The sequence below is a fragment of the Sphingomonas sp. LHG3443-2 genome, from assembly GCF_049896405.1.
Lineage (GTDB): Bacteria > Pseudomonadota > Alphaproteobacteria > Sphingomonadales > Sphingomonadaceae > Sphingomicrobium.
The window spans coordinates 666,766-777,222 of sequence record NZ_JAFCUG010000001.1 but is presented as its reverse complement, the minus strand read 5'-3'; the positions used below and the strand labels follow the sequence as shown (position 1 = coordinate 777,222).

General features: G+C 67.1%; 112 protein-coding genes and 2 tRNA genes (2 of these 114 cut by a window edge). 48 read left to right on the top strand and 66 right to left on the bottom strand.

The features are described 5' to 3' along the window. On the top strand, positions 1-650 hold the end of the coding sequence (locus ACP69Z_RS03830; protein WP_426266225.1) for a prolyl oligopeptidase family serine peptidase. Its footprint begins 1,444 nt before the window's first position; only the last 650 of its 2,094 coding nucleotides appear in the window; the start codon falls outside the window, past its left edge; the stop codon is at positions 648-650. Positions 651-719: 69 nt separating this feature from the next. Here ACP69Z_RS03830 and ACP69Z_RS03825 read toward each other — a convergent pair whose 3' ends face one another. The 3 genes from ACP69Z_RS03825 to ACP69Z_RS03815 form a co-directional block, all read right to left on the bottom strand. Continuing rightward, positions 720-2,288, bottom strand: a complete 1,569-nt coding sequence (locus ACP69Z_RS03825) for a DEAD/DEAH box helicase (protein ID WP_426266224.1) — start codon at positions 2,286-2,288, stop codon at positions 720-722. Positions 2,289-2,487: 199 nt separating this feature from the next. Further along, a complete protein-coding gene (gene recF / locus ACP69Z_RS03820; RefSeq protein ID WP_426268037.1) occupies positions 2,488-3,525 on the bottom strand; it encodes a DNA replication/repair protein RecF in 1,038 nt (345 codons plus the stop codon). Beyond that, positions 3,525-4,499, bottom strand: a complete 975-nt coding sequence (locus ACP69Z_RS03815) for a septation protein IspZ (RefSeq protein ID WP_426266223.1) — start codon at positions 4,497-4,499, stop codon at positions 3,525-3,527. The genes recF and ACP69Z_RS03815 overlap by 1 nt, the downstream gene beginning before the upstream one ends. 82 nt (positions 4,500-4,581) lie before the next feature. Between ACP69Z_RS03815 and ACP69Z_RS03810 the strand changes: the two genes are divergently transcribed. Further along, entirely contained in the window at positions 4,582-5,931 is a 1,350-nt protein-coding gene (locus ACP69Z_RS03810; RefSeq protein ID WP_426266222.1) for an O-antigen ligase family protein, read from the top strand. Here ACP69Z_RS03810 and ACP69Z_RS03805 read toward each other — a convergent pair. The 7 genes from ACP69Z_RS03805 to ACP69Z_RS03775 form a co-directional block, all read right to left on the bottom strand. After that, positions 5,900-6,613 (bottom strand): hypothetical protein, encoded by a 714-nt coding sequence (locus ACP69Z_RS03805; RefSeq protein WP_426266221.1) that lies wholly within the window; start codon positions 6,611-6,613, stop codon positions 5,900-5,902. The genes ACP69Z_RS03810 and ACP69Z_RS03805 overlap by 32 nt on opposite strands. A 13-nt stretch (positions 6,614-6,626) precedes the next feature. Further along, positions 6,627-7,730: a DNA polymerase III subunit beta gene (gene dnaN, locus ACP69Z_RS03800; protein ID WP_426266220.1), complete on the bottom strand. Its 1,104-nt coding sequence runs from the start codon at positions 7,728-7,730 to the stop codon at positions 6,627-6,629. Between the two features lie 152 nt (positions 7,731-7,882). After that, entirely contained in the window at positions 7,883-11,122 is a 3,240-nt protein-coding gene (locus ACP69Z_RS03795; protein ID WP_426266219.1) for an MASE1 domain-containing protein, read from the bottom strand. A 198-nt stretch (positions 11,123-11,320) separates the two neighbouring features. Next, complete coding sequence (locus ACP69Z_RS03790; RefSeq protein ID WP_426266218.1) at positions 11,321-11,890, bottom strand: fasciclin domain-containing protein; 570 nt, start codon at positions 11,888-11,890, stop codon at positions 11,321-11,323. Continuing rightward, on the bottom strand, positions 11,890-13,032 hold the full coding sequence (locus ACP69Z_RS03785) for a hypothetical protein (RefSeq protein ID WP_426266217.1): 1,143 nt from the start codon (positions 13,030-13,032) through the stop codon (positions 11,890-11,892). The genes ACP69Z_RS03790 and ACP69Z_RS03785 overlap by 1 nt, the downstream gene beginning before the upstream one ends. Positions 13,033-13,146: 114 nt before the next feature. Next, entirely contained in the window at positions 13,147-14,409 is a 1,263-nt protein-coding gene (locus ACP69Z_RS03780) for a spinster family MFS transporter (RefSeq protein WP_426266216.1), read from the bottom strand. A gap of 57 nt (positions 14,410-14,466) precedes the next feature. Then, positions 14,467-17,070, bottom strand: a complete 2,604-nt coding sequence (locus tag ACP69Z_RS03775) for a TonB-dependent receptor (protein WP_426266215.1) — start codon at positions 17,068-17,070, stop codon at positions 14,467-14,469. A 276-nt stretch (positions 17,071-17,346) separates the two neighbouring features. Here ACP69Z_RS03775 and ACP69Z_RS03770 point away from each other — a divergent pair, with 276 nt between their 5' ends. Continuing rightward, positions 17,347-17,982, top strand: a complete 636-nt coding sequence (locus ACP69Z_RS03770) for a TetR/AcrR family transcriptional regulator (protein ID WP_426268036.1) — start codon at positions 17,347-17,349, stop codon at positions 17,980-17,982. Between the two features lie 110 nt (positions 17,983-18,092). Continuing rightward, positions 18,093-18,584, top strand: a complete 492-nt coding sequence (locus ACP69Z_RS03765; RefSeq protein ID WP_426266214.1) for a hypothetical protein — start codon at positions 18,093-18,095, stop codon at positions 18,582-18,584. Between the two features lie 21 nt (positions 18,585-18,605). On the opposite strand, the gene ACP69Z_RS03760 is transcribed toward ACP69Z_RS03765, so the two are convergent. Genes ACP69Z_RS03760 through ACP69Z_RS03750 form a run of 3 tightly spaced genes read right to left on the bottom strand, consistent with a single transcriptional unit; the run spans position 18,606 to position 21,006 of the window. Then, positions 18,606-19,754: a class V aminotransferase gene (locus tag ACP69Z_RS03760; protein WP_426266213.1), complete on the bottom strand. Its 1,149-nt coding sequence runs from the start codon at positions 19,752-19,754 to the stop codon at positions 18,606-18,608. Further along, complete coding sequence (locus tag ACP69Z_RS03755) at positions 19,751-20,485, bottom strand: tryptophan 2,3-dioxygenase (protein WP_426266212.1); 735 nt, start codon at positions 20,483-20,485, stop codon at positions 19,751-19,753. Before ACP69Z_RS03755 ends, ACP69Z_RS03760 begins: the two co-directional genes overlap by 4 nt. A 53-nt stretch (positions 20,486-20,538) precedes the next feature. Continuing rightward, positions 20,539-21,006 carry an outer membrane protein assembly factor BamE gene (locus ACP69Z_RS03750; protein WP_426266211.1) on the bottom strand — a complete coding sequence of 156 codons (468 nt, stop codon included), beginning with the start codon at positions 21,004-21,006 and terminating at the stop codon, positions 20,539-20,541. Between the two features lie 110 nt (positions 21,007-21,116). Between ACP69Z_RS03750 and ACP69Z_RS03745 the strand changes: the two genes are divergently transcribed. Further along, positions 21,117-21,629: a ubiquinol-cytochrome C chaperone family protein gene (locus tag ACP69Z_RS03745; RefSeq protein WP_426266210.1), complete on the top strand. Its 513-nt coding sequence runs from the start codon at positions 21,117-21,119 to the stop codon at positions 21,627-21,629. Next, positions 21,626-22,126, top strand: coding sequence for a YceD family protein (locus ACP69Z_RS03740; RefSeq protein ID WP_426266209.1), 501 nt, complete (start codon positions 21,626-21,628; stop codon positions 22,124-22,126). Before ACP69Z_RS03745 ends, ACP69Z_RS03740 begins: the two co-directional genes overlap by 4 nt. Positions 22,127-22,138: 12 nt before the next feature. Here ACP69Z_RS03740 and ssb read toward each other — a convergent pair whose 3' ends face one another. The 5 genes from ssb to ACP69Z_RS03715 are packed head-to-tail and all read right to left on the bottom strand — an operon-like array spanning position 22,139 to position 26,432. Next, complete coding sequence (gene ssb, locus ACP69Z_RS03735; RefSeq protein WP_426266208.1) at positions 22,139-22,684, bottom strand: single-stranded DNA-binding protein; 546 nt, start codon at positions 22,682-22,684, stop codon at positions 22,139-22,141. 30 nt (positions 22,685-22,714) lie between these two features. After that, positions 22,715-24,550, bottom strand: a complete 1,836-nt coding sequence (gene feoB, locus ACP69Z_RS03730; RefSeq protein WP_426266207.1) for a ferrous iron transporter B — start codon at positions 24,548-24,550, stop codon at positions 22,715-22,717. Positions 24,551-24,569: 19 nt separating this feature from the next. Beyond that, complete coding sequence (locus ACP69Z_RS03725) at positions 24,570-24,842, bottom strand: FeoA family protein (RefSeq protein WP_426266206.1); 273 nt, start codon at positions 24,840-24,842, stop codon at positions 24,570-24,572. Positions 24,843-24,894: 52 nt separating this feature from the next. Beyond that, positions 24,895-25,548, bottom strand: a complete 654-nt coding sequence (locus ACP69Z_RS03720) for a COQ9 family protein (protein WP_426266205.1) — start codon at positions 25,546-25,548, stop codon at positions 24,895-24,897. Then, a complete protein-coding gene (locus tag ACP69Z_RS03715) occupies positions 25,545-26,432 on the bottom strand; it encodes a DMT family transporter (RefSeq protein WP_426266204.1) in 888 nt (295 codons plus the stop codon). Before ACP69Z_RS03715 ends, ACP69Z_RS03720 begins: the two co-directional genes overlap by 4 nt. Positions 26,433-26,541: 109 nt before the next feature. Here ACP69Z_RS03715 and ACP69Z_RS03710 point away from each other — a divergent pair, with 109 nt between their 5' ends. Further along, complete coding sequence (locus tag ACP69Z_RS03710; protein WP_426266203.1) at positions 26,542-27,630, top strand: alkene reductase; 1,089 nt, start codon at positions 26,542-26,544, stop codon at positions 27,628-27,630. 42 nt (positions 27,631-27,672) lie between these two features. Next, the gene (locus ACP69Z_RS03705; RefSeq protein ID WP_426266202.1) at positions 27,673-28,290 is read left to right on the top strand and encodes an SOUL family heme-binding protein; all 618 of its coding nucleotides are present in this window, start codon (positions 27,673-27,675) and stop codon (positions 28,288-28,290) included. Between the two features lie 22 nt (positions 28,291-28,312). Here the strand turns inward: ACP69Z_RS03705 and ACP69Z_RS03700 are convergent, their stop codons facing one another. Further along, complete coding sequence (locus ACP69Z_RS03700; protein WP_426266201.1) at positions 28,313-30,658, bottom strand: DNA translocase FtsK 4TM domain-containing protein; 2,346 nt, start codon at positions 30,656-30,658, stop codon at positions 28,313-28,315. Between the two features lie 111 nt (positions 30,659-30,769). Here ACP69Z_RS03700 and ACP69Z_RS03695 point away from each other — a divergent pair, with 111 nt between their 5' ends. Then, positions 30,770-32,005, top strand: coding sequence for an FAD-dependent monooxygenase (locus ACP69Z_RS03695; protein ID WP_426266200.1), 1,236 nt, complete (start codon positions 30,770-30,772; stop codon positions 32,003-32,005). Here ACP69Z_RS03695 and ACP69Z_RS03690 read toward each other — a convergent pair whose 3' ends face one another. Both ACP69Z_RS03690 and ACP69Z_RS03685 read right to left on the bottom strand, forming a co-directional pair. After that, positions 32,006-32,647 (bottom strand): LON peptidase substrate-binding domain-containing protein, encoded by a 642-nt coding sequence (locus tag ACP69Z_RS03690; RefSeq protein ID WP_426266199.1) that lies wholly within the window; start codon positions 32,645-32,647, stop codon positions 32,006-32,008. Further along, positions 32,644-33,549 (bottom strand): tetratricopeptide repeat protein, encoded by a 906-nt coding sequence (locus ACP69Z_RS03685; protein ID WP_426266198.1) that lies wholly within the window; start codon positions 33,547-33,549, stop codon positions 32,644-32,646. Before ACP69Z_RS03685 ends, ACP69Z_RS03690 begins: the two co-directional genes overlap by 4 nt. Before the next feature lie 163 nt (positions 33,550-33,712). Here ACP69Z_RS03685 and ACP69Z_RS03680 point away from each other — a divergent pair. Then, a tRNA-Gly gene (locus tag ACP69Z_RS03680) sits at positions 33,713-33,787 on the top strand. Between the two features lie 39 nt (positions 33,788-33,826). Here the strand turns inward: ACP69Z_RS03680 and ACP69Z_RS03675 are convergent. The 3 genes from ACP69Z_RS03675 to hemC are packed head-to-tail and all read right to left on the bottom strand — an operon-like array spanning position 33,827 to position 36,194. Next, on the bottom strand, positions 33,827-34,630 hold the full coding sequence (locus tag ACP69Z_RS03675; protein WP_426266197.1) for a hypothetical protein: 804 nt from the start codon (positions 34,628-34,630) through the stop codon (positions 33,827-33,829). Positions 34,631-34,635: 5 nt separating this feature from the next. Beyond that, positions 34,636-35,274: a uroporphyrinogen-III synthase gene (locus ACP69Z_RS03670; protein WP_426266196.1), complete on the bottom strand. Its 639-nt coding sequence runs from the start codon at positions 35,272-35,274 to the stop codon at positions 34,636-34,638. Continuing rightward, positions 35,271-36,194, bottom strand: a complete 924-nt coding sequence (hemC, locus tag ACP69Z_RS03665; RefSeq protein WP_426266195.1) for a hydroxymethylbilane synthase — start codon at positions 36,192-36,194, stop codon at positions 35,271-35,273. Before hemC ends, ACP69Z_RS03670 begins: the two co-directional genes overlap by 4 nt. A gap of 49 nt (positions 36,195-36,243) precedes the next feature. Here hemC and tsaD point away from each other — a divergent pair, with 49 nt between their 5' ends. Together tsaD and ACP69Z_RS03655 are read left to right on the top strand one after the other, a co-directional pair. Beyond that, complete coding sequence (gene tsaD, locus ACP69Z_RS03660) at positions 36,244-37,275, top strand: tRNA (adenosine(37)-N6)-threonylcarbamoyltransferase complex transferase subunit TsaD (RefSeq protein WP_426266194.1); 1,032 nt, start codon at positions 36,244-36,246, stop codon at positions 37,273-37,275. Then, a complete protein-coding gene (locus tag ACP69Z_RS03655; RefSeq protein ID WP_426266193.1) occupies positions 37,272-38,249 on the top strand; it encodes an NAD(P)H-dependent glycerol-3-phosphate dehydrogenase in 978 nt (325 codons plus the stop codon). The genes tsaD and ACP69Z_RS03655 overlap by 4 nt, the downstream gene beginning before the upstream one ends. On the opposite strand, the gene ACP69Z_RS03650 is transcribed toward ACP69Z_RS03655, so the two are convergent. After that, the gene (locus ACP69Z_RS03650; protein ID WP_426266192.1) at positions 38,246-38,413 is read right to left on the bottom strand and encodes a DUF1674 domain-containing protein; all 168 of its coding nucleotides are present in this window, start codon (positions 38,411-38,413) and stop codon (positions 38,246-38,248) included. The two genes, ACP69Z_RS03655 and ACP69Z_RS03650, sit on opposite strands and share 4 nt — an antisense overlap. Positions 38,414-38,430: 17 nt before the next feature. Between ACP69Z_RS03650 and ACP69Z_RS03645 the strand changes: the two genes are divergently transcribed. From ACP69Z_RS03645 to purH, 4 genes are read left to right on the top strand one after another with little or no spacing between them, the layout of a single operon-like run. Further along, the gene (locus tag ACP69Z_RS03645) at positions 38,431-39,657 is read left to right on the top strand and encodes an RsmB/NOP family class I SAM-dependent RNA methyltransferase (RefSeq protein WP_426266191.1); all 1,227 of its coding nucleotides are present in this window, start codon (positions 38,431-38,433) and stop codon (positions 39,655-39,657) included. Positions 39,658-39,675: 18 nt separating this feature from the next. Beyond that, positions 39,676-40,338 (top strand): ribulose-phosphate 3-epimerase, encoded by a 663-nt coding sequence (gene rpe, locus ACP69Z_RS03640; RefSeq protein ID WP_426266190.1) that lies wholly within the window; start codon positions 39,676-39,678, stop codon positions 40,336-40,338. After that, the gene (locus ACP69Z_RS03635) at positions 40,335-41,975 is read left to right on the top strand and encodes a heparinase II/III family protein (RefSeq protein ID WP_426266189.1); all 1,641 of its coding nucleotides are present in this window, start codon (positions 40,335-40,337) and stop codon (positions 41,973-41,975) included. Before rpe ends, ACP69Z_RS03635 begins: the two co-directional genes overlap by 4 nt. 7 nt (positions 41,976-41,982) lie before the next feature. Further along, positions 41,983-43,575, top strand: a complete 1,593-nt coding sequence (gene purH / locus ACP69Z_RS03630; protein WP_426266188.1) for a bifunctional phosphoribosylaminoimidazolecarboxamide formyltransferase/IMP cyclohydrolase — start codon at positions 41,983-41,985, stop codon at positions 43,573-43,575. Here the strand turns inward: purH and ACP69Z_RS03625 are convergent. Then, entirely contained in the window at positions 43,547-45,112 is a 1,566-nt protein-coding gene (locus tag ACP69Z_RS03625) for a lipopolysaccharide biosynthesis protein (RefSeq protein ID WP_426266187.1), read from the bottom strand. The genes purH and ACP69Z_RS03625 overlap by 29 nt on opposite strands. Continuing rightward, positions 45,109-47,892, bottom strand: coding sequence for a DNA polymerase I (gene polA / locus ACP69Z_RS03620; RefSeq protein WP_426266186.1), 2,784 nt, complete (start codon positions 47,890-47,892; stop codon positions 45,109-45,111). Before polA ends, ACP69Z_RS03625 begins: the two co-directional genes overlap by 4 nt. An 88-nt stretch (positions 47,893-47,980) precedes the next feature. Here polA and ACP69Z_RS03615 point away from each other — a divergent pair, with 88 nt between their 5' ends. Together ACP69Z_RS03615 and ACP69Z_RS03610 are read left to right on the top strand one after the other, a co-directional pair. Next, on the top strand, positions 47,981-48,160 hold the full coding sequence (locus ACP69Z_RS03615) for a hypothetical protein (RefSeq protein ID WP_426266185.1): 180 nt from the start codon (positions 47,981-47,983) through the stop codon (positions 48,158-48,160). Between the two features lie 136 nt (positions 48,161-48,296). Beyond that, complete coding sequence (locus ACP69Z_RS03610) at positions 48,297-50,414, top strand: TonB-dependent receptor plug domain-containing protein (RefSeq protein WP_426266184.1); 2,118 nt, start codon at positions 48,297-48,299, stop codon at positions 50,412-50,414. A gap of 1 nt (position 50,415) precedes the next feature. Here the strand turns inward: ACP69Z_RS03610 and nadB are convergent, their stop codons facing one another. Both nadB and ACP69Z_RS03600 read right to left on the bottom strand, forming a co-directional pair. Continuing rightward, positions 50,416-51,993 carry an L-aspartate oxidase gene (nadB, locus tag ACP69Z_RS03605; RefSeq protein ID WP_426266183.1) on the bottom strand — a complete coding sequence of 526 codons (1,578 nt, stop codon included), beginning with the start codon at positions 51,991-51,993 and terminating at the stop codon, positions 50,416-50,418. Positions 51,994-51,995: 2 nt separating this feature from the next. Continuing rightward, positions 51,996-52,916, bottom strand: a complete 921-nt coding sequence (locus tag ACP69Z_RS03600) for an ABC transporter ATP-binding protein (RefSeq protein WP_426266182.1) — start codon at positions 52,914-52,916, stop codon at positions 51,996-51,998. A gap of 112 nt (positions 52,917-53,028) precedes the next feature. Between ACP69Z_RS03600 and ACP69Z_RS03595 the strand changes: the two genes are divergently transcribed. The 3 genes from ACP69Z_RS03595 (at position 53,029) to ACP69Z_RS03585 (ending at position 54,485) form a co-directional block, all read left to right on the top strand. After that, a complete protein-coding gene (locus ACP69Z_RS03595) occupies positions 53,029-53,550 on the top strand; it encodes a DUF4402 domain-containing protein (protein WP_426266181.1) in 522 nt (173 codons plus the stop codon). Positions 53,551-53,667: 117 nt separating this feature from the next. Further along, positions 53,668-54,237, top strand: coding sequence for a DUF4402 domain-containing protein (locus ACP69Z_RS03590; protein WP_426266180.1), 570 nt, complete (start codon positions 53,668-53,670; stop codon positions 54,235-54,237). A gap of 53 nt (positions 54,238-54,290) precedes the next feature. Then, on the top strand, positions 54,291-54,485 hold the full coding sequence (locus tag ACP69Z_RS03585; RefSeq protein WP_426266179.1) for a zinc-finger domain-containing protein: 195 nt from the start codon (positions 54,291-54,293) through the stop codon (positions 54,483-54,485). A 2-nt stretch (positions 54,486-54,487) separates the two neighbouring features. Here ACP69Z_RS03585 and ACP69Z_RS03580 read toward each other — a convergent pair whose 3' ends face one another. Continuing rightward, on the bottom strand, positions 54,488-54,949 hold the full coding sequence (locus ACP69Z_RS03580; RefSeq protein ID WP_426266178.1) for an NUDIX domain-containing protein: 462 nt from the start codon (positions 54,947-54,949) through the stop codon (positions 54,488-54,490). Between the two features lie 76 nt (positions 54,950-55,025). On the opposite strand from ACP69Z_RS03580, the gene tldD reads away from it, so the two are divergent. Together tldD and ACP69Z_RS03570 are read left to right on the top strand one after the other, a co-directional pair. After that, on the top strand, positions 55,026-56,447 hold the full coding sequence (gene tldD, locus ACP69Z_RS03575) for a metalloprotease TldD (RefSeq protein ID WP_426266177.1): 1,422 nt from the start codon (positions 55,026-55,028) through the stop codon (positions 56,445-56,447). A gap of 53 nt (positions 56,448-56,500) precedes the next feature. Further along, positions 56,501-56,665: a putative signal transducing protein gene (locus ACP69Z_RS03570; RefSeq protein WP_426266176.1), complete on the top strand. Its 165-nt coding sequence runs from the start codon at positions 56,501-56,503 to the stop codon at positions 56,663-56,665. On the opposite strand, the gene ACP69Z_RS03565 is transcribed toward ACP69Z_RS03570, so the two are convergent. Both ACP69Z_RS03565 and recQ read right to left on the bottom strand, forming a co-directional pair. After that, positions 56,634-57,047, bottom strand: coding sequence for a TIGR01244 family sulfur transferase (locus ACP69Z_RS03565; RefSeq protein WP_426266175.1), 414 nt, complete (start codon positions 57,045-57,047; stop codon positions 56,634-56,636). The genes ACP69Z_RS03570 and ACP69Z_RS03565 overlap by 32 nt on opposite strands. Before the next feature lie 39 nt (positions 57,048-57,086). Continuing rightward, a complete protein-coding gene (gene recQ, locus ACP69Z_RS03560) occupies positions 57,087-58,844 on the bottom strand; it encodes a DNA helicase RecQ (protein WP_426266174.1) in 1,758 nt (585 codons plus the stop codon). Between the two features lie 89 nt (positions 58,845-58,933). On the opposite strand from recQ, the gene ACP69Z_RS03555 reads away from it, so the two are divergent. From ACP69Z_RS03555 to ACP69Z_RS03540, 4 genes are all read left to right on the top strand, one after another. Further along, positions 58,934-59,506, top strand: a complete 573-nt coding sequence (locus tag ACP69Z_RS03555; protein WP_426266173.1) for a DUF7010 family protein — start codon at positions 58,934-58,936, stop codon at positions 59,504-59,506. Next, positions 59,503-60,948 (top strand): ATP-binding protein, encoded by a 1,446-nt coding sequence (locus ACP69Z_RS03550; protein WP_426266172.1) that lies wholly within the window; start codon positions 59,503-59,505, stop codon positions 60,946-60,948. Before ACP69Z_RS03555 ends, ACP69Z_RS03550 begins: the two co-directional genes overlap by 4 nt. 80 nt (positions 60,949-61,028) lie before the next feature. Further along, complete coding sequence (locus tag ACP69Z_RS03545) at positions 61,029-61,574, top strand: tetratricopeptide repeat protein (RefSeq protein WP_426266171.1); 546 nt, start codon at positions 61,029-61,031, stop codon at positions 61,572-61,574. Between the two features lie 80 nt (positions 61,575-61,654). Beyond that, positions 61,655-62,713, top strand: a complete 1,059-nt coding sequence (locus ACP69Z_RS03540) for a serine hydrolase domain-containing protein (protein WP_426266170.1) — start codon at positions 61,655-61,657, stop codon at positions 62,711-62,713. Between the two features lies 1 nt (position 62,714). Here ACP69Z_RS03540 and ACP69Z_RS03535 read toward each other — a convergent pair whose 3' ends face one another. Continuing rightward, complete coding sequence (locus ACP69Z_RS03535; RefSeq protein ID WP_426266169.1) at positions 62,715-64,532, bottom strand: ABCB family ABC transporter ATP-binding protein/permease; 1,818 nt, start codon at positions 64,530-64,532, stop codon at positions 62,715-62,717. 113 nt (positions 64,533-64,645) lie between these two features. On the opposite strand from ACP69Z_RS03535, the gene ACP69Z_RS03530 reads away from it, so the two are divergent. Further along, complete coding sequence (locus tag ACP69Z_RS03530; protein WP_426266168.1) at positions 64,646-64,894, top strand: hypothetical protein; 249 nt, start codon at positions 64,646-64,648, stop codon at positions 64,892-64,894. A gap of 170 nt (positions 64,895-65,064) precedes the next feature. Beyond that, the gene (locus ACP69Z_RS03525) at positions 65,065-65,922 is read left to right on the top strand and encodes an SDR family oxidoreductase (protein ID WP_426266167.1); all 858 of its coding nucleotides are present in this window, start codon (positions 65,065-65,067) and stop codon (positions 65,920-65,922) included. A gap of 3 nt (positions 65,923-65,925) precedes the next feature. On the opposite strand, the gene ACP69Z_RS03520 is transcribed toward ACP69Z_RS03525, so the two are convergent. After that, a complete protein-coding gene (locus ACP69Z_RS03520; protein WP_426266166.1) occupies positions 65,926-66,438 on the bottom strand; it encodes a DUF4402 domain-containing protein in 513 nt (170 codons plus the stop codon). Further along, positions 66,435-66,956 carry a DUF4402 domain-containing protein gene (locus ACP69Z_RS03515; protein WP_426266165.1) on the bottom strand — a complete coding sequence of 174 codons (522 nt, stop codon included), beginning with the start codon at positions 66,954-66,956 and terminating at the stop codon, positions 66,435-66,437. Before ACP69Z_RS03515 ends, ACP69Z_RS03520 begins: the two co-directional genes overlap by 4 nt. 102 nt (positions 66,957-67,058) lie before the next feature. Here ACP69Z_RS03515 and msrB point away from each other — a divergent pair, with 102 nt between their 5' ends. Next, positions 67,059-67,475 carry a peptide-methionine (R)-S-oxide reductase MsrB gene (gene msrB, locus ACP69Z_RS03510; protein WP_426266164.1) on the top strand — a complete coding sequence of 139 codons (417 nt, stop codon included), beginning with the start codon at positions 67,059-67,061 and terminating at the stop codon, positions 67,473-67,475. A gap of 74 nt (positions 67,476-67,549) precedes the next feature. Beyond that, entirely contained in the window at positions 67,550-69,712 is a 2,163-nt protein-coding gene (locus ACP69Z_RS03505) for a transglycosylase domain-containing protein (RefSeq protein WP_426266163.1), read from the top strand. On the opposite strand, the gene ACP69Z_RS03500 is transcribed toward ACP69Z_RS03505, so the two are convergent. Continuing rightward, positions 69,662-70,354, bottom strand: a complete 693-nt coding sequence (locus ACP69Z_RS03500) for a M48 family metallopeptidase (RefSeq protein ID WP_426266162.1) — start codon at positions 70,352-70,354, stop codon at positions 69,662-69,664. The genes ACP69Z_RS03505 and ACP69Z_RS03500 overlap by 51 nt on opposite strands. Beyond that, complete coding sequence (locus ACP69Z_RS03495; RefSeq protein WP_426266161.1) at positions 70,344-70,793, bottom strand: YcgN family cysteine cluster protein; 450 nt, start codon at positions 70,791-70,793, stop codon at positions 70,344-70,346. The genes ACP69Z_RS03500 and ACP69Z_RS03495 overlap by 11 nt, the downstream gene beginning before the upstream one ends. Positions 70,794-70,865: 72 nt before the next feature. Between ACP69Z_RS03495 and ACP69Z_RS03490 the strand changes: the two genes are divergently transcribed. After that, positions 70,866-71,468 (top strand): ankyrin repeat domain-containing protein, encoded by a 603-nt coding sequence (locus tag ACP69Z_RS03490; RefSeq protein ID WP_426266160.1) that lies wholly within the window; start codon positions 70,866-70,868, stop codon positions 71,466-71,468. On the opposite strand, the gene ACP69Z_RS03485 is transcribed toward ACP69Z_RS03490, so the two are convergent. The 10 genes from ACP69Z_RS03485 to ACP69Z_RS03440 all read right to left on the bottom strand — a co-directional run bounded on the left by ACP69Z_RS03485 (position 71,465) and on the right by ACP69Z_RS03440 (position 77,569). Further along, complete coding sequence (locus ACP69Z_RS03485; protein WP_426266159.1) at positions 71,465-71,962, bottom strand: MmcB family DNA repair protein; 498 nt, start codon at positions 71,960-71,962, stop codon at positions 71,465-71,467. The two genes, ACP69Z_RS03490 and ACP69Z_RS03485, sit on opposite strands and share 4 nt — an antisense overlap. A gap of 69 nt (positions 71,963-72,031) precedes the next feature. Then, positions 72,032-72,694 carry a cell wall hydrolase gene (locus tag ACP69Z_RS03480; protein WP_426266158.1) on the bottom strand — a complete coding sequence of 221 codons (663 nt, stop codon included), beginning with the start codon at positions 72,692-72,694 and terminating at the stop codon, positions 72,032-72,034. Between the two features lie 185 nt (positions 72,695-72,879). After that, on the bottom strand, positions 72,880-73,206 hold the full coding sequence (locus tag ACP69Z_RS03475; protein WP_426266157.1) for a DUF1491 family protein: 327 nt from the start codon (positions 73,204-73,206) through the stop codon (positions 72,880-72,882). Beyond that, positions 73,203-73,685, bottom strand: a complete 483-nt coding sequence (locus ACP69Z_RS03470; RefSeq protein WP_426266156.1) for a PaaI family thioesterase — start codon at positions 73,683-73,685, stop codon at positions 73,203-73,205. The genes ACP69Z_RS03475 and ACP69Z_RS03470 overlap by 4 nt, the downstream gene beginning before the upstream one ends. Then, positions 73,666-74,130, bottom strand: a complete 465-nt coding sequence (locus ACP69Z_RS03465; RefSeq protein WP_426268035.1) for a PTS sugar transporter subunit IIA — start codon at positions 74,128-74,130, stop codon at positions 73,666-73,668. The genes ACP69Z_RS03470 and ACP69Z_RS03465 overlap by 20 nt, the downstream gene beginning before the upstream one ends. A gap of 69 nt (positions 74,131-74,199) precedes the next feature. Beyond that, entirely contained in the window at positions 74,200-74,778 is a 579-nt protein-coding gene (gene hpf, locus ACP69Z_RS03460; RefSeq protein WP_426266155.1) for a ribosome hibernation-promoting factor, HPF/YfiA family, read from the bottom strand. A gap of 28 nt (positions 74,779-74,806) precedes the next feature. After that, positions 74,807-75,514 (bottom strand): DNA polymerase III subunit epsilon, encoded by a 708-nt coding sequence (gene dnaQ, locus ACP69Z_RS03455; protein WP_426266154.1) that lies wholly within the window; start codon positions 75,512-75,514, stop codon positions 74,807-74,809. Between the two features lie 8 nt (positions 75,515-75,522). Continuing rightward, complete coding sequence (gene coaE / locus ACP69Z_RS03450) at positions 75,523-76,116, bottom strand: dephospho-CoA kinase (RefSeq protein WP_426266153.1); 594 nt, start codon at positions 76,114-76,116, stop codon at positions 75,523-75,525. Beyond that, complete coding sequence (locus tag ACP69Z_RS03445) at positions 76,113-76,988, bottom strand: shikimate dehydrogenase family protein (RefSeq protein ID WP_426266152.1); 876 nt, start codon at positions 76,986-76,988, stop codon at positions 76,113-76,115. The genes coaE and ACP69Z_RS03445 overlap by 4 nt, the downstream gene beginning before the upstream one ends. Beyond that, on the bottom strand, positions 76,985-77,569 hold the full coding sequence (locus ACP69Z_RS03440) for a Maf family protein (RefSeq protein ID WP_426266151.1): 585 nt from the start codon (positions 77,567-77,569) through the stop codon (positions 76,985-76,987). The genes ACP69Z_RS03445 and ACP69Z_RS03440 overlap by 4 nt, the downstream gene beginning before the upstream one ends. Before the next feature lie 308 nt (positions 77,570-77,877). On the opposite strand from ACP69Z_RS03440, the gene hemE reads away from it, so the two are divergent. The 9 genes from hemE (at position 77,878) to ACP69Z_RS03395 (ending at position 86,967) form a co-directional block, all read left to right on the top strand. After that, positions 77,878-78,927 (top strand): uroporphyrinogen decarboxylase, encoded by a 1,050-nt coding sequence (gene hemE, locus ACP69Z_RS03435; protein WP_426266150.1) that lies wholly within the window; start codon positions 77,878-77,880, stop codon positions 78,925-78,927. Next, positions 78,927-79,382, top strand: a complete 456-nt coding sequence (locus ACP69Z_RS03430; protein WP_426266149.1) for a CopD family protein — start codon at positions 78,927-78,929, stop codon at positions 79,380-79,382. Before hemE ends, ACP69Z_RS03430 begins: the two co-directional genes overlap by 1 nt. A 177-nt stretch (positions 79,383-79,559) precedes the next feature. Beyond that, complete coding sequence (gene rho, locus ACP69Z_RS03425; RefSeq protein WP_426266148.1) at positions 79,560-80,816, top strand: transcription termination factor Rho; 1,257 nt, start codon at positions 79,560-79,562, stop codon at positions 80,814-80,816. 124 nt (positions 80,817-80,940) lie between these two features. Beyond that, a complete protein-coding gene (locus ACP69Z_RS03420) occupies positions 80,941-81,666 on the top strand; it encodes a YjbE family putative metal transport protein (RefSeq protein WP_426266147.1) in 726 nt (241 codons plus the stop codon). 44 nt (positions 81,667-81,710) lie between these two features. Then, entirely contained in the window at positions 81,711-82,988 is a 1,278-nt protein-coding gene (gene mnmE / locus ACP69Z_RS03415) for a tRNA uridine-5-carboxymethylaminomethyl(34) synthesis GTPase MnmE (protein WP_426266146.1), read from the top strand. 55 nt (positions 82,989-83,043) lie between these two features. Then, positions 83,044-84,726 (top strand): tRNA uridine-5-carboxymethylaminomethyl(34) synthesis enzyme MnmG, encoded by a 1,683-nt coding sequence (gene mnmG / locus ACP69Z_RS03410; protein ID WP_426266145.1) that lies wholly within the window; start codon positions 83,044-83,046, stop codon positions 84,724-84,726. After that, positions 84,723-85,310, top strand: a complete 588-nt coding sequence (rsmG, locus tag ACP69Z_RS03405; protein WP_426266144.1) for a 16S rRNA (guanine(527)-N(7))-methyltransferase RsmG — start codon at positions 84,723-84,725, stop codon at positions 85,308-85,310. The genes mnmG and rsmG overlap by 4 nt, the downstream gene beginning before the upstream one ends. Next, positions 85,307-86,086 carry a ParA family protein gene (locus ACP69Z_RS03400; protein WP_426266143.1) on the top strand — a complete coding sequence of 260 codons (780 nt, stop codon included), beginning with the start codon at positions 85,307-85,309 and terminating at the stop codon, positions 86,084-86,086. The genes rsmG and ACP69Z_RS03400 overlap by 4 nt, the downstream gene beginning before the upstream one ends. Beyond that, positions 86,083-86,967, top strand: a complete 885-nt coding sequence (locus ACP69Z_RS03395) for a ParB/RepB/Spo0J family partition protein (protein WP_426266142.1) — start codon at positions 86,083-86,085, stop codon at positions 86,965-86,967. The genes ACP69Z_RS03400 and ACP69Z_RS03395 overlap by 4 nt, the downstream gene beginning before the upstream one ends. A gap of 9 nt (positions 86,968-86,976) precedes the next feature. Here ACP69Z_RS03395 and ACP69Z_RS03390 read toward each other — a convergent pair whose 3' ends face one another. Genes ACP69Z_RS03390 through ACP69Z_RS03375 form a run of 4 tightly spaced genes read right to left on the bottom strand, consistent with a single transcriptional unit; the run spans position 86,977 to position 91,434 of the window. Then, positions 86,977-87,990 (bottom strand): DNA polymerase III subunit delta, encoded by a 1,014-nt coding sequence (locus tag ACP69Z_RS03390; RefSeq protein WP_426266141.1) that lies wholly within the window; start codon positions 87,988-87,990, stop codon positions 86,977-86,979. Then, positions 87,987-88,487, bottom strand: coding sequence for an LPS assembly lipoprotein LptE (lptE, locus tag ACP69Z_RS03385; protein ID WP_426266140.1), 501 nt, complete (start codon positions 88,485-88,487; stop codon positions 87,987-87,989). Before lptE ends, ACP69Z_RS03390 begins: the two co-directional genes overlap by 4 nt. Then, the gene (leuS, locus tag ACP69Z_RS03380) at positions 88,484-90,973 is read right to left on the bottom strand and encodes a leucine--tRNA ligase (protein WP_426266139.1); all 2,490 of its coding nucleotides are present in this window, start codon (positions 90,971-90,973) and stop codon (positions 88,484-88,486) included. Before leuS ends, lptE begins: the two co-directional genes overlap by 4 nt. 29 nt (positions 90,974-91,002) lie before the next feature. After that, positions 91,003-91,434: a DUF3576 domain-containing protein gene (locus ACP69Z_RS03375; RefSeq protein WP_426266138.1), complete on the bottom strand. Its 432-nt coding sequence runs from the start codon at positions 91,432-91,434 to the stop codon at positions 91,003-91,005. A 190-nt stretch (positions 91,435-91,624) separates the two neighbouring features. On the opposite strand from ACP69Z_RS03375, the gene ACP69Z_RS03370 reads away from it, so the two are divergent. Then, a complete protein-coding gene (locus tag ACP69Z_RS03370; RefSeq protein ID WP_426266137.1) occupies positions 91,625-92,347 on the top strand; it encodes a porin in 723 nt (240 codons plus the stop codon). Here ACP69Z_RS03370 and ACP69Z_RS03365 read toward each other — a convergent pair. Continuing rightward, positions 92,344-92,832, bottom strand: coding sequence for a thiamine phosphate synthase (locus tag ACP69Z_RS03365; protein WP_426266136.1), 489 nt, complete (start codon positions 92,830-92,832; stop codon positions 92,344-92,346). The two genes, ACP69Z_RS03370 and ACP69Z_RS03365, sit on opposite strands and share 4 nt — an antisense overlap. A 57-nt stretch (positions 92,833-92,889) precedes the next feature. Between ACP69Z_RS03365 and ACP69Z_RS03360 the strand changes: the two genes are divergently transcribed. Further along, entirely contained in the window at positions 92,890-93,534 is a 645-nt protein-coding gene (locus ACP69Z_RS03360) for a YggS family pyridoxal phosphate-dependent enzyme (RefSeq protein WP_426266135.1), read from the top strand. A 9-nt stretch (positions 93,535-93,543) separates the two neighbouring features. Here ACP69Z_RS03360 and ribA read toward each other — a convergent pair whose 3' ends face one another. The 11 genes from ribA to ACP69Z_RS03305 form a co-directional block, all read right to left on the bottom strand. Then, positions 93,544-94,581, bottom strand: a complete 1,038-nt coding sequence (gene ribA / locus ACP69Z_RS03355; protein ID WP_426266134.1) for a GTP cyclohydrolase II — start codon at positions 94,579-94,581, stop codon at positions 93,544-93,546. Beyond that, a complete protein-coding gene (locus ACP69Z_RS03350; protein WP_426266133.1) occupies positions 94,578-95,369 on the bottom strand; it encodes an exodeoxyribonuclease III in 792 nt (263 codons plus the stop codon). Before ACP69Z_RS03350 ends, ribA begins: the two co-directional genes overlap by 4 nt. Before the next feature lie 214 nt (positions 95,370-95,583). Continuing rightward, complete coding sequence (locus ACP69Z_RS03345) at positions 95,584-96,204, bottom strand: LolA family protein (protein WP_426266132.1); 621 nt, start codon at positions 96,202-96,204, stop codon at positions 95,584-95,586. 79 nt (positions 96,205-96,283) lie between these two features. After that, complete coding sequence (gene ribH / locus ACP69Z_RS03340) at positions 96,284-96,706, bottom strand: 6,7-dimethyl-8-ribityllumazine synthase (protein ID WP_426266131.1); 423 nt, start codon at positions 96,704-96,706, stop codon at positions 96,284-96,286. A 1-nt stretch (position 96,707) separates the two neighbouring features. Further along, complete coding sequence (gene ribB / locus ACP69Z_RS03335) at positions 96,708-97,991, bottom strand: 3,4-dihydroxy-2-butanone-4-phosphate synthase (RefSeq protein ID WP_426266130.1); 1,284 nt, start codon at positions 97,989-97,991, stop codon at positions 96,708-96,710. A gap of 52 nt (positions 97,992-98,043) precedes the next feature. Further along, complete coding sequence (locus ACP69Z_RS03330; RefSeq protein ID WP_426266129.1) at positions 98,044-98,652, bottom strand: riboflavin synthase; 609 nt, start codon at positions 98,650-98,652, stop codon at positions 98,044-98,046. Positions 98,653-98,655: 3 nt separating this feature from the next. Next, positions 98,656-99,618 (bottom strand): bifunctional diaminohydroxyphosphoribosylaminopyrimidine deaminase/5-amino-6-(5-phosphoribosylamino)uracil reductase RibD, encoded by a 963-nt coding sequence (gene ribD, locus ACP69Z_RS03325; protein ID WP_426266128.1) that lies wholly within the window; start codon positions 99,616-99,618, stop codon positions 98,656-98,658. A gap of 10 nt (positions 99,619-99,628) precedes the next feature. Then, entirely contained in the window at positions 99,629-99,952 is a 324-nt protein-coding gene (locus ACP69Z_RS03320; protein WP_426266127.1) for a hypothetical protein, read from the bottom strand. A 58-nt stretch (positions 99,953-100,010) separates the two neighbouring features. After that, on the bottom strand, positions 100,011-100,694 hold the full coding sequence (locus ACP69Z_RS03315) for an energy transducer TonB (RefSeq protein WP_426266126.1): 684 nt from the start codon (positions 100,692-100,694) through the stop codon (positions 100,011-100,013). Between the two features lie 94 nt (positions 100,695-100,788). Beyond that, complete coding sequence (locus ACP69Z_RS03310) at positions 100,789-102,111, bottom strand: glutamate--tRNA ligase (RefSeq protein WP_426266125.1); 1,323 nt, start codon at positions 102,109-102,111, stop codon at positions 100,789-100,791. Further along, positions 102,108-103,769 (bottom strand): NAD+ synthase, encoded by a 1,662-nt coding sequence (locus tag ACP69Z_RS03305; protein WP_426266124.1) that lies wholly within the window; start codon positions 103,767-103,769, stop codon positions 102,108-102,110. The genes ACP69Z_RS03310 and ACP69Z_RS03305 overlap by 4 nt, the downstream gene beginning before the upstream one ends. A gap of 83 nt (positions 103,770-103,852) precedes the next feature. On the opposite strand from ACP69Z_RS03305, the gene ACP69Z_RS03300 reads away from it, so the two are divergent. Beyond that, positions 103,853-104,788, top strand: a complete 936-nt coding sequence (locus ACP69Z_RS03300; protein ID WP_426266123.1) for a ribose-phosphate pyrophosphokinase — start codon at positions 103,853-103,855, stop codon at positions 104,786-104,788. A gap of 50 nt (positions 104,789-104,838) precedes the next feature. On the opposite strand, the gene ACP69Z_RS03295 is transcribed toward ACP69Z_RS03300, so the two are convergent. Beyond that, entirely contained in the window at positions 104,839-105,024 is a 186-nt protein-coding gene (locus tag ACP69Z_RS03295; RefSeq protein ID WP_338502088.1) for a PspC domain-containing protein, read from the bottom strand. A 440-nt stretch (positions 105,025-105,464) separates the two neighbouring features. On the opposite strand from ACP69Z_RS03295, the gene ACP69Z_RS03290 reads away from it, so the two are divergent. The 3 genes from ACP69Z_RS03290 (at position 105,465) to ACP69Z_RS03280 (ending at position 109,761) form a co-directional block, all read left to right on the top strand. Then, a complete protein-coding gene (locus tag ACP69Z_RS03290) occupies positions 105,465-106,010 on the top strand; it encodes a DUF4402 domain-containing protein (RefSeq protein ID WP_426266122.1) in 546 nt (181 codons plus the stop codon). Positions 106,011-106,185: 175 nt separating this feature from the next. Next, a complete protein-coding gene (locus tag ACP69Z_RS03285) occupies positions 106,186-107,010 on the top strand; it encodes a fimbrial biogenesis chaperone (RefSeq protein WP_426266121.1) in 825 nt (274 codons plus the stop codon). A gap of 27 nt (positions 107,011-107,037) precedes the next feature. Beyond that, on the top strand, positions 107,038-109,761 hold the full coding sequence (locus ACP69Z_RS03280) for an MSCRAMM family protein (RefSeq protein WP_426266120.1): 2,724 nt from the start codon (positions 107,038-107,040) through the stop codon (positions 109,759-109,761). Between the two features lie 45 nt (positions 109,762-109,806). Here ACP69Z_RS03280 and ACP69Z_RS03275 read toward each other — a convergent pair. After that, positions 109,807-109,893 (bottom strand) — tRNA-Leu (locus tag ACP69Z_RS03275). 154 nt (positions 109,894-110,047) lie between these two features. Between ACP69Z_RS03275 and ACP69Z_RS03270 the strand changes: the two genes are divergently transcribed. Next, entirely contained in the window at positions 110,048-110,260 is a 213-nt protein-coding gene (locus tag ACP69Z_RS03270) for a hypothetical protein (RefSeq protein ID WP_426266119.1), read from the top strand. Position 110,261: 1 nt separating this feature from the next. On the opposite strand, the gene ACP69Z_RS03265 is transcribed toward ACP69Z_RS03270, so the two are convergent. After that, positions 110,262-110,457, bottom strand: partial view of an MJ0042-type zinc finger domain-containing protein gene (locus ACP69Z_RS03265; protein WP_426266118.1) — the 3' portion only. The gene runs 806 nt beyond the window's last position; 196 of the gene's 1,002 nt are visible here — the last part of the coding sequence; its start codon lies off the right edge, out of view; it ends in the stop codon at positions 110,262-110,264.

Here is a 110,457-nt window from a genome sequence, read left to right as displayed (position 1 = left end):
TGCTGCCGTTCCTCGACCGCGGCGGCGTCTATGTCGCGGCGAACGTGCGCGGCGGGGGCGAGTTCGGGCGGGCTTGGCACGAGGCCGGCAAGGCCGACACCAAGGCGACGACCTGGCGCGATGCCATTGCAGTGGGTGAGAAGCTGGTCGCGGACGGCGTGACCACCAGCCCCAAGATGACGTTGCTCGGCACCTCGGCTGGCGGGGTGATGGTCGGCGGCGCGATCAACGAGCGGCCGGACCTGTTCGGCGGCGCAATCGCCAACGTCGGCTTCATGAACCCGATCCGCTATGTGTCGGAGCAGAACTTCGCCGACATCGAGGAATGGGGCGGGCCGATCACGAACGCGGCGACCTTCCGCACGATGTACAATCTCGACCCCTACGCCCACATCAAAAAGGGCGCGGCTTATCCGGCGACGCTGGTGGTGAGCGGGATCAACGATCCCCGTGCCGCGACCTTTCACAGCGCCAAATATGCGGCGAAGCTGGCAGCGAGCAGCAGCAGCGGCAAGCCGGTGCTGCTCAGGATCGATTTCGACGCCGGGCACGGCATCGGGTCGAGCCGGAGCCAACTCGACGCGCAATGGGCCGACATGCTGAGCTTCGTGCTGTGGCAGGCGGGGGCCGAGGGGTTCAGGCCCCAATAAAGACAAGGGCCGGGACCTCGTTGATGAGGTCCCGGCCCTTACCGGTTTGAAATCTAAGGAAGCGCGGGCTTAGCCGGCGCGGCGCTGACCGCCGTTGCCGCCACCGCCGCCGCCGCCACGACGACGCTGGCCGCCGCCGGGACGGCCGCCGCCGCCACCATTACCACCCTGACCGGCCGGACGCTGACCACCGCCGTGACGCTGGCCCTGCTGGCCGTGGCTGCTGCCGGCCGCTGCGGGCTGACGAGCGGGATTGCCGACCGGGCCGCGCCCACTTGCTCCTTGGCCGCCACCGGGCACGCCGCGCATCGAACGGCCGCCTTCACGCGGGCCGTTGCGATCCTCGGGCATGTCGCGGCGCGGGTCCTGACGCGGCAGGCCGAAACGCTGCGGATCACGGCTGTGGCCGCGCGCACCGCTTTCGTTGCGCTTGTTGCGCTGCTGCTGCTGCGGCTCGCGCTTGGGTTCGGGCTTGAGGCGCTTCAGTGCCTCGACCGCCTGCATGAAGCCCTGCGGGAGCGCTTCTTCGGTCAGGCGCTGACGGGTCAGCTTCTCGATGTCCTTGAGGAAGGCGCGCTCCTCGCGGTCGCAATAAGCGATGGCGATACCGTCCGCGCCGGCGCGCGCGGTGCGGCCGATGCGGTGGACGTACTGTTCCGGCACGTTCGGCAGGTCGTAGTTCACGACGTGGCTGACGCCCGGAATGTCGATCCCGCGCGCGGCGATGTCGGTCGCCACGAGGATCGGCACACTGCCGTCGCGGAAGGCTTCAAGGGCCTTTTCGCGCTGCGGCTGGCTCTTGTTGCCGTGAATCGCATTGGCCGCGACCCCGGCGGCGCCGAGCATCCGGACGATCTTGTCGGCGCCATGCTTGGTGCGGCTGAAGACGAGGGTCCGCTCGATGTCCTTGCCGTTCTGGAAGAACAGGGTGAGGAGCGCGGTCTTTTCCGCCTGGTTGACGAAGGTGACGCGCTGCTCGACCCGCTCGGCCGTCGTGGCGACCGGGGTCACCGCGACTTCGGCCGGGTTCTTGAGATATTCGTCGGCGAGTTGCTTGATCGACTTCGGCATGGTGGCCGAGAAGAACAGGGTCTGGCGCTTGGCCGGGATGATCTTCACGATCCGCTTCAGCGCATGGATGAAGCCGAGGTCGAGCATCTGGTCGGCTTCGTCGAGGACCAGGATCTCGAGCATCGAGAGGTTCACCGCGCGCTGGTCGACGAGGTCGAGCAGGCGGCCGGGGGTGGCGACCAGCACGTCGAGGCCGCGCGACACGGTGCGGACCGATTTCGCATTGGCGACACCGCCGAAGATCACGCCGACGGTGGTCTTGAGGCCGCTGCCATAGGCTTCGGCGCTGGCCGCGATCTGCGATGCGAGCTCACGCGTCGGGGCGAGCACCAGCATCCGGATCTGGCCGGGCTTGAGGAACGCCGGGCGATTGGCAGCGAGGCGCTGCAGCGACGGGGTCATGAACGCCGCGGTCTTGCCGGTACCGGTCTGGGCGATGCCAAGGAGGTCGCGGCCTTCCAGCACGTGGGGGATGGCCTGCGCCTGGATCGGCGAGGGCGTGGTGTAATTCTTGGCCGCAAGCGCGGCGAGCAGGGGCTTCGAGAGCCCGAGTTGTTCAAACGTCATTCTAGTCAATTCCAACATGATCGCGCCGGCGAGCGGACGGACCGCTGCCGGAGGGGTTTTTCTGAAGAACCCCGCGTGATGTGGAGAACTTGTGTGGGTGAACCGAGACGCGGGCCGGTGCCTAAAGGCTGCCGATCACGCCGCTTTGTGGCGTCTCGCTGAGGGCCATGTAGGCGAGGTGGGCCGATTTGTCCAGTTTCTAGGCGACGTGCACCATCGTTGCCTCGCCAACGCCGTCGAACAGGGCGGCTTCGGTGGCGGTCATCCACACCTGCCCGCGTCCTTCCAAGCGTCCGAACAAGGCGGCGCGGCGGCCTGGGTCGAGATGGGCGGCGACCTCGTCGAGAAGCAGGATCGGCGCGGCGCCGCGGCGGTGGGTGACCAGGGCCGCGTGGGCGAGAACGAGGCCGAGCAGCAGCGCCTTTTGCTCGCCCGTCGAGCAGCGCGCGGCGGGCTGTGCCTTGGCGGCGTGGGTGACGGCCAGATCCTGACGGTGGGGGCCCTCGGTAGCCCGGCCAGCCCCCGCATCGCGCCCACGATTGGCGCGGAGGCGAGCGGCGAGATCGGCGTGGGTCGGCTGGTCCAGCACGATGGCGGGCCGGGCGAACAGGTCCTCGGGCGTGGCCGCGAGTTGCTGGCCTAAGGCCTCGACGGTGCGAGCGCGGGCGGCGCCGAGCGCTTCGCCATGCTCGGCCATGCCGGCTTCAAGCGCGCTCAGCCATTCGGGATCAGCGCCCTCGGGCTCGGCCAGCAGCTTGTTGCGGGCGCGCATGGCGGCTTCGTAGCGCGAGGCATGGTGGGCATGGCCGGGCTCGAGCGCGAGCACCAGCCGGTCGAGGAAGCGGCGGCGGTCACCGGCTGGGCCGCTGAACAGGCGATCCATGGCCGGGGTCAGCCACAGCACCGCCAGCCATTCGGCAAGGCTGTTGACCGCGGCGGACGCGCTGTTGATGCGGACTATCCGGCGTTCGGGTGCGGTGGCGAGCGTGCCGGTGCCGAGCACCGTGCCATCGCCGAGCGCCGCGCTCACGCTCCACCCGCCCGGGCCGTTGCTGCGCGCCATCTCGCTCAAGGCGCTTCCGCGCAGGCCGCGGCCGGGGGCGAGCATCGAGACGGCTTCGAGGATATTGGTCTTGCCCGCGCCATTCGCGCCATGGAGGCAGACGAAGCCGGGACCGGGCGCGAGGTCGAGCGCGGGGTGATTGCGAAAGTCGGTCAAGGTTAGCCGGGCGAGCATCAGGCCGGCGACAGCGCCTTCGCCGGCGAGCCTTTTCGCGCCCAGCTGATCGCCCAAAAGATGAGTGCGATGCTGACCGGAATGTCGAGAAAGGTGGTGTAAAGCAGCCAGAAGTCGGTCGAGAAAGCCCAGGCGACGAGGCTGTTGCCGCCCGCCATGACGAGCCCGGTCAGGCCCATGCCGATGCTGAGCCGCTTGGGATCGATGTCGTCATAGGCCATGTAGCGATCGAGCCCGCACCCGAGCTTGCGGCCTTTCAGCACCAGCCCGTCGAACAGGAAGCAGGTCGCGCCGACCAGCCCGACGATGGTCGAGCGATGCTTGATCACCTCCTCATCCTCGAACAGGATCGCGAAGCCCGCGCTGACCAGCAGCATGAAGACGCCGAACAGCATCATGCCCCCGATGAGGTCGACCTTCACGAAGCGTTGCACGATGACCAGCCCGATACCGACCGCGGAACCGACCAGGGCGGCGGTTCTGAGGTCGGTCAGCTTGGCCACCAGGAAGAACAGCAGTCCGGTGGCGATGTCGACCAGGATCGGCACCTTGTTGCGCTTGAGCTTGCCGGGGGCGTAGCCGGCCGGGACGGCACCCGGTTGCTGAGTGGCGACCGTTCTAGCGAAGCGTTCGGGATAAGCGATGCGGCGGCCCGGGTGGCTTTCGTGGACCAATGTGCCATCGACCCGCACCGCGATGCCGACCGACCACCAGCTGATGTAACCGGCCACGACCTCCAGCCGGCGGCCGTCGGGCAGCGTTGCGGCGAGATGGTGGTTGCGGACGGCGTCGGGTCCGGCGATCGGCGTGAAGTCGGAGGCGACTTCCTCGTCTTCGACGATGAGCGTGCTGGTCACGCCGGTCATGCGCGCGTCGAACAGCAGCCAGCATTCATGCTCAACCCCGAGCGCAAAAGGCCGCTTGTAGAGCCACAGGCGGCGGCCGGGAGCGGCGGGGGCAACGGCGTCGGTCATCGTCACCGGCTTAAGCAGAGGCGCGCGCCCGTGGCCAGCCGCGCGGGTTGCAGCGGCGCGGCGGCCGCCGCACGGTGCCACCATGGGTGAAGCGACAGGGTCTGGGCAGGTGGACGGGCGGACTGGCGCGCAATGGCTGCTGTGCACCTTCGCCTTCTCACTCGCCTTCATGCAGCCGCCGCTGTTTGTCGGCGGCTACGCGCTGGTTGCTAGTGACCTGCTGTTTTCGCTGCTGGCCGGTGTGATCGCGCTGCTGGTGATCGCCGGACGGGTTCGGTTGGTCGGTGATCGCGCCTTCGTTTCCATCGCGCTCTACTTCGCGGCAATGCTCTTGTCGGTGGTGCTGGGCGACGGATCGGCGAGCCTGTCCAAACTGGCGACGCAGTTCGTCCTGTTCGCGATGCCGGTCGCCGCCTGCTGCCTGATCCGTGACGAGGCCGCGCTGCGCCGGGTAGTGCTGGCGTGGCTGGTGGGAACGGGCGCCGTGGTGCTGGTCGGGGTGGCGAGCCTGCTGCTGTTCGCGCTTGATCCCGCGCACCCGCTCCTAGAGTGGACGCGGTTCCAGTTCGGGACCTTGCCGCCGGGTCCGTATCCGCGGCTCCGGCTGACGTTCCTCAACGCCAATATGGCGTGCAATTACCTGACCGTTTCCTTCGCGCTGCTGCTGGCGGCGGGGCGGGTCGGCTGGCTTGGCCGGAGAGCGGCGTGGCTGCTGGGCGGCGGAATCGTGGTGGTAGCGACAACGACGATCTCGCCCGGGTTTGCCGGGTTCGCGCTGCTGAGCGGTTTGTGGCTGTGGATGCGTCAGCGCCAAACGCAGCCGGTGCTGGCGCGGCTAGTGCTCGTCGCAGGGCTGGGCGTTGCTGCGCTGTTCGTAGCGGCGATGGCGGTGACGCCGATCCTTCATCCCACCGCGCCTTATCTGATCCGGGTGCCGGGGACGGACCTCATCCTCTCGCCTTCGCCGCGGCTGATGATCTGGACAGAGGCAGCGGCAAACTTTCTCCAGCACCCTTTGATAGGGCGCGGCTATGGCGCGACGGCGGTGTCGGTCAGCTATCTCGATCCGTCAGGCCGGCTGCAGCAGCTGACCGACGCGCACAACATGTTCCTCAACCTCGCGGTGCAATGCGGCGTGGTCGGGCTCCTCGCCCTGCTCGCGCTGGTGGCCCACATGGTGCGACGGACGATGCCGCTGCGACTGACCAGCGACCCGGCCGGCATCGTCCGTGTGGCCGCCGGGCTCGGGCTGCTGAACGGGCTGGTCTACCAAGGGCTCGGCGGCTCGTTCGAGGACGCGCGGCACCTGTGGTTCCTGTTCGGGCTGCTGCTGGCGAGCAGCCGGATCGAGCAGCGTGCCCGCGCTGTCGTGGAAGGACGAGGAAGCGGCGGCCTTCGCCTCACTCCTCGGGGCCGAGGACCTCTTCCATGACCTTGCGGGTCGCGCTTTCGACCGCCGAATCTAGTTCGGGATCGGGCTCATTGGCATGGTCGACCTGCGCCTTGAGCAGTTTGGGCCGCACCTTGACCAGGGCCTGCCAGGCCGGCGTTTTCATGAAGCGCAACAAGGCCGCCTCCTGCATGTTCGTCAGCTGCACCTTCTTGGCTGCCTCCGCCTGCAGGCCGACGAGATGGCTGGTCTTCACTTTCTCGCTTTTCACCGCGTCCGCGAATTGATCGCTCTGGAGGCCGGTGGCGGCCGTTACCGACTGTTCGATGATCGAAAGACCCGCCGACGACTGAAAGAAGTCGGTGAGCTCCGTCAGGTGAGCAGGCGTCAGATCCGCGTGGAGGATCGCTGCCAGACGCCCGCGCAAGCGGTCTTCGCTGACGGGCGCGTGGGCAACCAAAGCGCCGCGGGTGGCCTTGAACAGTTTGTCGTTGAGGCCCGGATGCTCAGCTTCGAGTTCCTTGCTTCCTTCCGCCGCCGCGAACGCCGCCGGGGCATTGGCGTCGAATATTGCGATTTCGGCGTCGATCGCCTGCTGACGCGGCCGCATGGCATCGAGAAGGGCTATCGCTTCCCGCGACGGAGCCGCCTGCGCGGATACGACGACCGTGACACTCAGGCTTGCCGAAGCAGGCGATTGAACGCCCGCCACCGACAGCAGCAATGCCGCGAGCACGTCAGACGCGCATCGGCATGAGGACGTAAAGCGCGCTCGACTTGTCATTCTCGCGCAGCAGGGTCGGTGCCGCGGCGTCAGCGAGGTGGACTTCGACCGTGTCGCCGTCGATCTCGCCCAAGATGTCGAGGAGATAGCGGGCGTTGAACCCGATCTCGAGCCCGTCGGCGCTGTAGTCCGCCGCCAGTTCCTCGGTTGCAAGGCCGTTTTCGGGCGAGGTGACCGAGAGGGTCACGCGGTCGCGGTCGAGGCTGATCTTGACCGCGCGGGTCTTCTCGCTGGCGATGGTCGCGACGCGGTCGACGCCGGCCTTGAAGCTCGACGGATCGAGCTTCAGCAGCTTGTCGTTGGCAGTCGGAATGACCCGGTTGTAGTCGGGGAAGCTGCCGTCGATCAGCTTGCTGGTCAGCACCGCATGGCCGAGCACGAAGCGGATCTTGGTCGCCGACAGGGTGACTTCGACCGTGCCTTCGACCTCGTCGAGCAGCTTGCGCAGTTCGAGCACGCACTTCTTGGGTACGATGACGTCAGGCATGCCGTCGGCGCCGTCGGGCTTGGCGACGGTCACGCGGGCCAGGCGATGGCCGTCGGTGGCGGCGGCCTTCAGCATGTCGTCGGCGACGTGGAGGAAGATGCCCATCAGATAATAGCGGGTCTCTTCCGAGCTGATCGCGAACTTGGTCTTGTCGATGATCTGGCGCAGCGTCGCGGCGGGCAGCTCGAAGCGGGTCGGAAGCTCGCCCTCTGCAATCACCGGGAAGTCGTCGCGCGGCAGCGTCGAGAGATTGAAGCGCGCGCGGCCGGCAACGACCTGCATCTTGCCGTCGGCGGCGGTCAGCTCGACCTGGCTGCCCTCCGGCAACTTGCGGACGATATCGAAGAAGGTGTGGGCCGACACGGTGGTCGCGCCGGCAGAGCCGACGCTGGCGGCGATGGTTTCATCGACCTGGAGATCGAGGTCGGTCGCCATCAGGCGCAGCGAGCCGTCTTCGCGCGCGTCGAGCAGGACGTTCGACAGGATCGGGATGGTGTTGCGGCGCTCCACCACCGACTGGACGTGGCTCAGGCTCTTGAGGAGGGTGGCCCGTTCGATCGTCGCCTTCATCGCTGCTGCTCAGTCCTTTTGCCCCGGAGCCGCCGGCCCCGCGCTCCGCAAAGGGAGACGCAGGACGCCCGGCGGCATCGTCTTTGTGGCATCGTTATAGCGGGGAGGCGAGGCGGTGGAAGGGGGATGCGGCCCCCTTGCAGACGAAATCGTCAGGCGTGCACGAGCTGCGTGAGAGTCTGGTGACGGAGCACGGTCAGTGCCTGCTGCGCGGCGGCGACTTCGGCGCCGAGATGGCGGAGCGCGCCAGCGAGCCGGCGGGGGTCGGCGCTCGGCGTGGACGCCAGGCACGCTTCGATCTCTCGCGCTGCATCGCTGACGAGCAACGCGCCGAGATTGGCGGCGGCGCCCTTGAGGCTGTGCGCTTCGGCAGCGGCGGCGGCAAGGTCGCGGTCGGCAATGGCCGCGCGGATGGCGGACGGGCGCTGGTCGAGTTCGGCGCCGAGCAGGACCAGCAGCTGATCGAGGCGAACGGGCCCGAGCATGCCGCGCAGCTCCGCCAGCGTGGCGCTGTCGAGCGGGCTGGTCGCCGGTTGCGGCGCGGGCGCCTGCGCGGGACAGTGTGGCGTGTGCCGGCGAAGCGCAATGTCCTCCAGCGTCGCGGCAAAGGCGGTGCCGTCGATCGGCTTGGTCAGCAGCCCGTCGAGGCCCGCTTCGTCGTACAGGGTCCAGTTGGCAGCGGCATCGGCGGTGAGCGCGATGATCGGTGCTCCGGCGGATGGCCCCGCCCCGGCGCGGATGCGGCGCGAGGCGGTGAGGCCGTCACAGCGCGGCATCTGCATATCCATGAGGATGAGGTCGAAGGCCTGCGCCGAGGCCGCCTGGACGGCAAGTTCGCCGTCGGCCGCGCAGATGACGCGGTGGCCGAGCCGCTTGCACAAGGCGGTGAAGAGGAGCTGGTTCACCGGATTGTCCTCGGCGAGGAGGATGGTGAGCGGCCGGGCGGTGGCGAGGTCGGCGGGATGCGCCGGTGCCGGCGCCGGTGCCGCGCCGGGCAGGGTCAGCGCGACAGTGAACGTCGTGCCGTGGTGCAGCCGCGACTGGACAAGGATGTTGCCGCCCATCGCGGTGACCAGGCGGCGGCTGATGGCGAGGCCAAGCCCGGTCCCGCCGCCGCGGGTGGCGTGAGCGCCCTGGACGAACGGTTCGAACAACCGCCGCCGCAGGTCCGGGGTGATCCCGACGCCTTGGTCGACGACCGACAGGCGCACCCGCTGGCAACCGCGCGGGGCGGGCTGCACCGCGCAGCGAAGCGTGACCTCGCCGCGGTCGCTGAACTTGATTGCGTTGCTGAGGAGGTTGCTCAGCACCTGACGAAGGCGCACTGCGTCGCCGCGCAGCCAGACCGTGCCGGGCGGCGGGCCATCCAGCTGGAGATCAAGGCCGCGTGCCGCCGCCGTCCGCTTGTACAGTCGAAGCGTGGTGAGCAGAGTGGCGCCAAGATCGAATGGCTCGCTGGCGATGGTGATGCAGCCGGCATCGACCTTGCTGAAGTCGAGGATGTCGTTCAGCACCGCCATCAGCACCTCGCCCGATTGGCGCAGCGTCTGGAGATACAGCGCCCGATCGGGAGCAGCGGGGTCGGCCTCGAGCAGCTCGATCATTCCGATGACGCCGGTCATGGGCGTGCGGATCTCATGGCTCATGGTAGCAAGGAACTGACTGCGGAAGCTGGCCGCCGCGCGGGCTTCCTCAAGGGCGGTGACGAGGCGCTGCTCGCCTTCCAGCTTGGCGGTGATGTCGCTGACTACCCCGAACAGGCTGGCCGAGCGACCGTCGCCGTGACGCTGCAAGCGAAGCTGAAGTGTGCGCTGGTCGCCGGCGCTTTCGAGGCGCACGGTGCATTCGGCCGGTGCCTGCGCGCGGCGGGTCTCGCCCACCGCCCTTACCAAGCGCCGACGGTCGAGCGGGTGGAAGAGGGCAAGCGCCTCGTCGACGCCAATCGTCAGGGCGGAAAGGCCGAGCATGGTTGCGGCTTCCGCCGAGAGAATGAGCTCGCGCCGGGCGGGATCGACTACCCAGTGACCGAGTGAGGCGAGCTCTTCGGCCATCACCAGCAGCCGGATGCTTTCGCGCAGCCGCGCGGCTTGTTCGGCGGCGAGCATTTCCGCGGTGCGGCGGGCGTGGATGTCCCGCAGCGTGGCGATCACCGGTAGCCCTTCAGACGCTTGGCCTTCCGAGGCGGGCACGAGGGGCCCGGCAAGCCGCATGTGGGCTTCGATCCAGCGGTCGTGGCCATGCGCGTGCCGCATCCGGAAGCACGTCACCGCGTCGCCGCTGTGGCGCGCGCGAAGAACGGCGGAAGCAAAGCGCCCACGGTCGGCTGGGTGGATGTGCCCCGTAAGTGCGCTTCCGTGCAGGGCGGTCGCAGGCAGGCCGAGCAAGCGTTCGGCCGCGCTCGACACGTAGTCGGCCTCACCGCTCGGTGTGAGCCGGAGGACGAGGTCGCCGCCATGATCGGCAAGCAGGCGATAATGTTCTTCGCTGGAGCGGAGCGCGGCGGCGGTGAGTGCCCGCTCGTGCCGCAAGGCGGACACCGGCAGGGTCAAGGCCACCGCCGTGGCGAGAAAGGCCTGGATCAGGAAGATCCGCATGTCCCCAGTGATCGACGGCTGATTGAGCGGCCCCATGCCCTGGAGGGTCAGTCCGACCGCAATGGCGCTTACCACCAGCACCAGCGTCGCGCAGCGCTGCAGCGGCAGGCGCAGGCCGGCGAGCATCAGGATCGGCGCGATCAGAAAGATGTAGGGCTCGTGGCCGGAGAAGACCCGCGCCGTGATCATGCCTGCCGTGACCAGCAGCAGGCTATATTCGACGAGGCTTCCTCGCACCCGCTCGGCCCGCGGCTGGGCGAGGGTCACCAGTAGGGGGGTTAGGATCAGAATGCCGAGGCAGTCGGCGACCAGCCAATGCGCCAGCGGTCCGGAGCTGGCCGCATCCGCCAATAATGCAACGGACACCCCGGCAAGAAAGGTGGAAACGACCGAGCCCAGGACGGCCAGCACCGCCAGCACACTGAGCCGCGCCGGCGTGTCGAGCGTGGCGGGCACCGGGTAGCGGCGGGCGAACAGCCCGGCGACCAGCGCGATTTCGGCAAGGTTGCAGGCCGCGAGCGCGACGGCGAGCGCCGGCATGTCGCCGGCAACCATCCCGGCCGCCGCGTTACCGAGCAAGGTCGCGGCCAGTATCGCCGACCAGCGGCCACGCTCCGTCCGCAGAAGCAAGGCGATAATCGCGGCATTGGCCAGCCAGACCGACGCCAGCCGCCCACCTTCGCGAGTGAGCTCGATACCTGCGAGCGCAAGAACGAACATGATCAAGGCGGCAAGCACGGGAAGCCCGGCCCGGTTCACGTCACGCGGCAACGCGCGCATGGCAATGGTCTCCAGCAATCCGGCGTTCGAAGGCTGCTTGGCGGGGGCCGCGACAGCCAGCGTGAACCGGTCCGATCTGGAGTGGGGCCGCTCGCCGCAGAGAGAAGCGAGGTCCGTTATCGAGCGATTAGGAGGGCTCTGTGACGGAAAAGCCAAACGGCGGCAGCGACTTGGATCAAGCTGCTGCCGGCATCTGGCTCCTCACACGATCAAGCTTCAGCCCGACGGGACGAGCACCGTGTCGATCTCGTGCACCACGCCGTTGCGGGCGGGCTGCTCGCTTCCGGTGATCCGCGCGCTCTGCCCGGCGGCATTGCTGACCCGGAACGCGGCACCCTCGCGCGTGATGGTCAACGGCTGCCCGGCCATGGTTGCGATGGTGGCCTTGCCCTTGCCGCTCTCCACCGCGCGGGTGAGATCGGCGGCGAGGATGGTGCCCGGCAGGATGTGGGCGCGAAGCAACGCCGTCAGCTTGGCTTTCTGGGCCGGCTGGTCGAGGTTATCGAGGCTGCCGGCGGGAAGCTTGTTCAGCGCCGCGTCGGTTGGCGCAAGAATGGTGTAGGGCGCTTTCCCCGACAGCACCTTCTCCATGCCCGCCGCCTTGATCAGCTGCGCCAGGCGGGGCGTTGCCCCGATCACCCCGGCGAGATCCTGCGACGGGGCGCCGGCCTGGGTCGAGAGATTGGTTTCCGCCTCTCCCGCCCCAGCGGCATTGTTGCCGCCATCCCCCTGCCCGCACGCGGCGAGCAGGAGGGCGGCAAGACTGGTCGCGACGACCCGGCGCATCAGACCAGGGTCTCCACGATCGCCTGGACGATCTGCGTGGTCGGGTCGACCTGGTAGATATTGCCGTCGTTGTAACGGTACCAATTGTCAGGGCTGTCGACATAGCGGTCCCGATATTCGTAGGGCACGTTGTAGACGTCGTAGCCTTGGGGCATCGGCTGGCCGACGCCGAACCCGCCTGCCAGCAGCGACACGATGCCTTCGATCAGGCCATTGCCGCTGTCGACCTGGTAGATAGCGCCGTCGCCGTAGCGATAATAATCGTCGCCATTGTCGGCATACCACGGCTGATACTGGACCGGCACGTTATAGTAGCCGAGGTAATCCTGCGGATAGGTGGCGCCGACGTAATATGCGCCGTTCCAGTCATCCGCGATCGGCCAATAAGCGTCGACATAGTTCCGGTCGCGCTCGACCCGGTACACGTAGCCATCGGCCGTTCGGTAGTAATAATCGTCATTGTCCGGATACCAGCTGCGATAGTCGATCGGTAGCAGGGCCGAACCGAGCGCCACTGGCAGCGCCGCGCCGACCAGCTTCTTGGCTTGGCCCGGCGGCAGACATCCGTTGCCCTTGGCCGCGAGCCCCGGGGGGCAGCCGTCGACGAGACCCGTGCTGCGGAACGTCGGGCTGGCGAAATAGGCCAGCTGGCGATCATTGTTGTAGACGTTGGTGGTGATCCGCTGCTCGCGCTGGAAGACGCGGCTGTCGACCTGATTGCGGCCGCCACGTTCCTGCACGATGCGCTGGTTCTTGCCGCCGCCGTTACCGCGGCCGACGTCGCCGCGCTCCACGCGGTTCGGTCCACGCTCCGCCCGCGCTTCGCGAACGGGACCGCGCTGCTTCATCTGCTGCTTTTCCGGACGCTGCGCCTGGCGTTCGACCCGGCGTTCGGGGCCGCGCATCTGCTGACCGCCGCTGCCGCGTGCTTCGCGCTGCTGGCCGCCGCCGCGCGCCTGCTTCTGGCCGCCGCCGTTGCCGCGCATCTGCGGACCGCCGCCGCCGCCTTTGGGCGCCTGCGCTGCGGGAGCGCCGCCGCCCCCCTTGCCGTTGCCGCCGCCGCCGCCCTTGCCGGGCTGCGCCAGGACAGGCGCGGTAAAGGCCAGCGCCGCGGCACCAGCCAAGATAAGGGTGTTTTTCATGAGCCTGAGCTCCTTTCGGAGGTCACTAACGGCTTGTTTGCCGTTCGCGTTCCCGCCTTGATGGCGGAGGGAACACGTCTAACCGCTCAACACTGAACCTTGGATTTCCGCCATTTAAGGCTGCGGTTCATCCACCCAGTCGCGGGTCAAGAAGCGGCTGGCGATCAGCGCCATTGCCCCTGCGAGCCCGTAGAACAGAACGACCCCGATCGCCGCATAGCGCAGGCTGTCGGGCCCGTAGGTCGCTTTGAGCGAATCCGAGATGGCGCCGATCAGCAGCGGTCCGACACCAAGCCCGACGAGGTTGTTGATCAGCAGGAACATCGAGGAGGCGGTGGCGCGCTTGGCCGGCTCCACGAGGTTCTGGACCGCGGTGACGATCGGGCCGAGCCACAGGATGTTCATCGCATTGGCGATCAGCAGCGGCGGCCAGGCCAGCCACAGATTGTCGGTGGTGAGGCCGAACAGGAAGCAGGGCAGCGCGATCAGCCAGGCGAAAGCGGGGAGCTTGGCATACCAGCTCTTGTCGGCATGCCCGAGCCGGTCGGCGAAGTGGCCACCGGCAAGCACGCCGATGACCCCGCCGATCAGCAGCAGCGAGCCCATGAACTGCCCGGCCTGGAGCAGGGTGAGGTCGTAGCTCAGGATCAGAACGCTCGGCACCCAGACGGCGAGACCGTAGCCGCATAGCGAGGACAAGGAGGCGGCGATGGCCAGGAGCCAGAAGCTCGGCTTGCGCGAGACGATCGCCCACACTTCGCCGAGGCGGACCTGGCTGGTGAGGCCGGCAGGGCGCGGAACGTCCTTCACCACCCACAGGAAGAAGGGCACCAGCAGGAGGCCGATCCCGCCCATGATCAGGAAGGCGGCGCGCCAGTTGATGTAGGTCGCGATGTAAGCGCCGACGAGCAGCCCGCTGCCAAGGCCGACCGGCACGCCGAGCGAATAGATGCCCAGCGCGCGGCCGCGTTTTTCGGGCGGGAAATAGTCGGCGATCAGGGCGTAGGACGGCGCCACGCCGCCCGCCTCGCCGACCCCGACGCCGAGACGGTAAAGGAACATCGACCAATAGCCGCCGGCCACGCCGCACAAAGCGGTGAAGCCGCTCCAGATCGCCAGCGACCCCGCGATCACCCTGGACCGGCTGGTGCGGTCGGCGAGGTAGGACAGGGGAACGCCGGCGAAGCTGTAGAGGAGAGCGAAGGCGAGGCCGGCGATGGCGCCGAACTCGGTATCGCTGAGGCTCAGGTCCTTCTTGATCGGCTGCGCCAGGATCGAGAGGATCTGCCGGTCGAGGAAATTGAGGATGTAGGCGAGCAGCAGGAAGACGAGAACGATCGTCGGCGAGCGCGGGGTGGTGCGTGCTGCTGTGGTCATGGGAGGGGAGTGGCACGGGACGCCTGGAGAACCAAGCGTCCCGTGCCAGCTCAGCTCTTAGAACTTGACGTCAAGCGACACGAAGACCTGCCGCGGCGCGCCGTAGAAGCCGGTCACCACGCCTTCGAGGCCAAGGCTGGGCGCGATGCCGGGCTTGGCGAAGTTGGCGTTGCCGGGGGTGGCCGACAGAATCGGCTGGCCGGTCACCGGGTTCACGTTGAGGAACTGATAGCCCGACGTGATGTAGCGCTTGTCGAACAGGTTCTTGCCATGGAGCCCGACGCGGAAGCGGCCGATGTCATAGGTCAGGTTGGCGTCGAACAGCGAATAGCCCTTCTGGTCGAGATAGGGGCTCGGCAGTTCGAACTGCGTGCTCTTGCTGCGATAGGAGGCGGTGGCATTGGCCCCCAGCATGCCCGGGCCGGCCGGCACCGAGAAATCGATGCTCGCCGAATTGGTCCACTTGGGCGTATTCTGGATTTCGCGGAAGCGTGCAACGTCGATCGGCTGCCCGGGCGAGGTCGGCGCCGGATTACCGTTGGCATCGAAGCCCGCGATCTGGGTGACAAACTGCTTGTATTCGGCGTCGAGGTAGCCGACCGAACCCGACACGTTGAAGCGCGAGCCCATGCCGGCGAAGTCGCGGGCGATGGTTGCGCTGCCTTCGAATTCGATGCCCTTGAACTGCGCCTTGCCGGCATTGGTGGTGACGCCGACAAAGGTCGGGACGCCGTTGATGACGGCGCCAGCCGAGCCCGGCACCTGCGCATCCTTGTAGTCAGCGATGAAGCCCGCGATCGCGACGCGCAGGCGGCGGTCGAACAAAGCGGCCTTGTAGCCGACTTCGTAGCTGGTGACCTTTTCCGGCTCGAACAGGAAGTAGTCGAAGATTTCGGACGCTTCGCGGGTGCCGTTGCCGTTCAGGTCCGGCGCGGCGGTGCTGAGGCCGCGCGGATCGAAGCCGCCGCCCTTGAAGCCCTTGGACCAGCTTGCATACAGGTTGGTGTCGCTGTTCGGCTGCCAGCTGACCGAGGCGCGCGGGGTGAACTGCTTGAAGGTCTTGTCGCCGAAGAAGTCCGAGGTCAGCGCCCCGAGCTGGCGCCCGGTGGGGTTGGTGACGGGATTGTAGAGGCCGTTCACCGGCAGGCCGCCAAGTTCCGGCGAAGCGCCGCGGAAGAGGTTGCGACGAACAACGCGGGCCTTGCGGCGGTCGCTCGTGTAACGTCCGCCTGCGGAGACCGAGATCTGATCGGTAACGTCGAATGTCAGATCGCCAAAGATTGCCCACGTCTTTGTGTCGACATCACCGAACGTCGAGGAGTTGAAGCCAGGAAAGCCTGGGAAGACGGTTGGGAGAACCGTTCCCGGGCCATAGACGAGTCCGGTTCCTGTTGGGCAGGTGGGCGGAAATGGAATGCCCTGCCCCGGAAGACACAGCGCCGGAGTAGCGCGACCCGTTAGGTCGAGCACCACGTCGAAGATGTTGTTGGCGTTGGCGTTGAGATAATAGGCGCCGACGAGGCCGTTCAGCCGGCCCTGCTCGACCAGCAACTGCACTTCCTGGCTGAACTGGCGGTTCTTGTAGATCGCCGGCACGTCGACGTCGGCGGCGGCCAGCGCGTCGAAGTCGATCGGGGTGACGCTCTTGTCCTTGCGCCATGCGGTGATCGAGCGGAAGGTGATGCCGTCGGACAGCTCGAAATCGCCACGGATGGAGAGGCCGCCACCCTTCACGTCCTGCTTGGGATTGACCAGCCCGCCGCGGGTGTCGAACACGTCGCCGAGCACCGGCTGCTTCGACAGGACCGAAGGGATCAGGCGATGGCCGCCGCGCGGGCTGCTGGTGTCCCAGGTGTAGTCGCCGGCAATCTTGATCTTGATCGCATCGGTCGGCAGCAGCTCGGTGGTGCCGCGGACTGCGAACAGGTCCTTGTCGTAGTTTTCGGCGCCGGTGGTGAGGTTGGTGCCGAAGCCGTTGCGATGGAGCCGGGCGACCGCGCCGCCGACCCGCATGAAGTCGGCAAGTGGGGCCGAGCCGCTGACCACCAGGTCGCGCTGGCCATAGCTGCCGACCACCGCGCGGACCTTGCCTTCCGGGTTCGCGGAGAGCGAGCGGGTGACGTACTTGATCGCGCCGCCGATGGTATTGCGGCCATAGAGCGTGCCCTGCGGCCCGCGCAGCACTTCGATCCGCTCCACGTCATAGACGTCGAGCAGCGCACCTTGCGGGCGGTTGAGGTAGACGTCGTCGAGATAGATGCCGACGCCGCCTTCGTAGCCGGCGACCGGGTCCTGCTGGCCGACGCCGCGGATAAAGGCGGTCAGCGTGCTGTTGGTCCCGCGCGAGGTTTCCAGCGTGACGTTGGGCGTGGTGTCGCCAATGTCGGTGATGTCGATCGCACCCTGACGGTCGAGCTGCTCGCCCGAATAAGCGGTAACCGCGATCGGCACGTCGATCAGGGTTTCGGTGCGGCGGCGGGCGGTGACCACGATGTCGCCGTCGGGCGCGGTCGCCGCTTCGCCACGGGTCTGGGCATCATTCACGGCGGCAGTGGTCGCCGTATCGGTCGTGGGCGGCGCCTCCTGTGCAAAGGCCGGCGTAGCGGCAAGCAGAGTGGCGGCTGAAGCGAACAGGGCCGAACGAACGGTGGTGGCGCTCATGACGATGATTTCTCCCCCTCGATCTGACAGGCCGCCGGCAAGTCCTCTCTCGCCGACCGCAAATCTGAGGCGAATAGAGTACTGAAACTTGAATCACCTTTCAAGTCTTGATCGAGCTTGTGCGTGCGTGCATCTTGCTTCCTTCGATTGAACGCCGGGCGGGGATTGCCCGGCGCTGACGGCGGGCTTCGGTTCGCCTGGGGGAACCGGTGAATGGCTGAACGCAGCGAGGCAGGAACCGGCAGGACGCGGGCAGCACCGGCCGCAGCGCAGCTCATGGTCGACCGGCCTGACGAGGCGGTTCCGCTGACCAATTCGGCCAAGGCCCCGCGCACGGCGCGGGGCGAGCGGACCCGGCGCAAGATCCTCGACGCCGCCCGCGCCGAATTCGGCACCCGCGGCTTTGCCGAGACCGGGATCACCGAGATCACCCGCACCGCCAGGGTCGCACTGGGGACCTTCTACACCTACTTCGACAGCAAGGAGGAAGTGTTCCGGGCGCTGGTGCAGGACATGAGCGAGCAGGTCCGACTGGCAGTTGCGCCAGTTCTGGCGGAAGGTCGCGGCACGCTGGAAGCGGAGGAACGCGCGCTGGCCGCCTTTCTCGCTTTCGTCGGCACCCACCAGCAGGTCTACCGGATCATCGACGAAGCCGAATTCGTCGATCCCGCCGGCTTTCGCGCCCACTACGAGAACACGGCCGCCCGCATCGCGGAGCGTCTTGCCGAAGGCGCTGCAGCTGGCGTCATGCAGTCACCCCGCGATCCCCTCGACGCCGAAGTGCGGGCGTGGGCGATCATGGGCATGAACGTGTTCCTCGGCCTGCGCTTCGGGGTGTGGGGTGAAGAGGATCCGACCAAGGTGGCGGCTGCGGGCAACCGCCTGATCCGCGAGGGGCTGGCCAACGGCTGAGTGGTCGGAAAAGCAAGCCGACGCATGTCGAGGGCATCTGCCTTTGGCCCATTGCCGATGTCGAATGACCCTGCCAGCTTACCGCTGCATTCACCACAGGAGCGGGCAGCTTGATCTCGGTGCTGATGATGTTGGCCACGCCAGTTTATGCCGTGCCTCCCGGATTGGCCGGGGTGGCCGGATTGCAAGGCTGCTGGCGCGTCACCGGAAGAACGCTTGGCGAAGACACACCCGCGATCGCACGGGGTCAGTGGCATCTGGGCAAACGCTATTTCAACCTGCAACTGCGGACGATCGGGTCCGACCCGTATGAAGCATCGATCACCTACGGTGCCGGCAAGGAGCCCCGAGCCATCGGCTCTGTGTTCCTCGATACGACAGGCGGCCTGTACGAGCCGTCCTTGGGTCTCGGTGAGCTCGCAGAAGGCGGTTTCGTGCAACGCTATCGCTTCACCGGCGCGACGTACCTCAATCGGTTCAGCAGGACCGGTGACGGGTGGCGCTGGACGATCACCGAGCAGGCCGACGACAAACCTTCGTCAGTCTTCGCAGACTATCGGCTTCGCCCGGCCCCCTGCCGTGGGATGCAATTCGATTATTGAGACGGCGCGGCTTGCCGGCGCCTAGGGCAGCGTTCGGACGCACCCGACGAAGCGTTCCAGATCCTCGTCATCGTGATATAGCCCAAGCCCGATCCGCAGCACGTCGCCGCGGACGTCGGTGACGCAATCCTGCGCCAGAAGCGCTTGCTGCCATTCGGCCGCCTTGGGATGGCGTAACGCCAGAAAGCGCGCCGGGCCGGTAGGCGGGTCGAGCAGTTCGGCTGCGGCGAGCGGGGTGCTCGCGAGACTGTCGGCAAGGCGCTGTTTCAGCCCCCTCACCCGCTCGCTGATTCGCGCGGTGGTCAGTCCTTCGCCCGCCAGCATGCGGCGGATGTGGAGGAAGCGGTAGAGCGCCGAGGGGTCAAAGGTCGCGCCCATGAAGCGCATCGCGTCGGGGGCATAGCCGACCTGGCCGGGCGGCAGGGTCAGATCCTCGAATTCGGCATACCAGCCGGTGATCGGCGGGCGCGGTCCGAACCCCGGCGGACAGTGCATCAGCCCGATTCCTTCGCCCGACATCGCATATTTGTAGCCGCCGGCGAGGAAGAAGCAGCGCTTCCCCAAGGCGCCAAGCGGTTCGGGCACGGCCATAAAGCTGTGATAGCCGTCGATGACGACCCATGGTCCGTTCGGCAAGGCTACTGCGGCGAGCGCGTCGAGGTTGGGGACCAGCCGGCCGGTCCCGAACATCAGCTGGCTGACCATGATGAGATCAGCCTCGCCTGCCCGCTCGGCGAGACGCTGGGCCAGCGTATCGTGGGGTTCCGGCGGCAGCACCTCGAGCCGGATGTCGCCGCCTTCGGCCCAGCGGGCGAACTGGCGGCGGGCGCTGTGGAATTCGCCGCTTGTGGTCAGCACGCGCAAGGGGCCGGGCGTGCGACGCGGGGCGGCGGCCCACAAGCGAACAATGAAGTCGTGGGTGTTGCCGGCAAAGACGATCGCGTCAGGCTGACCGGTGCCAAGCTCGGCCGCGACTTCGGCCTGCGCTTGGGGCCACAGCTCGCCCATCACCCGGTCCCACTTGCGGTCGGCAAGGCGGGCGGCGTCTTCCCAGCATTCGACCTGGCCGGCGAAGCTGGCGTCCGGCCACAGGTGATGGCTGTGCGCCGCCATGTGCAGGCGGCCGGGCGCGGCCGACAGGCTGCGGGTGAAAAGATGCTTGAAGCTCATAATTGGGTGCGGATCGCCCACAGCTCGGGGAAGGCCCGCTTCTCCAGCGTCGAGGCGAGATAGCGCGCGCCGCTCGAGCCGCCGGTGCCTGGCTTCATGCCGATGATCCGCTCCACCGTCAGCAGGTGCTTGTGCCGCCACCCGGACAGGGCATCGTCGATGTCGACCATCTTCTCGGCGAGCTGGTAGAGCGCGAACCATCGGTCGGAATGACAATACACGTCGAGCCAGCTTGCCGCACCTTGGCGGACGCGGGCGGCGTCGGCGGTTTCCCACAGGCTTGGCGCGTCGAGCGCGGCTTGCAAGCGGGCGCGGCCTTCGGTGCCGCCTTCCTGATAGTCGAGGAATTTCGGGTCCTTGATCCCGAACTTGTATTCCAGCTCGCGGAACTGGGCCGACTGGAACCCCGACGAGGTGCCGAGGACGTGGCGGAAGGCGGAATAATCGACCGGGGTCATGGTCGCGAGCACGTCCCACGACAGGGTCATCACCGACTGGATCCGGCTGACCCGGGCCAGCGCCTTGTAGGCCCCGGCAAAGTCGTCTGAGGCGACAAGATGGATCGCAAGGTCCACCTCGTGCAGCATCTGCTTCAGCCACAATTCCTTGGTCTGGTGAATGACGATGAACAGCATCTCGTCATGCAGGTCAGACTTGGGCTGCTGCGCCGACAGCAAAGTCGGCAGCTGAAGATATTCGGCATAGGTCATGCCGGCCGGGTGCGCGGTCATGAAGCGGGTCTAGGCCCTTAGCAACCCCGCGTCACCCCGTCCGAACCCGGAACTCAGCGCGGAGTGGTTCCCGCGCCCGGAACGCCCGCACCGCCGACCGTGCCGATGTTGCCGAAGAATTCCTCGAAAAAGCTCTTCTTGCGGCCAAGCGTCGGGGTGGTGCGGCCATAAGGGTCGATCGAGGCGATCTTGTCCTTGCCGGTGCGCTCCACCGCAGCGACGTTGCCAGCGGCATCGAAGCGGATGCGCAGCACCGTCTGGTCGGTCACCTTGGGCGCGCGGAACGCAAGGGTCGACGTCCTGCGGCTGACATAATACCATTCGTTGTCGTTGAACTGGCCGGTGAAGGTCGGCCGGCCGAGCGTGCGTTCCACGCTGGTCTTGTTGTCGGTGCCGACCTGCACCGCCGATGCGAGCTGCTCGTCCAGGATGAAGCCGCGGCTCTCGCGGTAACCGGCGCAGCCGCTGAGGCCGAGGCCCGCGACGAGGGTGGCGAGAAAGACAAGACGATTGCTGGTCACGAGATAGGATGCTCCGGATGCCGACACCCTTGCGTCGGCGGTTGGCCCGCTCAATATCGGCTGGGGGCCGCTCCGCCAAGTGCAGCGGCTCTCCTGAACGGAGGATGATCATGAAGTCGCTGATGCGGCTGTTCCGGAGCGAGCCGAATATTGCCGAGCCGCTCTACCGCCGAGTCGTCGCCAAGGCGCGTGCGCCTCATTGGTATGTCGACGGCCGTGTGCCCGACACGATGGAGGGCCGCTTCTCGGTGCTGGCGACCCTCCTTGCGCTGACCGACATCCGGCTGGAACAAGGCGGCGAGGAAGCGACTCGGGCCAGCGTGGCCTTGGCCGAATGCTTCGTCCACGACATGGATTCGCAGCTTCGCCAGGACGGAGTCGGCGATCCGGTGATGGGCAAGCGGGTCGGCAGCCTGGTCGGCGCGCTTGGCGGACGGGTCGGCGCATGGCGCCGCGCGATCGGCGGCGAGGAAAGCTGGGACGCGGTGGCGAGCCGTTCGCTATATCGCGAGCAGGTGCCGTCGGACGCCGCGTTGGCGCATTCGCTGGAGGAGCTGAAACGCTATTGGCAGGCGCTGCAGGGCCGCGGCGACGAAGCGCTGATCGGCGGGGTGCTGCCGTGAGCGGGCTGAAGCTGGCGCTGGCCAAGCTGCGCGACGGGCAGCGAATCGATTATGCCGCCGATGAGGCGGAGCGGGCGGCGGTGGCCGAGCGGCTCAATCTGCTCGGTCTCGAACGGCTGGAAGCGGCGCTGACCCTTCGCTGCGAGGGCGAAAAGGTGCGGGCCGAAGGGCGGTTGCGGGCTAGCGTTACCCAGGCGTGTGTCGCCAGCGGCGAGCCGGTGTCGGCGATCGTGGACGAAAAGATCGCGCTGTTGTTCATGCCCGAGCCGGCCGGAACTCCGGACGAGGAGCTGGAGCTCAGCGCCGAAGACCTCGACGTCATCTTTCACGACGGGCGCGAGATCGACCTCGGGACGGCGGTCGCCGACGAGCTCAGCCTTGCGCTCGATCCTTATCCGCGCAGCGCGGGAGCGGAGGATGCGCTCAAGGAAGCGGGCGTGCTGAGCGAAGAGCAGGCTGGGCCGTTCGCGGCGCTGGCGGCGCTAAAGGGCAAGTAAGCCCCCCGCCGCTTAGAACGGAACGTCGTCGTCGAGGTCGTCAAAGGCCGCCGGGGCCGGGCGGTTGGCCTGGCTGGCGCTGCTCGACCGGCCGCCGCCATAGCCGCCGCCGCTGCTTCCACCGCCGAAGCCGCCATCGTCATAGCCACCACCGCCGCCGCCACTGCTGCGACCGCCGCCGAAGCCGCCGCCACCGCCGCCGCCTTCACCGCGGCCGTCGAGCAGCACCATCGAGCTGTTGAAGTTACGCAGCACGACTTCGGTCGAATAGCGGTCCTGGCCGTTCTGGTCCTGCCACTTGCGGGTCTCGAGCTGGCCCTCGAGATACACCTTGCTGCCCTTCTTGAGGTAGCTCTTGGCGACCTTGGCGAGGCCTTCGGCGAAGATCGCGACCGAATGCCACTGGGTGCGCTCCTGGCGGTTGCCCTCGCGGTCCTTCCAGTTTTCCGACGTGGCGATGCGCAGGTTCACGACCTCGCCCCCGTTCTGGAACGAGCGGCTTTCCGGGTCCTGGCCCAGGTTGCCGACCAGAATGACCTTGTTGACGCTTCCCGCCATGAATCGAACTCCTCTTGTCTTGAGGAGCAGCTATAGGCCGAGCGCCACCGCCGTCCAGTAGGTCGCGCCTGCCGCAATATAGGCCAGGGCGAACAGATAGGTGACCATGAACAGCGGCCATCGCCAGCTGTTGGTTTCCCGCCTCGTCACCGCAATGGTGGACACGCATTGCGGCGCAAACACGAACCAGGCGAGGAAGGCGAGCGCGGTCGGCAGCGGCCAGGCACCGGACAGCCGCTCGGCAAGGCTTTGCTCGAGCTGCGATTCGTCCGCTTGGTCGAGGGCGTAGACGGTGGCGATCGCCGACACCGCTACTTCGCGGGCGGCCATGGCGGGGAGCAGCGCCAGCGCGATGTCGTGATTAAAGCCGATCGGCTTGACCACGACTTCGATCCCGCTCGCGATCTTGCCGGCGATGGACACTTCGCTCTGGTTTTCGCCCGGGCCTGCCTTGGGGAAGCTCGCCAGCGCCCAGAGGAGCACGGTGGTGATGAGGATGATGCCGCCGGCGCGCTTGAGGAAGATGACGGTGCGCTGCCAGAGGCCCAGCGCGACATCCTTGAGCGCGGGCATCTGATACTTGGGCAGCTCCATCATGAACGATGAGGCAGCACCGCGCGCGACCGTCTTGCGCAGCGCCAGCGCGGCGAGCAGCGCGCCGACGATCCCGGCGAGGTAAAGGCCGAACATCACCACGCCCTGCAGATTGACGAAGGGCGCGATCTCGCGGTGCGGGATGAAGGCGGCGATGATTAGGGTGTAGACCGGCAGCCGCGCCGAACAGGTCATCAAGGGCGCGACGAGGATGGTGGTCAGCCGGTCCTTTTCATTGTCGATGGTGCGGGTCGCCATGATGCCGGGGACGGCGCAGGCGAAGCTCGACAGCAGGGGGATGAAGGCACGGCCCGACAGGCCGGCGGTGCCCATCAGCCGGTCCATCAGGAAGGCGGCGCGGACCATGTAGCCGGTGCCTTCCAGGAGCAGGATGAAGAGGAACAGGATCAGGATCTGCGGCAGGAACACGATCACCGCTCCGACCCCGCCGATCACGCCATCCACCAGCAAGGAGCGCAGCGCGCCCTCGGGGAGCGAATCGGTGACCAGATTACCGACTGCCGACACGCCGCTCTCGATCCAGCCGATCGGCGTCTCGGACCAGGCGAACACCGCCTGGAACATGGCGAACATGACAAGCGCGAGGATCGCGACGCCGGCGACCGGGTGGAGCAGGACGCGGTCGAGGCGGTGGGTCCAGCGGCGCACCGGCGTTTCGTCGACGATGGCGGTGGCGGCGATCCGGCGCGCTTCGCGGGCGAGGTCGGCCGGGACCGGGACGGGCGCGGTGGAGCGTCCGATCGCGCCTTCTAACGCTTCGCGCACCGCTTCGAGACCGCGGCGGCGGACGGCGACGGTTTCGACCACCGGCAAACCCAATGCCTCCGCCAGCTTCTCGGCCGACAGCGTCAGCCCATCGCGTGCGGCCATGTCGACCATGTTGAGCGCGACCACCATTGGCAGCCCGAGGCTGCGCAATTCGAGCGCAAAGCGGAGGTGATTGTCGAGGTTGGAGGCATCGACCACCACCAGCAGGGCGTCGGGCTTGCGCTCACCCGCCTGGCTTCCGCCCAGCACGTTGCGGGTGACCGCTTCGTCGGGGCTGGAAGGCTCGAGCGCGTAGGTGCCGGGAAGATCGACCAGTTCGACGGGGCGCCCGTCGGGAAGCACGGCACGGCCGCTTTTGCGCTCCACCGTGACGCCGGGATAATTGCCGACCTTCTGCCGTGCGCCGGTCAGGGCGTTGAAGAGCGCGCTCTTGCCGGCATTCGGATTGCCGACGACGGCGATGAGAGGGGCAGGAAGGGTCACTGGTGGCCTGGGGCCAGGTTCAGTCCGCCGGAACGACCCGGATCGCGCGGGCGTGGACGCGGCGGATGGCGACGGTCATGCGTCCGACCTTGACCGCCAGGGGGTCGCGGCCGAACGGCCCGGCGTGGAGCGGCTCGACCATCACGTCGGGATCAAAGCCGAAATGACGGAGACGCGCGGCTTCGTGCGTGCCGAGCAGCGCCCAGTCGATCGCCGAGACTCGGCCGCGGCGGCCGAGCTGAAGCTGGTCGAGAGCGAGCGCGAAATCCGATGGCGAGGGCTGCACGGTCATTGCTGCAACTGATTATCAATAACAGCAGCCCGGGTCCAGCCCGTTGTTTGGCTTAGCGCGGCGGGTAGCGCAGGCGGCCGAGGAAGCGAGTCAGGCTTGGCCGCTCGGACTTACCGAGGCCGGCCTTCCACTTCTCGAACTGCATGACGTTGTCGATTCGGCGGTCGAGAAAGGCGGCGGTGTCGGTATTGCCGTCGCTCTCGTCCTGCAGCCAGGCCAGCAGGGTCGATCCGTAGACCGCCGAGAGGATCGCGCGCTTGGTGTAGTGATTGTAATCGGTCGCGGTGTCGCCGGCCATGCGCCACATGACGTCGGCGCTGCGCCACGACAGGCGCGCCGCGGCCGCGGCGTTCTGGGGCATGGCGAGGATGGCGAGCGCCCGGCGAATCGCTTCCTTGGCCGGTTCCTGGATCTGAAGGCGGGTCCAGACGAGGCTGCGGATGCGCTCTCGGATCTTCATGGCGGCGAGGGTTTCAGCCGGGAGAGCTTCGGCCAGCGCCTTGTCGACGCCCTGCCCGTAGAGGTCGATCAGGCCGACCGCGCCCTCGGGGATTGCCATCGCGGCGAGCGCGGGATCGACGCCTTCGCTCAGCGCCGCGGCTTCGACCGCAGCCGGGGTCCAGCCGTCGAACGCCGCATTCTCGCCAATGGCGAGCGCGAGATCGAGCGCGGTCGCTTGCGCGGGGGAAAGGGTGTCGACGCTCATGCCGGTTCCGACTTGGGGCCGGAGCCGCCGCCTTGCAAGCGGACCAGCACCAGCGCCGCGCCGATCGCGAAGGCGCCGAGGAAATCGAGTGACGTCATGACCTCGTTATAGAACAGCCACCCGATGATTGCCGATACGGCCGGTTGGGTCAGCAGCGCGAGACCGACGACCAGCGGCGGTACCTGGCCCAGCGCATAGACGAGGCAGCCTTGCCCGACGACCTGGCTGCCAAGCGCGAGCAGCAGGAGCGCGGCCCAGTCGGTCGGCCAGATCGTCTCTCCCATCGCGGCGGCGAACGGCAGCAGCATGGCGGCGCCGAATGCGCTGGCGAGGATCAGCACCGGCAAGGGCTGCATCGAGCCGCGCACCCGTTCCACCGCGATGAGATAGCCGGCGTAGAGCAGGCCGGCGAGCAGGGTCAGGAGATCACCGTGGAGGTAGCGCGCGCTGAGTTCGGCGCTGCCCGCCATCAGCAATCCCGAGCCGGCAAGCGCCAGAAGCAGCGCCGCGGCCTGCAACCAGGTCGGCCAGCGCCGAGCCAGCCACAGGCCCCAGGCGGCAAAGGCGAAGCTCGCGACATTGCCGAACAGCGTCGCATTGCCGAGCTTGGTGAGGTGAATGCCAGCGTGCCACGCGGCGAGATCGGCGGCGAAGAAGAAGGCGGCGACCGCGATAATCAGTGCGGAGGCGCGGCCCGGCCAATGCGCGGGCTGCCCCATAGCCTTCGCCAGCACAGCCAAGAACGGCAGCGCCAGCGCCAGCCGCCAGAACCCAGCGGCGCTTGGCCCCACATCGCTCAGCCGCACCATCCACGGCCCGAACGCCAGCGCGAGGTTGCCGAGCATCAGAATGGCAAACGCCCGTGGGGAAACGCGCTGGGTCACCACCGCCCCTTAGTCGCCACGGACGTCGGGTCCAGCCCTCGGGCAATTGTCATGCGCCCACGCCGCCCTATCTGACGAGCCGTGCTCGTTTCCCACGCAGGACCTTTTCATGCCCGATCTGTTTGACCCGGTCGTCTTCGGCGACATCCAGCTTGCCAACCGCATCGTCATGGCTCCGCTTACCCGCGGCCGCTCCGGCCCGACCGGGGTGCCGACCGAACTGGGCGTCGAATATTACCGCCAGCGTGCGGGCGCCGGGCTGATCATTTCCGAAGGCACCGGCATCAGCCGCGAGGGCCTCGGCTGGCCCAACGCGCCGGGTCTGTGGACCGAAGAGCAGGTCGAAGGCTGGAAGCCGGTGACCGAGGCGGTGCATCAGGCCGGCGGTAAAATCGTCGCGCAGTTGTGGCACATGGGACGGCTCGTTCATTCCAGCGTGACCGGCACCCAGCCCGTCTCGGCCAGCGCCACCACCGCGCCCAACAAGGCGCATACCTACGAGGGCAAGAAGGCCTACGAGGAAGCGCGGGCGATCACTCACGACGACATCCAGCGCATTCTCGGCGACTATGCGACGGCGACCCGCAATGCGCTGCGGGCCGGGTTCGACGGCGTACAGCTGCATGGCGCCAACGGCTATTTGATCGACCAATTTTTGCGCGACGGCACCAACCTCAGGACGGACGACTATGGCGGCTCAGTCGACAACCGCATCCGCCTGCTGCGCGAAGCGACCGAAGCGCTGATCTCCGAAGCCGGTGCCGGCCGCACCCTGGTCCGGCTGAGCCCGCTTGGCCTCGTCCAGGGCTGCGACGACAGCGATCCGCACGGATTGTTCATCGCGGCTGGTAAGGCGCTTGGAGAGCTCGGTATTGCCGCGATCGAGCTTCGCGAGCCGGGCGCGCATTCGACCTTTGCCGCCACCGACATTCCGCCGGTCAGCCCGCACATCCGCCCGCACTTCAACGGCGGGATCATCCTCAACAGCGATTACGACGGGCCCTCGGCGCGCGCGCGTCTGAGCGAAGGAGTCGCCGACGCGATTGCATTTGGACGGCCGTTCATAGCCAATCCCGACCTTGTGCATCGCCTGCGCGGCGACCTTCCGCTGACGGCGCCGGATCCCAGCACGTTCTACACCGCAGGGGCGGAGGGCTACATCGATTATCCCGAGTATGAGGAACAGGAAGCCGCCTGAACCTTTGTCGATGCCATGGCAAAAGCATCGACAAACAACCTCGTGAACTGGAAGGCCGCTGGCGCGGTCGCGGCTGCGACCCTGGTCGGGCTCGGCGTTGCTTATGTCCTTCAGGAGAAAGCAACGGCGGGGCCCGGCTACCGGACACTGGTGAGCGACGGCGACCTCCAGATCCGCAGCTATCCCGCGATCAAGGTCGCCGAAACGGTGGTCGCGGGGCCGCGCAAGGAAGCGCTGAGCGAAGGGTTCCGGATCCTTGCCGACTATATCTTCGCCAAGTCGCGGCCTGGCGAAAAGCTGCCGATGACCGCGCCGGTGATGCAGGACGCGGGCAATCCGATGGCCAGCGATCCGCCGCGCTTCGACGACGAGGTCGAAGGCGGCTGGCGGGTCCGCTTCGTGTTGCCCGAGGGCCATGACATTCCCGAGCCGCCGGCGGGCGTGACGATTATCGACGTGCCCGCGCGGCGGGTCGGTGCGGCGACCTTCCACGGCACCGCGCATGACGACCGCCTACAGGCGGCCGAAGACCGGCTACGCGGCTGGCTCGCCCGCCATGGCGAGGAAACCGTCAAGTGCGAGCCCGAATATGCCTTTTACAACTCGCCGATGATCCCGCCGCCGCTGCGCCGCAATGAGGTGCTGCTGGCGCTGACCTGAGGCGCCGCCGCGGCTGCACGGCTCAGATCGGGTGGCCGTCGGTGTCCATCAGCACTTCGCGGCGACCGACGTGGTCGGGCTGGCCGACCTTGCCGTCCTTTTCCATTCGCTCGATCAGCCGCGCCGCGCTGTTGTAGCCGATCCGGAGCTGGCGCTGGATATAGGAGGTCGAGGCCTTCTGGCTTTCGGCCACTACCTGGATCGCCTTGCGGTAGAGCTGGCTCTCGGGATCGTCGTCGCCATCCGGCGCACCATCGAGCGCGAAGCCGCCGTCTTCGGGTTCCTCGGTCACCGCGCTGATGTAATCGGGCGTGCCTTGCTTGCGCCAATGATCGGCGATCAGGCGCACTTCGTCGTCGCTGACGAACGGTCCGTGCACGCGCAGGATCTGCTTGCCGCCCGGCATGTAGAGCATGTCGCCCTTGCCCAGCAGCTGCTCCGCCCCCTGCTCGCCAAGGATGGTGCGGCTGTCGATCTTGCTGGTGACCTGGAAGCTGATGCGGGTCGGAAGGTTGGCCTTGATGACGCCAGTGATGACGTCAACGCTCGGCCGCTGGGTCGCCATGATGAGGTGGATGCCGGCCGCACGCGCCTTCTGCGCCAACCGCTGGATCAGGAATTCGACTTCCTTGCCGGCGGTCATCATCAGGTCGGCAAGTTCGTCGACCACCACCACGATCTGCGGAAGGACCTCGTAGTCCAGCTCCTCGGTCTCGTAGACCGGTTGGCCAGAGTCGGCGTCGTAGCCGGTCTGGACCTTGCGCCCGAGCTTGGTGCCGCGCGCCTTGGCTTCCAGCACCTTGTCGTTGAAGCTCTTGAGCGCGCGCACGCCAAGGCTCGCCATCATGCGATAGCGTTCCTCCATCTGCTCGACCGCCCATTTCAGCGCGCGGATCGCCTTGGGCGGTTCGGTTACCACCGGGGCGAGCAGATGCGGGATGCCGTCGTAGATGCTGAGTTCGAGCATCTTGGGGTCGATCATGATCATCCGGCACTGGTCCGGGCCCATCCGGTACAGCAGCGACAGGATCATGCAGTTGAGGCCGACCGACTTGCCCGAGCCGGTGGTGCCCGCGACCAGCAGGTGCGGCATGGGGGCGAGGTCGGCGATGACCGGATCGCCTGCGATGTTCTTGCCGAGCACCAAGGGCAGGCTCATCGCCTGGTCGGCAAAGGCCTGACTGCCGATCAGTTCGCGCAGCGCGACGCTTTCGCGCTTCGGGTTAGGAAGCTCGATGCCGATCACGCTGCGACCGGGAATGGTGGCGACGCGGGCCGAGAGCGCACTCATGTTGCGCGCGATATCGTCGGCGAGCTGGATCACGCGGCTGGCCTTGATGCCGGATGCGGGCTCCAGTTCGTACATGGTGACGACCGGGCCGGGGCGCACCTCGACGATGTCGCCGCGGACGTGGAAATCCTCCAGCACGCTTTCGAGCAGGCGGGCATTGCGCTCGAGCCCGGCGCGGTCGACCGGGTTGCGGCCGGCGTCGGTCGGCGCGGCAAGCAGGTCGATCGGCGGCAAGGCATAACTGTCGCCCAGCGCGAGGCTTTGCTGCTGCGCAGGAGCGCCTTTCTTGCCGCGCGGCGGCTTGTCGACGACGTTGGACGCCGGGACGATGGTCGTGCTCGGTTCCTTGACGTTGACCTCGGGCCGAGAACGCGGTGGCTTGGCCTCGCCGCGCTCCTCGCGCTCCACTGCGGTGCGGCGCGGGGCCGGGGCCTGGTCACGATCGCGGCGGAGGCGCGTGGTGACGAACGCCCGCTCCTCCTCGTCAAGATTGAGCGCGAGAAAGGCGAGGATCAGCCCGCCGAGACCCAGCAACAGGATCAGCGCAATCCGGCTCGGTCCGGCGATGGCAGGCTCGGAGATCAGGCCGAGCAAAGCTTCCCAGCCGCTCGCGCCGGCTAGTCCGAGCACACCGGCAAGGCCTGCGGGAAGGCCCGAGGCGACCGACTTGGTCGTGAGGCCGAGCGCCATGCCGATCAGCACCGCGCCCGCGGTCGCCACCAGCAAGGCACGGCCGATGCGTCCGGTCGGCCGCCCGCCGAGCAGGCGCGTCCCGGCCAGCACCAGCACCGGCAGCAGGGTGATGCCGCCCGGGCCGAGCAGCAGCAGCAGCAGGTCGCTGCCATAAGCGCCCGGCAGGCCTAGCCAGTTCTGCGCCGGACCGCCCGCCGCCGTGCTCCAGCTCGGGTCGGTCGGCTCGTGGGTGAGGAGCGCAACGGCGAGCGCGGCGGCAACCGCAATGGCGAACACGCCCGCCAGCTTCACCATCAGCGTGCGGACGGCGCCCCCCAGACGGTCGCGCCAGTCGGGCTCCAGCTCGCGCCGGTCCGCGCGCGTGCGTACTGCTGCTGTTGCCATGACCTTCTGTGCCCGTCCCACCCGGTGTTCGCTTGTTCCCCCCTTGTGCCTCTCACCCGAGTCCATGGTCAAGGATGACGAGGTGAAGCAGAGCGCCTACATGCGGCTTCCATGACACAGGATCGGCAGTTGCATTCGGACGTCATCATCCTCGGCGGAGGGCTGGTCGGGCTGGCGCTCGCCGCGGCGCTTGACAGCGCGGGCCTGCGTTCGACGGTCGTCGACCCCGCCGATCCCGACACCCGCAATGGCGTCGCCTTCGACGGCCGCACCACCGCTGTTTCCTCGTCGAGCATGCGGATGTTTCGCCAGATCGGCGTTCTCGATCATCTGGCGGAGCCAGGCTGCCCGATCGGCGCGATCCGGGTCGCCGATGGCCTCGCGCCCGGCGCGCTGACGTTTGAGCCGGGGGAAGATGGCGAACCGCTGGGCGTGATGCATGAGAACCGGCACCTTCGTGCCGCGCTGCTGGCGCGGGCGGAAGCGGGGCCGAACATCACGCTCTGCTGGAAGGCGCGGACCGCAAAAGTCGTGCGAGGCGATTTCTCTGGCACCGTGCGGCTCGAGGACGGGCGCACGTCCAGCGCGCCGCTGATCGTCGGTGCCGAAGGACGCCAATCGCCGAGCCGGGAGGCTGCGGGCATCCGCATGGCGCGCTGGTCGTATCGTCACACCGCGATCGTTTCGACGCTCGCGCACGAACGCCCGCACGAGCATATCGCTTATGAGATCTTCTATCCGGCCGGCCCGTTTGCGCTGCTGCCGATGAACGACCTTGCCGACGGGACGTATCGCTCCGCGCTGGTGTGGTCCGTTGCCAACGACAAGGCGGCCGGGCTGCTGGCCCTCGACGAAACAGCATTTGCGGCCGAGGCGCAGGCGGCGATGGGCGGGTTCCTGGGCAACATACGGTTGCTGACGCCGCGCTCCTCCTATCCCCTCGGCTTTCACCATGCGGCCCGGATCACCGACCGGCGGCTGGCGCTGGTCGGAGATGCGGCGCATGCGATCCACCCGATCGCGGGACAGGGCGTGAACCTCGGCTTCCGCGATGCCGCCGCGCTGGCCGAAGTGCTGGTCGATGGGGCGCGGCTGGGGCTCGACCTCGGCGATGCGCAGCTGCTTGCCCGCTACCAACGCTGGCGGGCACTCGATGCGTTCAGCGTGGCGCTGGCGACAGACGGGCTGACCCGACTTTACGGTGTGCCCGGCAAGGCGGCGTCGGTGGTGCGGCGGCTTGGCATGGGAGTGGTCGACCGCCTGGGACCGCTCAAGAACAAGCTCAACGCGGCGGCGCGGGGCAACAGCGGCGATCTGCCCAAGCTGCTGCTGGGCGAAGCGCTCTAGTTACTGCATCCGCGGGCTGACGTCCCCGCCGCCCTGCGCCATGCGCAGGAACTGCATCAGCTGGATCAGTAGCTCCGCGCGGGTCGGCAGTTCTTCTTCCTCGAGCAGCGCCTGCTTGGCCCCGCCATCGAATGGCGCGACCTGGGCGATGGCGTTGACGAGCATCTCGTCGTCGAGGCGCTCCACCGCGTTCCAATCGACGGTCAGCCCCATGGCGTCACCCAGGAGGCGCGCCTCCTGTTCCACCGCGGCGCGTAGCACGGACGGCAGCGCATCGGGCTCGTTCTCGGCATCCTCGCCTGGCACCACGTCGGCCTGGCGATAGGGCGTGCCGACATCGGCTTCGGCGATCAGGCGGAAGCGGGTGGTGCCCTGAAGCACGATGTTGAAGCGCCCGTCGCTGAGTTCCTCCATGCCGACGATCTCGCCGATGCAGCCGACCCGGTAGAGCTCGGGGTTGCCGAGCCCGTCGTCAGGCAGCGCTTTGGGCTGGATCATCCCGATCAGCCCCCCGCCCGCCACCGCATCCTCGACCATCTGGCGGTAGCGAGGTTCGAAGATGTGCAGCGGCAAATGGCTGCGCGGGAACAGGATCGCCCCCCCGAGCGGAAACAAGGGTAAGCGGATAGGCGAGGCGCTCACGTGAACAGCAGGGCCGAGAGGCGGCGGCGCTGGGAACGCGCCCACGGATCTTCCAGCCCCTGCGCTTCGAGCAACTGCAGGAAGCGGGTCCGCGCCGCGCCCTCGTTCCAGTTGCGATCGCGCTGGATCACCTCGAGCAGAGCATCAGCCGCATCGTCGCGGCGGCCGCCCGCCATCAATGCGTTGGCCAGCTCCATCCGCGCTTCGTGGTCGTTGGGGTTGGAAGCAAGCCGCTGCTCGAGGCCAGCCGTGTCCACCGCCGGCGCCGCCGCAATGTCGAGCGCCGCACGAGCGCGGGCGACGGCGGCATCGCTCTGTGCGGTCTCGGGCAGGCCATCGAGCACCGCCTTGGCGTCATCGGCGCGGCCAAGCGCGATCAGTGCACGAGCGAGGCCGCCGGCGACCTCGGGATGATCGGGGTCCATCTCCGCGATCTGGCGGAAGATGTTCTCGGCCCGCTCCGCATCGCCGCCGGCAAGCACTTCTTCGCCCATGGCGATCAGCGGCTCGATCTCGGCTTCCAGAGCCTGCGCTTCGCCCTTGACCGGAAGCTGGCCGAGCAGCTGGTCGAGCACACGCTTGATCTGCCCTTCGCTGCGATATTGCGTGAGGTCGGCGACCGGCTGGCCGCCGAAGATGGCGTAGACGGTTGGGATCGAGCGGATCTGGAACTGCGCGGCGACGACCTTTTCCTCGTCGACGTCGACCTTGACCAGGACGACGCCCTTGTCGGCGTAATCGGCGGCGACCTTTTCGAGCACCGGGCCGAGCTGCTTGCAGGGGCCGCACCACTCCGCCCAGAAGTCGAGAATGACCAATTTGTCTAGGGAGGGCTGAAGCACCCGCTCCTGGAAGCTGCGAATCGCTTCGCGTTCTTCCGTGCTCATTCCGAGAGTGGCCACGTCGCTGCTTCGTCCTTCCGTTCGTACTGGCAGGCATATGGGCCAGCCGCCCCCTTCCGCCAAGTCTCACAACCTAAAGGCTATGAAGGGGTTGCCAGCCCTGAAAGCCGTTGCTAACGGGCCCCCACCCAGACGGCGCGAGCCGCCGTCGCATGGCGCCAGAGCGGGCGTAGCTCAGGGGTAGAGCACAACCTTGCCAAGGTTGGGGTCGAGGGTTCGAATCCCTTCGCCCGCTCCAGCGGTCCTTTCGGATCGCCCTTTCCCAACGAACAATGACTCAGCGAGCGAGTAGCGCTGCGCCTTCGATTTGGTCGAGCGCACGGTGCGCGGCGATATAGGTGCGCGCGTCGGCGACCCATTTGGGCGCCGCCGAGATGCCCGGCAGCCGCATTGCTTCGGCTAGCGCCTGGTCGACCTGACCGGTGCCGAGGCGGGCCACCGCGCGATCATAGGTGGGTACCGGGCGCTGGCTCGGCTGGTCGGCGCGGCGGATGGTAACGAGGCCGGCCATCTCCTGCCGCACCGTCTGCCACAGGCTGGCGTTCTCGGGCGCGGCCTTGAGGCGTGGAGCAAGCGCGGAGAAATCGGTGGCCAGCTGGTCAAGCCGCACCGGGCGCCGCGAGGCGGTGATGATGGTGGCCACCGCCTGCGGATGGGTCGGACCGAAGCGCTCGGTCAGCAACGGCTCGAGATAGCCGAGGGCCACCCCTCGATCGATGGCGCGGCGTGCAGCGAACGCGACCAGCAGCGCGTCGGCGCGTCCGGCCGAACTTTCCGCCCTTGTGGTGGCGCTTTCAACCCGTGCCAGGCGTGCTTCAAGGGTGGCGACACGCGCTTCGGTTGCGGGAAGAGGGTCAACGGCACCCGGCACCGCGGGCGCTCCGACCGGCATCGTCGCTACCTGCTGCGGCTGCGCTTGCGCGACGGCGTCGGCCGGCGGCTGCAGCCCGGCAAGCCGTGCGGCTTCCGGAAAGCGGTTCAGCGCCCACACCGCCACCGCACCGCCGAGCAGGAGGAGAAGCAGGGTGCCAAGCAAGATCGCACTGAGGCTTGTCCGCCGGTATGCCGAACTGGTCGTCATCGCGGCTATTCCTCGCACAGCTTGGCGGCAAGGAAAAGCAAGGCCGCATCGCTCGGTGCCGCCGCCGCTTCGCAGCGCTCCCAGCCGGGGCCGCAGGCCGCCGCCGCCGCCGGACTGATCGCCGCCACCCGCACCCGCTCCCGCGCGACCGCGACATCGGCAAGACGCCGCCCTGCTGCCGGCGAATGGATCAGCACGACCGCTCCTTGGAGCAGTGACGCGTCCGGAAGCGGGAGCGCGACTATTCGATAGACCGTGACGGAAGTGATGTGCTGCCGGGAGGTCGCCGGCAGGGTCCGCTCCTCGCCGGCAAGATGCAGCAAGCGCAGGTCAGATGGCAGGCGGTCGAGCAGGTCATCGACGCCCCCCTCGCCGACGGTGCTGACCTCAAGACCTGCCTCCCTTGCGGCCGCTGCCGAAGCCTCGCCGACCGCATGCACTGGAAGTTTGGGCCACGTGCCGGCGAGACGCACGGCGTTGGCGCTGGTCACCAGCAGGGCATCGAACGCGCCTTCCGGCAGCGTCCAGCCCACGGCCTCAGCGGCAAATAGAGGGTGACGGCGAACCTCCAGTCCCATCGCCTCAGCCCGCATGGCCGTTGCGGAGGCGCCAGGCTCAGGACGGAGGATGAGGAGCGGTCTCACGCCGGATTGAAGAGCAGTCGGACCTCGGGCGGTGCGCGGCCGATGAGGTCGGCGGCGAGCGCCAGCCCGGCCGCTTCTTCCTCGCCCTGTGCCGCCCGCACTTCCCCCGAGACATGGGCGGCGCCGTCGGTGCTGAGCAATTCGGCGCGAAGCCACAGGCTGCCGTCACCTTCGACCAGCCCCAGCGCTGCGACGGGCGAGTGGCAGGAGCCGCCGACCCCGCGGCAGAAGGCGCGCTCGGCCGTCACCGCACGGCGGGTCGGCTCGTCGTCGATCGCCTTGAGCAGCGCGCGAGTTTCGGCATCGTCGGTGCGGCACTCGATCGCAATGGCGGCCTGGCCCGGTGCGGGCAGGAAGGTGTCGATCTCTATCGCATTTCCTTCCTCGATCCCCAGCCGGTCGAGTCCGGCGGCGGCGAGAAAGGTCGCCTCGTAATTGCCGCTGGCGATATGGTTGAGGCGGGTCGCGACATTGCCGCGCATGATCGAGACCTGCAGGTCGGGCCGCCGCCGCAGCAGCTGCGCCGTTCGCCGCGGCGAAGAAGTGCCGACCCTGGCACCCTGAGAAAGCGCGTCGATCGACGGAGCGCCGATCAGGCGATCACGCACGTCGGCGCGGGGCAGGAAGGCGGCGATGCAGAGGTTGTCGGGCCGCTCGCTTTCGACATCCTTGCAGCTGTGCACCGACAGTTGCGTGGTGCCGCCGAGCAGGAATTGGTCGAGCTCCTTGGTCCACAGCGCCTTGCCGCCGATTTCGGCGAGCGCGCGATCCTGCACCTTGTCGCCCGTGGTCCGGACCTCGTGCAGCTGGACCGAGCCCGGCGCCCAGCCATGCGCCGCCTCCAACGCGGCAGCGGTCGCGCGGGCCTGGGCGAGCGCCAGCGGGGACGAACGGGTTCCGGCAAGCAGGCGCGGTGTCATGGGCTGCCTCTTGCCAGACGCCCAGGCGAACCGCAAAGGCCTGCTCCGAATGGCGCTGATCCTCGGCCTTGAATCCTCGTGCGACGATAGTGCCGTGGCGCTGGTCACCAGCGACCGGCAGATCGTGGCGCAGCGCGTCGTGGGGCAGAACCAGGCGCACGCTCCGTTCGGCGGCGTGGTGCCCGAGATCGCCGCGCGGGCGCATGTCGAGGTGCTGCCAGGCCTCGTCCGCGAGGTGCTGGACGAAGCGGACGTTTCACTGGCTGAGGTCGATGCCATTGCTGCGACGGCCGGACCTGGCCTGATCGGTGGCGTCATGGTGGGGCTGCTCACCGCCAAGGGGCTGGCGTTGGCCTGCGGCAAGCCGCTGGTCGCAGTCAATCATCTCGAGGGCCATGCGCTGTCGCCGCGGCTGGTCGATGCGGGTCTCGGCTTTCCCTACCTCCTGCTGCTCGCCAGCGGTGGGCATTGCCAGCTGCTCGAAGTGAACGGCGTCGGCGATTATCGCCGTCTCGCCACCACCATCGACGATGCCGCGGGCGAAGCGTTCGACAAGGCGGCGAAACTGCTCGGCCTGCCCTATCCCGGCGGTCCGGCGATCGAGGCGCTGGCACGCGACGGTGACGCCAGGGCGGTGCCGTTGCCCCGGCCGCTGGTCGGCAGCCCGGAACCGCATTTCTCCTTCGCGGGGCTCAAAAGCGCGGTGCAGCGCGCGGTGGCAGCCGGCACGCACAAACCTGCCGACATCGCCGCCAGTTTCCAGCAGGCGGTGGTCGATTGCTTCCTCGACCGTACCCGCCGAGCGTTGGCGGTGAGCGATGCTCCGGCGCTGGTGGTGGCAGGCGGCGTCGCGGCCAATTCGGCGGTTCGCGCCGCGCTCGAAAATCTTGCCGCCGAGCAGGGCCGCGCCTTCTCGGTGCCGCCGGGCTGGCTGTGCACCGACAATGCCGCCATGATCGCCTGGGCTGGGGCCGAGCGGTTTGCCGCTGGCTTGGTCGACGGGCTTGACGCTCCGGCCCGGGCGCGCTGGCCGCTCGATGAAAGCGCCGACGCGGTGCGCGGGGCAGGAGTGAAGGCATGAAAGTAGGCGTGATCGGCGGCGGCGCGTGGGGCACCGCGCTCGCGCAGGTGGCGGCGCTGGGCGGCGAGACCCGGCTGTGGGCGCGCGAATCCGAAGTGGTCGGCAGCATCGCCAAGCGGCGGATCAACGACCTGTTCCTCCCGGGCGTGCCGCTGTCCGAGGCAATCCAGCCGACCGGCGACGTGTCGGACCTCGCCGATTGCCCTGTCTGGCTGGTCGTCACCCCGGCGCAGCACATGCGCCGCGTGCTCGAAGCCGCGCCGACCTGCCCCGTCGCGCTGCTGCTCTGCTCAAAGGGGATCGAGGAGGAAAGCGGCCAACTCCTCCATCAGGTCGCGCGCGAAGCCTGCCCTGGCGCGGCGGTGATGGTGCTGTCGGGCCCGACCTTCGCGCACGAGGTCGCCGCCGGCCTTCCGACTGCGCTCACCCTTGCAGCCGAGGTCGAGGCGGAAGCCGAAGCCGTCCGCGCCCGCCTTGCCCGGCCGGCATTCCGTATCTACCTCAGCGACGACGTTGCCGGGGCGGAAGTCGGCGGGGCGGTCAAGAACGTGCTGGCGATCGCTTGCGGCGTGGTCGAGGGCCGCGGCCTCGGCCAGAATGCCCGTGCCGCGCTGATCGCCCGCGGGTTTGCCGAGATGACCCGCTTCGGCCTCGCGCGCGGGGCACGGGCGGAGACGCTGGCGGGGCTGTCGGGGCTCGGCGATCTGGTGCTGACCTGCTCGTCCACCAGCAGCCGCAATTTCTCACTCGGCAAGGGTCTCGGCCAAGGTCGCCCGGCCACCGAGCTAATGGCCGACCGCCGCACGGTGGCCGAAGGCGCGTTTACCGCGCCAGTGCTGCGCCGCCTTGCCGACAACGAAGGCGTCGACATGCCGATCGTGGCGGCGGTGGACGACCTGCTCGCCGGCCGGGCCAGCGTCGATGCGGTGCTCGAGCGGCTGCTCGCTCGTCCCCTCCGCCTCGAAAGGCATTAGAAATCCCAGGCAATCCCCTTCTTTTCCCAGTCGCCGTAGCGCGTGGGATCGAGCCGCGGCTTGTCGCCGGCGGGCGGCGGCGCGGGCTCGGCGGGTTCCGGCTCGGGCACCGGCGGCGACTTGCTGAGATAGGTGGGCGGCTTGAGATGGTCGGGGCGCGGCATGGACAGGGAGATGGGCGTTGAAACGGCCGCAGCCAAGAGGGCCCGAAGCCGGGGTCGATGCCCGCCGAGCGGCGCTGCGCATCCTCGACCGGGTGGTGCGCAGCGGGCAGACGATGGATTCGGCGGTGCAGGGGTTGAAGCTCGAACCGTCCGACCAGGGTCTCGCGCTCGCCATCGCCGGTGAGACGCTGCGCCGCCTGCCCCTGCTCGACCGGCTGATCGACGGCGCGACGCGGCAGGTGCTGCCCGACGACGCCAAGGCGCGGATGGTGCTGCGCCTTGCGCTCGCCCAGCGGATCGCGCTCAACGTGCCCGATCACGCCCTGGTCGCGACCGCTCTGCCTTTGGTCGAGGGCGGTCCGCGGCGCCTGGTGCACGGCGTGCTCGGCACCCTGCTGCGCGGCACACTGCCAGACGCTGACGAAGGCGCCTTGCCCGCCGCGGTCGAGGAGCGCTGGACCGCCGCCTGGGGGGACGAGGCCGTTGACGCCGCGCGCCGTGCCATCGTCCGCCGCCCGCCGCTCGACCTTAGCTTCCGCAGCCATGAGGAAGCCACTGCCTTTGCCGAGGCTGAAGGCGGCATCAGCCTGGCCGAGCGCCATGTGCGCCTCGCTGACGCCCGGTCCGTCACTGCCTTGCCCGGTTTCGCCGAAGGACGCTGGTGGGTGCAGGACCTGTCCTCCACCCTGCCCGCGCGGATGATCCCGACCGACGCCGCCCGCGTGCTCGACGCCTGCGCGGCGCCCGGCGGCAAGACCCTGCAGATCGCCGCCGCCGGTCACGCCACCACCGCGCTCGACCGCTCGGAAAGTCGTCTGGCGCGACTTCGCCAGAACCTCGCCCGAACCGGACTCGACGCCGAGATCGCCGTCGCCGACGTGCTCGGCTACACGCCCGGCGAGCCCTTCGACGCCGTCCTCCTCGACGCGCCATGCTCGGCCACCGGCACCTTCCGTCGCCACCCCGAAGTGCTGCTTCGCGCGTCCGAACGGATCATCCGTGAAAGCGCGGAGCTTCAGGGCCGTTTGCTCATCGCCGCGGCTGGGTGGGTGCGCCCGGGCGGAACGCTCGTCTATGCGGTGTGCAGCCTCGAGCCGCAGGAGGGCGAAGACATCATCGCTGCCTTCCTTGCCAGCAGAGCCGACTACACCTTGGCCGAACAGCGCCGCGTGCTGCCCGGCGAGCTCGAGGAGCAAGGCGGAATGGACGGCTTCTTCACCGCTCGCCTTGTGCGCGGGGCCTAGTCCCGTCTAATCGGTCCCATGGCCCAGCCGATCATCGCGCCCTCGATCCTGTCCGCCGACTTCGCACGGCTTGGCGAAGAGGTGCGGGCGATCGACGCGGCCGGCGCCGACTGGATCCATATCGACGTCATGGACGGGCATTTCGTGCCCAACCTCACCATCGGCCCGATGGTGGTGAAAGCGCTTCGCCCGCACAGCGCCAAGCCGTTCGATGTCCACCTGATGATCTCGCCGGTCGACCCGCTGCTCGACGCCTTCGCCGAGGCCGGGGCCGACATCATCACCGTCCACCCCGAAGCCGGCCCGCACCTTCATCGCACGCTGCAGCGCATCCGCTCGCTGGGCAAGAAGACCGGCGTGTCGCTCAATCCCGCGACCCCGGCCAAGATGCTCGACTACGTGCTGGACGAGATCGACCTCGTCCTGGTGATGAGCGTCAATCCCGGGTTCGGCGGGCAGAAGTTCATCGCCTCGCAGCTCCGCAAGATCGAGGCGCTGGCCAAGCGCATCGTCAAGGAAGGGCTCGATGTCACGCTTGAGGTCGACGGCGGGGTCGATGCGACCATCGCCCGCCAATGCGTCGATGCCGGCGCCACCGCGCTGGTCGCCGGAACGGCGGCCTTCCGCGGCGGGCCGGATCAGTACGCCGCCAACATTGCCGCGCTGAAAGCCGAGCCGTGAGCCAAAGCGGGGGCGGTCTTTCCCGGCTCGCGACCCTGCCGCTGCTGCAGCGGCTGGTCGAGCGCGGAAAGCCCCCTCTGCGCCTGATCGGCGTCGCCCGCGATCACGTCACCGGGTCCAAGACCCGCGGCGAGCAACTGCTGGCCGGTCGCTTCGTCAGCGGCGGCGAAGTGGTCGAGCTCGCCGGCCTGAATTGGGGAAGCATCGATCCGGCCACCCCGGCCGGAGCTGAGCTGCACGGCTTCGCCTGGCTGCGCGATCTCGCGGCTGCCGCCACGCGCGAAAAGGGCGCGCCGCTGGCTGAGGACCTCGCCGGACGCTGGCTGCTCGCCCACGGCGCCAAGGTCGATGCGGCCTGGGCGCCGGCGCTGTGGGGCGAGCGGCTGCTGTTCTGGCTCGCTTACGCGCCCTACCTCCTGTCGCGGCGCGATGCGGACTATCGCTCGGCCCTGCTCAACACTGCCGCCCGCGCCGCCCGGCACCTCGCCGGCACCGCCGACGAAGCGGCGCCCGGCCTACCGCGTATCACCGCCTGGGCTGGCCTGACCGCCGCCTGCCTTTTGCTCTCCTCCGGCACCGCGCGGCTGGCCAAGGCCGAGACCGGCCTGTCGCGAGCACTCGCCAGCGCGCAATATGACGATGGCGGGCTGATGAGCCGCTCGCCTGCCGAACAGGCCGCTTTGGTCGACCGCCTCGGAGTGCTCCGCGCCGCCTATGCCGCCGCCCGCCACGACTTCCCGCAAGGGTTCGAGGATGCCGGCGCGGCGGCCCTGGCGGCGCTTCATGGCGTCATCATGGGCGACGGGTCGCTTGGCGCCTGGCAGGGCGGCAACGAAGGCAGCCGCGCCGCCATCGCCGCCCTGATCGAAGGCTGCGGCTTCCGCGCCCGCCCGCTGCGAAACCCGCGCGGCTGGGGCTATCATCGCCTCAGCGCGCTCGGTACCATCCTCGTCATCGATGCCGCGCCGCCGCCGGCCCGCAAGCTCACGCGGAGTGGTTCGGCCTCGACCCTGGCGCTGGAACTGAGCGACGGTCAGCAGAAGCTGGTGGTCAATTGCGGCGGGCCCGGCCCCCACGCCAGCAGCCTGCCCGAAGGCCTCGCCGCCGCGCTGCGCACCACCGCCGCTCATTCCACCCTGACGCTGGCCGACACCAACAGCACCGCAATCCAGCCCGACGGCACGCTCGGCCGCGGGGTCGAGGAAGTGCCGGTCACCCGCTCCGAAGACAATGACGCCAGTCGGATCGAAGCCAGCCACGACGGCTACATCCGCGGCTTCGGCCTGGTTCACGACCGCGCGCTCAGCCTCGGCAACGACGGCAAGGAGATCCGCGGGCTCGACCGGCTGACCCCGCGCGGCCGCAAGAAGATCCGCGAAGACGTGCCCTTCGCGATCCGCTTCCACCTCGCGCCCGGCGTTGAAGCCGTGCCGACCGCCGACGGGCTCGGCGCGCTGATCCGCTCGCCCGGTGCTCCGCCGTGGAACTTCCGTTGCCGCGGGGCGCAGCTCGGGCTCGAAGAAAGCGTTATCGTCGATGGAGCGGGCACGCTCCGCTCCGCCCTCCAGCTGGTTCTGGTCGGCGAGGTTTCGCACCTCGGCGCCGAGATCGGCTGGCAATTCCGCCGCTCCAGTTGAGGCCTTCATGACCGATTTCGTTCCCGTTCGCCGCGCGCTCCTGTCCTTGTCCGACAAGAGCGGGCTCGCCACCCTTGCCGCGGCGCTGGCCGCCCACGGGGTCGAACTGGTCTCGACCGGCGGCACCGCCGCGAAGCTGCGCGAGCTTGGACACACGGTGCGCGACGTCAGCGAGCTGACCGGCTTTCCCGAGATGATGGACGGAAGGGTCAAGACGCTGCACCCCAACGTCCACGGCGGCTTGCTGGCGGTACGCGACGATGCCGCCCATGCCGCCGCCGCGACCGAGCACAGCATCGGTTACATCGACCTCGTAGTCATCAACCTCTACCCGTTCGAGAGGACGGTCGCCGGCGGCGCGGACCGCGACACGATCATCGAGAATATCGACATCGGTGGCCCGTCAATGGTCCGCTCGGCAGCAAAGAATCATCGTTATGTCGCCTGCCTGACCGACGCTGCCGATTATCCGGCGCTGCTGGCCAATCTCGAAGCCAATGGCGGCGCGACGTCATGGGAATTGCGCAAGCGCCTCGCCGCTGCCGCCTTTGCGCGCACCGCCGCCTACGACAGCGCGATTTCCAGCTGGTTCGCCTTCGCCGACCAGGGCGAGCAGCTCCCCGCCACCCTGCCGCTGGCGATGACTCGCGCTACGACGCTCCGCTACGGTGAGAATCCGCATCAATCTGCGGCGCTCTACGTGCCGCAGACGGGTGGCACGGGGGGTGTTGCCGGCGCCCGGCAAGTGCAGGGCAAGGAGCTCAGCTACAACAACCTCAACGACGCTGACGCCGCGCTCGAACTCTTGTCCGAATTCCGCGACGGCGAGCCGGCCTGCGTCATCGTCAAGCATGCCAATCCGTGCGGTGTCGCAGAAGGATCGACGGTCGCTGAAGCCTATGAAGCGGCGTTTCGCTGCGACAGCGTGTCGGCCTTCGGCGGCATCGTTGCGGTGAACCGGCCGCTCGACGGGGAAACCGCGCGGGCGATCACCGGCATCTTCACCGAGGTGGTGATCGCCCCCGACGCAGACGAGGACGCGCTGGCGGTGTTCGCGGGCAAGAAGAATTTGCGGCTGCTGCTGACCGGCACCCTTCCCGATCCCCGCCGCCCCGGCCTCACCCTCAAGAGCATCACCGGCGGCCTGCTGGTCCAGTCGCGTGACAATGGCGTGATCCTGCCGGCCGAGCTCAAGGTCGTCACCAAGCGCCAGCCGACGGCGCGCGAGGTGTCCGACTGCCGCTTTGCCTGGACCGTCGCCAAGCACGTCAAATCGAACGCCATTGTCTATGCGAAGGACGGCGTCACCGCCGGTATCGGTGCAGGGCAGATGAACCGCCGCGATTCCGCGCGGATCGCCGCCGCCAAGGCACGCGAGGCGGCGGAGACCTTCGGTTGGGATCAGCCGCGCACCGTCGGCTCTGCCGTGGCCAGCGACGCCTTCTTCCCGTTCGCCGACGGCTTGCTGGCGGCGGTCGAAGCGGGTGCCACCGCGGTGATCCAGCCCGGCGGCTCTATCCGCGACGATGAGGTCATCGCAGCGGCGGACGAAGCGGGCCTGGCGATGCTGTTCACCGGCATGCGCCACTTCCGGCATTAGGCCTAGCGCGCCGCGCCTCCCCTGTGCTCGGCGCGGGCAGATCGACGGCGATGTCCTTTTTCTTCATCTTGAACAGCAGCCGGTCTTCGGGCCCGAAGCCCTTGAGCCAGATCACCAGGCCGAACGAGGCCAGGATCAGCGGCACGCCAAGGCTGAGCTGAAGCCATTCGGGCACAAAATGGGTGAGCTGCCCAACAATGATCGCCGCGGCGGCGGCCCAGATCAGTGGCCAGCGCCAGCCGCTGACCGGGGCGCCGAGGAGCTTGCCCGCGAGCCGCGACTTGGTCACCGCCGCGAACACGAGGGCAAGACAAAGAGCGACGGCGGGGGCGGTGGCCTGCCAGGCGGGCGGCCAGCCGAGGCGGCGGAACAGCAGGATCAGCGCCACCGTCAGCACCGCCTGCAAGGCGAGCATGGCGAGGCTCAGCATCATGTTGCGGTGCCGCGCGATGTAGATCAGCGCCGCCTCGCTGGTGGTGGCGGTGGCCGCGATCACCTCTGCGCCCAGCAGGAAGATCAGCGCCGCGGTGCCGGCGACGAACACTGGCCCGACGAGGCCCATTACGCCTTCGCCGGGAATGCCGAGCGCCAGCGCCACCGCGGCTTGCGCGGCGATGACCCAGAAGCCGACCTGGCGGATCTGCTTGGCAACGCCGACCCGGTCGCCCTCCTCAAGGCTGCGGCTGATCACCGGCCCGAGGATCGGATCGAAGCTAGTCTTGAGTTTGCTGGGCAACGAGGCGACGTTCTGCGCGACATAATAGATGCCGACCAGTGCCGGGGTTGCGAACAGGCCGAGGATAGCAAGGTCGATCCGGCGGCTCGCCCATTCCACCGTGTCGGCGGCGGCAACGGGCATGTAGCGTCGTGCAAGGCCCCAGCTTTCCGCCGGGTTGGGGCGCCACCCGGCAGCGCGGCCGTAGGTACGGAAGAACGGAATCGCCGAAGCGACCAGCGCACCGATCATCGACAGGGCGTAAGCGAAGATCAGGCCGTCGCGTTTGGAGATGAAGGCAAACGCCAGCGCGGCGATGCTGATGGTCCACGGTTCAACAATGGCGCGGGCGCGCACGGTGGCGCCGACATCGTGGCGATAAGCGAGCGCCGCCAGCATGACGTCGCTCCACGCCAGCGCCAGCACGGCCACGGGCAACAGCCATTCCATCCCGTAGATTTCCGAATTGGGAAACATGATGCGGGGAAACAGGAACAGGATCGCCATGCCGAGAACGCTGGCCATCAGGGCAACCAGCAGTGCGTCATAGGTCACGCAGACGTGGGGCTTGTCGGTCTTGCTGAGCTGCTGGGCCAAGCCCCGCTTCAGGCCCAGGGTGGCGAGCTGCGCGACGAATTCGACGATCAGCACGGCATAGGCAAAGCGGCCAAGCGCTTCGGCGCCGTACATTCGGCCGGCAATGAACAGGAACGGCAGCCGCGCGGCGAGGCGCAGCAGGAAGCCCATGAAGTTGATCCGGCCGCCCCTTGCGAGGGCCGCGAGATCATTGTCGGGGGCTGCGGCCGCGGGTGCCTCGCTCAATGCGCGACGCCCCAATTGGCGCCCCAGCCCACTTCCACGCTGAGCGGCACGTCGAGGGTCACCACCGGCTCGGCAGCTGACGCCATGACGTCACGGATCACCTGCGCCGCATGCTCTTCGTCGCCGTGAGGCACCTCGAACACCAGTTCGTCATGCACGGACAGCAGCATCCGCGTGCCATTCAGGCCGGCGGCCTGAAGCGCGGCAGGCATCTTCACCATCGCGCGCTTGATGATGTCGGCGCTGGTGCCCTGGATCGGCGCATTGATCGCCGCGCGTTCGGCGCCCTGACGGAGGTTCATCACGCCCGACCGAATATTCGGGAAATGCGTCTTGCGGCCGAACAGGGTGGTGCTGAACCCGCATTCGCGGACCTGCTGGAGCGTCGTCGAGATGTAGTTCTTGATGCCCGGGAAGCGCTCGAAATAGCGGTCGATCATGTCCTTGGCCTCGTCCCGGCCGATCCCCATCCGGCCGGCGAGGCCGAAGGCGGAGATGCCGTAGAGGATGGCGAAGTTGATCGTCTTGGCCTTGTTGCGGCTGTCCTTGGAGGCGTCGCCGAAGACCTGTTCGGCGGTGATGGTGTGGATGTCGTCGCCGCGCGCGAACGCTTCCTTGAGCTGCGGCACATCGGCGAAGTGCGCGGCGAGGCGAAGCTCGATCTGGCCGTAATCGGCGCTGAGCAGGCTATGGTCTTCCTCGGCGATGAAGGCGTTGCGGATACGCGCGCCGATCTCGGTCCGGATCGGAATGTTCTGCAGGTTGGGGTCGTTCGACGACAAGCGCCCGGTCTGCGCTGCGGCCAGTGCATAGCGGGTGTGGACACGCCCGGTGCGGGGATCGATCTGCGCCTGCAGCGCGTCGGTATAGGTGACCCTGAGCTTGGTGAGCTGGCGCCATTCGAGCACCCGGCGCGCGACCTCTACACCCTCGGCTTCCAGCCGCTCCAGCTCCGCCTGGTCGGTGGAGTAAGCGCCCGACTTGCCCTTGCGCCCGCCCTTGAGACCAAGCCGGTCGTAGAGAACCTGACCCAGCTGCTGCGGCGAGCCGATGGTGAAGGGCCCGCCGGCCGCCTCGTAGATGATCTCTTCCAGCCGCGCCGTCTCGGTCGCGAAGGTCTCCGACAGTTCGGCCAGATAGGCGCGGTCGACCTTGATTCCTTCCCGCTCCATCTGCCCCACCACCGGCACCAGCGGGAGATCGACCAGGCGATAGACGCGGGTTGCCTTTTCCGACGCCAGACGATGCTCGATCCGCTGCCACAGCCGCCACACCATATCGGCATTCTCGGCCGCATATTCGGTCGCTGCGGCAATCGGCGCGTCACCAAAGCGGATCGTCTTCTGCCCGGTCCCGCACACCGCCTTCAGCGGCAGGCATTCGTGTTCGAAGTGCCGCTTCACCAGCTCCTCGAGACCGTGCCCGTAGCGGCCGCTGTCGAGCGCGAAGCTGGCGAGCATGACGTCTTCGCCGGCCGCAACGGTGATGCCTTGATCGGCGAGCAGGCGCTGCTGGTCCTTGAGATTGTGGCCGACCTTGAGGACCGCGTCGTCTTCGAGCAGCGGCTTCAGGAGCGCGAGGCCGTCGCCCAGCTTGAGCTGCGCGGGCCCTTCGCTGAGGAGGTCGCCGCCGCCATGCCCAAGCGGGATGTATGCCGCTCGGCCCGGCGCCAGGGCCAAGCTGACGCCGGCGAGACCCTCGGCAAGGCCGTGCCCGCCATCGCCCTGCAGGTCGATCGCTACTCGTCCTTGCTTCTGCGCGTCGCCAATCCAGCTTTCCAGCGTGCCGGCATCGGAGATGGTGAGATAGGCCGTTCGATCGACGCTGATGGTCTCGGGCTCACCCGGACCCATCGGCAGCGGCGCGGCCGGCGCCGGCCGCTCGCCGTTCGATGGTCGTGCGCCTTGCCCGACCATGCGGTTGAGCAGCGTCTTGAAGCCCTGATCGACCAGGAACTCGCGCAGCGGTTCTTCGGGAATGTTCTTGAGCTCGAGCGCGTCCAGCGGCTCGGGCAGGTTCATCTCGCACACCAGCCGCACCAGCTCGCGGCTGAGGCGCGCATTGTCGGCATGTTCGAGGAGGTTCTGGCGAAGCTTGGGCTTCTTGATCCCGTCAGCGGCGGCCAGCACCGCTTCGAGGCTGCCATGCTCCTGGATCAACTGGCTCGCGGTCTTGGGACCGATGCCCGGCACGCCCGGCACGTTGTCGACGCTGTCCCCCATCAGCGCCAGCACGTCGCCCAGCAGCTCCGGCGGCACGCCGAACTTGTCGACCACGTAGGCGCGGTCGATGCGGCGGTCGTTCATGGTGTCGAGCATGTCGACCGAGCCGTCCTCGATCAGCTGCATCAGGTCCTTGTCGGAACTGACCACCGTCACCTTCCAGCCCTGCTTCTTCGCTTCGGTGACGTAGCAGGCGATGATGTCGTCCGCTTCCAGCCCAGCTTGCTCGATGCAGGGGATCGAAAAGGCCCGGGTCGCGACGCGGATCAGCGGCATCTGGGGCACCAGATCCTCGGGCGCCGGCGGGCGGTGGGCCTTGTACTGGTCGTACATCTCGTTGCGGAACGAGGACGACCCCTTGTCGAGGATCACCGCCATGTGGGTTGGCCCGTCGGCCTTGCTCAGGCTCTCGGCGAGCTTCCACAACATGGCGGTATAGCCATAGACGGCGCCCACGTTCATCCCGTGCCGGTTGGTCAGCGGCGGGAGCCGGTGATAAGCGCGGAAGATGTAGCTCGATCCGTCGACGAGATAGAGGTGGGGCTGGACGTCAGGCATGAACGCAGGGCTTTAGCAGGTTCGTCCGCCCAAGGAACGCCCGCGTTCACGCACTTGCCAGCGCCGCTTGCGAAGCCGATGACGACGCATGGCCGAAAAGTTCGCTCGTCATAAGCAGCCGTGGACTCTCGAAGAGAACGCCAAGCTCCACACGCTCGCCGCCAAGGGGATGGGCCTGAAAGCCATCGCCAAGGCGCTGACCCGAAGCGAGGAAAGCACGCAGGCGCAGGCCAAGGTGCTGAAGCTCAAGATCGCCAAGCTGCGCTGATCGTCGCGCGCTTCCTGGTTCCGGCAGTCTGTCGAAGCCGGGCGTCCTCTCGCCTAAACCTGCTTCGATTCCCGAAGATGACCGTCTTAGCCCAGTAAGGCAGGTCCGTTCGGACCGGCAAAGGGGAATCGTCACCATGGTTTTTGCCACTGGGCACGCGGCGCTGCGCCGCTGCTGCCTGCTGTCCTGCTGCGTCGCGGCGCTTGTTGCTGCCAACCCTGCGCTTGCGCAGGACGCACCAACCACGGGCGACGCGCCGGCTCCGGTCTCGACCCCGACAGCGTCCGGCAAGAAGGTGTTCACCCCCGCCGACTTCGTCCGCTTCGCGCCGCGCACGGCGTTCGACATGCTGGCCCAGGTGCCGGGTTTCAGCATCCGCGGCGAGGACACCAGTTCGCGCGGGCTCGGCCAGGCGTCGGGCAACGTGCTGCTGAACGGCGAGCGCTTGTCGGGCAAGTCGACCGACCCGGTCACCGCGCTGCAGGCCATTCCCGCCGGCAACGTCGAGCGCATCGAGATCGTCGATGCGGCCGAACTCGATGTGCCGGGACTGACGGGCCAGGTCGCCAACGTCATCTATCAAGCCAAGGCCAAGCTGTCGGGCCAGTGGAGCTACCGACCCGAATTTCGCGCCCATTATGCCGATCCGCTCTACACCCGCGGCGACGTGTCGGTCAGCGGCACCAGCGGCCCGGTCGAATATACGATCGGCCTGCGCAACGACGCCAGCCGGAGCGGTGCCGGCGGTCCGACCACCATCACGCGGGGTGACGGAACGCTGTTCGAGACTCGCGACGACCGTTGGAACGGTAATTTCGACCAGCCGCAGCTGACCGGTCAGTTCAAGATCGACGGGCCGGGCTCCTCGCTCGGCAACCTCAATCTCCTGCTGCGCCGCTTTGACTATGTGTTCGACGAGACCAGCCGCCGCGATCGCGTCACCGGGTCCGATCAGGTCCGCCGCCTGATCCAGGAAGAGAAAGGCTGGAATTACGAGCTTGGCGGCGACGGCGAAGTCGCGCTTGGCGGCGGCCGGCTGAAGCTGATCGGCCTGTTCCGCTCGTCGGATGAGCCCTTCCTGCAGCAGGCGCGGACCAGCTTTGCCGATGGCAGCGTCGACACCGGCAGCCGCTATGTTCAGGACGGCAAGTCGAGCGAGAAGATCGGCCGCGCCGAATACCGCTGGAAGATCGGCCGCACCGACCTTCAGCTATCGGGCGAAGCGGCGTTCAACAGCCTCGACAACGTCAGCCGGCTGTTCTCGCTCGATCCGCTGGGCGACTTCACCGAGATCCCGTTTCCGGGCGGCACCGGCAAGGTCAGCGAAGACCGCTACGAAGGCCTGCTGACCATCGGGCGGCCGCTCTCGTCGGCGATCACTGCACAGCTGGTGATCGGCGCCGAACGCTCGACCATCGTGCAGGAAGGTCCGGGCGGCAAGGAACGCACCTTCCTTCGCCCCAAGGGCTCGCTCAACATCGCGGCGCAGTTCAGCCCGAGGTTCAACGCCAACTTCAAGATCATCCGCCGCGTCGGGCAGCTCGACTTCGGTCAGTTCCTGGCCCGCGTGTTTCTCGACAACGAGAATGAGAATGCCGGCAATCCGGACCTCGTGCCTACTCAGCAGTGGCGCTTCGAGCTCGAACTCGCGCGCGATCTGGCGGCGTGGGGCAAGACCCGCGTCAACCTCGTCGCGGCGTTCTCCGAGGACCTGATCGATATCATCCCGGTCGGCCTCAATGGGGAGACACCGGGCAACATCGACAAGGGCCAGGCCTATGCGATCGACTGGAACAGCACGTTCCAGCTCGACCCGATGGGTCTTAAAGGTGCCAAGATCAATCTGCGCGCGCTGGCGCAGACCAGCCGGGTCCGCGATCCCCTGACGGGGATCAAGCGCAACTATTCAGGCTTCACCACGCGGATCCTCGAATTCGGCTTTCGGCACGACATTCCGAAGAGCGACTGGGCTTATGGCACCAACGCCAGCTACAGCCACAACGCGCTGAGCTATCGCCTGACCGAGGTCGGCCGGCAGTTCGAAGGCCCGGTGTTCGCCAGCCTGTTCGTCGAGAACAAGGACGTGTTCGGCCTGACCGTGCGCGGCGAGGTCAGCAACATCACCAACGCTCGCAGTCGCTGGGACCGGATCGTCTATACCGGCCGCCGCAACGTCGCGCCGGTCGACTTCGTCGAAGATCGCAATCGCCTGATCGGCCCGATCTTCCGCCTCTCGGCGCGCGGAACTTTCTAGCTCAGGGCGTCAGCACCGTGTCGCGGGGCTGCGTCAGCGTTTTCGGATAATCGCGGGTGAAGTGCAGCCCGCGGCTTTCGCGGCGGCGAAGGGCGGAGCGGACGATGAGGTCGGCCACTTCGACCAGGTTGCGCAGCTCGATAAGGTCGGGCGTGACGCGGAAGTTGGCATAATAGTCGGTGATCTCGCCGCGCAGCATGTCGATCCGGCGCTTGGCTCGCTCCATCCGCTTGGTGGTGCGGACGATGCCGACATAATTCCACATGAACCGGCGGATCTCGCCCCACGTCTGGGCGATCACCACTTCCTCGTCGCTGTTGGTCACGCGGCTTTCGTCCCATTCGCGAACCTTGGCGACAGGCGGCAGTTCGTCCCACCGCGCCAGAATGTCGCGCGCCGCCGCTTCGCCGAACACAAGGCATTCCAGCAGCGAGTTGGAGGCCAGCCGGTTGGCGCCATGAAGCCCGCTCTCGGTCACCTCACCCGCCGCATAGAGCCCCGCCGCATCGGTCCGGCCGGCAAGGTCCACCACCACCCCGCCGCAGGTGTAATGCTGCGCCGGCACGACGGGGATCGGCTCCTTCGTCATGTCGATGCCGAGGCCGATCAGCTTTTCATAGATGTTCGGGAAATGCTCGCGCACGAACGCGGGGTCGCGGTGCGAGATGTCGAGGTGGACGAAGTCGAGCCCGTCGCGCTTGATCTCATTGTCGATGGCACGGGCGACCACGTCGCGGGGCGCGAGCTCGGCCCGCTCGTCATAGTCGAGCATGAAACGGTGTCCGGTCAGCGGATGCTTGAGGATCCCGCCTTCGCCGCGCACCGCCTCGGTGATCAGGAAGTTCTTGGTTTCGAGATGGTAAAGACAGGTCGGGTGGAACTGCATCATCTCCATGTTCGACACGCGGCAGCCCGCGCGCCACGCCATGGCAATGCCGTCGCCCGTCGCGCCGCGCGGCGCGGTGGAATAAAGGTAAACCCGGCCCGCTCCGCCCGTCGCCAGGATCGTCGCCCGCGCGGTCAGCGTCTCGACCTTCCGGGTCTTGCGGTTGAAGGCGTAAAGGCCGTGGACCGCCCCGCTGGTCGAAAACCGTTCCTCGTTGCGGCCGGTGATGAGATCCACCGCGACCATGTCGGGTAGCAGCACGATGTTGGGATTGGCCGCGGCCGCCCGCTCCAGCGCCTGCTGCACCGCCCAGCCGGTGGCGTCGGCAACATGGACGATCCGCCGGTGGCTGTGCCCGCCCTCGCGGGTCAGGTGCAACGCGCCGCCTTCTTCCGCGAACGGCACGCCAAGCTCGCGCAGCCGCTGGATGGCGGCGGGGGCGGCGCCGACGACATGCTCGACTACGTCGCGGTCGTTGAGCCCGGCCCCGGCCACCATCGTATCCTCGACATGCGCTTCGAAGCTGTCGCCTTCCTCCAGCACCGCGGCGATCCCGCCTTGCGCCCAGCCGGTCGCCCCTTCGCCGAGCGCGCCTTTGGCGATGACCGCAACCCGGCGATGCTCGGCAAGGTTGAGCGCCGCGGTCAGCCCGGCCGCGCCCGAGCCGATGATCAGCACGTCGAACGATTGCACCACTAGCGGCGCACCAGGCTCAGGAACACGTCCTCGAGATCGGGTTCGCGGGTCACCACATCGACGATTCCCAGCCCGTCACGCTGCAAGGCAGCCAGCACCTCGCCCGCGTTCACCTTGTCCTTCTGATAGGTGATGGCGAGGCTTCGGCTGCCTTCGAGCGTCACCCTGTCGAAGCAGATATTCGCCGGGACATCCTCGAGATCGCGGTCGACCGTCACCACCACATTCTTCTCCTGCGCGCGGGAGAGGAGGGTGCGGGTCGACTCATTGGCGACCACCTTGCCGTGATTGATGATGGCGATTCGCTCGCACAATTGCTCGGCTTCTTCGAGATAGTGGGTGGTGAGGATCACCGTCGCGCCGGACGCGTGCAGCTCCTTCACATAGGCCCAGAGCTGCTGGCGAAGCTCGATGTCCACGCCGGCGGTCGGCTCGTCGAGAACCAGGATAGGCGGCGAATGAACCATCGCCTTCGCGACCAGCAGCCGCCGCTTCATCCCGCCTGACAGGGTGCGGCTATAGGCATGCGCCTTGTCGGTGAGCCCCATGGCCGCGAGCAGTTCGTCGCTTCGGCGCTTTCCCGGCGGCACGCCATAGAGACCGGCCTGGATCTCCAGCGCCTCGCGCGGGGTGAAAAAGGGGTCGAACAATATCTCCTGCGGCACGATGCCGATCGACAGCTTGGCGTTGCGCGGATGCTGGTCGATGTCGAAACCCCAGATCTCGACCTTGCCCTCGCTCTTGCCGACGAGGCCAGCGAGAATGTTGATCAGCGTCGACTTGCCCGCGCCATTGGGGCCGAGCAGTCCGAAGAATTCTCCCTGGCGCACTTCCAGCGAGACTCCGTCCAAAGCGCGTTTGCCGCCGGCATAGGTCTTGCCAAGGTCGGTGATTCGGATCGCTGGAACGGGGCTGCTCATGGGACTGGACGCTTAGCGACGCGGCTTCGACCAAGGAAGCCAAACTGGTGAATGAGGAATTTACCTTACTTCGTAGGGTGGATTTGGTGTTAACCAGCCTAGGCAAGCGGGCATGTTGCCGTTGCGCTTCCTGTTTACCTTCGCCGGGCTGGCCTTGTTGCCGGCCGGCGTAAGCGCGCAGCAGATGCCGCCGAAGTCGGCGACACCGCGGGCCGGGGCCAGCAGCGTGCTGATCTACCCCTTGACGCTGACCACCCAGGCCAATCTCGACTTCGGCCTGCTTGCGTCCAACGGAGCGGGCACCGTCGTCATTGATCCCGTGTCGAGCAAGCTGTCGACCACCGGTCTCGTCACCTCGCTTGGCGGAAATCCGCGGCCCGCGGCTTTTATCGGCGCGTCGCGAAGCGCGTCGGTGGTGATCATCCGCATTCCCAAGCAACCGATCACCATTCGCCGTATCGGCGGTACGGAGACCATGGTGGTGCGCGACTTCACCTTGCAAGGCCAGGACAAGCGCACGCTGGCGCGGTCAGAAGCCTTCGCCTTCAATGTCGGCGCCACGCTGGTCGTCGCTGCGGGTCAAGCTGAAGGTGTTTACTCCGGCGAGTTCGACGTCACGATTCAATACCCTTAAGGCAGCGCCAACCCTCAACATTCAGCCTTAACGCGCGCTTGGGCAAATACCTTCAAGCGTCGTTGAAACAGTCCGTCCATTTTGGATGAGTTCAACAAATGTGGGGAACTCAAGGACATGCGCACTTTTCTGACCTTCGCGGCGCTCGCCGCCACTACCGCTTTCGCCGTTCCGGCCGCCGCTCAGACGGTAACGCCGCCGCCGCCGGCCTCGCTTCCGTCGCAGGATTCGGGCTCCATCGATGCCACCGCCCTGCTGATCCAGCCGGCGACCATCGAAGGTCTCGACAACCTCGACTTCGGCACCCTGATCGCGTCGCCGGCGGCGTCGGGTTCGGTCGCCGTCAGCGCCAATGATCCGAGCAGCCTGCGCACCATCACGGTGAATGCCGGCACCCTCACCGCCGGTGCGGGCAGCGCCAAGCGCGGCCGCCTGGTCGGCAACGGCCTTCCGACCCAGATCGTCAACATCACCCGCACCTTCCCGGCGACCCTGGTCAACCAGGACGATCCGACGGCCACCATGCCGTTCTCGGGCGCGCTCAACGCCGATGCCGAAGACGGTTCGGTGACCATCGGCTCGACGGGCGTCTTCTACATCTATGTTGGCGGAACCCTCACCGTTGCTCCGCAGCAGATGCCGGGCCTGTACAGCGGCACGGTTCTCGTCAACGCCGACTTTCAATAAGTACCCCACAGCTTATTGAAGCGACGGGAGGTGGTTGCTAACCCGCAAGGGTTATGCAGCCGCCTCCCGAAGTCATTTCTGTCACCACCAACGCCGTTCATTGCGACGGCAGCGGCGACATCAGCCCCGCGCTTGGCCACCCGCGCGTGTTCTTGCGCATCGATGAGAAGGGCTGGGTGGAATGTGGCTATTGCGATCGCCGCTTCGTGCTGAAGGGCGGTCCCGCCGACAACGGCGACGCCGCCTGATCCTACCAGGCGCCGCCGAATGGACCGCCGTTCTGCCATTGCCGCACGCGGCGCCGGGTGGCGGGTGAGGTTGTCACGGGCAGCGCCTCAAGCGGGAAGAACCCCGCTCCGCTGACTTCCCGGCCGTCGATCCTGATCGGCTGATCGGAACTGCCCTCGAACAGGCTGATGCTGTCGCGCTTGCCTTCGCTGCTCGCCTGATAGTCTCCGAGCAGCCGAAGGTCGGCAGCGGCGATCCCGACTTCCTCCATCAGCTCTCGCGACGCGGCGGCAAGCGGGTCTTCGCGCCGGCCGACCCCGCCGCCGGGCAGCACGAACGAGCGCGTATCGCCATAACCGTTGCGGATCAGCAGCAACTCGCCCTGGCCGTTGAACAGCATCACTTTGACCCCGCGCGTGCGCAGCCGAAGCGCGCCAATCACGCGCCGCCGCAGCGCCCAGCCGAGCTGAAGAAGGCGGTTCATTTGCCCCCAAGGTAGAAGGCCACACGCCCGCGGCAAGCCACTGGTCCCTGCTTCAGACCCGCTTATATGATGGGGCATGACCGAGCTCTCCGATCCGCGCCGCTTCCTGTATAACGCCGGGCTCGACCCCGACGACGCCCGCCGGCTCGCCGCGCGCCACCTGTCGGCGCATGACGATGGTGAGCTCTACCTTCAGTATCGCCGCAGCGAGGCGTTTGGCTTCGACGACGGACGGCTCAAGACTGCCGACTACCATGTCGGGCAGGGCTTCGGCCTGCGCGGTGTCAGCGGGGAGGCGACCGCCTTTGCCCATGCCAATGAGCTCAGCGCCGCCGCCATCGAGCGCGCGGCCGAGACGCTGCGCCTGCTGACCGCCGGCGGCAAGCCGACCGCCGCGCCGCCGCGCACCAACCGCGCGCAATATGGCACGGAGGATCCACTCGGCGCCCTGCCTTTCTCGGACAAGGTCGCGCTCTGCCAGATGATCGACGCCGCCGCCCGCGCCCGCGACCCGCGCGTTTGCCAAGTCAGCGTCGGGGTGCAGGCGAGCTGGTCGGTGGTCGAGATCGTCCGTGCCGACGGGTTCGTTGCGACCGATGTGCGCCCGCTGGTTCGCTTGAATGTCCAGCTGGTGGTTGAACAGAACGGTCGCCGCGAAATGGGCTTCCACGGCCTCGGCGGCCGCTACGACATGCACCGCCTGTTCGACGAAGCGACCTGGAACCGTGCAATCGACATCGCCCTCGACCAGGCGCTGGTGAACCTCGATTCGGTCGATGCGCCGGCCGGCGAGATGACGGTGGTGTGCGGTCCCGGCTGGCCCGGCGTGCTGCTGCACGAAGCGGTCGGCCATACGCTAGAGGGCGATTTCAACCGCAAGGGCCAGAGCGCCTTTTCCGGTCGCCTCGGCACGCGGGTCGCGGCGCCGGGCGTGACGGTGGTCGACGACGGCGCGATGCACGAGCGACGCGGCAGCCTGTCGATCGACGACGAAGGCACGCCGACCGGTCGCACCACCCTGATCGAGGATGGCATCCTGGTCGGCTATCTGCAGGATCGCTTGAACGCCCGGCTGATGGGGGTCGAGCCGACCGGCAACGGCCGCCGCGAAAGCTTCGCCCATGCGCCCATGCCGCGGATGACCAACACCTTCATGCTCGGCGGGCAGGACGATCCGGGCGAACTGCTCGGCCGGGTCAAGGACGGCATCTACGCCAAGAGCTTTGGCGGCGGGCAGGTCGATATCACCAGCGGCAAGTTCGTCTTCAGCTGCACCGAGGCCTACCGGATCCGCGGCGGCAAGCTGGCCGAGCCCTTGAAGGGCGCGACGCTGATCGGCGACGGGCCGACCGTGCTGACCCGGGTCAAAGGCATCGGCAACGACCTCGAACTCGACGAGGGTGTCGGCATCTGCGGCAAGGGCGGCCAGAGCGTGCCGGCCGGCGTCGGTCAGCCGACCCTGCTGATCGAGGGACTGACCGTGGGCGGCACCGCCTGAGCCTGGTCGAGCTCGCGCGGTTCGCCACCCGGGTCGAGGCAGACCTGGCGCGGATGCTGCTCGAAAGCCACGGGATCGACAGCATCCTGTTCGATGCCGAGGTCCACAGTTACCTCGGCGTGGGCGCCGTGATGCCGGTCCGGCTGATGGCGCTCGACGAGGACAGCGCGGACGCCCGCGCCATTCTCACAGAAGGTGATCTACTGCCGCCAGGCTGAAGCCGGCGCCGTGCGCCTTTTCCTCCAGCTCCTCGCGCGGGACGCCCTGCTCGCGGCAGGCGACCGCCCATGCCAGCGTCGAGCGCATCCCCGAGCGGCAGAAGGCAAGCATTTTGCCGTCGCCCAGCTCGCTTCGGGCCGAGACCATTTCCTCGATCTGCGCCGGGCCCATGCCGCGGGCGATCGGGATGTGGCGATAGTCGATCCCCGCCACTTCCGCCGCCGCCTCGATCTCGGCGCTGGTCGGCTGGCCCGGGTCCTCGCCATCGGGGCGGTTGTTGATCACCATGGTGACGCCATGACGCCGCGCTTCCGCAAGATCGTCGATGCTGATCTGGCCGGAAACCAGGGTGTGCTCGTCCAGTGCCTTGAACTCGGTCATCCCTTGGTCCCTCTCGGTTGCGGCGCGATGGTCACGACGTTAGCCGTGACTGCGCACCACGCCCAGCATTGCCTCGCCATAACGCTCGAGCTTCGCCACGCCGACCCCCTGCACCCGGCCAAGCTCGGCAAGCGTGCCCGGCCGCGCCGCCGCAATCTCGCGCAGGGTCGAATCGTGGAAGACGACATAAGGCGGCACCGCGCTTTCCTTAGCCAGCCGCCGCCGCTCCTCGCGCAGCGCGTCGAACAAGGGGTCGGCCGGGCCGTCCACAACCTCGCCTCGGCGGCGGCGCGATTTCCTGGGCGGCGGAAGCGCGATCCGCACTTCTTCTCCGCCCTTGAGGATACCGCGTGCACCCGGACCGAAGCTGAGGCCGCCATAAGCGTCGGCCCGCAGCGCATCGCGGGCGATCAGCGCGCGGGCGACCGGCTGCACCAGCGCCAGTTCGTCGGCGCTACAGATTCCGAACACGCTCAATCGGTGGTGATTGTTGGAAAAGACCTTGTCGGTCTCCTTGCCCGCCAACACGTCGGCCAGATGCCCGACCCCGAAGCGCATCTCGGTGCGGAACGCGGCGGACAGCAATTTGCGCGCGACCTCGGTCACCTCGACGGTCTGCGGCGGATTGAGGCAATTGTCGCAATTGCCGCACTCGGAAGGCGGGTCCTCGCCGAAATGGCGCAGCAGGATCGCGCGGCGGCAGGAGGTCGATTCCACGAAGGCGGCAAGGCTGGCGAGACGGTTGCGTTCTTCCGCCTGCCGCTCGGCCGGCACTTCCTCGATCCGCTGGCGGGCGAGCGCGAAATCCTTGGCCGCCCATAGCAAATGCGCTTCGGCCGGTTCGCCGTCACGCCCGGCGCGGCCGGTCTCCTGATAATAAGCCTCGATCGACTTCGGGCTGCCGGAGTGGATGACGGTGCGCACGTCGGGCTTGTCGATCCCCATCCCGAACGCGATGGTCGCCGCCATCACCATCTCTTCGGAGGCCACGAATGCCGCCTGGTTGGCCGCGCGCACCGCGGGGTCGAGCCCGGCGTGATAGGGCAGTGCCGGCCGCCCACTCGCCGCGATCTGCGCGGCCAGGCTCTCGGTCTCGCGCCGGCTGGTCGCGTACACGATGGCCGGGCCCGGCCGCTCGGCTAGCAATGCGACGATCTGCCGCCCGCCGCTGTCGCGATTGCGGATATGATAACGGATATTGGGCCGGTCGAAGCCCGACACGATCAGCCCGTCCTCGGGAATGCCGAGCTGCACCAGCACGTCGGCCCGGGTGCGCGGGTCGGCGGTGGCGGTCAGCGCGAGGCGTGGCAGCTCGGGATGATCGTCGAGCAGCCCCTTGAGCAGCCGGTAGTCCGGTCGGAAATCATGCCCCCATTCGCTGACGCAATGCGCTTCGTCGATCGCGATCAGCGACAGCGGCACCCGGTCGACCAGCCGCCGAAATCCCTCACCCGTCGCCCGCTCCGGCGCCACGTAAAGCAGGTCGAGCTCACCGTCGCAAAGCCGCCGCACCACCGCTTCGCGATCGTCGGCGCTGGTTAGCGCCGCGGCCCTAATCCCGAGTGCCTCGGCCGAACGGATCTGATCGTGCATCAGCGCAATCAGCGGCGAGATGACCAGCGCCGTGCCGTCGAGCGCCAGAGCCGGCAGCTGGTAGCAGAGCGACTTGCCGGCCCCGGTCGGCATGATCGCCAGCGTGTGTCGCCCGCTCAGCACGCGTCCGACCACCTCTTCCTGCACCCCGCGGAAGTGGTCGAATCCAAAGACTTGTTTCAAAAGCTGATGCGGGTCGGTCACAGAAAAGGGCCTTGGCGGCAAGCAGCCGGGCAAGGCAACCTTGTATTGCGCAGTGGGCATCGTCAAACGACAGGCAAGGGGAGCAAGTGATGACCATGACCGACCGCAGCCTGGCCGAGCTCCAGGCAGACTTCCGCGCCACCAGCACCAACGCCATGCCGATTGCCGGTTTGGCGGCCTGGGCAGCGCTTGGCGTGGCCGGCGCGATGCTGCCCGAGCGCACGATCGCGAATGCCTCGCTTTACATCATGGCCGTGATCCTGCCGCTGGCCTTTCTCATCGAGCGTGCTCGCGGCCGCAACCTCTTCAGTAACGACGGCAATCCGCTGACTACCCTGTTCCTGCTCGGCATCGTCATGGTCGCGCTCACCATTCCGCTCGCGGTGATCGGCTCGGCCGGTGGCCAGCCGCTCTTGGTCCTGCTGGGCATGGCGATCCTGGCGGGCGTGGTGTGGATTCCCTACGGCTGGGCCGCCGACGACAAGAGCGGCATCGTCCATGCCGTGGGCCGCGGCATCGGCTGCTATCTTGCCTATGGCCTGTGCCCGGCGCCATGGACCGCGAGCGCGATCTGCGCCGTCGTTGTCGCCGCCTATCTTTACTCGCTTGCCGTCATGCGCCCGGTCGGCTCCGCCGCGGAGGGTCGCGCCGCCACCGCATGACCGTCGCCGTCAACATGGGCCTGTCGCCGCAAGGCCAGCCCATCACCATCGATCTCGAAGAACTGCTCGCCACCCGGCTGCTCGTCCAAGGCAATTCGGGCAGCGGCAAGTCGCACCTGCTGCGCCGCCTGCTCGAAAAAAGCGCGGGGCAGGTGCAGCAGATCATCATCGATCCCGAAGGCGATTTCGTCACCCTCGCCGGTCCCTACGGTCATCTCGCGATCGAAGCGTCCGAGCATGACGAAAAAGAAATCGCCCGCGCCGCCGCCCGCATCCGCGAGCATCGCGTGTCGGTCGTGCTCAGCCTCGAGGGCCTCGAAGCCGAAGGCCAGATGCGTTGCGCCGCCTCCTTCCTGTCCGCACTGTTCGATGCGCCACGCGACCATTGGTACCCGGCGCTGGTGGTGGTTGACGAAGCCCAGCTGTTCGCGCCCGCCGGCGGGGGCGAGGTAGCCGAGGACGTCCGCCGCGCCTCGCTCAGCGCGATGACCAACCTCATGTGCCGCGGCCGCAAGCGTGGCCTCGCCGGGATCATCGCCACCCAGCGCTTGGCCAAGCTCGCCAAGAATGTCGCCGCCGAAGCGTCCAACTTCCTGATGGGCCGCACCTTTCTCGACATCGACATGGCCCGCGCCGCCGATCTCCTCGGCATGGAACGGCGCCAGGCCGAAGCCATCCGCGACCTGCCGCGCGGCACCTTTCTCGCACTCGGTCCCGCCATCAGCCGTCGCCCGCTGTCGGTGGCGATCGGCGAGGTCGAGACCCGCGCCCGCTCGATGAGCCCCAAGCTCGTCCCCCTGCCGACCGCGACCCCGAGCGCCGATTTGCAGGAGCTGCTCTTTCAGCCCGGCTTCGACTTCGAACCCGCGCCGCCGCCAAAGAAGGCGCCAGCCGCGCCGCCCTCCGAAACCCTGCTCGAGCAACTCGCGGCGAAAACGGCCGCGCCTGCGCCGTCGCTTCTAGAGAAAACGGACGAGGAACAGGCTTTTGCTATTGCCACCGTGCTCGAAGCGATGGTTGCCGACAGCGATAGCAGCTGCCGCTCGGCCGCGGTGCTGTTCCAGGATTTTACCGTCCGGCTGCGGATGGCGGGCGTCGCGCCTTCCCCACTCGATCTCCCCGCATTCTCCCGCCGCCTGGCGATGGCCCGTGCCGGCATCTTCACCGAAGACCCGGACTGGCAGCCCGCGCTCGACGCAGCGCAGGGCCTTCCCGAAGACATGCTCGGCCCGTTCCTTTTGCTGGCCCGCGCCGCCCGCGATCGCCAGCCGACCCCGTCCGACGAAGCGATCGCGCAAAGCTACGGCACCGCCAGCCTCGGCCGCGCCCGTCGGCTCTTGAGCTACATCGAAAGCCGCGACCTCATCGTCATCCGCACCGATCTCAGCGGCAAGCGCAGCATTGCCATTCCCCGCCTCGGCTGGAGCACTGCGGCGGCCTGATCGCGCCGAACCGGCGGCACCAAATTAGACTCCGCGCGCTTTCATGTTACGGTGTTACCGCCGAATGAAGGAGCGATCCCATGACTCGACTGTACCTTCGCCTGTTCGCCCTCTCCGCCGCCGGCCTGTTGGCGTCCGTCACCCCAGCTGCGGCCCAGACCTCGGGGATCGAGGTGACCCCGCCGCCGTCGGAGTATTATCGCTATCACCAAGCGGTGCCGATCCTTCCGCCCGGCAAGTCCGACAGCCTCGCCGTCGCCCGAGCGCAACTCGCCAAGGGCGAATATCGCGCCGCTCGCAAAGAGGTCGAAACGAACCGCCAGGCACGCACCACATCGGAAGGCCGTTACCTGATCGGCATCGCGGCAGCGAACCTTGGCGATTACGCCGACGCCTCGCGCTCGTTCCAGGCCAGCCTTGACCTTAATCCTCACCATGTCGGATCGACACTTGGCGTGGCATTGCTCGACCTGCGCGCCGGAAAACGTGAGCGGGCCGAGAGGGCGCTGCGCCAGATCGAAACCCGCCGCACCCGCTGCGCCGCCAGCTGCGAAGATAGCGCGCAGCTCGACCGTGCCTCGGAGGTGCTCGGGCACTTTTTGGCTCAGGCCAACCGGCAGGGCTGAGGCCACTTTACCCCTCGCGTGACGCTGGCCGGCCCGGCTAAAGGGTGGGCCTGTCCAGCGTCACGAAGGCTTCATTCCTCATGATCATCGATCGCCGCCTCTTTCTTGGCGGTGTCGCCTCCGCGACCCTGCTCGCTGGTCGAGCCGCTGCGGCACCTGCCGTTGCCGCCGACGACATCATCGACCGCTTCGTTGGCGCCCACGCGTTTAGCGGTGCGGTGACGCTCGCGCGGCGCGGACGCATCACGCACCAGCGGCTGTTTGGCCTTGCCGACCGCGAGCGCGGCGTGCCGGTGAGCGCCGTCACGACCTTCGGCATCGGATCGGTCTCCAAGTGGTTCACTGCGCTTGCCGTTCTGCGCCTCGTCGGGCGCGGGCGGATGCGGCTTGAAGCGCCGCTGCGCACCTACCTACCGAGCCTGACAGGGCCCTATGGCGATGTCTCGCTCGAGCATCTTCTTGCCAACGACAGCGGAATCCCTGACCGGGTCACCCAGGCGATCGGGTCGGACCCCGAGCTGAGGAACTCGGTCGAGGGGTCGGCCGCGATGGTGAGCCGCTTTGGCGACGGGCCGCTGGCGTTCCGCCCGGGCGAGCGGTTCGACTACAGCTTCTTCAACTGGGTGCTGCTGCACGCCGCTTTGGAGCGGGTAACCGGCCGCTCGTTCGAGCAGGTTCTTGGGCAAGAAGTGTTCCGGCCGCTCGGTCTTGGTCGAACGGGCTTTGTCGATACACGCAGCGGCGAGGTGCCGGGCTTGGCTTCAGGCTACGGCCCCGATGGCAAGCGCAAGGAAGCGCGGGTGCCGCCGTTCGGCGGAGCGAGCGGAAACATCCACAGCAGCGCCGCCGACCTCGTGCGGGCCGCGTACCTCACGCTCGACACCGGCCGCCTGCTTGGCCCAGCCCTTCGCGCCGAGCTCCTTCGCGTCTGCGTGCCACAGGAGAATTACGCGCTCGGCGGGCGGGTGCGCACCATCGGCGGCAAGCGAGTCGCGTGGGAGACCGGCAAGGTCCAGGCGTATCGAACGCACCTCGCGCATGTCGTGGGAGAAGGACGCACCGTGCTGGTGCTGAACAATGGCGACCTCAGCCAAGATGCGCTGACCGCGCTGGTCGAGCAGCTGCTGCCGCTCATCTGACCTATTCCGCGGCTTCGGCCTGCTCCTGCTCGGCTTGCTGGCGCGCCCACATGTCGGCGTAGAGGCCGCCGCGGCGCAGCAACTCGGCGTGGGTGCCTTCCTCCGCCACCTGGCCGCCGTCGAGCACCACGATGCGGTCGGCGTCGACCACGGTGGAAAGCCGATGGGCAATGGTGATGGTGGTGCGGCCGGTCGAGACGGCGCTGAGCGTGTCGAGGATTGCTTCCTCGGTCCGGCTGTCGAGGGCGCTGGTCGCCTCGTCGAGGATCAGGATCGGCGGGTTCTTGACCAAGGTCCGGGCGATGGCGACGCGTTGCTTCTCTCCGCCCGACAGCTTTAGGCCGCGCTCACCGACGCGGCTCTCGAACCCGTCCGGAAGCGCGCGGACGAAGCCGTCGAGCGCCGCCCCGCTAGCCGCCGCCGCCACGTCTTCGGCACTCGCATCGTCGCGGCCGTAGGCGATGTTGTAGCCGAGCGTGTCGTTGAACAGCACGGTGTCCTGCGGCACGATCCCGATCGCCGCACGCAGCGAGGATTGCTTGACCCGGGCAATGTCCTGCCCATCGATGGTGATCCGGCCGGCCTGCGGGTCGTAGAATCGGAACAGCAGGCGAGCGAGGGTCGACTTGCCCGCCCCGCTCGGCCCGACCACCGCGACCGTTTGCCCAGCGGGCACGTCGAGCGTCAGGCCCTTCAAGATCTCACGCCCGTCCTCATAGCCGAAGCGGACGTTCTCGAACCGGACGTGACCACGTTCCACGTGGAGCGGCAGAGCGCCGGGAACGTCCGACACCTCCTCCGGCGTGTCGAGGAGCCGGAACATTTCGTCCATGTCGGTGAGGCCCTGGCGGATGGTCCGATAAACGGTGCCGAGCATGTCGAGCGGACGGAAAAGCTGGGTTAGCAGCGCGTTCACCACCACCAGGTCGCCGGTCGTGAACTGGCCGCGGCTCCAGCCCCAGACGGTGTAGGCCATTGCCCCACCCATCAGCAGGTTGGTGATCAGGCTTTGCCCGATGTTCATCGCCGCAAGGCTGGTCTCGATCTTGACGGTCGAGCGGGCGAGATTCTCCACCGCCTGCCCGTACAGCCGCCGCTCTCGCGCTTCGGCGTTGAAATATTTGACGGTTTCGAAGTTGAGCAGGCTGTCGACCGCCCGCGCCGTGGTCGCGGTATCGTGGCTGGTCCATTCCTCGCGCAGCCGCACGCGCCAGTCGGTAACCGCTTTGGTGAACCAGATATAGGCGACCACCGCCACCGCTGTTGCGCCGACGAGGCCCGGCCCGAACTCGGTCCAGAACAGCACCGCGACAATGGCCAGCTGAAGGATGGTGGGCGCCAGGTTGAACAGCAGGAAATAGAGCATCATGTCGATGCTCTTCGATCCGCGCTCGATGATCTTGGTCACCGCGCCGGTCCGCCGCTCAAGGTGGAAGCGCAGGCTCAGCCCGTGAAGATGCGAGAAAGTCTGCTCGGACAGCTGCCGGGTCGCTTCCTGACCGACGGTCTCGAAGATGCCGTTGCGCAGGTTGTCGAGCAGCACGCCGCCGAAGCGGGCGAGTGCAAAGGCGGCGACCAGTGCCAGCGCGACAGACGCGGCATCGGGCGCGCCCGCCGTCATGCGGTCCACCGCACCGCCGAATGCCTTGGGCAACACGATGGTGGTGAGCGTGATCGACGCGACCACCATCAGGAACGCGACAACCACGCGCAGCTTCAGCGCCCGGCGCCCTTCCGGCCACAGAAACGGCAGGAAGCGCAGCAGCACTTTCAGGCCGCTTCGTTCGCGGCCCGGGGAAACAGGATGAGCGGGAGGCATCGGCAGCCAAGGTAGGTGTGCACCCCCGGCGGCGCAAACCCTGCGGCGAAACGATTGGAACAACGCATTTATTTCGCCGTTCTCAGGCCAAGTCACCTTGCGGGGTTAAGCACATGGGTCCGGTTTCTTACGTCATTGCCATTCTGGGTTGCGCCGACGGCGGCGCGGCCTGCCAGCAGGTCGCGATTGCGCCGTCCCGATACGAAAGCGCTGCCGCCTGCGAAGCCGCGACCGGCGGCGTGCTTGCCGGAAGCACCGACTTCGACTTCCCGACCATCGTTGCGCGCTGCCGCACGGCCAAAAGCCCGGCTGCGGTAGAGCGCAAGCCGGCGCCGCGTGGTCTGGCCGTCAAACAGGGCTGACCGCAATGGCAATCGGGGAGCGGCATGAGCAGCCGCACTGCGACACTCCGAGTCACAGTGATGCGTCCACGGCGCCCATCCCAGCTGCAGACTGGCAGCAGGATGATCTCTCTCAGACTGATGCCTTCGAGGAAGAAGGCGCGGGCCTCGCGGCCAAGGAGTAAGCTTTCATGGCCGACGTCCTTGATCCCCCTACCCACGAAGAACCGAAGCTGCCCGGCAACGAGCATGAGCTCGACCCCAAGCCGGAGTGGCAGCCACGCTACGCCGGTTCAGGGCGTCTGAAGGACAAGGTCGCCATCGTCACTGGCGGGGACAGCGGCATCGGCCGTGCCGTTGCCGTGCTGTTCGCGCGCGAAGGTGCCGATGTCGCGATCCTTTACCTCAACGAGCATGAAGATGCGGCCGACACCAAGAAGTTCGTCGAGGCAGAGGGCCGCCGTGCGATCTGCATCCCTGGCGACCTTGGCGACCGGGACTTCTGCTTCAAGGCGGTGCAACAGGTCGTCGACACCTTCGGCAAGCTCGACATCCTGATCAACAATGCGGGCGAACAGCATCCCGACGAGAAGATCGAAAACATCACCGAAGAGCAGCTTCGCCGCACCTTCCAAAGCAACATCTTCTCGATGTTCTTCATGGTGCAGGCCTCGATGCCGCATCTGAAGAAGGGTGCCGCGATCGTGAATTGCACGTCGGAGACGATGTACAAGGGCGCTCCGATCCTGCTCGATTATTCGGCAACCAAGGGCGCGATCACCGCTTTCACCCGCAGCCTCGCCAAGAACCTCGTCGAGCAGGGCATTCGCGTGAACGGCGTGGCGCCAGGTCCGATCTGGACTCCGCTCAATCCCTTCGGTGGCCAGCCGCCCGAGAAGATGCCCGAGTTCGGCAAGGATACCCCGATGGGCCGGCCCGGCCAGCCCAACGAGGTTGCGCCGAGCTTCCTGTTCCTCGCCTGCGACGACGCAAGCTATATGACGGGCCAAGTGCTCCATCCGGATGGCGGCAACACCACCCAGAGCTGAGGCTTACTGGTAGGCGACCTGGATATCGATTGTGCCGGTGTAGATCCCGTCCGGCATGTTGGAGGTGAAGGGCAGGCTTCCGCCCACCTCGAAGATGCGGCCCGGGTTGCCGCTGTTGTCGATGGTAACGCTCGAGGGGAAGCTCAGCGTCAGCGCCAGCGTTGCGCCGGCACCATTGCTGAGGCTGACGGTCGGGGTCGGCGAGCTGATCAGCGCGACATTGTTGTTGGAACCGACTAGGCGGAACTGTGCGGTGGCGAAGGTGCCCGAGCACGTCAGCCCCGAGCCCGTGCCGCAGGTCCGGCCCGAGGTGGCAATGGTCACGTTCTGAGTGCCGGTGAAGGCCCCGACAAGCACCGTGCCAAACTCGAGATCGCGCAGCGCGGTGAGCTGAAGCGGCTTCTGGACCTTGACGGTCGCCGTTGCCTTGGGGCCGGTCGTGGTGGTCTGCGCGGCGACAGGCGAGGAAGCGAACGCCATGAGGGCGGCGCCGAAAGCGAAAGCAATCTGTTTCATAGATAATCCACCGTGATGGGAACGTCGCCGCGATATTCGCCTTCGGCATCGCCGCCGACGAACAGCTCGCCCCCGAAGCGGACGCGGAGACGTCCGTCGGTGTCGAGCCGGGGTATGAGAGGAAGGTCGCTGCTGATCCGCGTGAGTGCCAGCGTGCCGCCGGCGAAGCCGTAGAGATCGATCCGCTGCGGAAGCTCGACCCGGACCTGGCGCCCGGGTTCACCCCGGATCACCACTTCGCCGGTCATCGCGCGGCCGGTCAGCGCCGCAAGGGCACCGCTGATGTGTCGTCCTCCATCGGGCGCCAGGGTCGCAGTACCGCCCGCCGGCCCGGTCAGGATCACCCGGTCGAAGTCGAGGCTGGTCTTGACTTCCAGCGCCATCGGCTTGGCGTCGGTGCTGGTGGAGGTTGTCAGTGCTCCCTCGCCGGTGTCGCACAGGCGGCATGGTGATGCGCCCGCCGCAGCCGAAGCCGAAGCGAGAAGGCAACATACGAGAATGGCCGGGGTCCAGCGCATGGTGCCGGGATACATCCGAAATGGTGTAAGCTTGGTAAAAGCACCGCTAACCATTGCTGCCGCTCTCCGAATGCCCACATTCCGAGGAAAAGGAGTAACCGGATGAGCGACACCCCCACCCCTGCGACGGACATGCCGCACAACGATCAGGAATGGCTCGACAAGCTTGGTCCCGAGCGCTTCCAGATCCTTCGCCGCCATGGCACCGAGCCGGCCTGGACCGGCGAACTGCTCGGCAACAAGGCCGAAGGGGAATATGTCTGCGGTGGCTGCGGCGCGCCATTGTTCGAGAGCGATACCAAATATGACAGCGGCAGCGGCTGGCCGAGCTTCACCGCGCCGGTCGACGACACCGCCGTCACCAATGTCGAGGACAACAGCTACGGCATGCGCCGCATCGAAGTGCGCTGCGCCAAGTGCGCCGGTCACCTCGGCCACGTCTTCCCTGATGGTCCTGGGCCGGACGGCCTGCGCTATTGCATCAACTCGGCCAGCCTCGACTTCAAGCCGGAGGAATGAGCACGGGGGGCGGTGAGGGTTCCTGCACGGCAACTCTTGCCGCCCAACGACTTAGACCCTAACCCTCTCCCCTCATGGCCAGGCAGCCCGTCCGTCCTCGTTCCGCACCGGCTGCCGCCCAGCCCCGCCTGGGTGTTGGTGGTTGGATCATGCGCCTGGTCAAATGGGGCATGGTTGCAGCGCTGCTCGGCCTGATTGCGGTCGGCGTCGCGGTGGCCGTCGCTTACACCCAGCTGCCCTCATACCAGAGCCTGTCGAACCGCGGTGACCTTGGTCAGAATATCCGCGTCCGCTCGGCAGATGGCCGCCTGCTGGTCCAGCTCGGCCCCAACCTTGGCCAGTGGATCCCCTACGACGACATCCCGGGCACCATGCGCGCGGCGATGATCGCGGTGGAAGACAAGCGCTTCCGCAATCACCCGGGCGTGGACCCGATCGGCATGGCCCGCTCGATCAAGGTTCGGGCCGAGACGGGGCGTTGGAGCCAGGGCGGGTCGACCATCACTCAGCAGCTCGCCCGCAATATCTTCCTGTCCAATACCCGCACCTTTGGCCGCAAGCTTCGTGAAGCGGTGCTGGCGCTGGCGATCGAGGCCAAGTTCAGCAAGAACCAGATCCTCGAACTCTATCTCAACCGGGTGTATTTCGGCGGCGGGGCCTACGGCATCGATGCCGCCAGCCGGACCTTCTTCGGCCATAGCGCGACCCGCCTCAGCCTTGGCGAAGCGACCATCATCGCCGGGCTGGTCAAGGCGCCCAGCAACTATTCGCCGACCGCCGACGTCGAAGCTGCGCGCGGCCGCGCCGACGTGGTGCTGAAGTCGATGGTCGATAACGGCTTCGTCACCGCCGACGCGGCGGCCATGGTCGATCCCGCCGAGATCGTGGTGCAGCCGAGCACCAAGCAGAATAGCGTCCGCTATTTCACCGATTGGGCGCTGCCGCAGCTCGATACCCTGATCGACGAAACCAGCGAGCCGATCGAAGTCTGGACCACGCTCGACACCACCATGCAGACCGCCGGCGACCGCGCGATCAATGCCAATACGCCCGGCGGTGCCCAGGGTGCGCTGGTCGCGCTGGACCGCGACGGGGCGGTGCGGGCGATGATCGGCGGGCGCGATTACGTGTCGAGCATCTACAACCGCGCGACCCAGGCGCAGCGGCAACCGGGCTCGGCGTTCAAGCTGTTCGTCTATCTAGCCGCGCTCGAGAGCGGCATGAAGCCGACCACCACCCTGATCGACGAGCCGGTGGATGTCGAAGGCTGGCGGCCGCGGAACTCAACCCGCAGCTTCCTTGGCCCGGTGTCCCTGCGCGAGGCCTTTGCCCGCTCGATCAACACGATCAGCGCCAAGATCGGCGCGGAGCTAGGCTTCGGCACCATCGCCGACATGGCCCGCCGGTTCGGGATCACCTCGCCCATCTCGACCTATCCCTCGATGGTGCTGGGCACCGCCGATGTGCGGTTGATCGACATGACCCGCGCCTATGCAGCGGTCGCGAACCGCGGCATTTCGGTCAGCCCTTATGCCATCACCCGGGTGACCAGCGCCGACGGGCGGCTGCTGTACCGCCACAGCTCGTCCGAAGATCGCACCCTGGTCGCGCCATGGGTTGCGGCCGGCATGACCGACCTCCTCCAGACCGCGGTGATGAGCGGCACCGGCCGCGCGGCGCAGATCGGTCGCCCGGTCGCGGGCAAGACCGGCACCACCCAGTCCAACCGCGACGGCTGGTTCATCGGCTTTTCGAGCGGGCTCACCACCGGCGTGTGGATGGGCCGCGACGATGCCAAGGCCATTTCCGGGCTTCAGGGCGGCACCGCCCCGGCCCGCGCCTTCCGCGACTTCATGGTTCGCGCGGTTGCCAAGCGGCCGGTGGAGCAGTTCCAGACCGACGTGCCGATGCCCGACTGGCAGCTGGAGCCGGGCGAGGAAAGCTACATCGGGAACAACGAGCTTCCGCTCGAACCCCTCGTGGACGAGAATGGCAATCCGATCTTCGCGCCGGCCGAAGATCCGCTCGCGCCCGAGCCGATCACCGTACAGCCGACCATGCAGCCGGGTCAGCCGCCCGAGCCGACCGAGGTGGACCGCATCTTCGGCCAGCCGCCCGTCGACCGCCGCGCTCCTACCCCGGCTCCCGCGCCAACTCCTCCGCCAGCACCACGCGAGCGGCCGCCGCTAGCTCCGGCCGACAGCACGCAGCGACGGACTGAGCCGACGCAATTCTGAGCGCGCGGCGGCGACGGGGCCGCCGAACAATCGCTCCTCCGCTGCCTTGAAGGCCGGCGAATGATCCATGTGCAGGCGGTGCGCGACTTCATGCGCGACGACAAACCTCAACACCTCGGGCGGCGCGAGGATCAGCCGCCAGCTAAATCGGATCGCGCCTGACGAGGAGCAGCTGCCCCACCGGCTGACCGCATCGCCCACGCTGACCGAGCGGACCGTCACGCCGGCCGCAGCCGCAATCCGCGCCGTTTCCGCACTCAGCCGCTCCCGCGCGAGAGCGCGCAGCCAGCGCTCGACCGCCGCCGGCACGCTGTCGGCAGGGCCGCCAACCAGCAATTCGCCCTTCACGAACTTCACGCCGCGTCTGGCGGCGGGCTGATGCACGATCCTGAGAAGGTTTCCCTCGACCGGCACCACGGCGCCGTCCTGCAACGGCGCACCGGCGGGCGCTGCGGCCAATTGGCGGTCGATCCACGGCCGCTGGCCCGCCACCCAGTCGAGCGCCGCACGGGCCGAATGGCGCCACGGCATGGTCAGCTTCAGCAGTCTTGCGTTGTGATCGACCCTGAGCCGCAGCCGCCGCGAGCGCTTCAGACGGCTGATCCGCACCGGCAGCGGCAGGCGGGGGTCTTCAGAGATCACGGTCGGTAAGATGGAACTCGAGCTCGCCCGCATCGACTTCACTGACGGTCCAGCCGCGGGTCGACATGCCCGCTTCGTGCACGCTCTCGCGGCTGCCGGTTTCGAGATAATGCCAGGCGGGAAGCGGCTCGCCGAACGCGCGCAGCTTGTAGGCGCAGGTGCCGGGCAGCCATTCGAGCTCTTCCAGCTTGTTCTTCGACAGCTGGACGCAATCCGTCACCCACTTCTTGCGGCTGGCATAATCGGTGCAGCGGCCGTTCTTCCGGTCGAGCAGCTTGCAGGCGACGTTGGTCGGAAACAGCTCGCCGGTGTCGGCATCTTCCAGCTTGTGCAGGCAGCAGCGGCCGCAGCCATCACACAGCGCTTCCCACTGCGCGGCGTCGAGCGCGACAAGGGGCTGGTCCCACCAACGGGACGTGTCAGGCGTCGGCTTGTTCATTGGCGGCCCAGACTTGGTCTGCTAAGCGCCCGCAATCAAGAGTTTACCTTCAAGCGACGGGTGGGACATTCGATGAGCAAGCGGCGTCTGGGCTTTGGGGCCTTGCTGTTGATGAGCCTTGCCGCGCCGGTCGCGGCGCAGGTGTCGACCAGCCCCGGCTACTCCTTTCTGCAGGCCGTGCGCGAGCGTGACGGGGGCAAGGCATCGGACCTGATCGCCCAGCCGGGCTCCAACGTCGTCAATTACCGTGACGAGAAGGGCGATGCTGGCCTTCACCTCGTCGTCGCCCAGCGCGATCTCATCTGGCTGCGTTTCCTTCTCGGCAAGGGAGCGGATGCCAACATCGCCAATCGCGATGGCGACACACCGCTGATCATGGCTGCGCGGATCGGCTTTGCCGAGGGCGCCGACATTCTGCTCAGCCGTGGCGCGCAGGTCGATCGTGCCAATCGCCGCGGCGAGACGGCGCTGATCATCGCCGTCCAGCAGCGTAACGTGCCGTTGGTCCGCTTGCTGGCCGAACGCGGTGCCAATCCGGACAAGACCGATAACGCCACCGGCCGCAGCGCGCGGGATTACGCCAAGCTGGATAGCCGCGGGCCGGAGATGCTCCGGGTCATGGACGCGGCCAAGGCGGCGAAGAAGACGTTCGAGATCGCCGGGCCGAAGCTCTAGTTTCCCCAGCCGAGCGTCGGGTCGATCTGCGCACTGAGCCGACGGGCGGCGCGGCGGGCGAAGCGCAGGATTTCGGCCTTTCGCCGGGCGGGTGCCAACGGCCGCTCCGGCGCATCGCGCACCACTGCGGCATCGTAGCGATCGGCAACGATCACGCCCGCAGTGCCGGGCAGGAAGCGTTCTTCGTCGAGCAGGCCGGCGAGGGTCGGCGGCACCGCCCAGAAGAACTGGTCGCAATAGTCGAGATAGTCGGTCCACTTGGCATCGCCGGTGAGGTCAGCTTTGCTGACCTTGATCTCGACGATGGTGAGCTTGCCCTTGGGATCGATCCCCATCAGGTCCGCGCGCCGTCCATTCGGCAGCGGCACTTCGCAGATGGCGAACAGGTCGCGGCGGCAGAACAGGCGGGTGACGCCCCGCGCCACCTCGATCGCGACTGGAGCAAGGTCCTGGAAACAGGACGCGGGAACCAAGGTTTCAGGCGCGGTGGACACACCGGAGCCTTAGAACAGGACGGGAACGGACGCTAGGGCTCTTGCGGCAAGTCGCCGCAGAGCAAGGACTTAGCGGTAGAAGACGTGGTTGCCGACCGCTGCAACGCGGGTCAGGCGCCAGCCCGGGCTGACCCGGCGGGCGTGGAAGAACATCGCCTTGCCAACGCTGCTGTCATGCAGGTCGGCATCGACGATGCGAGCGACCGCAACGGCATTCTTCCACTGCAGGCTGTTCTTGTTCACCGCCGGCCAGCGGCCGCCACGGACGAAGCTGAACTGACCACGCTGGGTCAGAACGCCGCAATAGCTGGACGGAAAACGACCGCGGCTATCGGCGCGGTTGGCAATCACCTGACCAACCGCCAGCTGCCCGGCGAGCGGCTCGCTCTTGCTTTCGAAGTAGACGCCGGCGGCGAGGCACTCGAGCTCGCGGCTGCCAGCCTCGCTGCGGCGCAGCTTGGCGACGGTGTCACCGAGGCTGGCGCCGCGCGTAATAGCGACCGGCTCTTCTTCATCGGCGGGGACGGGAAGAGCGGGCTCCTCGCTGCCGGCAACCTGGGCGGGAGCGAGGGGATCGTTGGAAAGGGGAGTCGTGACAAGCGGTTCGTTCAGCGTCTTGGCAACCGCGGCAACAACCTGGTTCGTGGCATCCGCAGGAAGGACCTGGGCGGGAGCAACGGAAGAGGCGCCCATCGCGGCGGCGGCAAGCATAAGGACGAAACGACGAACCACTGACAACCTGTCTTTGTGCGGTGGATAGCCGTCCGCGCGTTCGGTCAGGCCTGAAAGGCCGCGTCACATCGCCTGGGCTGATCCCCCGTCTCGCGCGGCCCGCCGGCTGGTTTGACCAACCCGCACGAGCACCCCGCTAGAAGCTGTTCCTCGGTTCGTCGCATTTTTGACGACGCGCAAGTCACTCAGGTCATTTCAGCGATGAATTGTTCCGCCGACGGGATGTCCAGTTCGATCAGCCAAAGATCGGGGTCACGATCGCGTGCTTTGGCAAGCTGTCGCTCAAGCGAGTCCGAATCGGCCAATTCGCGCGATTCCCACTCGTAGGTACCGCTGCCCTGAAGCAACCGTTGCACCAGGAAACGTGCTTCTCCACGCTCGGCAAGGACCAGCATCAGGCTTCCTCGCTCGGCATCGCCGCGCCGCAGAATGGTGCCGAAACCGCCGAGATCACGTGCCCTTGCCAGCAGGGTTGAGGCCTCCACTCCCGCCGCCAGTCGCGGCTCGCTCATGCCGGGGCGTAGCCGTCGAGCCCGGCCAGCGCGATGTGCGAGCGGAGAAAGGTGCCGGTTCCGCGCGCGCATTCCTCGCCGCTCGAATCGACGATCCGCGCTTCGGCAACGAACACCCGCCGCTTGCCCGAGATCCAGCGCCCTTCGGCGAAGGCTGGGCCTTCGTGCATCGGCTTGGTGAAGTGCAGGTTGAAGGCGGTGGTGAGCAGGAAGCGATCACTGACGAGGCTGTTCGCGGCGTAAAAGGCGGCATCGTCCAGCATCTTGAAATAGAGCGTCCCGTGCGCGGCGCCCGCAGCATGGAAGCTCGCCGGCTCCACCGTGAAGTCGATCCGCGAGCGGCCCGCTTCGTCCAGGCTCAAGGTCGAGCGAAACAGAAGGTTGATCGGCGCCGAGGCATACAGCTGCTCGAGCGCGCGATAATGGGCTTCTGCGCCGCTCGGCGTTGGAGGGCCGGCGTCAGGCAGCGTGCGGCTCATCGACCCCCATCAGCACCGCGGTAAGGGCATCGCGCGTGTGCGCACCGCGTAGTTTCTCCAGCGTCGGTGCATGGCGCACGACACGGCTGATCGCGGCCAAGGCCTTGAGGTGATCGGCACCCGCATCGGGCGGGGAAAGCAGCAGGAACACAAGGTCGACCGGCGTTCCGTCGATCGCCTTATAGTCCATCGGCTCGGCCAGATGCGCGACCAGTCCGTAGATCCGGCGCAGGCCCTCGATCTTGCCATGGGGAATGGCGACCCCGTTGCCGAAGCCGGTGGTGCCCAGCCGCTCGCGGTCCAGCAGCGCGCCGACCAGTTCCGTGACGTCGAGCTGGAGCCGTTGCGCGGCGATCTGGCCGATCGCGTGAAACAGGCCACGCTTGTTCGGCGCCACCAACGCCGGGCGGCTCGCATCGAAATCGAGAAAGGTCGCAAGCTGCATGGTCACGGAACTACTCTGATGCCCCGGCGTGAAATCTCGCGGGCCAATGCCTCAACGCCTTTGCTCGGTCTAGCGGTCCTTGGGCTCTACCCAGCCGATGCTGCCATCGTCGCGACGATAGACCATGTTGAAAGCGCCGGTCTTGCTGTTGCGGAACATCAGCGCGTTGGTGTTGCGCAGGTCGAGCATCATCACCGCGTCGGACACGCTGCTTTCCGGAATGTCGACACGGGCCTCGGCGATCACCGGCGGATGCTCGGGGGCTTCCTCCTCCTCGGCCTGCGGGGCGGCGAAGACAGTATAGGAAGCGCTTGCGTCATAGCCCGGACCGCCGGTCGCGTCGGCGCCCTTGCGGTCACGCAGCCGCGATTTGTAGCGCTTCAGCTGCCGCTCGATCTTGTCAGCAGCGCCTTCAAACGCCTGCTGCGCGCTTTGCGCCCGGCCGTTTGCCTTCAGCACCACCCCGTTCACCACCGGCGCGACGATGTCGCAGGTGAATCCGTGATCGTGCGGGCCTTTGCCGAAAGTGACGTTGGCGGCGGTCGCGCGGGAGAAATAACGTTCGGTCAGCGCCTCGAGGCGATCGGTGACATGGTTCTGGAGCGCCGCTCCGGTCTCGACCTGATGCCCTGAGACCCTGATGTCCATGTCCTTCTTCTCCCGTGCAGGGGAGCCCTCAAGCTGAGCCGATTGCGGCCCAGAGCGGCTCCTTCATCTTGGCAATGAACTGGGTATGGGCAGCCAACTCGTCAAGCGAAGGAGCGTGGGGGCGCGCCGGGCGGACGGCACGCAACGGCGATGCGATGCTTGCCGTCCTATCCCCCGCCTGATGTCCGCCATCGCTCAATTCGGCCACCAGCGACAAGCCGATCTGGCGGCCGCCGGTGAGTTCGACGTAGACCTGCGCCAGAAGCTGGGCGTCGAGCAGCGCGCCATGCTTGACGCGGGCGGTGCGGTCGACACCGAAGCGGGTGCAGAGCGCGTCAAGGCTGTGCTTGGCGCCGGGATGCTTGGACCGGGCGAGGACCAGGGTGCAGATCATCCGGCTGAGGCAAACGGGATCGCGCCCGCACAGCGCCAGTTCGTTGTTGAGGAAGCCGAAGTCGAACCCCGCGTTGTGCGCGATCAGCGGCGCGTCGCCGATGAAGTCGAGCAGTTCTTCGCACGCGGCGCCGAACAGCGGCTTGTCCGACAGGAAGATGCTGCTGAGGCCGTGCACGGCTTCCGCCTCGCTCGGCATCGCGCGTTCGGGATTGAAATAAGCGTGATATTCGCGGCCGGTCGGGCAGCGGTTGATGAGCTCCACACAGCCGATCTCGACCATGCGGTCGCCGCTGGCCGGATTGACGCCGGTGGTCTCGGTATCGAACACGATTTCACGCATGCGTGAATCTATGCGCTGCGGCCCAGGCCCAGTCCAGCAAGGATTTCGTCGACTTGAGCAGCGGTCTCGGTGAGGCTGAGCGAAGTGTCGATCACATGATCCGCTCGCGCGCGCTTTTCGCCGTCGGGAAGCTGGCGGGCGAGGATATGATCGAGCTTCTCGGCGGTCATGCCAGGTCGGGCGAGCACCCGCTGTCGCTGCACATCAGCGGGGGCGGAAACGACGATGACCTCGTCGAACACCCGGTCGCCGCCGGTTTCGAACAGCAGGGGAATGTCGAACAGCAAGGCCGGCGCATCGCCATGCTCGACGATAAAGCGCGTGCGCTCGTGATGCACCGCTGGGTGGACGATCGCTTCCAGAGCGGCGAGCTCCTCCGGGCGCCCGAACACGGCGGCCGAGAGCGCCTCACGCTCAACGGCGCCCTCGCGCGTGGAGCCGGGGAAGCGCTGCTCGATGATCGGGACCAGCTTACCCCCTTGGCCCTGCAGCCGCCGCACGGTCGCGTCCGCATCGAAGACTGGAATACCGCGCGCCGCGAACATCGCCGCGACCGTCGACTTGCCCATTCCGATGGAGCCGGTGAGCGCGAGGGTCTTCATGCGGAGAGGAGTCTCCGTAGTTCCGCATCATGCTGCCGCGGGGCATCGGCCCCGAAGAAGCGCCGAAACCCATGACTCGCCTGCTCGATCAGCATCTCAAGCCCGTCGATTGTCCGCATGCCCAAGTGGCGCGCCTGCCGAAGCAGGCCGGTTTCGAGTGGATCATAGACCATGTCGAATACGATGGTGTCCGGATAATAGGCGCTGAGATCGACCGGCACCTCTGGTCGACCACGCATACCGAGCGGCGTCGCGTTGATGATGACTTGCGAGTAACGCTGCTCGTCCGCCCCGTCGGTGGGGTTGCGAATGGGCCCGAGTGCCTCGAGCGGCTGGGCTTGGCCATGCGGCGTTCCGAGCAGCTCCGCGAAGGCGCGTGCCTTGACGGGATCGCGCGCGAACACATCGATGTCGCTGAAGCCAGCTCGAACGGCGCCCAATGCCGCTGCGGAGGCAGCTCCTCCAGCCCCGATGATCTGGACGTAGGTCGCAACGTGGTTTGAATAGGTGGCTTTGGTCTCGCGAGCCAAGGGAACGGCGACGCCTTGGACGTCGAAGTTCCAGGCGTGGAGCAAGTTTCCTTCGCCGCGGGTCAGGCAATTGCTCGCGGCGATCTTGTCCACGTCTGCGCTTCGTTGAGCCGCAAAGGGCACCGCTGCTTCTTTGAGCGGCATGGTAAGATTGCAGCCCCGCCAAAGCGGATCCTTGCATCGCGAGTCGAAATAAGGTGCGAGCTCATCCGCGCTGACCCTGGTTGCCCGGTAATCGCCCTTGATCCCCAGCTTCTGTAGCCAGAAGCGGTGGATCAGCGGCGACTTGCTGTGGCCGATCGGGTCCCCAATCACTTCCGCATAAGGAGTGCGTGACGTCACGACGTCAGCACGCCTCTTTCCCGCAAGGCGCCGAGCAACGGTAGCAGCGGGAGGCCGAGAATGGTGAAGTGATCGCCTTCGATGCTCTCGAACAACTGCACGCCAAGCCCCTCGAGCCGGAATACCCCGACACAATAGCTGACCTCCGGCCAGTCGGCGTCGAGATACTTCTGGATGAAGGCTTCACTAAGCGGGCGGACGGCAAGCCGTGCGCAAGCCGCGTGGCTCCACACTGTGCGGCCGCCTTCGACCAAGGCTGCGCTGCTGGTCAGCTCCATCACCTTGCCCGAAAAGAAGCGCAGATGCTCGGCCGCGGTTTCGCGACCTGCGGGCTTGTCGAAGCGGCGGCCGTCGACACTGATCAAGCTGTCGCTGCCGATGACCAGCCCTCTTGGGTGGCGCTCCGCAATCGCCCGCGCTTTTGCTTCGCCAAGCGCCAACGTCAGCGCCGCATCGTCGCCTGCAAACCCGGCCTTGATCGCCGCCTCGTCGACGCCCGGCGCCTCGGCCGCATAGGCGACTCCCGCGTTCGCCAGCAATGTGCCGCGGATGGGCGAGGTCGAGGCCAAGATCAGGTCCACGGCATCAGTTCCATGTTCGTTCCTGTGGAGAAATCGCCCTCAACCCCTAGCGCGGTGACGGGGACAAGCTCAACCGGACCTGGTTGCGCCCCCCAGCCAAAGTTCGCCAAGGCGCTTATCCACGGTGGATGAAGTGCTCCACAGACCTGTGGATTGCGGGAATCAACGGCCGCGACTCGCCGGTCTTGCGAGAGGCGCGGTTTGCGGCCACCTGTTGGCAACCGCGGGAGGGCCGCTTATTCCCCAGCTTCGACGGCCCAACTGACTCCATCTACCTATTTAAGAATCTAAAAGAGAAAGAGATAAGGGTGGCCGACCAGCCGAGCGGACAGACGACCGACAAGCCTCTTCTGGCCGTGCTCCGGGGTGAGCGCCGCGATCCGCCGCCGGTCTGGATGATGCGCCAGGCGGGACGCTACCTGCCCGAGTATCGCGCGCTGCGTGCCGAGAAGGGCGGCTTTCTCGACATGGTCTATGACCCTGCCGCTGCGGCCGAGATCACGCTGCAGCCGCTGCGCCGCTTTCCGCTCGATGCCGCCATTCTCTTTTCCGACATCCTGATCGTGCCCCACGCGCTCGGCCAGGAGCTGAGCTTCGTCGCCGGCGAAGGCCCGCGATTGAAGCCGCCCCTGTCTGGCGCCGAGATGACGGCCTTCCAGGCGGCCCCTGAGCGCCTCGAGAGCATCTACGAGACGGTCCGGCAGGTGAAGGCCCAGCTCGCCCCGCAAACGACGTTCCTGGGCTTTGCAGGCTCGCCCTGGACGGTCGCCACCTACATGGTCGCCGGCGAAGGGAGCCGCGAGCAGGCCGAGGCCCGCACGCTTGCCTACATGGACCCGGGGAAGTTCGCCGCGATCATCACGGCGATCGAGGACGCGACCGTCACCTACCTGGTCGGTCAGGCCGATGCTGGCGTGGATGCTGTGCAGTTGTTCGACAGTTGGTCGGGCAGCCTCGCCCCGTCCGAGTTCGAACGATGGGTGATTGCGCCGACCGCTCGGATCGTCGCCAAGCTTCGCGCGCTGCGTCCCGAGCTCACGATCATCGGCTTTCCCAAGGGCGCCGGCGGCAAGCTACCGGCTTATGCCCGCGAGACCGGGGTCCATGCGCTCGGCCTCGACGAGACGGTTGACCCGGTGTGGGCCCACGCCAACCTGCCCGCGAACATGCCGGTACAAGGCAATCTCGACCCCCTCGCCCTGATGGCGGGCGGCGAAGCGCTGGAACAGGCAGTCCGCCGCGTGCTCTCTGCGCTCGAGGAACGCCCGCACGTCTTCAACCTTGGTCACGGTATCGGCCAGTTCACCCCCATCGAGCATGTCGAACAGATGTTCCGGCTGCTCGGAAAGGCTGCGTGATGCTCGACAACGCCATCGGTTTCCTCGGCAACGCCTATCTCTGGGTCAAGGCCGCGCACATCACCTTCGTGATCTTCTGGATAGCCGGCCTGTTCCTGCTGCCGCGCTTCTACGTCTATCACCATGCGACAGCCCCCGGCTCGGCCGAGGATCGCGCGTGGGTCGAGCGCGAGCGCCGCACCCGCTCGATCATCCTTGGGCCCGCAATGGCGATCGTGTGGCTCCTCGGGCTGGCCCTTGCGACCCATCTCGGCGCTTGGAACGAAGGCTGGTTCCACGCCAAGCTGTTGTTCGTAATCCTGCTGTCCGGCTTCCAGGGCTGGCTCGGCGCTTATGGCCGCAAGCTCGCCCGCGGCGACCGCCCGCTCGAGAACAAGACGCTGCGCATCATGAACGAAATTCCTGGCATTATGACCGCGATCATCGTGGTACTGGTGATCGTTAAACCCTTCTGATCTTGCCGTGGGGAGCGCGCCTCCCCATGTTGACTTGGCAGGCGAGCCGCCATAGGCCGCTATCAATACGGCCGCACCGGCCCGTATTGTCCACCTTCGCCGGTGTGACCGCTCGTTCCTTCGACGCGGCCTTCAGTCTACCGACTGCGTAAAATCTCCAGCAAAAGAACACACTACATGCATCTCAAGGACCTCAAGCAGAAGACCCCCGCCCAACTCGTCGCGCAAGCCGAAGAGATGGGGATCGAGGGCGCGTCGACGCTGCGCAAACAGGACCTCCTTTTCTCCATCCTCAAGGTCCGCGCCGAAACCGGCGCCGAGATCATGGGGAGCGGCACCATCGAGGTGCTGAACGACGGCTTCGGCTTCCTCCGCAGCGCCGAGGCGAACTATCTCGCCGGCCCCGACGACATCTACGTCACGCCGCAGCTCGTCCGCCGCTTCGGCCTGCGCACCGGTGACACGGTGGAAGGCGAGATCCGCGCGCCCAAGGACGGCGAGCGTTATTTCGCGCTCAGCCGCATCACCTCGATCAACTTCGACGAGCCCGACGCCGTCCGCCACCGCGTCAATTTCGACAATCTGACGCCGCTCTACCCGGACGCGAAGCTCAAGCTCGACACGCTTGACCCGACCATCAAGGACAAGTCGGCGCGGGTGATCGACATCGTCTCGCCGCTCGGCAAGGGCCAGCGCGCGCTGATCGTCGCGCCGCCGCGCACCGGCAAGACCGTGCTGCTGCAGAACATCGCGCGGGCGATCACCGACAACAATCCCGAAGTGTTCCTGATCGTCCTGCTGATCGACGAGCGGCCGGAGGAAGTCACCGACATGCAGCGCAGCGTGAAGGGCGAGGTGGTCTCCTCAACCTTCGACGAGCCCGCGCAGCGCCACGTCCAGGTCGCCGAAATGGTGATCGAAAAGGCCAAGCGCCTGGTCGAGCACAAGAAGGATGTCGTCATCCTGCTCGACTCGATCACCCGCCTCGGTCGCGCCTACAACACCGTGGTGCCGAGCTCGGGCAAGGTGCTGACCGGCGGTGTCGACGCCAACGCCCTGCAGCGGCCGAAACGCTTCTTTGGTGCCGCCCGCAACATCGAGGAAGGCGGTTCGCTGTCGATCATCGCCACCGCGCTGATCGATACCGGGTCCAAGATGGACGAGGTCATCTTCGAAGAGTTCAAGGGCACCGGTAACAGCGAAATCGTGCTTGACCGCAAGGTCGCCGACAAGCGCATCTTCCCGGCGCTCGACGTTGGAAAGTCCGGCACCCGCAAGGAAGAGCTGCTGGTGCCGCAGAACACGCTTACCAAGATGTGGGTGCTGCGCCGAATCCTCATGCAGATGGGCACCGTCGACGCGATGCAGTTCCTGCTCGACAAGATGCGCGATGCTAAGTCCAACGAAGACTTCTTCGCTTCGATGAACCAGTAAGCCGCTCGCGCATTCTCGCGCGAAGCAGCCTGACCAACCTTGACGAGGCAGTCCGCGCGGCGGATTGCCTCGTTCTGTTTTGCCGGTCACAACCGGTGCGACCTGATTGATTGCGGAGCCAGCCTTGTTCGATCTTATCCTTGCCGCTGCGACCCATGCGGCTCCTGCTCTTGGTGGCCCCGCCGACATCTGGGCGTCGATCGTCAAGGATTTCAGCAATATCACCGAGCCGGCCGCCTTCTCGGCCTTTCTCCAGGTGCTGATGATCGACCTCGTCCTGGCGGGCGACAACGCGATCGTGGTCGGCGCGCTCGCCGCGGGCCTTCCGCCCGAGCAGCGCAAGAAGGTCATCCTGATCGGCGTTGCCGCGGCGCTGGTGCTGCGCATTCTCTTCGCGCTGATCGTCACCCAGTTGCTGCAGATCGTCGGCCTGATCCTGGTTGGCGGGCTGCTCCTGTTGTGGGTGGCCTGGAAAATGTGGCGCGAGCTTCGCCACCACGGTGAAAGCGGCGGCAGCCCGGAAGTGGCTGGCGACGAGCATAGCGGTCTGCGCCCCGCCAAGAGCTTCGCCGGCGCTGCCTGGGCCGTTGCGGTGGCCGACGTGTCGATGAGCCTCGACAATGTGCTGGCGGTCGCCGGGGCGGCGCGTGAGCACCCCGGAATCCTTATCGTCGGCCTGATCTTTGCGGTGGCTCTGATGGGTCTCGCAGCCAACGTCATTGCCCGTTACATCGAGCGTTATCGCTGGATCGCCTACGTCGGCCTGGCGGTGATCCTCTATGTCGCGGTCAAGATGATCTACGATGGCTGGGTCGATCCGCAAGTCGGGCTCGGTCGCCTCTTCGGCTAAGCTGATCTTGCCACGACGCCCGTGCTAAGGGCATCGCTGGCGAGGTGACCACCGACACCATCTTCGCGCTTTCGAGCGGGGCCTTACCGGCTGCGATCGCCATTGTCCGGGTCAGCGGGCCGCTGGCGGAAAGCGGCGTAGAGCGTCTGGCAGGCACCCTCCCCGAGCCACGACGAGCGGCCGTGCGACGCCTCGTTGCCGCCAATGGCGACCTGATCGATGAAGCGCTGATCCTTCGTTTTCCGGCGCCGCATACCGCAACCGGCGAATCGTTGGTCGAGATACACCTTCACGGCGGCCGCGCCGTGGTCGCGCGTTGCCTGGCCGAACTTGCCACGCTCCCCGGCTTGCGCGAAGCCGAGCCTGGCGAATTCACCCGCCGGGCCATGCTCAACGGTCGCCTAGACCTCACCCAGGCGGAGGGTCTTGCCGACCTTCTCTCCGCCGAAACTGAGTGGCAACGCCGTGCTGCCATGGAGAGCGCCGGCGGCCGCTTGCGGCAGCAGATCGAGAAATGGCGCGAGCGGGTCGTCATGCTGTCCGCGCAGGCGGAAGCGGCGATCGATTATGTCGGCGACGAAGATGAGACCGGGCTTGATCTCGCGGTGCTGGTCGCCGACGTGGAATCGCTGGTTACAGAGTGGCGCGCCTGGCTTGCTCGCCCGCCAGCCGAGATGCTGCAGCAAGGCGTCAAGGTTGTTCTCGCAGGTCCGCCGAACAGCGGGAAATCAAGCCTGTTCAATGCCTTGCTCGGTAGCGACAAGGCAATTGTCACGCCGATCGCAGGCACTACCCGCGACGTGCTGGAAGCGCGGCTCGATCTTGATGGCATCCTGCTCATCCTCCACGATACGGCTGGACTTCACCATAGCGAGGACCAAGTCGAGCAGATTGGCGTCGAACGGGCGCAGCGTGCCTCGGCAGCCGCGGATCTTCTGCTCTGGCTAGGGGAACCCACCGAAGCGCCGACTGCCCAAGCCGTCATCAAGGTCCACTCCCGCGCTGATGAGCGCGACCCCGCTCCGCCGGGAAGCGTGCCGGCTTCTGTTCGTCAGGCGGGCGGAATCGACTTGCTGCAGGAAGAGCTGATGATGATGGCGAAGTCTCTCCTGCCTCCCCCAGATCATGCGACGCTCAATCGCCGACAAAATCGGCTCTTGAACCAAGCCCTCTCCAGTTTGGTGAATGTAAGTCAGGCTGACCTGCTTGTCTCGGCGGAAATGCTCCGCCAGGCACTACACGCCTTGGATCAGATAAGTGGGCGGCAGAGCACCGATGATGTGCTGGATGCGCTATTCGGACGCTTCTGCCTCGGGAAATAGCTTGTTTCACGTGAAACAGGTCGCGAACGCTGGCCCCCATCGTTATGGCGCCCGTATGTACGACGTTGTGGTCATTGGTGCGGGTCATGCCGGGTGCGAGGCTGCTGCCGCTGCAGCTCGAGCAAGCGCGAAAGTCGCTTTGCTCTCCTTCCGCCCTACCGATGCCGGGCAGATGAGCTGCAATCCATCCATTGGCGGTGTCGGCAAAGGACATCTGGTTCGCGAAGTCGACGTGTTCGACGGTCTCATGGCACGTGCTGCAGATGCCGCCGCCCTCCATCGTCGCATCCTCAATCGGAGCAAGGGACCCGCAGTTTGGGGGCCGCGCGTCCAAGCGGATCGCTTCCACTACCGCGCGGCGATCGAGGCGCTTCTGGCGGAGCTTCCCATTGAGCGCCTCTATGCGGAGGCTTTTGCCCTCCGGCTACGCGGTGGTCAGGTTTTTGGCGTCGAACTTGCAGACGGGTCGCTCCTGCCGTCGCGATCGATTGTCCTTGCGACCGGCACCTTCCTCGGTGCGCGCATCCATATCGGGTTGGAAAGCAAGCCGGCTGGCCGCTCCGGTGAGCAGGCAAGCATCAAGCTGGCCGCGCAAATTCGCGAACTCGGATTGGCGCCGACGCGCTTAAAGACCGGAACGCCGCCGCGGTTGGATGGGCGCACGATCGATTGGGCGACGCTTCAGGAGCAGCCGAGCGACGTGGAGCCGTGGACGTTCTCCGCGCATCCGGACTCTGTGCTCCGCTTGCCCCAGCTCCGCTGTGCAATCACCCGAACGAGCACTGAAACCCACGACATCATCCGCGACGCCGAAGCGATGTCGCCGCTGTACTCCGGCGCGATCGCAGGGCGAGGCCCGCGTTATTGCCCCTCCATCGAAGACAAGGTTCGTCGCTTCGGTGATCGTGATGGCCACCAGATCTTCCTGGAGCCGGAAGGGCTTGCTGATCACCTCGTTTATCCAAATGGAATCTCGACCTCAATGCCGGTCGATGTCCAGCAGGCGTTTGTCCGCAGCATTCCCGGCCTTCACCGCGCGGAGATCGCCCGCCCCGGCTACGCGGTCGAATACGAGTTCCTTGACCCCCGCCGCCTCGGCACCGACCTCCAGCACCGTGAGTTGCCGGGGTTGTTCCTGGCGGGGCAGATCAATGGGACTACGGGCTATGAAGAGGCGGCGGCGCAGGGGCTTGTGGCTGGGCTCAACGCCGCGCGCTACGTGCAAGGGAAGGAGCCTCAAACCTTTGACCGGCGCAGCAGCTACATCGGGGTAATGGTCGACGACCTCACATTGCAGGGCGTCAGCGAGCCTTACCGGATGATGACCGCGCGGGCCGAGTATCGGCTCCTGCTGCGAGCAGATAATGCGGTCAGCCGGCTTGGAGCGGCGGCACTAGCTTCTGACGCAGTATCCTCGCGCCGGAGGAAGGCAATCCAGGATCATCTTGAGCGCAGAGAGAACCCCGCGTTTGCCGACACCGAAGAAGGTCAGGCGGACGCGCTCTATGCTCCCTATGTGGAGCGGCAAAGGCGCGAATGGGACGCAGTAGACCGGGCTCGTTCAGCGCGCCTTCCCAATGATCTCGATTTCCGAGCGCTGCCTGGGCTTTCGGCTGAAATGGCGGAGCGCTTGGAAGCAGCGCGGCCCGAGACGCTCGATCAAGCGTCGCGTGTCCCCGGCGTCACGCCGGCGGCACTAACGGCGTTGCACGTGGGGTTTGCACGGGCTGCGGCATGAGTGTTTCACGTGAAACAGACACGGCCCTGAGGAATTTCTCGAGTCTACTCCTCGCTGAGAACGAAAGACAAAACCTTATCAGCCGCCGCAGTGCAGACGAATTGTGGACGCGGCATATCGACGACTGTCTTCAACTACTGGACCACGCGCCGTTGGACGGTCGGTGGCTCGATATCGGCAGCGGTCCGGGACTTCCCGGAATCGTGCTGGCGATCGCGGGCGTTCGGCACATCACGCTGGTTGAGCCGCGCCGCCTGCGCACTGAATTTCTTGAGCGTTGCCGTGATGAGCTTGGCCTAGCCAACCTGACAATCGTCACCGGCAAGGCCGAGCAGCTCAAAGGACAATTCGACGTCATCACCGCTCGTGCTGTGGCGACTCTCGACAAATTGTTCGCAATCGGGACTCCACTGATCGCATCAGAGGGCCGATGGGTGCTTCCGAAGGGCCGAAGCGCTGAGAAGGAACTGGTAGAAGCAAGTGCCACGTGGCAAGGTGACTTTCAGCTAAAGACCAGCCGAACCGACCCGGACGCACGGATCCTGGTTGCCGAGCGGGTCCGGCGCAGGATGGGGCGGGAATGATCAAGGTCGCGATTGCCAATCAAAAAGGCGGGGTCGGCAAGACCACCACCGCCATCAACCTCGCCACCGGGCTGGCCGCGATGGGCTGGAAGGTGCTGCTCATCGATCTCGATCCGCAGGGTAACGCCTCAACTGGTCTCGGTGTCGGACCGCAAGCACGCGAGCGTTCTTCCTATGAGGTGCTGATTGGATCGGAGAGCGTCGCGGCGGCCGTACAGCCGACCCGTGTCCCGCGTCTCGATCTTATGCCGGCGACGCAGGATCTTTCGGGCGCCGAGGTGGAGCTGGTGGAACTTGAGCGGCGCACGCATCGCCTGGCCGATGCGCTTGATGCCGCGCCGCAGCGATGGGATATCTGCCTGATCGACAGCCCGCCGTCGCTCGGGCTGCTCACCGTCAACGCACTCATCGCCGCTCGCCATCTGCTCGTGCCGTTGCAGTGCGAATTCTTTGCACTCGAAGGGCTCAGCCAGCTCCTTCAGACGGTGGAACGCATCCGCACCCGGTTCAATCCTGAGCTCTCCATTCTGGGCGTCGCTCTGACGATGTTCGATCGCCGCAATCGTTTGTCTGCGCAGGTGGCGGAGGACGTCCGCGCGTGCCTTGGCTCGGCGGTGTTCGACACCGTGGTGCCGCGCAACGTGCGACTGTCCGAAGCTCCGAGTCATGGTCTTCCGGCGCTGATCTATGACCTGCGCTGTTCGGGCTCGGCAGCCTATGTTGGCCTCGCCCGCGAGCTGATGGCGCGACTGCCGGCATTGAAGGAGGCCGCATGAACCAGCAGGCACGCGGGCTTGGCCGCGGTCTTTCCGCGCTGCTGGGTGACGTGCCCGTTGCCGCTCCTGCGGGGAGCGCCGAGGGCGTGCGCGAGATCGAGATCGGCTCCATCCAGCCCAACCCGCGGCAGCCACGCCGGACCTTTGCCGAAGGTCCTCTTGCTGAACTAGCCGAGTCGATTGCCGCACGGGGCGTGCTGCAGCCGATCCTGGTCCGCCCCGCCGCGGAGCCTGGCCGGTTCGAGATCGTCGCGGGCGAACGCCGCTGGCGCGCGGCGCAGCGGGCGCAGGTGCATCGGATCCCGGCCATCGTCCGTAACTTCGACGAGGCGGGCACGGCCGAGGTCGCGCTGATCGAGAATGTGCAGCGTGCCGATCTTGGGCCGCTTGAGGAAGCCGACGCCTATGCCGCGCTGGTGGAGCGCTTCGGCCATAAGCCGGAAGAAGTCGGAAAGCTCGTCGGCAAGAGCCGCAGTCACGTCTCCAACTTGTTGAGATTGCGTGATCTTCCTGAAAGCGTCCGAGGGCACCTGGAAGCCGGCACGCTGACCATGGGCCATGCTCGCGCCATCGCCTCCTCCGCCGATGCCGAGCAGCTTGCCGAGCAGATCGTCAGCCGCGGGCTATCCGTGCGCCAGGCCGAAGCGCTTGCGCGCAAGCGTCGGCCGGGCGGTGATGGCGAGCCCTCTCGGGGCAGCAATCGCCTGTCCTCGGCGGCGCGCGATGCCGATCTGCTCGCGCTCGAACGCCAGCTTGGCGATCTTCTCGGGCTCAAGGTGACGATCCAGCACAAGGGTGGCGCGGGGCAGGTCAGTGTGGCTTTCTCGAGCCTCGACCAGCTCGATCTCATCTGTCAGCGGCTGAGCGGCGAACCGATTTAAGCGAGCCGGTCAGCGGCCGTTTGCAGCCGCGACGCGCGCCAGTTGCATCAAGGTCTCGCCGAGTGCCGCACCCGGCGGCACGGGGCGGAGAAGGATCTCGCGCTCCAGCTTCTGCACGCGCTGAAAGGCTTCCGACAAGCGTGGACCCGTCCACCGCGGGAGAATCCGGCTGACGATGGGCTTGTCGCGCTGCCACACGGATTGCGTGACGGAGCCTACCGGTTGCCCCTGCTCCACCCTTGCCCTGAGCGGAGCCAGCATCAGCAAGCGACGTTGCAGTGCGCGGACGACCGGAATGGCGTCCATCGCCGCTGCGTCCATCAGCGCCAGTTCGGTCGCCAGCGCCGCGACATCGCCGGCCAGCGCAAGGTCGCCAGCGCGGCCATATTCCGCCTCGGCCTGGTCGATTCCCAAGGCATCGACGACCGTCTCGTCGAGCTCCGTCGGCTGGTCAGGCGAGGCACCCGCATAAAGCGCGAACTTCTGCAGTTCGAGCTGAGCAAGGATGAGGTCGCCGCCGGCTTCCTCCGCAATCCGCTCGGCCAAGGCCGGGGTGACCCGCAAGCCTTCGTTGCGGGCGAGTTCCGTCACGGCGGTCATCTGCTCGCGCGGGGTTTGCTGTTCGCTGGCGACGTGAAGCGCGACCTTGCTGCTTTCGGCAAGCTTGAGCAGGGTGCTGGTCTTCTTGAGCGAGCCGTTCGTGATCGCCACAGCCGGTGCTTCGATGCGTTCCAGTGCCAACAGCGCTTCGATCGCCGGCACGATCTCCTCGCCCGCGGGCTCGATCCACAACAGGCGTGCGCCACCGAACATCGGCAAGCTGGCGGCTTCGTCGGCCAGCCAGGCGGGATCGGACTTGACCTGCGGAGCCGAGACGCTGATCTTTTCGGCCGTGAGCGCCGTCAGCAGCCGCTGTGCAAACAGGCGGCTGGAGGCATTGTCGGCGCCGCTGAAGAGGTAGAAGCGGCAGGAGGGGTCCGGGCGATCGAGCGCAGCTGCGGCCTTGTCCCGGTGGAGCTTCACCGACGCACCCTTCGTCCGGCGTAAAGACCCAGGCGGGCGACGATCTGGTCAGCGACGACCTGCGCCAGCCGCTCGGCAGCGGTCTGCTCGGCCGCCAGGGTCGCGACGTCGGAGCTGACGACGTCGATGCCGGCGTCCGAGCCTGCGGTGGCGTCGAGCACGACCTGGCCGGTAGCGTTGTCGACGAGGCGGTAGCGCGCGCGAACCGTGCGGCGCTCACGCGTGACCGCGGTGTCGCCGCGGATGCCGAAGCTGGTGAGGTCGTCGTCGACCTCGACCTCGAGCCGGTAGCGGCGGTCGCCTTGCGTTGGTTCACCCAGGCGGTCGGCAAGCGCAGCGCGGAGCAGCCAGCCGGTTCTCCCCCCGTGGATCGGCTGCACTGCGACCGACGACAGGAAGGTGGCAGTCGGCCCGCTCGCCCCGCCGCCGTAGACGGGCCTGAGGCCGCAACCGGCGGTCAGGGTCGCTGCCGCGAGGATGAGGGCGAGCCGCTTCACAACACGATGTTCACGAGGCGGTCCGGCACCACGATCACCTTCTTGGGCGCCGCGTCGCCGAGCAGCGCAGCGATCTTGTCGGCGCCGAGCGCCATTGCCTGCAAATCCTCGCGCGCCATTCCGCGCGGCGCATTGAGCGTGTGGCGCAGCTTGCCGTTGACCTGCACCGCGATGGTCACTTCCTCGTCGACCAGCAGGGCAGGATCGAAGGCCGGCCAGGGCTGGTCGACGATCAGGCCCTCGCCGCAGAGTGCTGACCAGGCTTCTTCCGCAAGGTGCGGAGCCATCGGAGCGATGAGGACGATGAGGGCGCGGACAGCAGCGCTGCGGTCTGCCGAGGGGTTGGCTTTCTCGATGGCGCTGACCAACTCGTACAAGGCGGCAACGGCCTTGTTGAATTGCAGGCCGTCGATCGCCCCGCCGACCGCGGCAATGGCGCGGTGGAGCTTGCGGACGAGGGCCGTGTCGTTGCCTTCGGCAACCGCCGGACTCGTCGCTAGGCGCCACACGCGCTGAACGAAGCGCGAGGCACCTTCGATGCCGCCGATCGACCATTCGAGATCGCGTTCGGGCGGCGAATCCGACAGCATGAACCAGCGCACGGCGTCGGCGCCGTAGCGGTCGATGATGGCGTCCGGGTCGACCACGTTCTTCTTCGACTTGGACATCTTCTCGACCCGGCCGGGTTCGACCGTCTGACCGGATGCGCGAGCTTCAGCGGCTTCCTCCGGCGACAGCCACTTGCCGTCCGCCGACTTGTAGGTCTCGTGCGTGACCATGCCTTGCGTGAAGAGGCCTTTGAAGGGCTCCTTCACCGACAGCTTGCCGATGCGCTCCAGCGCGCGGGTCCAGAAGCGGGCGTAGAGCAGGTGCAGGATCGCATGCTCGACGCCGCCGATATACTGGCCGACCGGCAGCCAGGCTTCCGCTTCGGCGCGGTCGAACGGCTTGTCGTCGGGCTGCGAGGCGAAGCGAATGAAGTACCAGCTGCTGTCAACGAAGGTGTCGAGCGTGTCGGTCTCGCGCCGGGCGGGCTTGCCGCACTTGGGGCAGTCGGCCTTGTTCCAGGTCGGGTGGCGGTCGAGCGGATTGCCGGGGACGTCGAAGGTGACGTCTTCGGGCAGGACCACCGGCAGTTGCGCCTTGGGCACCGGCACCGCGCCGCACGCATCGCAATGGATGATGGGGATCGGCGTGCCCCAATAGCGCTGGCGGCTGACGCCCCAGTCGCGCAGGCGATACTGCGTCTTGCCCTCGCCCCAGCCGTCGGCCTCGGCGCGGCGGATGATCTCGGCCTTGGCTTCGTCGGTCGTCATGCCATCGAGAAAGCGGCTGTTGACCGCGACGCCGGGCGCGTTCTCGGCTTCACTCAGCGGCGCGTCGGCCTGGTCGGCGGACGGCGCAACCACGCGCTTGATCGGCAGGCCGTATTTGGTGGCGAATTCGAAATCGCGCGCGTCGTGGCCGGGCACGCCGTAGAGCGCGCCGGTGCCGTAATCCATCAGCACGAAGTTGGCGATCCACACCGGCAGGCGCCAGTCGGGGTCGAACGGATGCGTGACGGTCAGCCCGGTGTCAAAGCCGAGCTTCTCTGCGGTCTCGATCTCGGCCGCGGTGGTGCCGCCCTGCTTCGCCAGCGCGATGAAGTCGGCGACGTCCTGCCGCTCGCCCGCCAGTGCTTCGGCGATCGGGTGGCCCGGCGAGATGGCAAGGAAGCTGGCGCCGAAGATGGTGTCCGGACGGGTGGTGAACACCTCGATGTTGCCGCCCTCGGGCCTATCGAAGCGAAATTGCAGGCCGCGGCTCTTGCCGATCCAGTTCTCCTGCATCAGCCGGACCTTGTCGGGCCATTGGTCGAGGCTTCCGAGACCCTCGAGCAGCTCTTCGGCGAAGTCGGTGATGCGGAGGAACCACTGGTTGAGCTTGCGCCGTTCGACCAGCGCGCCGGAGCGCCAGCCGCGACCGTCGATCACCTGCTCGTTGGCGAGCACGGTCATGTCGACCGGATCCCAGTTCACCTCGGATTCGCGGCGAAAGACGAGGCCGGCTTCGAACAGGTCGAGGAACAGCGCCTGTTCGTGGCCGTAATAATCGGGCTTGCAGGTGGCGAGTTCGCGGCTCCAGTCGAGCGCGAAGCCGAGGCGCTTCAGCTGCGCCTTCATCTGTTCGATGTTCTGGAGGGTCCAGGCGCCTGGATGAACGCCTTTTTCCATCGCCGCATTCTCGGCCGGCATGCCGAACGCATCCCAACCCATCGGGTGGAGCACTTCATGCCCCTGCGCGCGGCGGTAGCGGGCGAGGACGTCGCCCATGGTGTAGTTGCGGACGTGGCCCATGTGGATGCGTCCGCTGGGATACGGAAACATCTCAAGGACATAGGACTTGGGCTTGGGGCTGGTGCTGTCGGCGCGGAAGCAGCCGTCTGCTTCCCACCGCTCCTGCCAGCGGGCTTCGCTCGCCGCCGGATCGAAACGGTCGGTGGTCATGCGGCTTCCTTCAGGTTGGGGTGGCGTCCTTAGCCGCCGACGGCGGCGCGGCGGATGTCGCGGGCGCGGGTAAGGATGATGTCCTCGAGCTTCTGGACCGTGGCGGCGGTGACCGGCGCGTCGACCCACTGGCCGTTCTGGTTAACCTGGCGGCTGGCGGCGACGCGGAGGGCATCGGCGCGGAGGTCCTGGTCGAGGATCGAGACGGTCAGCTTGACCCGCTCACCCGGGGAATTGGGATTGGCGTACCAGTCGGTGACGATTACGCCGCCGTTGCTGTCGGCGGTGACCAGCGGCGCGAAGCTCAGCGTGTCGATGGCAGCGCGCCACAGATAGCTGTTCACGCCGATAGCGGTGGTCCGCGACGGGGCGAGCTCGACCGGGATGTCACGGTTTCGGCTGCAGCCGGCAGTCGCCACCAGCGTGGTCGACAGGAGGAGAACGGCGAGCGAACGGCGCATAGAGAGCTTCCCGGGTGCAAACGGTGAATAGGTCGTTGTCTCTGCTCTATAGAAGCTGCGCCCACCCCCGCAACCCGTAAGCAAATGGTCCGGCTTGTGGATTCCCTGCCACAGCGCCGGGTTAAACCGGGCCGGTCGTGGAACATTCAGCTCAGCCAGCCTATGTACCGGGTGAAGGAACGGGGAAGCTATGAGTCGCTGGGGTCAGGAAAAGAGCAAGTGGGCCGTGGCAGTTGCCGCGGTGAGCCTGCTGCTGCCTGCGTCCGTGGTCATCGCGGCTCCGCAGAAGAAGCGTCCGGCGGCGGTGTCGCTGAGCTTCGATGGCGGGTTCACCCCGGCTCAGGCCGATCCGCGGCTCGCGGCGGCGCTGGCCAGCCGCCCGGCACTTGCCTCAGACTTCCGCTTCACGCCCTCGGCGGCGAAGCAGCGTCCTTCGCAGATCCGCATTGCGGTGCGCGCGCGTGCCACCTCGCCGACGCAGGTCGCCCTGCGGGAGCGGGCGGCGGCGGCAGCCCCGATGGCCGCGGGCCTGCCGCTCACCCCGGCATCGTATAACCTCGGCGCGGCGGTTGGCTGGAAGCGGTTCGCTGTTTCCGCCGACGTCAGCAAGGCCGAGGGCGCCACCCCGGCGCTCGCTCCGCGCGAAGGCGCCACGGTCGGCGTCAGCTACAGCATCAAGAAGTTCACCGGCCGCGTCGCCGCCAGCGCCGATCGCGCGTCGGCGGAGCGCAAGGCGCCGATCGTCGATCCGACGACCTACGCGCTCGATGTCGGCGGTGCCTACAACATCAGCCGCAACATCGCGGTGACCGGCGGCGTCAAGTACAAGATCGAGCGCGAGCAGCTCGCCACCGTGCGCGACCAGCGCCGCGACAGCCAGGCGGTCTACGTCGGCACCGCCGTCAAGTTCTAAGCCCAGGCGTCGATTGCCGCCCATCCCGCCCAGCCGCGGGCGATCAGTTTCTTGCCACGTGACTGGGTGACGCCGCCAAGCGCATAGGCCGGACAGCCGGCCAGAGCGGCAAGTTGTGCTGCCTTTGCCTCTCCCAAGGGCTCCGCATCAGGGTGGCTGCGGGTAGCGTAGAGCGGCGAGACGAACACGAAGGCCGGACTGCGCCGTGCCGCCTCACGAGCCTGAGCGTCGTCGTGTACCGACAAGCTGAACGGCAGGGCGCCGCTTTCTCCCACCGGATTGTGGACGAAGTCGGCGCCGAGGTCGGCGGCCAGCAAGGAATCGCGCGACAAGCCGAGCACCGCGCCGCTTGCCAGCACTTCGCTTGCCAAGGCGCGGCGAATGGCAGCGGACGAATGATGATGGCGGACGATGACCCCTGCCCCGGCCTCTGCTGCACGCGCGATGGCCGCGCCCAGCGTGTCGCCCATCCGCTCGTCGGTCATCAGCCAGGCCCGGGGCCACGATTGCCTTTGCATCGGCTTTGCTTCTAGCAGCCCCTCATGTCCGATGCAGCCACCCGCCTCCACGCCATCCGCTCCGCCGTTGCCGACGCTGCCAAGGCGGGCCGGCGCGAGGCGTCGGAGGTCACGATCGTCGCGGTCAGCAAGAATCGTTCGGTCGAGCAGATCGAGGAGCTGATCGAGGCCGGGCAACGCCACTTCGGCGAGAATCGCGTACAGGAGGCGCAGGCCAAGTGGCCTGCGCTCAAGGCACGCTATCCCGATGTCGTGCTGCACATGGTCGGGCAGTTGCAGTCGAACAAGGCGGAAGAAGCGGCGGCGCTGTTCGACGTGATCCACTCGCTGGACCGGCCGAGCCTCGGCGCGGCACTGGTCAAGGCGGGGTGGACGGGGCCGACCTATCTGCAGGTCAACATCGGTGAAGAGGAGCAGAAGGGCGGCGTTGCCATTGCCGAGCTGCCGACCTTCCTCTCGGACGTGCGCGCGACCGGGCTGCACGTCGCCGGGCTGATGGCCATCCCGCCGAGCGAGGTCGAGCCTTCCCCCTACTTCGCGCTGCTGGCGAAGCTCGCGCGGCGGCATGACGTCAGCGGCTTGTCGATGGGCATGAGCGGCGACTTCCGTAGCGCGGTGATGCTGAGTGCGACCTTGGTGCGGATCGGCACCGCCTTCTTCGAGGACTAGACGCGCCGCTCAGTCGAGGTGGCCGCTCTTCGCCTTTTTCACGTCGAGATAATGGGCGTTGTGCGGGTTGGCCGGAAGCCGGTGCGCAACTCGGGTGGCGGCGATGCCTTGCGCCTGAAGCCCCTCGAGCTTGGCCGGATTATTGGTCAGCAGCCGCACCTCGCTGACGCCCAGGGCGCGCAGCATGGCCGCAGCGAGGGCATAGTCGCGCTCGTCGTCAGCGAAGCCGAGGCGGTGGTTGGCCTCTACCGTGTCCAGCCCGCGATCCTGTAGCGCATAGGCCCGAATCTTGTTGGCGAGCCCGATCCCCCGTCCTTCCTGCCGCAGGTAGAGCAGGATCCCGCCGCCTTCTGCTTCCATCAACTGCAGCGCGGCGCTGAGCTGAGGGCCGCAATCGCATTTGAGGCTGCCGAATACATCGCCGGTCAGGCATTCGCTGTGAAGACGAACGAGCGGTGCATGGCCGCCCGGTGCACCGACCAGCAGCGCGACATGCTCGCTGCCATCCTCGTCGGAGCGCATGGCGACGATCTGGGTGGGTGGTCCGAGCCCCTCGACCGGCAACAGGGCGCGCGCAGCGATGGCAACGCTCGCGGGCCTGGTGGCGGCAAGCGCTTCTTCCGGCGAGAGGTGGAGCGTCGCTTCGCTGCCGAGCAGCCACAGCGCCGGCATCAGCCCGGCACGACGGGCAAGCGCGAGGGCGGCTTGAGCGGCGTAGGAATCGGGCACGGTGCCAGCCTGCAGTGGTCCCGGCCCGAAGCGGGCGAAGTCGCGCCCGGCATCGACAAGGTCCTGCGCTGTGGCAGGGTCGAGCCAAGGCGCGCGCTCGATCAGCACTGGCGCCTGGACGGAAGCGGAATCACGCTGGTTGCCGAGGCCGAGGGCGGCCGCGCGTGCTCCGCTCAACAGCAGGGGCGAGGATTGCTCCGCATCGGCAAGCCGGAGAAAGTCATTAGTGGCGGTCTCCACCGCCGCGACCGTTAGCAAGCCGACGCCGATCGCCCGGCCGGCACGCAGCGCGGCGATGGCCTCGGCGCCCTTGTTCAAAGGCTGAGCTCGACCACCAGCGGCACGTGGTCGGAGGGCCGCTCCCAGGCGCGGCACGGCTCGTGCACCTTGTGCATGGTTGCCTGCGGGGCGACGCTGGGGGACGCCCACATGTGATCGAGGCGGCGGCCGCGGTCGTTCTTGGTGAAATCGGGCGAGCGATAGCTCCACCAGGTGAAGCAACGTTCGGGCGCCGGGATGAACTTGCGGCCGAGATCGACCCACTCGTGCGCGGCTTGCAGCCGGCTCAACGCCTCGATCTCGATCGGGGTGTGACTGACGACGTCGACCAGCGCCTTGTGGCTCCACACGTCGCAGTCGAGCGGTGCGACGTTGAAGTCGCCGACGATCAGGGTCGGCTCGTTCAGCCCTTCCGACCAGCGCGTCATCCGCTCGATGAAGTCGAGCTTCTGCCCGAACTTGGGGTTGAGCGTGCGGTCGGGAATGTCACCGCCGGCGGGCACGTAGACGTTCTCGAGCCGGAGGCCATTCGGCAGCCGCGCGCCGACATGCCGCGCTTCGCCATTGTCCTGCCAGTCATGGCGGCCGGGCTCTTCCAGCGGGATGCGGCTGAGGATCGCGACGCCGTGATGCATCCGCTGCCCGTTCAGCGCATGGTGGACGTAGCCGCGCGAGGTGAAAAGGTCGGCGGGGAAAACCTTGTCTTCGGCCTTGGTTTCCTGAAGGCACAGGATGTCGGGCTGTTCTTCGTCGAGGAAGCGGCCGACGATGGGCACGCGGGCGCGGACGGAGTTGATGTTCCAGCTGGCGATCTTGAGTTTGCTCACCGGTCGCCCCTAGCAAGCCGGAGCCCGGAAACGCAAAGGCCCCCGCTCCGGGGGCATGGAGCGAGGGCCGACCAAGCGTTCGTCACGCGAGGGACCAGCGGTGAGCCCGGTAACAGGGGGAAACCCAAGCTCGCTCCGCGGTCAGATCTCCGCCTAGCGCTTCGCGCATGAAGCCCGCATGAACAGTAGCTTTTTCGATACGGATCACCGGGACTTAGCGCTTGCGGCCCTGCGGCTCGCGGAAGGTGAAGGCGCTGTCGGGCACCGCCACATTGTAGCGCTGGCCGTCGAGCTTCACGGTGGTGCGCTTGTTCTGCGCGTCGATCGCGGTCCAGCCTTCGAGCATCAGCCCACCCGGCGCCGAGCCGTTCTTGGAGAAGGCGAGCAGCAGGGTTCCGAACTCCGGCCGGCGCGCATCGCGGGCGCGGACGATCACCACGCCGGGGTTCGTCTGCGGCTCGATCCGGGCGATCCGCGCCAGGTTGGGTTGCGGCGAGAGGAGCACGGCGAGCGGCGAGCGGGCAATCGGCCAGGCGGACTTCTGGCCCACTTCATAGTCGATGAAGGTGAGGTTCTTGCCGTCGCCGACCATCAGCATGTTGGCGCCCGCGCCATATTCGAAGCGGATCTTGCCCGGCCGCTTGAGGCTAAGCGTGCCCGACTGCGTGCGGCCGCGGCCGTCCGATTGGGTGAAGCGAGCCGTCATCGAGTTGGTGGCGGCAAGGCTCTGCTCGACCGCCTTCAGCGGGGTTGCCTGCTGCGCGACGGCCGCAGGCGCGGCCAGCGTCAGGGCAGCAGCGGCACCGAGCAGGCGTGCGAAACGGGTCTGGGACATTGGAACTCCTGAAGTCATTTGAGGACCGCACTAGGCAGAAGGGCTTGAATGCCCTCTGAATTGCCCAGTTCCCCCTTGTTCAGCTGACGAAGCGGGCGCGAAGGTCCATCATGGCGAGTGCCGCCGCGGCCGCGCCGCCGCCCTTGTCGAGCTGATCCTTGTCGGCGCGGGCCAGCGCCTGCGCCTCATTCTCGACGGTCAGGATGCCATTGCCGATCGCGAGGCCGGACAGGGTCAGGTCCATGATCCCGCGCGCGCTTTCGTTGCAGACGATCTCGAAATGATAGGTCTGGCCGCGGATCACGACGCCGAGCGCGACAAAGGCGTCATAGTCGCCGCTCTCGTCAGCCAGCGCGATGGCGCCCGGTACCTCGAGCGCGCCTGGGACGGTGAGCGTCTCGTGGCTGTGTCCAGCCGCCTCGATTGCGGCGCGCGCGCCGGCGAGGAGGAGGTCGTTCAGATGCTCGTAGAAGCGAGCTTCGACGATCAGGACGTGGGCCATGTCAGCAATCTCGTCCGATGCAGCGTTCCTCGACGATGGCGAGGCCGTAGCCACTGAGGCCGACGGGCGTGTGGCGCGTGTTGGTGAGCAGGATCATGTCGTGGATGCCGAGCGCGGCCAGGATTTGCGCGCCGATACCGTAGCTGCGGAGCGCCTCGCCTTCCTCGACCTCCTTGCCGACGCGGCGGTCGGCGGCGCGGGACAGGGAGCCGGGGCTCGCCGCGTGAAGGGCGACAACCACGCCCGAACCTTGTTCCTCGATCATTCGCAGCGCGCCGGGGAGCAGGCCGCCGCGTTCCGATGGCTCTCCGAGAACATCGGCGAAGAGGTCGAGGCTGTGCATCCGGACCATTACTGGCTCTTCGGGATTGAGCGGCCCAAGGATGAGCGCGAGCTGCTCGGCGCCAGTCGCCTTGTCGCGGAACACCTGCGCCTGCCATTCGCGGCCCGAGGGGCTGTTGAAGGGGGTGGCGGCGACCCGCTCGACCAGATGGTCGCGGCGGAGGCGATAGGCGATGAGGTCGCGAATGGTGCCGATCTTGAGGCCGTGGGTGCGGGCGAACTCGATCAGGTCATCGAGACGGGCCATGGTCCCGTCCTCGCGCATGATCTCGCAGATGACGCCCGACGGGTTGAGGCCGGCAAGGCGGCTGACATCGACCGCGGCTTCGGTGTGGCCGGCGCGGACCAGTACGCCCCCCGGGCGCGCCACCAGCGGGAAGACGTGGCCGGGCGAGACGAGGTCTTCCGAGCTGTTGCTGGCATCGATCGCCACGGCGATGGTACGGGCGCGGTCGGCTGCACTAATGCCCGTCGAAACGCCGGACTTGGCTTCGATCGAGACGGTGAAGGCGGTCTCATGCCGAGTGCCATTGTTGCGCGCCATCAGCGGAAGGCCGAGCGTGTCCACGCGGTCCTTGGTCAGCGCAAGACAAATGAGGCCTCGGCCGTGCCGCGCCATGAAGTTGATCGAGTCAGGCGTCGCCATCTGCGCCGGAATGACGAGATCGCCCTCGTTTTCCCGATCATCGTCGTCGACTAGGATGAACATCCGGCCATTGCGGGCTTCATCGATGATCGCCTCAGGCCCGACCAGCACTTCCGTGGTGCCGCGCTCGATCAGCTTCTCCAGCCGGCCGAGGGTGTCCGCAGTCGGATTCCAGTCGGGTGCGCCAAGCTTGCGAAGCGAATTGGGGTGCAGCCCGGCGGCGCGGGCAAGACCGGAGCGACTGATCTCGCCCGTGCTGATGATCGCCGTCAGGCGTTCGATGAGTTGGTTAGCCATAAGCAGGCCGTATCACACGGCGATGTGATTAGCGAGCCTGCATGATACCATCTTAATGTGACTGGCGGGCTGCGACCATCCGCTGCAAATAGCGGGCGAGCACGTCAACTTCGACGTTGAGCATCCGACCTACTGTCAGGTTGGCGAAGGTGGTGTGCTCGGCGGTGTGGGGGATGATGTTGACGCTGAAGTGAGTACTGTCGCCCTCGTCACGGACGTCGTTCACGGTTAGCGAGACGCCGTCGAGGGTGACGGAGCCCTTGGGCGCCAGCATCGGCCCGAGCGCCGCGGGAACCGCAAGGCCGACGCGGGTGCTGTCGCCTTCGGGGCAAAGGCCGATCACCTCGGCGAGGCCGTCGACATGGCCGGTGACGAGGTGACCGCCGAGCTCGTCGCCAAGGCGCAGCGCGCGTTCGAGATTAAGGCGCGCGCCCTCCTGCCACAAGCCAGGCGCGGTCTTGGACACGGTCTCGGCGCTAAGGTCGGCAGCGAACCAGCCCTCGCCCTTGTCGACGACCGTCAGGCACGCGCCCGAGCAGGCAATCGAGGCGCCGAGATCGACACCGGCCATGTCATAGCCGCAGTCTACGACGATCCTCAGGTCGCCGCGCCGGTCGGCCGTGCGGACGGTGCCGATGTCGGTGATGATCCCGGTGAACATGCCTTACCCTTTCGGAGAGCGGACGCGCTCGTAGACTTCGAGCCGGTCGATGCCAAGCTGACGCCCGTCGCGCGGCTCCCATCGCCCGTGAGCGTCGCCGATCGCGTCGAGACCGATATAGCCGACACTCTGCCGGCCTTCGCCGATGATGATCGGCGCACGGTAAAGGAGGATGCGGTCGACCAGATCCTCCGCGAGGAAGGCGGTGGCCGTGGAGGAGCCGCCCTCGACCAGGAGGTCGTTGACGTCATGAAGGCGGAACACGTCCTGCGGCGAGGAGAGCATCTCCCAATTCTCGACAGGCTCGCCGCGGCTGAGCAGGGCCCGGCGCGGCGAGCGCTCCTCGAGCCCGGGGAGGCGGACATCCAAACGCGGGCGATCGGCCGCGAGCGTGCCGCGGCCGACCAGGATCATGTCGCAGTGCGCGCGTTCGAGATGGACATGGGCGCGGGCGTCTTCGCCGGTGATCCATTTGGATTCGCCCGACGGCAGCGCGATCTTGCCGTCGATCGACAGCGCAAGCTTGAGGGTGACCCGGGGGCGGCCAAGTGCCTGGCGCGTCAGCCAGCCGGCCATGCTGTCCCGCGCGAGCCCCTCGACGGCGCCAACCCGCACCTCCAGACCGGCAGCACGAAGGCGGGCGAGGCCTTGGCCGGCCGTACGCTCGTCAGGGTCTTCGATCGCGGCAACGACCGCCGTGATGCCGCTCTCGAGAATAAGGCCGGTGCAGGTCGGCCCGCGCGTGCTGCGGTGATTGCAGGGCTCCAGCGTGGTGAACAGCGTGGCGCCTGCGGCCTGCTCGCCTGCCTGCGCCAGCGCGACCGCTTCGGCATGGGGCCGGCCGCCAGGCGCGGTGGCGCCCTGCCCGACGATTTCGCCGTCGGCTCGAACGATCAGGCAGCCGACGTTGGGATTGGGCGCGGTGGTGCCGCGCGCGGCGGCGCCAAGCCGTGCGGCTTCCGCCATCCACTCGGCGTCATTCGATGCCGAAGCTATTGGCGATCTCCTTGAACTGCTCCTGCCGCTTCGCAGCCCGCTCTTCGCGCGCGGCCTGATCCTTGGCCTGATCGGCCTTGATCTCGGCGTCGGTCCGGTTCTCCGACCAGCTGTCGACATAGGTGACGGTAACCGGCGGCGCGGTGTTCACCTTGGCGTCGAGGAAGAAGACCACGATGATCACGACGGTGAACAGGATGCTGAGCCCGGCGGCAATGAGGCTTTCGCGGCTGCGGCGGCGCATGACGCTGCCAAGGTCGCGCAACGCGGCCCGGGGACTGTGCATCGGTGGAAAGAAGCCCATGGGCGGCGATGTAGGTGGTCAGGGGCCGCGCGGCAAATGGCGGCGCGGCCCCTAGCCCTTACTCCTCCAGCTCGAAGCGCAGGGTGATGGTGAGCGAGGATGCGACCGCGCGGCCATCTTCGGTAGCGGGACGGTAACGCCAGTAGCGGATGAGGTGGCTGCGGGCGGAGGAGAGGAAGGCCGCGTCGACGTTTCCGACTGGCTCCACCGCCGTCACGCGTCCGCGCTCGTCGATCGACAGGCGGAGACGGAGAACGGCCTCTTCCTCGGTCCGGCGTTTGGATTCGGGATAGGGTGGGCGGAGGAGATCGGCTGGTGTGGAGGCGCGGGGACCGACCTTCACCACGGCCGGCGTCGGAATCGGCGGAAGGATCGGCGGCAACTTGGCTTCGAGCGCTGGGCCGATATCCGGCACTTGGCTGTTAATCGCCGGACCGACGTCGAAATTGTCGGTGGGCAGCGGGTTCTGGATGACTGGGGGGATGCGATCGATGTGGCTGTCGGGCGGCGGCAGCAGGGTGTCCTGCTCAACCTTTGGCTGGGGCTTGGGCTTGGGCTGCTCCGGCGGCGGCGGCAAGGGCACGTTATAGACCTGCGTCTTCACTGGCGGGGCAAAGGTATCGACGGTCATCTTGGCGGTGATCAGCAGGCCGATTGCGATCGCATGACCGGCTCCGATGAGAAGCAGGGCGGAAGGGCTGAGCCGGCGCCGGCTCCTCTGGTTGGCGGCATAGGCGAGCATGGCAACCTCCTCTTCATCACGAGTCGATGTAGAGGATGTTACATCATTACATATCGGCTGCAAGCATGATGATGGTAGGTGGTAAGTGGCTGCTTTAGCTAGTTGCCGCTGCAGCCTTTAGTCGTGCAAGGCACCGCTCCTTGCCGATCGCCCGCACCAGCGGCGCCATCTCGGGTCCGCTCTCGCGGCCGGTCAGCGCAAGGCGGAGCGGGCGGAACAGGGTCTTGCCCTTGCGGCCGGTCCTGCCTTTCAGCGCGGTGGTGAGGGCGTGCCAGGGGTCTTCCGACCAGTCGAGGCCCGACGCAACGCTTGCCGCCTCAGCCAGGAAGGCGCGGTCCTCTCCGGGAAGATCCGGTGCGGCAATGTCGCCTTGGACGACTTCCTTCCAGCCATCGATCTCGCTCACATGATTGAGGGCGGTGCGGAGGACGGACCAGGCCTGCGCATCCACCCAGTCGGGCAGGCGCCCTGCAGCAGACTCGAACGGCATGGCGTGGAGCAGGCGGGCATTGAGCTGCTCGACCTCGGCCATGTCGAAGTGCGCGGGAGCGCGGCCGAATTGGGCGAAGTCGAAGCTGGCGGCGAGCGGGGCGAGGTTGGCCACCGCCTCGACGGGTTGGCTGGTGCCGAGACGAGCGAGCAGGCTGAGCAGCGCCATCGGCTCGAGCCCGCGTTCCTGCATCTCGCCCACCCCGACCGCGCCCAGACGCTTGGAGAGCTTGCCCTCGGCCGCGACCAGCAAGGCTTCGTGGGCGAGCAGCGGCGGCTCGGCGCCGAGCGCGGCGAACATCTGCAATTGCACCGCGCTGTTGGAAACATGGTCCTCGCCGCGGACGATGTGGGTGATGCCAAGGTCGATGTCGTCGATTACGCTCGGCAGGAGATACAGCCAGCTGCCGTCGGCGCGGCGGATGACGGGGTCGGACAAGAGCCGGGGGTCAAACTTCTGTTCGCCGCGCACGAGATCGGTCCAGCCGATCGGGTGATCGTGGTCGAGGCGAAAGCGCCAATGCGGGCTGCGGCCTTCTACCGGCGCGTTCTCACCTGGCGGCCGCTCGTAGATCGGCGGCAGCCCCCGGCCGAGTAGGACCTTGCGGCGGAGGTCGAGCTCTTCCGGCGTCTCGTAACAGGCGTAGATCCGCCCGGCGGCGCGCAGCCGTTCAAATTCGCGCTCGTAAAGGGCGAAGCGCTCCGACTGGCGCACGAAGGCACTCGGCTCCAGCCCAAGCCAGGCGAGATCAGCGTGTATCGCGGCTTCGGCCTCTGCAGTCGAGCGTTCGCGGTCGGTGTCGTCGATCCGGAGCAGGAACTTGCCCCCGTGCCGCGCGGCAAACAGGAAATTGTGCAGGGCCGTGCGGATGTTGCCGACGTGGAGGCGACCGGTCGGCGACGGGGCAAAGCGGGTTACAACAGTCATTCGCCAGTCCGAAATGCATTGGTGATGGGGTAGCGGCGATCACGCCCGAAGTTGCGGCCGCCAAGCTTGACGCCGGGAGGTGCCTGGCGGCGCTTGTATTCGGCGCGCAGCACCATCTTCTCGAGGCTGGCGACCAGCGCCACCTCGCTGCCGGTCTCCGCCGCGACCTCGTGAACGCTCAGCTCGCGATCAATCAGGCCGTGGAGGATGGGGTCGAGCTTGTCATAGGGCGGCAGGCTGTCCTCGTCCTTCTGGTCGGGGCGCAGCTCGGCCGAGGGCGGCTTGGTGATGACGCGTTCGGGCATCACCGCGCCGGCCGGACCGAGCAGAACGTCGGGCCGGTTGGCGTTGCGCCAGCGCGACAGCTTGAAGACGGTGGTCTTGTAGGCGTCCTTCAGCACCGAATAGCCGCCCGCCATGTCGCCGTAGAGCGTGGCATAGCCGACGCTCATTTCACTCTTGTTGCCGGTGGTCAGCAGCATGTGGCCGAACTTGTTGCTGAGCGCCATCAGCGTGACCATCCGCAGCCTGGCCTGGATGTTCTCTTCGGCAAGATCACGGGCACGGCCGGTGAACGCTTCACCCAGCATGCCGTCCATCGTCTCTACGGCGGGCGCGATGGGGATGACGTCATGACGCAGGCCGAGGAGGCGGGCGGATCCTTCCGCATCCTCCAGGCTTTCGCGGCTGGTGAAGGCCGACGGCATCATCACGCCCCACACCTTGTCAGGCCCTAGCGCATCCACCGCTACCGCTGCGGAAAGCGCCGAATCGATCCCGCCCGACAGACCGAGGATCACGCCGGGGAAGCCGTTGCGGGTGACGTAATCGCGCAGGGACACCACCATCGCGAGATAGACGTCTTCGGGATAGGGCGAGAGCGTGTGGACGTCCTCGGTTGCGCAGGTCCAGCGTCCGTCCGCCCCCCTGCGCCATTCGGTGAGCAGCAACTGCTCCTCCCAGTCGCGCATCTGGATGATGCGGGTGCCGTCGGCGTTGAACACCATCGAGCTGCCGTCGAACGCCAGCTCGTCCTGCCCGCCGACGCGGTTCAGATAGACCAGCGGCACGCCCACTTGCTTTGCCCGGCCGCCGAACAGGCGCTGACGCAGATCGTCCTTGTCGATCTCGTAAGGGCTGCCGTTGGGGCTGAGCAGGATTTCGGCGCCGCGTTCGGCAAGGTGGCGCGGCACGTCTTCCAGCCACAGGTCCTCGCAGATCGGAATACCGATGCGAACGCCCTTGAAGGTGAACGGCTCGGGCAGCGGTCCGGCCGTGAAGACGCGCTTTTCGTCGAATGTGCCGTAGTTGGGGAGCTCGCGCTTCAAGGTAACGAACAGCTCGCGCCCTTGGTCAGCGACGATCACGGCGTTGTAGGCCTTGCCTTCACGCGGCACGATCGAGCCAAAGGCAATCGCCGGGCCGGGCGTAGCGGTGGCGGCGACGAGCCGGGCGGCGGCGGCTTCCGTTTCGCGTAGAAAGGCGGGCTTCAGCACCAGGTCCTCGGGCGGATAGCCGACCAGCTGAAGCTCGGGCACCAGCAGCAGGTCCGCGCCCCGCGCTCTTTCCCGCATGGCCAGGATCGCCGCGGCATTGGCGGCCAAGTCGCCGACCTTCTGGTTCATCTGGGCGAGCGCAATCGTCAGGCGGTCGGTCATGGGAGCAGTCCCTAGGCGATGGCGGGCTTTCGTCCAACGCCGGACGTGGTTAGTGGTGCTCGGACCATCGGGGAGGCTTTTTCATGAAACTGCTGGCCGGCAATTCCAACGCGCCGCTCGCCCGCGCGATCAGCGATTATCTCGAGATTCCGCTGACCAAGGCCAGTGTCCGCCGCTTTGCCGACGAAGAGATTTTCGTCGAGATTCTCGAGAATGTCCGCGGTGAGGACGTGTTCCTGATCCAGTCGACCAGCTATCCCGCCAACGACAATCTGATGGAATTGCTGATCTGCATCGATGCGCTGCGCCGCGCGTCGGCCAAGCGGATCACGGCCGTCGTGCCTTACTTCGGCTACGCGCGCCAGGACCGGAAGCCCGGGCCGCGCACCCCGATTTCGGCCAAGCTGGTTGCGAACCTCATCACTACCGCGGGTGCCAATCGCGTCCTGTCGGTCGATCTTCACGCCGGTCAGATCCAGGGCTTCTTCGACATTCCGACTGACAACCTATTCGGTGCCCCGGTGATGAGCGCCGACATTCAGGCGCGCTTCGGCGATCAGCCGATCACCGTCGTCTCCCCCGACGTCGGCGGCGTGGTGCGCGCGCGCAGCCTCGCCAAGCGGCTTGAGAACGCACCGCTGGCGATCGTCGACAAGCGCCGTGAAAAGGCCGGCGAATCGGAAGTGATGAACATCATTGGCGATGTCGAAGGGCGCTTCTGCATCCTGATCGACGATATCGTCGATTCGGCCGGCACCCTGTGCAACGCGGCCGCGGCGCTGAAGGCGCAAGGGGCGAAGGGTGTGGTCGCTTATGTCACCCACGGCGTGCTGTCGGGGGGTGCGGCGGCGCGGGTGGCGGCGAGCGAGCTGACCGAGCTGGTGGTCACCGACAGCATCTATGCCGGCGAAGTGGATATGCCCGGCACCAAGATCCGCCGTCTGACGATTGCCCCGCTACTGGCCGAGGCAGTGCGCCGGATTGCCGACGAATCGAGCGTTTCCAGCTTGTTCGATTGAGTGGGAAGCGGGCCGCTGCAGTTCGGCCCGCCTGCGGAGAGTCCGGTTGGTCAGCCGTTCGGCGCGAGAATGCCCGCTGCGACGTAGAGGATGGCTGCGACCGGGCCGGTGACGAGCACCGCAAGAACGATGGCCAGCCTGATCACCAGCGGGTCGGTGCCGGTCATGTCGGCAAGCCCGGCGCCGACGCCCATCAGCTTGGCGTCGGTGCGATTGAGAACGAAGCGGCGGTTCATGATCTTGGTCTTTCGATTGAGGTGGTGAGCGGTTCAGGCGATCGGAAGCGGGCCAACGGCGGCGCTGACGAACAGCATGGCGGCGATGAAGGCACCCGACATCGAGACGGCGACCTGGCGAAAGTTGAGAGCGATCATTGAAGTGGTTCCCTTGTCTGTGGCGGCGGAAGTGCCGGTCACACCAAGGACAATGCAGGAGCCATGCCAGTTTGCATTTCATCATTATTCGCAAGGACTTGGCGCGAACTCGCGTCTTTGCGTAAGGACAATGCCGCCACCAAGTTGGGAAGTTTCGCCAATCCGTGGGTCCGATCCGCACATTTCCCCAACGGCGCGTTAACCAAGCTCACCAGCGAAGCGGAAAGGGATGAGGGTTAACAGCCAACTTACCGCGTTGCCCGGCCTTGGTGCCGGCACGCCAATGTGGGGAACGACGACATATGAAGAAGATGATCCTTGCCGCGACCGCGCTGGTCGCCGTTGCCGCTGCCACTCCGGCCGCTGCCCAGAACGCCGCCACGAAGGCTGTTGCAGCCGATCCGCGTGCGACCGCCGGCGCCCGCCTGATCAAGCCGCTGACGCTGACCGCCAACCGCGGCCTCAATTTCGGCACCATCGTCATGGGCACCATCAGCGGCGACCAGGTCGTCAGCATCGACGGCGCCGGCGTGGTGACGTGCGGCGCGTCGGGCGGTGGCCTGACCTGCACCAACACGGCGGCGGCAACCGCAGCGTCGGCCTCCTACAGCGTGACCGGCACGCAGGGCCAGGTGGTCCTCATCACCGCTGCGCCGACATCGCTGACCACCACCAACGGCGCCGGCGGCACCCTGACGCTGACGCCCAAGGCGCCGGACAAGCTGACGCTCGGCAACTCGGGCGCGGCTGGCAACAGCTTCACCGTTGGCGGGTCGATCACCATCAACAGCAGCACGATCGACGGCGTCTACGCTGGCGAAGTCGACGTCCAGGTCGCCTATCAATAAGCTTTAACGAGCCGTTTCGGGTTCAAGAAGGGCGGCTCCGCGATGGAGCCGCCCTTTTTGCATGCGAGGCCTGCGCCGGTTAGCGGCGCATGGTTAGCGCTTCATCAACCATTGGCTGCGAGAACACTCCGAAATGGTGGCAATTGCGCCGCCGTGGGGGAGCTCGCACCGCGCCATGCCACTGATCACTCGTCTCGCCTTCCGCACCGCCCTGGTAGCGCCGCTGGTGGCGCTGGCCTCGCCTGCTGCGGCAGGCGTCGGCGACCTGCTGGTCGCGCCGACCCGGATCATCCTCAACGGCGGCCGCGGTACCGAGATCATCCTCAACAACATTGGCGACGAGACCGCCACCTACCGCATCAGCGTCGAGGTGAAGCGGATGCGTGCCGACGGCTCGTTCGAGGACGTCAGCGCTCCCAACGAACGCGAAGTCACCGCGCGCGACATGATCGTCTATGCGCCGCGCCGCGTCGTCCTGCCGCCGCGCCAGCCGCAGACCATCCGCATTGCAGCCCGCGCGCCTGCCGGCCTCGCCGATGGCGAATATCGCGTCCACCTGCTGTTCCGCGCCGTCCCGGCTGCCCAGCCACCGGTCGCCACCCCGGCTGACTTCAAGGGCATCGGCTTCGCGCTGACACCGATCTACGGCGTGACCATTCCGGTCATCGTCCGCATGGGCAACCTGTCGGCGAAGGCCGGCATCGCCAACGTCGGCAAGGTCATGCTCGAAGGCCGCCCCGCCATTGCGATGGAGCTGACCCGCTCCGGCTCGCGCTCGACCTATGGCGAGGTGCGGGTCCTGAAAGCCGGCCTCAAGGAGCCGCTGGCGGTGCAGCGCGGGGTGGCTGTTTACACCGAAGTTGCCAACCGCACCGTCACCGTGCCGATCAGCGCCGAGCTTGCCGCGCAGGCGAGCGGCCCGATTACGGTGCAATATATCGAATCGATCGATGGCGCTCCGCCGAGCGTCCTTGCCGAAACCACCGCGGTTCTCCGCTAAGCCGAAACAGGACGGCCGGGCGCTCCCATGTTGCGAGGCTGGCTTCGGCTGCCGCTGACCTTGTTGTCGGCCGCGGGTCTCGGCATGGCCGCGCCTGCCTCGGCGCCGCCATCGGGACCGGCCTGGAGCGCTGATCCCGAAAGCCAGTATCTTCTCGACCTTCAGATCCGCCAGCGCGGGCTGGGCGACGGCGTGCGTGCCTACCCCGTGCCCGAGGGCACCTGCGTCATCCTCGGTGACCTCGTCACCGCGCTCGATCTCCCGATCAAGATCGACCTGGCCGCGAAACGGGCCGAAGGCTGGGCCTTCAAGGAGGCCAATCGCCTCGTCATCGACCGGGTCGCCGGCAAGGTAGCGTTCGGAGCTGCCAATAATGAAGCGATCGCGCCGACCGCCATTCGCGATGCCCCTGATGGCTGGTGCGTGGAAACCGCCACCCTGTCGCGCTGGCTTGGCCTCACCGTCGAGCCGCGCACCGATGCCGCGCTGCTGCTGCTCGACAGCAAGGACAAGCTTCCGGTTGAGCTTGCCGCCGAGCGCCGCGAGCGCGCAGCCCGCCTGACCAAGGCCAGCCTGCCGCTTGCCGCCTTGCCGCGGGTGAGCCTGCCTTACCGCATGTGGCGGACGCCCAGCGTTGACGTCATGATGGACGCTGGCGTCACCTATGAAGCCCGAAGCGGCGCCAGAATCGATCATCGCGCCAGCATTCTCGCCGCCGGCGAAGCGCTGCAGATGAGCTACGACGCGCGGGTCTCGGTGAGCAAGTTCGGCATGCCGACCGGCCTCCGCTTCCGCGCCTACCGGTCGGATCCCGATGGCGAGCTGCTCGGCCCGCTCAGAGCCACCCATGCTGCCCTCGGCGATGTCGAAGGCGTCGGCAGCCCCCTTGCCGGGGGAACCGCCACCGGCCGCGGCGCCATGATCACCAATCGCCCGCTGTTCCAATCGGTCGCGTTCGACCGGACCCAGTTCAGCGGTGAGCTTCCGCCGGGCTGGGACGCCGAACTGTACCGCAACGGCGAGTTGATCGCCTTCGCGGGCGAAGCGCCGAATGGCCAATACCGGTTCGACGACGTGGCGCTTGGCTTTGGAGACAATCGTTTCGAAATCGTCACTTATGGCCCACAGGGGCAGGTCAAGCGGCGGATCGAGACGGTCAACGTCGGACAAGGCGCCGTGCCGCCCGGCGAGACGCACTATTGGGCCGGTGTCGTGGACCCCGGGCGCGACCTCATCGAGCGTCACCGCGGCGGAGCCCCGCCGAACCGCGACGCGGGCTGGCGAGCCGCGGCAAGCGTCGAACATGGTCTGGACCAGCGCACTTCGGTGGCGGCGCTGGTCCAGACCCTTGCCGTTGACGACCGACGTGTCACCTATGTCGAAGGCACCGTTCGTCGCTCCATCGGCCCTGCGGTGACCGAGTTCGGCGCCGCGCGCGACAGCAGTGGTGGCATGGCCCTGCGTGCCCAGGCCCTGGCCAAGATCGGCGCCACCAATCTCTCCTGGAGCAGCTTCTGGAGCCGCGACTTTGCGGCCCGTCCGCAAGGCCTGAGCGCGGTCAGCGAGCATCGCTTCAGCGTGGATGCGCCGCTGAAGCTCGGGGGCCACACGGTCATGCCGCTGCACGGCGACCTGCGTCTCTCCTCCCGCAAGGATGGCGGACGCACGCTGGAAGCCAATGCCCGCACCAGCATCATGCTCAGCCGCTTCAATCTTGCGACGCTGCTCCGATATCGCGACGAGCGGCTGCCCGACGGTCTTGGCTCCCGAAGCCAAGTGGAAGCAGGACTGATCGGCAGCGGTCGCATCGGTCCGGTCCGCGTACGCGGTACTACCGAGTTCGAGATCGCGCCCGGCACCAAGCTTCGGCGGGCCGAGCTGTCAGGCTATTGGCGCGGCAGCGGCTCGGCCGACTGGGAAGGCGCTGTCGCGTACGAACAGGATGGCAAGCTGCGCGGGCGCGTCACTCATGTGCGGCGGTTCGACGCGTTGGCAGTGGCCGGGACGCTCGAGGCGGCCAGCAACGGCTCGGTCGCGGCCGGGCTCAATCTCAGCTTCTCGCTCGACCGCGGCAGCAACGGCTGGCGCGCCAGCCGCCAGCCGCTCGCCGCTACGGGCAGCGTTCGTGCCCAGCTGTTTCGCGACGACAATGGGAATGGCCGACGCGACGCGGGCGAGAAAGTGGAGCAAGGCGCGGTTCTGACCGCCGGAAGCCGCCCCGCCGATCGCCCGAGCGGCAAGGACGGCTGGGCGTCGGTTGCGGGTCTCGACAACTTCCGCCCGGTGGCCATTGGGGTCGATACGAGCTCGCTGAGTGATCCCAATCTTGTTCCCACGATTGCCGCCCAGGTCATCGTGCCCCGTCCAGGCGTCTCCGCCGAACTGATGATCCCGCTGACGGGCGGCGGCGCCATCGAGGGCAGCTTACTCAAGGACGGCGGCAGTGCCTTTGAAGGGCTCGACCTGGAGTTGGTGGATGCCAAGGGCAATGTCGTCAGCACTGTGCGTAGCGATTACGACGGCTTCTTCCTGTTCGAGCGTGTGCCGCCGGGTCGCTACCTGCTGCGCCTGACGGAGGCGAGCAGGGCTGCGGCCAAGGCCGACAGCGCCGCGCTGCGCTCATCGGTGGAACTGCAGCCCGAACAGGCCGTGGTTCGTCTCGGTGCGCTGGTCGTCAAGGCCACGGCACCGGAGATCGCGGCCGTTAACCAAGAAGTCGTCTCAGGCGACTTCGCTGCCTTGCGGCGTTAGCTGAGCTGATTTGGGGGAGGTGCCCCCTCCCGGCCAGGGAGGGGGTGGTGCGGTCGAGAAGACTCGAACTTCCACGGCCTTTCGGCCACAGCGACCTCAACGCTGCGCGTCTACCAATTCCGCCACGACCGCATGTTTGTCGGCACTGCTCGGACGAGAGTGCCGGTGGCAAGGCGCGTGCCTCTAGCAGCGGCCTTTGCGCAGCGCAACCGCCGTGAACCGTTCCATTTCGGTGCAAAGGTAAAGAGGCCGTTTACCTTTCGGCGCTCCATTCGTAGCATCACCCATGATGCTGCTTTCCGCCCCGCTGCTGGCCCTCGCGGCCACCGCCCAGACGGTCGATCCGCAGCCGTCGGTAACCGTGCGCGCGCAGACGCAGGTGTTGGTGCAGATCATCCAGGCGGCCGAAGTCCGCGACGGGCAGACCAGCTCGCCCCATCAGCGAACGGTCCGCACCGACGAAGCCGGGCAGACGCAGATTTTGCTTCAGTTCGAGTAGGTTAGGCGCCGGCGGAGGAGATTGGCCGGCAGCGATCGAACTTCTTGTCCTTGTCAAAATACAGCTCGAGGCAGGCCGCTTCGGCCGGCACGTCGAGGTTGGCGCTGTTGAAGCTGGCCGTGGCGCCCGGCGCCAGTTGCTGGGGCGAAATGGCGATGGTCCAGGTGTAGACCACCTTTTGTTCGAGGCTGCGCAGC

What these genes read in the sequence shown, in the direction of transcription:
- dnaN (WP_426266220.1), bottom strand. Translation starts at nt 7,730, where the DNA reads ATGAAGGCGACGATCGAACGGGCCACCCTCCTCAAGAGCCTGAGCCAC.
- hpf (WP_426266155.1), bottom strand. Translation starts at nt 74,778, where the DNA reads ATGGACATCAGGGTCTCAGGGCATCAGGTCGAGACCGGAGCGGCGCTC.
- ACP69Z_RS03330 (WP_426266129.1), bottom strand. Translation starts at nt 98,652, where the DNA reads ATGTTCACCGGGATCATCACCGACATCGGCACCGTCCGCACGGCCGAC.
- ssb (WP_426266208.1), bottom strand. Translation starts at nt 22,684, where the DNA reads ATGGCGGGAAGCGTCAACAAGGTCATTCTGGTCGGCAACCTGGGCCAG.
- ACP69Z_RS03675 (WP_426266197.1), bottom strand. Translation starts at nt 34,630, where the DNA reads ATGACGACCAGTTCGGCATACCGGCGGACAAGCCTCAGTGCGATCTTG.
- ACP69Z_RS03615 (WP_426266185.1), top strand. Translation starts at nt 47,981, where the DNA reads ATGGCCGAAAAGTTCGCTCGTCATAAGCAGCCGTGGACTCTCGAAGAG.
- ACP69Z_RS03305 (WP_426266124.1), bottom strand. Translation starts at nt 103,769, where the DNA reads ATGACCGACCGCCTGACGATTGCGCTCGCCCAGATGAACCAGAAGGTC.
- ACP69Z_RS03710 (WP_426266203.1), top strand. Translation starts at nt 26,542, where the DNA reads ATGCCCGATCTGTTTGACCCGGTCGTCTTCGGCGACATCCAGCTTGCC.
- ACP69Z_RS03495 (WP_426266161.1), bottom strand. Translation starts at nt 70,793, where the DNA reads ATGAACAAGCCGACGCCTGACACGTCCCGTTGGTGGGACCAGCCCCTT.
- ACP69Z_RS03475 (WP_426266157.1), bottom strand. Translation starts at nt 73,206, where the DNA reads ATGAGCGAGCCGCGACTGGCGGCGGGAGTGGAGGCCTCAACCCTGCTG.
- ACP69Z_RS03470 (WP_426266156.1), bottom strand. Translation starts at nt 73,685, where the DNA reads ATGAGCCGCACGCTGCCTGACGCCGGCCCTCCAACGCCGAGCGGCGCA.
- ACP69Z_RS03535 (WP_426266169.1), bottom strand. Translation starts at nt 64,532, where the DNA reads ATGCCTCCCGCTCATCCTGTTTCCCCGGGCCGCGAACGAAGCGGCCTG.
- ACP69Z_RS03825 (WP_426266224.1), bottom strand. Translation starts at nt 2,288, where the DNA reads ATGACGTTTGAACAACTCGGGCTCTCGAAGCCCCTGCTCGCCGCGCTT.
- ACP69Z_RS03550 (WP_426266172.1), top strand. Translation starts at nt 59,503, where the DNA reads ATGACCGTCGCCGTCAACATGGGCCTGTCGCCGCAAGGCCAGCCCATC.
- ACP69Z_RS03720 (WP_426266205.1), bottom strand. Translation starts at nt 25,548, where the DNA reads ATGAGCGTCGACACCCTTTCCCCCGCGCAAGCGACCGCGCTCGATCTC.
- ACP69Z_RS03310 (WP_426266125.1), bottom strand. Translation starts at nt 102,111, where the DNA reads ATGACTGTTGTAACCCGCTTTGCCCCGTCGCCGACCGGTCGCCTCCAC.
- ACP69Z_RS03280 (WP_426266120.1), top strand. Translation starts at nt 107,038, where the DNA reads ATGTTGCGAGGCTGGCTTCGGCTGCCGCTGACCTTGTTGTCGGCCGCG.
- ACP69Z_RS03700 (WP_426266201.1), bottom strand. Translation starts at nt 30,658, where the DNA reads ATGGCAACAGCAGCAGTACGCACGCGCGCGGACCGGCGCGAGCTGGAG.
- ACP69Z_RS03780 (WP_426266216.1), bottom strand. Translation starts at nt 14,409, where the DNA reads ATGACCACAGCAGCACGCACCACCCCGCGCTCGCCGACGATCGTTCTC.
- ACP69Z_RS03555 (WP_426266173.1), top strand. Translation starts at nt 58,934, where the DNA reads ATGACCATGACCGACCGCAGCCTGGCCGAGCTCCAGGCAGACTTCCGC.
- ACP69Z_RS03770 (WP_426268036.1), top strand. Translation starts at nt 17,347, where the DNA reads ATGGTCGACCGGCCTGACGAGGCGGTTCCGCTGACCAATTCGGCCAAG.
- rho (WP_426266148.1), top strand. Translation starts at nt 79,560, where the DNA reads ATGCATCTCAAGGACCTCAAGCAGAAGACCCCCGCCCAACTCGTCGCG.
- ACP69Z_RS03580 (WP_426266178.1), bottom strand. Translation starts at nt 54,949, where the DNA reads ATGAACCGCCTTCTTCAGCTCGGCTGGGCGCTGCGGCGGCGCGTGATT.
- ACP69Z_RS03295 (WP_338502088.1), bottom strand. Translation starts at nt 105,024, where the DNA reads ATGAACCGCCGCTTCGTTCTCAATCGCACCGACGCCAAGCTGATGGGC.
- ACP69Z_RS03695 (WP_426266200.1), top strand. Translation starts at nt 30,770, where the DNA reads ATGACACAGGATCGGCAGTTGCATTCGGACGTCATCATCCTCGGCGGA.
- ACP69Z_RS03565 (WP_426266175.1), bottom strand. Translation starts at nt 57,047, where the DNA reads ATGACCGAGTTCAAGGCACTGGACGAGCACACCCTGGTTTCCGGCCAG.
- ACP69Z_RS03520 (WP_426266166.1), bottom strand. Translation starts at nt 66,438, where the DNA reads ATGAAACAGATTGCTTTCGCTTTCGGCGCCGCCCTCATGGCGTTCGCT.
- ACP69Z_RS03785 (WP_426266217.1), bottom strand. Translation starts at nt 13,032, where the DNA reads ATGAAAAACACCCTTATCTTGGCTGGTGCCGCGGCGCTGGCCTTTACC.
- ACP69Z_RS03760 (WP_426266213.1), bottom strand. Translation starts at nt 19,754, where the DNA reads ATGAGCTTCAAGCATCTTTTCACCCGCAGCCTGTCGGCCGCGCCCGGC.
- ACP69Z_RS03590 (WP_426266180.1), top strand. Translation starts at nt 53,668, where the DNA reads ATGCGCACTTTTCTGACCTTCGCGGCGCTCGCCGCCACTACCGCTTTC.
- ACP69Z_RS03315 (WP_426266126.1), bottom strand. Translation starts at nt 100,694, where the DNA reads ATGCTCGCCTATGCCGCCAACCAGAGGAGCCGGCGCCGGCTCAGCCCT.
- tldD (WP_426266177.1), top strand. Translation starts at nt 55,026, where the DNA reads ATGACCGAGCTCTCCGATCCGCGCCGCTTCCTGTATAACGCCGGGCTC.
- ACP69Z_RS03395 (WP_426266142.1), top strand. Translation starts at nt 86,083, where the DNA reads ATGAACCAGCAGGCACGCGGGCTTGGCCGCGGTCTTTCCGCGCTGCTG.
- ACP69Z_RS03755 (WP_426266212.1), bottom strand. Translation starts at nt 20,485, where the DNA reads ATGACCGCGCACCCGGCCGGCATGACCTATGCCGAATATCTTCAGCTG.
- recF (WP_426268037.1), bottom strand. Translation starts at nt 3,525, where the DNA reads ATGCTCGCCCGGCTAACCTTGACCGACTTTCGCAATCACCCCGCGCTC.
- ACP69Z_RS03345 (WP_426266132.1), bottom strand. Translation starts at nt 96,204, where the DNA reads ATGTCCCAGACCCGTTTCGCACGCCTGCTCGGTGCCGCTGCTGCCCTG.
- msrB (WP_426266164.1), top strand. Translation starts at nt 67,059, where the DNA reads ATGAGCGACACCCCCACCCCTGCGACGGACATGCCGCACAACGATCAG.
- ACP69Z_RS03545 (WP_426266171.1), top strand. Translation starts at nt 61,029, where the DNA reads ATGACTCGACTGTACCTTCGCCTGTTCGCCCTCTCCGCCGCCGGCCTG.
- ACP69Z_RS03600 (WP_426266182.1), bottom strand. Translation starts at nt 52,916, where the DNA reads ATGAGCAGCCCCGTTCCAGCGATCCGAATCACCGACCTTGGCAAGACC.
- mnmG (WP_426266145.1), top strand. Translation starts at nt 83,044, where the DNA reads ATGTACGACGTTGTGGTCATTGGTGCGGGTCATGCCGGGTGCGAGGCT.
- ACP69Z_RS03360 (WP_426266135.1), top strand. Translation starts at nt 92,890, where the DNA reads ATGTCCGATGCAGCCACCCGCCTCCACGCCATCCGCTCCGCCGTTGCC.
- rsmG (WP_426266144.1), top strand. Translation starts at nt 84,723, where the DNA reads ATGAGTGTTTCACGTGAAACAGACACGGCCCTGAGGAATTTCTCGAGT.
- ACP69Z_RS03290 (WP_426266122.1), top strand. Translation starts at nt 105,465, where the DNA reads ATGAAGAAGATGATCCTTGCCGCGACCGCGCTGGTCGCCGTTGCCGCT.
- coaE (WP_426266153.1), bottom strand. Translation starts at nt 76,116, where the DNA reads ATGAAGACCCTCGCGCTCACCGGCTCCATCGGAATGGGCAAGTCGACG.
- ACP69Z_RS03585 (WP_426266179.1), top strand. Translation starts at nt 54,291, where the DNA reads ATGCAGCCGCCTCCCGAAGTCATTTCTGTCACCACCAACGCCGTTCAT.
- ACP69Z_RS03370 (WP_426266137.1), top strand. Translation starts at nt 91,625, where the DNA reads ATGAGTCGCTGGGGTCAGGAAAAGAGCAAGTGGGCCGTGGCAGTTGCC.
- ACP69Z_RS03515 (WP_426266165.1), bottom strand. Translation starts at nt 66,956, where the DNA reads ATGCGCTGGACCCCGGCCATTCTCGTATGTTGCCTTCTCGCTTCGGCT.
- ACP69Z_RS03375 (WP_426266138.1), bottom strand. Translation starts at nt 91,434, where the DNA reads ATGCGCCGTTCGCTCGCCGTTCTCCTCCTGTCGACCACGCTGGTGGCG.
- ACP69Z_RS03655 (WP_426266193.1), top strand. Translation starts at nt 37,272, where the DNA reads ATGAAAGTAGGCGTGATCGGCGGCGGCGCGTGGGGCACCGCGCTCGCG.
- tsaD (WP_426266194.1), top strand. Translation starts at nt 36,244, where the DNA reads ATGGCGCTGATCCTCGGCCTTGAATCCTCGTGCGACGATAGTGCCGTG.
- ACP69Z_RS03745 (WP_426266210.1), top strand. Translation starts at nt 21,117, where the DNA reads ATGAAGTCGCTGATGCGGCTGTTCCGGAGCGAGCCGAATATTGCCGAG.
- ACP69Z_RS03610 (WP_426266184.1), top strand. Translation starts at nt 48,297, where the DNA reads ATGGTTTTTGCCACTGGGCACGCGGCGCTGCGCCGCTGCTGCCTGCTG.
- ACP69Z_RS03570 (WP_426266176.1), top strand. Translation starts at nt 56,501, where the DNA reads ATGCTGCTCGAAAGCCACGGGATCGACAGCATCCTGTTCGATGCCGAG.
- ACP69Z_RS03400 (WP_426266143.1), top strand. Translation starts at nt 85,307, where the DNA reads ATGATCAAGGTCGCGATTGCCAATCAAAAAGGCGGGGTCGGCAAGACC.
- ACP69Z_RS03530 (WP_426266168.1), top strand. Translation starts at nt 64,646, where the DNA reads ATGGGTCCGGTTTCTTACGTCATTGCCATTCTGGGTTGCGCCGACGGC.
- ACP69Z_RS03790 (WP_426266218.1), bottom strand. Translation starts at nt 11,890, where the DNA reads ATGCGCCGGGTCGTCGCGACCAGTCTTGCCGCCCTCCTGCTCGCCGCG.
- purH (WP_426266188.1), top strand. Translation starts at nt 41,983, where the DNA reads ATGACCGATTTCGTTCCCGTTCGCCGCGCGCTCCTGTCCTTGTCCGAC.
- ACP69Z_RS03525 (WP_426266167.1), top strand. Translation starts at nt 65,065, where the DNA reads ATGGCCGACGTCCTTGATCCCCCTACCCACGAAGAACCGAAGCTGCCC.
- ACP69Z_RS03725 (WP_426266206.1), bottom strand. Translation starts at nt 24,842, where the DNA reads ATGACCGTGCAGCCCTCGCCATCGGATTTCGCGCTCGCTCTCGACCAG.
- ACP69Z_RS03595 (WP_426266181.1), top strand. Translation starts at nt 53,029, where the DNA reads ATGTTGCCGTTGCGCTTCCTGTTTACCTTCGCCGGGCTGGCCTTGTTG.
- polA (WP_426266186.1), bottom strand. Translation starts at nt 47,892, where the DNA reads ATGCCTGACGTCCAGCCCCACCTCTATCTCGTCGACGGATCGAGCTAC.
- ACP69Z_RS03320 (WP_426266127.1), bottom strand. Translation starts at nt 99,952, where the DNA reads ATGGGCTTCTTTCCACCGATGCACAGTCCCCGGGCCGCGTTGCGCGAC.
- ACP69Z_RS03430 (WP_426266149.1), top strand. Translation starts at nt 78,927, where the DNA reads ATGCTCGACAACGCCATCGGTTTCCTCGGCAACGCCTATCTCTGGGTC.
- leuS (WP_426266139.1), bottom strand. Translation starts at nt 90,973, where the DNA reads ATGACCACCGACCGTTTCGATCCGGCGGCGAGCGAAGCCCGCTGGCAG.
- ACP69Z_RS03300 (WP_426266123.1), top strand. Translation starts at nt 103,853, where the DNA reads ATGAAACTGCTGGCCGGCAATTCCAACGCGCCGCTCGCCCGCGCGATC.
- dnaQ (WP_426266154.1), bottom strand. Translation starts at nt 75,514, where the DNA reads ATGCGTGAAATCGTGTTCGATACCGAGACCACCGGCGTCAATCCGGCC.
- ACP69Z_RS03810 (WP_426266222.1), top strand. Translation starts at nt 4,582, where the DNA reads ATGGGTGAAGCGACAGGGTCTGGGCAGGTGGACGGGCGGACTGGCGCG.
- hemC (WP_426266195.1), bottom strand. Translation starts at nt 36,194, where the DNA reads ATGACACCGCGCCTGCTTGCCGGAACCCGTTCGTCCCCGCTGGCGCTC.
- ribD (WP_426266128.1), bottom strand. Translation starts at nt 99,618, where the DNA reads ATGGCGGAAGCCGCACGGCTTGGCGCCGCCGCGCGCGGCACCACCGCG.
- ACP69Z_RS03490 (WP_426266160.1), top strand. Translation starts at nt 70,866, where the DNA reads ATGAGCAAGCGGCGTCTGGGCTTTGGGGCCTTGCTGTTGATGAGCCTT.
- ACP69Z_RS03540 (WP_426266170.1), top strand. Translation starts at nt 61,655, where the DNA reads ATGATCATCGATCGCCGCCTCTTTCTTGGCGGTGTCGCCTCCGCGACC.
- ACP69Z_RS03775 (WP_426266215.1), bottom strand. Translation starts at nt 17,070, where the DNA reads ATGAGCGCCACCACCGTTCGTTCGGCCCTGTTCGCTTCAGCCGCCACT.
- ACP69Z_RS03270 (WP_426266119.1), top strand. Translation starts at nt 110,048, where the DNA reads ATGATGCTGCTTTCCGCCCCGCTGCTGGCCCTCGCGGCCACCGCCCAG.
- ACP69Z_RS03650 (WP_426266192.1), bottom strand. Translation starts at nt 38,413, where the DNA reads ATGCCGCGCCCCGACCATCTCAAGCCGCCCACCTATCTCAGCAAGTCG.
- ACP69Z_RS03505 (WP_426266163.1), top strand. Translation starts at nt 67,550, where the DNA reads ATGGCCAGGCAGCCCGTCCGTCCTCGTTCCGCACCGGCTGCCGCCCAG.
- ribH (WP_426266131.1), bottom strand. Translation starts at nt 96,706, where the DNA reads ATGGCCCACGTCCTGATCGTCGAAGCTCGCTTCTACGAGCATCTGAAC.
- ACP69Z_RS03365 (WP_426266136.1), bottom strand. Translation starts at nt 92,832, where the DNA reads ATGACCGACGAGCGGATGGGCGACACGCTGGGCGCGGCCATCGCGCGT.
- ACP69Z_RS03285 (WP_426266121.1), top strand. Translation starts at nt 106,186, where the DNA reads ATGCCACTGATCACTCGTCTCGCCTTCCGCACCGCCCTGGTAGCGCCG.
- ribB (WP_426266130.1), bottom strand. Translation starts at nt 97,991, where the DNA reads ATGGCTAACCAACTCATCGAACGCCTGACGGCGATCATCAGCACGGGC.
- ACP69Z_RS03815 (WP_426266223.1), bottom strand. Translation starts at nt 4,499, where the DNA reads ATGACCGACGCCGTTGCCCCCGCCGCTCCCGGCCGCCGCCTGTGGCTC.
- rpe (WP_426266190.1), top strand. Translation starts at nt 39,676, where the DNA reads ATGGCCCAGCCGATCATCGCGCCCTCGATCCTGTCCGCCGACTTCGCA.
- ACP69Z_RS03465 (WP_426268035.1), bottom strand. Translation starts at nt 74,130, where the DNA reads ATGCAGCTTGCGACCTTTCTCGATTTCGATGCGAGCCGCCCGGCGTTG.